Raw genomic sequence first — 115,343 nt, 5'->3', positions numbered from 1 at the left:
CCGAGATCGAGGTCGTTCCCGCGGGCCGCGCGCGCGAGCTGGGATTCGACCGCAGCATGATCATCGGCTACGGGCAAGACGACAGCGCGTGCGCCTACACCTCGCTGGCAGCGCAGCTGGCCATCGACACTCCCGAGCGCACGGCCCTGTGCGTTTTGGTGGACAAAGAAGAGATCGGCAGCGTCGGCGCAACCGGCATGGCCTCGCAGTTCTTCGAGAATGTCGTGGCCGAGATCATGGAGCTGGCCGGCGAGTCGGGCGACATCCGCCTGCGCCACGCCCTCGCGGCTTCGTCCATGCTGTCTTCCGACGTCTCCGCGGCTTTCGACCCGGCCTACGCGTCGGTGTTCGAGGCGAAAAACGCCGCGTTCCTCGGCCACGGCCTGGTGTTCAACAAGTACACGGGCGCGCGCGGCAAAAGCGGCAGCAACGATGCCAGCGCCGAGTTCGTGGCCGCCATCCGCCGCATCATGGACGACGCGGGCGTGGCGTTCCAGACCGCAGAGCTGGGCAAGGTCGATGCCGGAGGCGGCGGGACCATCGCGTACCTGCCCGCGCGCTACGGCATGAACGTGATAGACTCCGGCGTTGCGGTGCTTTCGATGCATTCTCCGTGGGAGGTCACCAGCAAGGCCGACCTGTACGAAGCCTACAAAGGCTACGTCGCGTTTTTGGAAAACGACCGATAACCCCTCGGTCTTTTCATACAAGCAAGGAAAACTTACGAAACGAAAGGGGGTCCAGTGGAGGAACGAGAGAAATTCGCATCCCGTTTGGGCTTCATTCTCATCAGCGCCGGGTGCGCTATCGGTTTGGGGAACGTGTGGCGGTTCCCGTATATCGTGGGACAGTACGGGGGAGGCGCGTTCGTGCTCCTGTATCTTGTGTTCCTCGTCGCCCTCACGCTTCCCATCGTGGTGATGGAGTTCTCCGTCGGCCGCGCCAGCCAGCGCAGCTACGGTCGTTCGTTCGAGGCGCTTGAACCTGCCGGTTCGCGATGGCACGTGCTGAAGTGGTTCGGGTTCGCCGGCAACTACGTGTTGATGATGTTCTACACGGTGGTGTCCGGTTGGATGCTGAACTACATCTTCAAGAGTGCAACGGGCACGTTCAATGGCCTCGACGCCGCCGGCGTATCCGAGGTGTTCGGAGCTATGCTGTCTAATCCCGTCGAGCTTATCTTCTGGATGGGCGTCGTCGTCATCATCGGCATCCTGTGCACGGCGGCGGGCCTGCGCAACGGGGTCGAGCGCATCACCAAGTACATGATGATCGCCCTGTTCGTGGTTCTGCTGCTGCTGGCCATCCGCTCGGTTACGCTTCCCGGGGCGGCCGAGGGCATCGCGTTCTACCTCACGCCCGACTTCAGCAAGCTGACCGCGAACGGGCTGTCTGGATTCCTCCAGGCGGTGTACGCGGCCATGGGCCAGGCGTTCTTCACCATGTCGGTGGGCATCGGCTCGATGGCGGTGTTCGGAAGCTACATCGATAAGAAGCATTCGCTGACGGGCGAGGCGCTGCGCGTCGGCGGGCTCGACACGTTCGTGGCGATCATGGCCGGCTTCGTGATCTTCCCCGCGTGCTTCGCCTACGGGGTCGACCCCAGCGCGGGCCCGGGCCTGGTGTTCCAGACGCTGCCCGTGGTGTTCGAGGCCATGCCGGGCGGTCAGATGTGGGGCGCCCTGTTCTTCGTGTTCATGTCGTTCGCGGCGCTTTCCACGGTCATCGCCGTGTTCGAGTTCATCATGAGCTTCACCATGGACCAGTGGGGCGTGAGCCGCAGGAAGGCCGTGGCCATCAACGGCACGATGATCTTCCTTCTGGCGCTGCCCTGCGCGCTGGGATTCAACGTGCTTTCGGGCGTCGTCGTTCCCGGTATCGGCGATATCCAGGGCGTCGAGGACTTCATCGTCTCGAACAACCTGTTGCCCATCGGTTCGCTTCTGGTGTTGCTGTTCTGCACGCGCAAGGGCGGCTGGGGTTGGCAGAACTTCATCGCCGAGGCCGATACGGGCAACGGCGTGAAATTCCCCAAGAGGCTGTTCTGGTTCGTGAAGTACGTGGTGCCGTTCATGATCGGCTTCATCATCGTGATGGGCTACATCCCCATCGTGTCGAAGTGGATCGGCGTCGCTTAGTCGGCGAGGTTTCCATCAGGCGGCCTGCGCCGATGGATAGGCGGCGGTTCTGCCGAGATGGAGCCTGCCGGTTAGCGGGTCTATGCTAGTCGATGCGGGCTTGGTCGCCCCGGGGCAAAAGCTCCGGGGCGACTTCTCGTTTTGGCCGAAGGTTCTTGCTTCGCAGCGACCCTTGTCTCGAACCGGCCCCTGCCCCTGCCCCTACCCTGCCCCTGCCAAAAAACGGCCGGTTTGCATCGGCTTGCGTGAAAAACCCTTTCGTTTGTCAAAAAACGGCGGGTTTGCATTCGCGGTCGGCCCTTTGAGGGCTGTCTGGTCCGTCAGAAGTCGGGGCTCTTCGCCACATTGGACTAAAAGACCAGGTAGGGCGGTTGGGTAAGAACAGCCTCGTTTGCATGCCAATGCAAACCGGGGTTTTTCTGACAGGATCGCCTCTTTCGGGTGCGAGCCAATGCAAACCGGCCGTTTTTTGGCAGGGGCAGGGTAGGGGCAGAGGCGGGGACGGGAGCATCGACAAGAACGCGTCGCGCGGTCTCGCCGGTTCGCATGCTTGCCGGTGCGGGGATCGAGGCGCCCAGCGCGCAAAGAAAAAGGGGGCGGCTTGCAAGCCGCCCCCTTCCGCATGCCGGGCTTTCGAGGGGAAGGAGATAACCCGCTCGACAAGCGCGACCTGCTCGGTGGCTATCCGACCAGCACCTGGGCTACCAGCAGGATGCAGCCGAACACGCTGAGGAACGCGACCATGGGCCAAACGAACTTGAACCAGTGCGAGTACTTCATGTCCAGCATCTGCAGCGTCGCCATAACCAGGCCGGTGGGCGCGAGGAACAGCATGGCGTACTGGCCCCAGTTGTACGCGCAGATGATGGCCGACCGATCGATGCCCACCGTATCCGCCAGCGGCGCAAGGATGGGCATGGCAAGCACGGCCAGGCCGGACGAGGACGGGACGATGAATCCCAGCAGGAAGAACAGCAGGAACATCATCACGATGAACAGCGGGCCGTTCATCCCGGCGACGAGGTTCGACGCGTTGTAGAGGATGGTGTCGGACACCAGGCCGTTTTCCAGAACCAGGTTGATGCCGCGCGCGAGGCCGATGATCAGCGACACGCCCACCATGCTCGAGGCGCCGGCGGTGAACGCTTCGGTGCAGGCCTTCTCGTCTTTGCCCGAGATCAGCATGCAGACGATGGTGACCGCCAGGAACATGGCCGCCATCTGGGGGAACCACCAATGCAGCGCCATAACGCCGACTACCATCAGCACAAACGATGCGACGAACAGGGCGAGGATGATCTTCTTGCGCGCGTTGAAGATGGCGACTTCGGGATCGTCGGCCGAGCCCATCGAGTACAGCTCGGCGAAATGCTCGCGGTCCTCATAGGTGTAGGAGAACTCGGGGTTCGCCTTGAGCTTCTTGCAGTACCAGTACAGGTACGCGATCACCACGATACCGCCGACCACGAGGCCGCCGATGCGCCATTCGATCCCCTCGGTGAACGTCGTGCCCGCGGCGTTCGCTGCGATGACGACCGAGAAGGGGTTGATGGTGGAAAACGCCGTGCCCATGGAACCCGCCAGGAAGATGGCACCCACCGACACGATCGAGTCGTACCCGAGGGCGAGGAACAGCGGCACGAGGATGGGGTAGAACGCCACGGCCTCTTCTTCAAGGCCGCAGGTGGTTCCGCCGATGAGCATGAACACCGACACTGCGAAGACCAGCGCGAACTCGCGGCCCTTGGTCTTGCGGGTGAGGGCGAGCAGGCCGGCTTCGAAGGCCCCGGTCATGCGCACGAATCCGATGAAGCCTCCCAACACGAAGATGAACACCATGATGTCGACGCCGTTGATGGTGCCGTTCACCATGGCCAGCGTGATGTCGGAGGCGCCCATGGCGTGCTGGGGAAGCTCGGTGTAGGTGCCCGGGATGGATACGGGCTTGGTGATGGCGCCCTCGACGAACTTGCTGACGTCGACCTCCATGTCGGCGGTGACGGGGTTCTCGGCGAGAGCCTCCTGCGTCGCCGGCATGTGGGTCATGGTGCCGTCGGGTGCGGTGATGACCAGATCGGCGCTCACCTTGTCGTACGAGAGCTTCGAGTAGGATCCTGCGGGAATGAACTGGGTGGCCAGAACGGCGAGGATCGTCAGAACGAACAATATGGTGAAGGCGGTGGGGAAGGAAAGCTTGAATTTCTTTTTCGGGGGAGCGGCTGCCCCTCCGTCCGTAGCAGTGGCTGCATGAGCCATGATGGTCCCTCCTATGGTTTCGACGTGCGGCGGGCGGGTTGATCGGCTGCCCGCCGCACTTCCCTTGATGTGGCTGAAAACGCGGCATCGAACGCACCGGGCGGAAGATGGCGCGCTTTCAGCTGCGGTGCAGGCCCTTGCGGGCGCATCCGCCGGCCCGAGTCCCTTATCACGGGCCGGCGCGTCGGGCTTTTAGTCCACCGTGATGACCGTGCCGGTCCTCCCGCCGATGGCGTCCTTGGCCCTCTCCAGCGAGGTGATGACCGCCCTGCCCGAGGGGCAGTCGGCCAGGTACTCCAGGCAGGCCTGGACCTTGGGCAGCATCGAGCCGGGGGCGAACTGGCCGTCGGCGATGTGGCGCTCGGCCTCGGCGACCGACATATGGTCGAGGGCCTCCTGCTCGGGCGTGTTGAAGTTCACGCAGACCTTCTCGACGGCCGTGAGGATGATGAGGGCGTCGGCCCCGAAGTCGGCGGCCATGCGGGCGCTGGAGCGGTCCTTGTCGATGACGGCGGGAACGCCCTCGTAGCCGGACCCCCGGTCGAACACGGGGACCCCGCCGCCGCCGGCGGCCACCACGATGTAGCCGGCCTCGACCAGGTCGCGCACCGCGTCGAACTCGACGATGCGCACGGGGCGGGGCGAGGCGACGACCTGGCGCCAGCCGCGCCCGGCGTCCTCCCTGTAGGCGTACCCCGTCTCGGCGGCCTTGGCGCGGGCCTCCCCCTCGGTGAGGAAGGCGCCCACCGGCTTGGTGGGGTTCTCGAAGGCCGGGTCGTCGGCCGAGACCACCGTCTGGGTGACGACGTTGGCCGTCGAGCGGTCGATGCCGCGGCGGCGCAGCTCGTTGAGGATCGCCTGGGACAGGTGGTAGCCGATGTAGCCCTGGCTCATGGCGCCGGCCTCGGGGAACGGGATGTCGGGGGTCTTGCCGTCGCGGGCGGCGGCGAAGTCGCAGGCGTTCTTGATCATGCCGACCTGCGGGCCGTTGCCGTGGCTGACGACGACGTTGACGCCCTCGGCGACCAGGTCGACGATGCAGGCGGCGGTGTGGCGCACGAGCTCGAGCTGCTCGGCGGGGGTGTCGCCCAGGGCGTTGCCGCCCAGCGCGATGACGACCGTCTGGCCGTCTCCCTTCTCGTAGGGCATGGTAATCCTCCTAAATGCCCGGGCGGCCCATCGCCGCCTGGCGCAGTAGCGTTGTCGAAAGGGCGGTCTACTTGAGGGTCGCGTACATGACGGCCTTGATGGTGTGCATGCGGTTCTCGGCCTCGTCGAAGACCTTGGAGCGCTTGGACTCGAACACCTCGTCGGAGACCTCCATCTCGGTGATGCCGAACTGCTCGGCCTTCTCGGCACCGACGGTGGTGTTGGTGTCGTGGAAGGCGGGCAGGCAGTGCAGGAAGATGGCGTCGTCGCTGGCGTAGCCCATGACCTCCTCGGTCACGCGGTAGGGCTCGAGGTTCCTGATGCGCTCGGCCCAGACCTCGTCGGGCTCGCCCATCGACACCCACACGTCGGCGTAGATCACGTCGGCGCCGGTGCAGGCCTCCCTGGGGTCCTCGGTCAGCTTGACGGTGCAGCCGTTCTCGGCGGCGATGGCCGAGCACTCCTCGACGAGGGCGGGGTCGGGCCAGTTGGTCTTCGGCGCGCAGCCCACGAAGTTCATGCCGAGCTTGGCGCACACGACCATCATCGAGCGGGCGACGTTGTTGGCGGCGTCGGCCATGAACACGACCGTGCGGCCCTTGAGGTCGTAGTTGAAGTTCTCCTGCATGGTCAGCACGTCGGCGAGCATCTGGGTGGGGTGCCACAGGTCGGTCAGGCCGTTCCACACCGGCACGCCGGCCTTGGCGGCGAGCTCCTCGACGTCCTCCTGGGCGAAGCCGCGGAACTCGATGCCGTCGTACATGCGCCCGAGCACGCGGGCGGTGTCCTCGATGGACTCCTTCTTGCCCATCTGCGAGCTGCCCGGGTCGAGGTAGGTCACGCCCATGCCCAGGTCCATGCCGCCGACCTCGAAGGCGCAGCGGGTGCGGGTGGAGGTCTTCTGGAACAGCAGCACGATGTTCTTGCCCTCCAGGTAGCGGTGGGGCACGCCGGCGCGCTTCATGTCCTTGAAGTTCTTCGAGAGCTTCAGCAGGTACTCGATCTCCTCGGTGGAGAAGTCGAGCAGGCGGATGAAGCTGCGGCCGCTGAGGTTGACGCCCATGGTGGTTCCTTTCTCCTTCGGTGCCCGCGCCATATCGCGCGGGCGGTTTCCGTTGGGCGGCGGGTCCTCCTTTGTCCTGTGGGCGTTTTCGCCTGTCGGGCCCTGTCGCACTCCGCCGTCCGTTCCCTCTGCGATGAATGTAGGGAAAGCCGAGCGGGAAAAACACGTTTAATTTGGTTGGCCCAAGGGGTTTAAAGTGGGTGTAGACTGCTAAGCCAGCGGATATAATGCCCCTATTATTCAAAACCGAGCAGCGTCAGCGCGCATGAATGCTCGCTGCGTCCGCACGGCCCGGATCTGCGTTTTATCGTCAGGAGGCTTGGTTGGAGCTTGCGCTGTTCTATTTTACGTGCGTCGTGCTGCTTGTCAGCGTGGGGTCGTTTTCGCTTTGCCTCTCGACGTTCATCGTCACCCGCCGCAAGACCTACGGCCTCGCTGCGGTAGCCTTCCTTTCGTACTTCTTCGACGTCCTGATGGTGTTCCAGGACTACTATCTGTTCAGCGGGTCGTTCCACGAGATCGCCGACGCCTACTACGTGGGACAGCCCTTCGGGCTTTTGGTGACCGGGCTGGGCGTCCTGGCGTCGATCTGGCTCATCGTGTGCGTCTCCCTCGACATCCGCCATCCGGCGTGGCTGATCGGCCCGTGCGTTGCGTTCTGCCTGGCCAGCGCCGCTGTGTGGGGGTTGCTTCCGCCGGGTAACGTCAGGCTGTTCGCCTTCGTGACCATGAGGGAGGCGTTCCTGCTGTGGTCGCTTGCGGTGTTCTTCGCCAAAACGGCCCTGTCCAGCGATGCGTTCCGCTCGCGCATGCGCAAGCGCATTCCGTTTTTCGCGGTGGGGGCCCTGCTGGTGGTGTGCGTCGTCGTCGAAAACGTGCTCACCATGTTCGTCGTTCCCAGCGACGGGCTGCTGACGGGGCTGGTCGCCATCCTTCCCGAGCGCAATATCGCGGAAAACGTCTTGCTTTTGTGGTGCGCGGCCTGGATATGGATGGAATGCTACCGCGTTCTCAGCATCCATTTCAGGCAGCCTCCCGTCATGAGCGAGCAGCGGGGCCTCGAGGCCATCCACGCCGGAATCGACCTGTACGCCGAGCGGCTTCGGCTCACCGGCAGGGAGAAAGACGTGCTGCTCCTCGTCCTTCAGGGCAAGGACAACCAAAACATCGCCTCGGAGCTCCAGCTTTCCCCCAGCACGGTGAAAGTGCACGTCCACAACATCCTCAAGAAAGCCAACCGCGGCAACCGCCAAGAGCTCATAAGCGACTTCATGGCGAACAGCTAGGCCTTCTTTGCCGCTGCCGACCTGCGGCGCAGCCTTTTCCCCGGATGCGTTTTTGCTGAAAGGCCAAAGGTCGCGCGGTTGCGGGGCGCCCTGCGGGCTATACTGTTCCGAATATGTCGGCGGCAGTCATGGAGAGTGGATAGGAGCGCAATCAATGGCCATTTATTTCGATGAACCATCCCGTACCTTCAACGAGTACCTGTTGGTTCCCGGGTACACCTCATCGAAGCACGTTCCCGAAAACGTCAGCCTGAAAACTCCGTTGACGAAGTACCGTCGCGGCGAGGAGGAGCCCGCCATCTCGCTGGGCATCCCCATGGTGTCTGCGGTCATGCAGGCCGTTTCCGATGACAAGATGGCCATCGCCCTGGCGACCGAGGGCGGCCTGTCGTTCATCTACGGCTCCCAGACCGTCGAGGACCAGGCGGCTATGGTCGCGCGCGTGAAGGACTACAAGGCCGGCTTCGTCACCAGCGACGCCAACCTGTCTCCCGACATGACGCTTGCCGACGTGGTCGCCCTGCGCGACCGGCTGGGCCATTCCACCATGCCCGTCACCGCCGACGGCGGGGCGCACGGCAAGCTGGTGGGCATCGTCACCGAGCGCGATTACCGCCTGTCCCGCATGTCGCTCGACGAGAAGGTGTCGGACTTCATGACGCCGCGCGAGAAGCTCATCGTCGCTCCCGCGGACACCACGCTGAAGGCGGCCAACGACATCATCTGGGAGCACAAGCTGAACTCGCTGCCTTTGGTGGACGATCAGGACAACCTCATGTACCTGGTGTTCCGCAAGGACTACGCTTCCCATAAGTCCAACCCCAACGAGATGCTCGACGTGCACAAGCGCTACATGGTGGGCGCCGGCATCAACACGCGCGACTACGCCGAGCGCGTTCCCGCCCTGATCGAGGCGGGCGCCGACGTTTTGTGCATTGACAGCTCCGAGGGCTACTCGGATTGGCAGAAGTTCACGCTGGCCTGGATCCGCGAGAACTACGGCGACACGGTGAAGGTGGGCGCGGGCAACGTGGTGGACGCCGAGGGCTTCCGCTTCCTCGCCGAAGCCGGCGCCGACTTCATCAAGATCGGCATCGGCGGCGGCTCCATCTGCATCACGCGCGAGCAGAAGGGCATCGGGCGCGGCCAGGCCACGGCCACCATCGAAGTGGCCAAGGCGCGCGACGAGTACTTCGAGGAGACGGGCGTCTACATCCCGCTGTGCTCCGATGGCGGCATCGTGTACGACCACCACATCACGCTGGCGCTGGCCATGGGGTCCGACTTCGTCATGCTGGGCCGCTACTTCGCCCGCTTCGACGAGAGCCCCACGAACCGCGTGAACGTCAACGGCAGCTACATGAAGGAGTACTGGGGCGAAGGGTCGGCCCGCGCCCGCAACTGGCAGCGCTACGATTTGGGCGGCGATAAGAAGGGCATGACCTTCGAGGAGGGCGTGGACAGCTACGTCCCCTACGCCGGCCCGCTGAAGGACAACGTCGCCGTCACGCTCGCCAAGGTCAAATCGACCATGTGCAATTGCGGGGCCATCACCATCCCCGAGCTTCAGCAGAAGGCGAAGCTCACGGTGGTCAGCTCGACGTCCATCGTCGAGGGCGGCGCGCACGACGTGCTGCTGAAGGACAAGTCGGGTTATTCTTCGACGTCAAACTAGGTTTTAGCCGAACGGACCGGCGCCACGGCGCCGGTTTTCGTCGCAGGGCGCGGTTGCGCTTTACTGGGAAGGATCCGCATGCGCGTTATGGCGCTCGATATCGGGGAGGTGCGCGTGGGAATCGCGATCAGCGATCCTGCGGAAAAAGTCGCGTCTCCGGTGGCCGTCCTTCCCGCTGCCGAGGTGCGGTCGTGCGCGCGCACGTTCAGGCGCGTGCTGGACGACTGGGAGCCCGAGCTTCTTCTCTGCGGCCTGCCGAAAAGCCTGTCGGGAGAAGAGGGGCCCCAGGCCAAGCGCATCCGGGCGTTTGCCCAGGAGGTGTCCGCCTCGTGCGGCCTTCCCTGCGTTTTCGCCGACGAGCGCCTATCCTCGCAGGAGGCGAAGCGATCGCTGCGGGCCGAGGGCCTCAGCGAGAAGGCGATGCGCGGCAAGGTGGACATGGTGGCCGCCAGCCTGTTCCTGCAGGCCTGGCTGGACTCCCGCCCAACGCGAAACGAACAACAGTAAAGGAGCAGCATGCCTTTCCGTAAGAACGCAACGTACTCGCAGCGACCCAGCCATGCGGCTCGGGCGGCTCACGCCAAGGGCGAGCGCATGTTCAGGAACTACGACACAACTGCCATCCAGCCGAAGCGCAGCCCCGTTCCCGCCGTCGCGGCGCTCGTCGCGGTGGTGGCGGTTCTTGCGGTGGTCATCTACCTTGTTGCGTCGTTCGTCACCGGCGGATTCTCCGATTCGAAACTGCTTCCCGAAGGCGAGACGGCCACGATCGTGGTTTCCGAGGGCGAAGGGGCCCAGGCCATCGGCCAGTCGCTTTCCGACGCGCGCCTCGTCGGATCGGTGTCGGCCTTCACCGATCGCGTGAACGCCCTGAACGCCGGATCGTCGCTCAAGCCGGGCACCTACGAGATAGCCGGGGGAACCTCGGTCGACGACATCGTGAACATGCTGGTGGCCGGCCCTAAGGAGACGACGTTCACCATTCCCGAAGGGTCGACTCTGAAAAACACCGCCGACATCATCGAGAATTCGACGGGCGGGGTGGTGACGGCGGCCGATTTCGTGAAGGCCGCTTCCGATGCCAGCGCCTACGCCTCCGACTATCCCTTCCTCAAAGACGCCGGCAGCAAGTCGCTCGAGGGCTTCCTGTTCCCCAAGACCTACGCGTTCACGTCTTCGTCGACGGCCGACTCGCTGGTGCGGGCCATGCTCGATCAGTTCGGAACCGAGACTGCGGGCTTGGATTTCTCGTATCCCCAGTCCAAGGGCCTAAGCGTGTACGATGCGCTGAAGCTTGCCTCGATCGTGGAGAAGGAGTCCGACGCCGATCATCGCGCGACGGTGGCGAGCGTGTTCTACAACCGCCTGGCCGGCAACATGCGCCTGCAGTCCGATGCCACGGTGGCCTACTTCGTGGGGCATGACCCCACCGCGGCCGACGTGGCCACGCCCGATCCGTACAACACCTACACCATCGACGGATTGACGCCGACGCCCATCTGCGCGCCCAGCATCGAGTCGCTTGCGGCGGTGTGTTCGCCCGAAGAGACCTCGTATCTGTACTTCTACTTCGCCAAAGACGATTCGGGCGTCATGCAGTACTACTTCAGCGAGACGTACGAGCAGCACGAGGCGACGTACGCGTAAAGGAGGGGAGCGCATGGGGCTGTTCGCTCCCGATCGGTATTTTTCCCGCGTGTCCCGCATCGACGTAGACCGCGACCTTCTGGGCCGCGGTCTACGTTTCGTTTTGCTGGACATCGACAACACCATCCGCCGGCGGGACAACCACGAGGTCCCGCTCGATGTGCGCGTGTGGCTCGACCGGGTGCGCGAGCGGGGCGCCGCGGTGTGCCTGCTTTCCAACAACTGCCATGCGAATGTGTACGATCTTGCCGACGAGCTGGGGCTTCCGATCGTGGCCAAAGCGATGAAGCCGCTGCCTTTCGGATACATGCGCGCGACGCGGATGTGCGGCGCCTCGGTGGGCGAGACGGTTATGGTGGGAGACCAGATCTGCACCGACGTGGTGGGAGCGAAGCTGGTGGGCATGAAGTCGTACCTGATAGCGCCTTTGGTCGAGCAGGACCTTCCCCATATGGCGGCGCTGCGCCACATCGAGCGCAGGGTGGTGGGCGACCGCATTCCCGAGGGTGCGCCCACGTCGGTTTCCTCTCAAGCGAAGGAGTAGGGCATGGCATCTGGATTCGACAAGGCCGGTATCGTCGAGCGCCTGTACGTGGTGGGACATCCGGTTTCCCATTCGAAGTCTCCCGCCATGCACAACGCAGCGTATCGGGAGTTGGGCCTTCCCTGGGAATACGGCCTGATGGACATCGAGGATGCGGACGAGGCGCTGCGCTTCATGCATGGTGCGGGCTTCCTCGCCCTGAACGTGACGACGCCCTTCAAGCCCCTCGCCCTGCAGGCGGCGGCGCGCAGCACGCTGGCGGCGCAGCTGTCGGGCGGTGCGAACCTGCTGGTGCGCACGGATGACGGGCTGGTCGCCGACAACGTCGATGGCGCGGGCTGCGTGGCTTACCTCGAACGCCGCGGCATAAGCTTTTCCGGCGTGCGCGTCGCGGTGTGCGGAACGGGTCCGACGGCGCTGGCGATCGTGCATGCCGTCCTCGCGGCGGGGGCTTCCCGCGTATCTTTGGCAGGGCGGGACGCACGGCGTACGGCCGATGCCCGCGACCGCTACCTCGATGCGCTCGGACGGCTCGATTCCTCCGAGGCGGCCGCCCCGCTTGCGGGTGGAAAGGCCGATGGGGCGGATCTTGCCGACGCGCCGGCGCGCCTGAGGGCGTTCGACTACGCCTCTGCCGCAGACGACCTCGCGGCGGCCGACCTCGTCGTCGACGCGACCTCGCTCGGCATGCATGCGCAGGACCCGGCCCCGTTTGACACGGCGCTGCTGTCTCCGGGGCAGACCGTGTTCGACGTCGTGTACGGCCATGGCGAAACCGCGCTTGTCAGGGCGGCCCGCCAAGCGGGCTGCCGGGCGTTTGACGGCGAGGGGATGCTGGTGGCCCAGGCGGAGTGCGGTTTGCGCGGCATCGCGGCGGCATCCGGCCGGGCGGTGGATTTCGGGGAGCTCGATCTGTTCGGCACCATGGCGCAAGCTGCAGGGTTTGTCGCGCTCGCCTCTGCGTAGCCTGGTGCGGGCGACCATGCGTTACAATCGGTCGGAATGGATCGTGAAACGAGGAAGCCCATGCGTTATCTGACGGCAGGCGAGAGCCACGGCCCCGAATTGACTGCCATCGTCGAGGGGGTTCCCGCGGGACTCAAGATATCCGAGAAGCACATCAACGCCGACCTCAAGCGGCGTCAGAGCGGTTATGGGCGCGGTGCGCGCCAGTCTATCGAGGCCGACGCCGCGCGCGTCACCTCGGGCGTGCGGTTCGGCAAAACGCTGGGATCTCCCGTCACCCTGGTGATCGAGAACAGGGACTGGGCGAACTGGTCGGAGCGGATGGCGGCGTTCGAGTCGGCCCCCCGCACCCTGAAACGCGAGGTCACGCCGCGTCCGGGTCACGCCGATCTGGTGGGGGCGGTCAAAATAGGGACGGAGGACTGCCGCGACGTGCTGGAGCGCGCGAGCGCCCGATCCACCGCCTCGCTGGTCGCCGCCGCGTCCATCGCGCGCGAGTTCCTGGCCGACGTGGGGGTGGAGGTGTTCTCGTACGTCAGCTCCATCGGGGACGCGCGCCTGGGCGAGGACGACCCGCTGCTCAGCGCGCCCGACTACAAGCCGCTCGATATCGAGATGTCCGAGGTGCGCTGCCCCGACGCGGAGGCGACCCGGGCCATGAAGCGCGCGATAGACGATGCGGCCGCGGCGGGCGAGAGCCTGGGCGGCACGTTTCGCGTGGTGGCGTTGGGCCTCGTCCCGGGTCTGGGCGGGTACTCCCAGCCAGAAAGCCGGCTGACCTCCCAGATAGGCGCGGCTCTGTTCGGCATCCCGGCCATCAAAGGCGTCGAGTTCGGGCTGGGGTTCGGTGCGGCGGAACTCGTCGGGTCCCGGGTGCACGACGCCATCGAGCTCGACCGCGGCCGCGGGTTCACGCGGTCCAGCAACCGCGCGGGCGGCCTCGAGGGCGGCATGACCACGGGCCTTCCCCTTATCGTGACCTGCGCCATGAAGCCCATCCCCACGCTGGGGCATGCGCTTGGAACCATCGATCTGGATACGCTGGAGCCGACGGAGGCTTCGCGCGAGCGAAGCGACGTGTGCGCGGTGCCGGCTGCGGCGGTGGTCGCCGAGGCCCAGGTGGCGTTCGTGTTGGCCAACGCGTACCTCGATAAGTTCGGGCGCGACGACATGCGCGACATCCGCTCCGCCATCAAATCGTACCGCCAGCGCATCAGGACGATGTCCAGATGACGGGGTCGAAGGGCGAGCGCCCCGTGCATGACTTCCGCAAGAAGCGCCCCTGCGAGAAGAAGCCCGACGAGGGGACCTGGGTGCTGCGGAAGCCCGTGTTCTTCGTGGGCTTCATGGGCGCCGGCAAGACCTCGGTCGTGCGCCGCCTCGCCCGCATCGCGGGCTCGGCTTCGGTGGACATGGATCGCTACATCGAGCGCCGCTGCGAGCGGAAGATCGCGGAGATCTTCGCCGAAGAGGGCGAGGCGGGCTTCCGGAAGGTCGAAACGGAGGTGCTGCGCGAGCTTGCCGCGGCGGGACCCCAGTTCATCTCATGCGGCGGCGGGGTCGTCGTCACGCCCGAGAACCGCGAGATCCTGAAGCGCTCCGGGTTCGTGGTGCATCTTCAGATCACCGCGCACGACGCGGCGAAGCGCATCAGGAACTTCGAGCGGCGCCCGCTGTTCGGCGACCTGGACAATGCCGAGCGGATCTGCGAGGAGCGCGGCCCTCTGTACGAAGAGGTGGCGGATTACACCGTGAGAACCGCCGACAGGAGCACGGGCTCGGTGGCCTACGAGCTGCGGTCCGTTTTGAGGAGGAAGGGAGTGCTGTGGCTACGAAAGTCCTCGTAGAGCTGCCCGGAGGTGTCGAGTACGCGGTCCGGGTGGGATCGGGGCTGATCGAGGGCCTGGGTGCGTCGATGGCGGCGGTCCCCGCCCTCGCGCCGCGCCGCCGCGTCCTCGTCGTCAGCGACGACAACGTGGCGCCGCTCTACCTTTCCCAAGCGAAGGCCTCGCTGAAAGCTGTCGGCTACCAGGTGGCCGACGTCGTGGTCCCGGCCGGCGAAGCGAGCAAGACCCTCGACGTCGCCCACGAGATCTGGGACGCGATGGCCTCGCTGAATCTCGACCGCACCTGCGTCGTGGTGGCGCTGGGCGGCGGCGTCGTGGGGGATCTGGCAGGGTTCGTCGCGTCGTCGTACATGCGCGGCGTTGCGCTGGTGCAGGTTCCCACCACGCTTCTGGCCATGGTCGACTCGTCGGTGGGAGGCAAGACCGCCGTGAACCTCTCGGCGGGAAAGAACCTGGTAGGCAGCTTCTGGCAGCCGTCCTACGTGTGCGCCGACCAAGGGTCGCTCGAAAGCCTCGACGACCGGGAGTGGGCATGCGGTTTGGCCGAGATCGCGAAGTCGGCGCTGGTCGGGTCGGACGATTTCTTCTTCTGGCTTCTGGAGCACGCGGGCGACCTGGCGGCCCGCGATTACGACGCGGCGGCCGAGGCGGTGGCCCGCTCGGTGGTGTTCAAAGCCGACGTGGTGGCCCGCGACGTGATGGAGACAAACGGCGTGCGCGCGTGCCTGAATTACGGGCACACGCTGGGCCATGCGCTGGAAAGCGCGCTGGGCTACGGCACGGTTTCCCACGGTAGCGCCGTCGCCGAGGGCATGAGGTTCGCCGCTTTTTTGGCCGAGCGCCGCGGGATGGCATCGGGCGATTTCGCGTCGGCTCAAAACGAGCTGCTCGATGCGCTGGGCCTGCCCCGGATGGGCGAGCTGCCCCCGATCGAGTCGCTGGTCGAGGCCATGGCGCACGATAAGAAGGCCCGGCAGGGCGAGGCGAGGTTCGTGCTTCTGTCGGATGTGGCGCTCTGGGAGCTCGTCGCCGTCGGCGACGACGAGCTGTCCTCGGCTCTGCATGCGTATGCGGAAAGGTAGGCCGCTTATGGGCCATCGGATGAGGATACTGGTCTTGAACGGGCCGAACATGAATATGCTGGGCGAGCGCGAACCCGAGGTGTACGGGTCCCAGACGCTCGGCGAGCTGGAGCGCGCCGTTGCCGACCACGCCGCGTCGAAGGGCGTCGAGGTCGAGTGCTTCCAGTCGAACAGCGAGTCTGAGCTTATCGAGTGCATACAGGAGGCCCGCGGTTCGTTCGACGGGATCGTGTACAACCCGGCCGCCCACACGCACTATTCCATCGCGCTGCGCGACGCGGTGGCCGCGTCGGGGATCGCGACGGTGGAGGTGCATCTTTCCGACATCGCGCAGCGCGAGGGCTTTCGCGCGCACTCGGTGATCGCCCCGGTATGCGTCGCCCAGATCAAGGGGCGCGGCGTGCGCGGGTACCTCGACGCCGTCGATCTGCTGTCGCAGCGCGCCGATCGGCAGGCGGGTTGCGGTGATGGCGCAGGTTGCCCTCCCGCGACCTGCGAGGATGCGCCTTCTGCGCAGGCGCCGCTCGGTCGCGCTCTCGCGCCGCGCGACGTTGCGGCTGCGGACCCCTTCGAGCGGCAGGCGCTGGAGGTGCGCAACCTGCCCGACGCCGGAGAGTCGGCTGCACGCAGGCTGCGCCTGGTCGGCGATTTCCTGCAGGAGCAGGGGCTCGACGCGTTCTGCGCCCTGGGCACGTCCGATATCGCGTGGGCGACGGCGTTCGAAGACGTGTTCGACGACGAGCGCGCCCATGCGCTTCTGATCACGCAAGACGGGGCGCTGCTTCACACCGACTCGCGGTATTCCCACGCGGCCCGGCAGGCAGCCGACGCCGCCGGATGGCTGGTGGCCGTAAGCGACGAGCGCGTCTCCCATGCCCGTGCGGTGATCGGTGCGGCCTGCGATCGGCTCGGGGGCCGTTCCCTGGCGCTTGGTTTCGAAGACGACGTGCTGCTGAAGGAGTGGCGCGCGTTGGTCGCGGCGGCCGAAGGGGCGCCGTGCGGCGTTTCCTTGCAGGAGACGTCGGGGGCCTTGATCGGCCTGCGCGCGGTGAAGGACGCTGGCGAGATCGCGCGCCTGCGCGCGGCCCAGGCGGTGACCGATGCGGCGTTCGCCCACATCGTTCGCTTCATGAAGCCGGGCATGACCGAGCGGGAGGTTCAGATCGAGCTCGAGGACTACATGATGCGCCACGGCGCGCGCGGGTTGGCGTTCAGCTCGATCGTGGCGACCGGGGCAAACGGCGCAAGCCCCCATGCCATTCCGGGCGACACGCGCCTGGAGGCCGGCCAGTGCGTGGTCATGGACTTCGGGGCCCGCGCGTACGGGTACTGCTCCGACATGACGCGTACGGTGTTCATCGGCGAACCCTCGGCGCGCCTGGCCGAGGCCTACGAGGTCCTGCGCCGTGCGAACGAGACGGTCGAGGCGGCCCTCATGCCGGGCATGACCGGTCGGGAGGCTCACGAGATGGCAGAAGAGGTCCTGGCCAGCGGTGGGTTCGGCGGACTTATGGGCCACGGTCTGGGCCACGGCGTGGGCATCGACATCCACGAGCAGCCCACCCTCTCCCCCCGAAACGACCGCCCGCTGCCCGCCGGTTGCGTGGTCACGGTCGAACCCGGCATCTACGTTCCGGGGGAGTTCGGCATGCGCTTGGAGGACTGCGGGGTGCTCACCGATGAAGGTTATAAGATATTCGGCACTTCACCTCATGAAATGGTTATAATCTAACGGTTGAAAATACAGAAGCGCCGCTTATGCGACCTCGCTCGTCCCTTTCGGGCCCGTCGAGGCGCCGCGATCGCGCGAAGCGGGATACGGAGAGGATTTTCCCCATGGCCATTTCCACGGCAGATTTCAAGAACGGGATGTGCATCGTCAACAACGGCAAGATGTGTACCATCGTCGAGTTCCAGCACGTGAAGCCCGGAAAGGGCGGTGCGTTCGTGCGCACCAAGCTGCGCGACATCAAGACGGGCCGCGTGGTCGACTACACCTTCAACGCCGGAACCAAGTTCGACTCGGTCCGTCTCGAGCAGCGCACCATGCAGTACCTGTACAACGACGGCGCCGACTTCAACTTCATGGACACCAGCTCTTACGAGCAGATGGCCATCCCCGAGGCCACGGTGGGCGACGCTGCCAAGTGGCTGAAAGAAAACGACGAGGTCACGCTCCACTACGCTGGCGAGGAGCTGATCAACGTCGAGCCCCAGATGTTCGTCGAGCTCGAGGTCACCGAGACCGACCCCGGCTTCAAGGGCGATACCGTCCAGGGCGGCACCAAGCCCGCGACGCTTCAGACGGGCGCCACCATCCAGGTTCCCATGTACATCGAGGTGGGCGACGTTTTGCAGGTCGACACCCGCGACGGCCGCTTCATCAAGCGCGTCTAGCCGGCTTCCCGCCAAGGTGCGGGTCCCGACGTTGGGAAACATACGAAAACGAGAGAGCCGTTCGCAGGTCGCGGGCGGCTTTTTCATCCTGCGGCGCGATCGTTGCCGCGCATCTGCCGCCCGTCTGCCGTCTCGGTGAAATATACCTGTCCGAAACCATTTGCGCGGCGGGGTCTTCTATACTGTGAAGACTACCCTGTTTCGCGAACTGATAAGGAGGCGTGCATGTCGAAGCTCCACATCATGGACACTACGATCCGCGATGGCCAGCAGAGCTTGTGGGCTACCCGCATGCATATCGGCGATATGCTTCCCATCCTGCCGAAGATGGACAAGGTGGGGTACTGGGCTATCGAGGCGTGGGGCGGCGCGACGTTCGACACCTGCCTGCGGTTCTTGGACGAAAATCCCTGGGAGCGCCTGCGCTCCATCAAGGCGAACGCGCCCAACACGCCGCTCGCCATGCTTTCCCGCGGTCAGAACCTGGTTGGTTACAAGCATTACTCGAAGGACATCGTCAACCACTTCATCGAAGCGGCGAAGCGAAACGGCGTCCACGTGTTCCGCGTGTTCGACGCCTTGAACGACATCCGCAACGTGGTGGACAACGCCGAGGCCATCAAGGCATGCGGCGGGCATTTCGAGGGAGCCATCTCCTACACCGTCTCGCCGGTCCACACGCTGGATAGCTACATCGAGTACGCCCAGCAGCTCAAGGAGCTGGGCGCCGACACCATCGCCATCAAGGACATGGCCGGCCTGCTCACCCCGTATCGCACCGAGCGCATCGTGAAGGCGTTCAACGCCGAGATCGGCCTGCCTGTTCACGTGCACTGCCACTACGTCGGCGGCATGGCCCCGGCGAACATCCTGAAAGCCGCCGAGGCGGGCGCCGCCATCGCCGATACGGCCCACGCCCCGCTGGCGTTCGGCAACTCGCATCCCGCCGTCGAGATGGTGACGGCCGCGTTGCAGGAAAGCGCGTACGATACCGGGCTCGACCTCGAGCTTTTGTTCGAGATCTCGAATTACTGGGAGGAAGTGCGCAAGCGCGGCCACTTCAACCGCGGCGTGTCCTCGCTCACCCATATGCAGGTGTACTCGCATCAGGTTCCCGGCGGCATGATGTCCAACCTCATGGCCCAGCTGGCCGTCCAGAACGCCGAGGACCGCCTGCCCGAGGTTATGGCCGAGATCCCCAAGGTGCGCGCCGAAGTGGGCTACCCCCCGCTGGTCACGCCCCTGTCGCAGATCGTGGGCACGCAGGCCGTGTTCAACGTGCTGACGGGCCGTCGTTGGGGCGTCGTGTCGCGCGAGATGAAGGACTATCTGTGCGGCTACTACGGCAAGGCTCCCGGTCGCGTCGATAAGGAGATCCTGAAGAAGGTCGTGGGCGACTCCGACGTGCTCGATGCGAATGTCGCGCCCGGATCGCTGGTCACCACTACGTTCGACGAGGTTGCCGAGGAGATCGGCGATCTCGCTCAGAGCGAAGAGGACGTGTTGATGTACGCCCTGTTCCCGAACGAGGCGCGTACGTATCTGAGCAAGCACCGCACGCAAGAGAAGGTCGAGTTCCTCATGGCAGAGGAATCGAGCGCTACCAAGGAGGGCGATTACGTGGATATCAATCAGATCCGAGAGCTGGTTCGCATCGCTGAAGAAAGCGGCGTGGGCGAGATCCTGGTTGAAGAGGAAGGCGTCCGCGTCGCCGTGCGCATGCCCGGCGCCGTAGCGGCTGCTCCGGCCGCCGCCGCACCTGTCGCGGCCGCTCCCGCCGTCCCTGCTGCCGCGGCTCCGGCCGCCGCCCCCGTTTCCGACGAGGCTGCCCGACCCGCTTCATGGAAACCGGTCGAGGCCCCGATGGTGGGCACCTTCTATGCGGCGCCCGCCCCGGGCGAGCCGGCCTTCGTCCAGGTGGGCGACGAGGTTGCGGCCGGCCAGACGCTTTGCATCGTCGAGGCGATGAAGCTGATGAACGAGATCGCCGCCGACGAGGTGGGCACGGTGCGCGAGATCTGCGTCGAGGACGGGTCCCCGGTCGAGTTCGGCACGGTGCTGTTCTACGTCGAGCCCCTCGGCAAGCCCGCTCCTGCTCCGGAGACGGCATAATGTTCAAGAAGATTCTCGTTGCGAACCGTGGGGAGGTGGCGCTGCGCGTCATGCGTGCCGCCCGCGAGTTGGGCGTGAAGACGGTCGCGGTGTACTCAACGGAAGACGCCGACACCTATCCGGTGCGCTACGCCGACGAGGCGGTATGCATCGGCCCTGCCCAAGCAGCTAAAAGCTACCTGGTCATGTCGAACATCATCGCAGCCGCGAACACCACCGGCGCCGAGGCCATCCATCCCGGTTACGGGTTTTTGGCCGAGAACGCCGAGTTCGCCCGCGCCTGCGCCGACAACGACCTGGTGTTCATCGGCCCCTCGGCCGAGTGCATCGAGCGCATGGGCGACAAGAGCTCGGCGCGCGAAACCATGAAGGCGTGCGGCGTTCCCACCGTGCCCGGATCCGACGGCTGCATCGACACCGTCGAGGAGGCGCGCCGGTTCGCCGATTCCGTCGGCTATCCCGTGCTCATCAAGGCCACTGCGGGCGGAGGCGGGAAGGGCATGCGCGAGGTTCACGACCCCGCCGATCTCGAGGCCCAGTACCGCGCGGCGCGCACGGAGGCCGGGGCGGCCTTCGGAAACGATGGCGTGTACCTCGAGAAGCTGGTGCTGCGCCCCCGCCACGTCGAGGTCCAGGTGCTCGCCGACGATTTCGGCAACAACATCTCGCTGTGCGAGCGCGACTGCTCGGTCCAGAGGCGCCACCAAAAGCTCATCGAGGAAGCCCCCTCTCCTGCGCTCAGCGACGATCTGCGCCATGCCATGAGCGTCGCGGCGGCCAAGGCGGTGCGCGCTGTGGACTACCGCAACGCGGGCACCATCGAGTTCCTCCTGTCTTCCGACAACCAGTTCTACTTCATGGAGATGAACACGCGCGTGCAGGTAGAGCATCCGGTGTCCGAGCAGATCACCGGCGTCGACATCATCAAAGAACAGCTGCGCATCGCTGCCGGCGAGCCCATGAGCTGCGCTTCCCGTGCTCCGTTCTCGCCGTTCGGCCATGCGATGGAGTTCCGCATCAACGCGGAGGACCCCGATTGCGGGTTCAGGCCCAGCCCGGGTGCCATCACGCGCTTCGAGCCCCCTTCGGGTCCGGGCGTGCGCGTGGAAAGCTACATCAAAAGCGGCTCGAAGATCTCTCCGTACTACGATTCGCTGGTCGCCAAGCTCATCGTGTTCGGCCAGGATCGCGAAGAGGTGCTCGCTCGCGGGCGCCGCGCATTGGACGAGTTCGTCATCGAGGGCATCAAGACGACCATTCCCTTCCATCGCGCCGTCCTCGAAAACGAGGTGTTCTGCGCCGGAGAGGCCGCGACGGACTTCATCGAAACCCAGATGGGAGATTTGCTATGAGCGACTTGCATGTTGAGGGCATGGACGTTGCGTCCAATGTCGTCGAGACCATCGTCTCGATCGCCGCGACCAGCGTCGAGGGCGTTGCGAGCGTCGGGACGGCCACGGCCAGCGGAATCCGCTCGCTGTTCAGTGCCAAGCCCAATACGCAGGGCATCGCCATCGATGTCGAAGACGACGAGAAGCTGCGCATCTCGGTGCGCATCGTCGCGCGGTACGGGTACGCGCTTCCCGATGTGGCCGCCGAAGTGCGCTCGGCTATCGTCGATGCGGTTTCCACCCAGGTGGGGGCTTCGGTGGGCAGCGTCGACGTGTTCGTCGACGGCATTCAGTTCGACAAGTAGAGCGTGGGGGATACCTTCTTAATGGCTGCAAAAGGCAAAATGCACGAGCGCACGCTGGCGCGTGAATCCGCGCTTGCGCTGCTGTATTCAAGCGACATCACCGAGTCGGACGTCGCCAAGATCGTCGACGAGGGAGCGTACCCCGCCGACGACCTCGACCTGCCCGTATATGCCGAGGCGCTGGTGCGCGGCGTTGCCGCCCATCGCGACGAGATCGACGGGTACCTGTCCACCACCTCGGAAAACTGGGCGCTCGGACGCATGCCCGTGGTCGACCGCGGGATTCTGCGCCTCGCCACGTACGAGATGGTGTTCGTCGAGGACGTTCCGGTGTCGGTGACCATCAACGAGGCGGTCGAGCTCGCGAAGCGCTACGGCGGAGAAGACGACTCGTCGCGCTTCGTGAACGGGATCCTGGGCCGTATCGCGCGCAGGCTCGAAAAGGGAGCCGAAGCGGTTGCCGATGCGGGCCGCACTGACGGCGATGTTGAAGCCTCCGGGTCTTCGGCGGAGTCGGCGGACGATCCCGCCGGGGATTCCGCCTGCTCCGACGCGTCCCCGTTGGACGGCACCCCTGAGACCGCGATCGCCGAGTAGCCTATGGCATCGCAGGATCCGAATACGTTCAACGAGGTGAGGGACCGCCTGAACGAGATCGTCGAGGCGGTTTCCGACGACGGGCTTTCTCTGGACGACGCGCTTGCGCTGTACGAGGAGGCCGTCGCCTTGGGGCTTCGCGCGAGCGATCTTCTGGAATCCGACTTGGATACGACCGAGGAGAAGGCCGCCGTTTCAAGCGAGTTGGCCCGCGAGCGGGAAGGCCGGGAGGACGAGCTTCCCGTCGGTTCGGATGGTTCCGACGGCCGAAGCGAAGACGAGCGACGGGATGGCGCACAACCTGCCGAGGTCGGGCAGGTCGCCGATTCCCAGTAGATAAGAGGTCGATCATGAAAGACCGTATTCTCGATTGCATCGGCTCACCGGCCGATCTCAAGGTTCTGGACGATTCCGAACTCGAGATACTTGCGGACGAGATCCGTCGCGAGATCGTCGCCTCGGCGTCCAAAACGGGAGGGCACGTGGCGTCCTCGCTCGGTGCCGTCGAGATCATCTTGGCCGTTCATTCCCTTATCAACAGCCCGACCGACCGGTTCGTGTTCGACGTGGGTCATCAGGCCTACGCCCACAAGCTGATCACCGGCCGCCTCGATCGGTTCGACACGCTGCGCACGTTCGGCGGCGTGTCGGGATTCACGCGCCCGGCCGAAAGCGAGCATGACGTCCATGCGTCGGGGCACGCCTCCGATTCCCTTTCCATTGCGCTGGGGTTGGCCAAAGCGCGCGAAATCAAGGGCACCGACGAGAAGATCGTCGCCCTCATCGGGGATGCCGGGCTGGCCGGCGGCATGGCGTTCGAGGCGCTGAACACCATAGGCCAGATGCAGCTTCCCATGGTCATCATCCTGAACGACAACGAGATGTCCATCTCGAAGAACGTGGGCGCCCTGGTCAAGCACCTGGGAGCGCTTCGTTCCAGCGAGGCGTACCGCGATGTGCGCGATTCGGTCCAGTACCGGTTCGAAAGCGCGGGCAAGCTGGCCAGCTCGCTCGTCGGGTTCGGCCGTAACATGAAAGACTCGCTGAAGCAGTTCGTCTTGCCCCAGGAGACGATGATGTACGAGCAGCTGGGCATCTTGTGCACGCCCCCCGTTGACGGGCACAACATCTCGGAGCTGCGCGACATCCTGGCAACCGCCCTGGAGGCCGACGGGCCGGTTCTGATGCACGTGGTTACCCGCAAGGGGGCCGGCTACGCTCCCGCCGAGGCCGATCCGGTGCGCTTCCACGGCATCGCGGCCTTCGACATCGCAACGGGAGCCGACGCCAAGAAGCCCGCAACCGCCCCCTCGTATACCAGCGTGTTCGGAAAGGCCCTGCTCGAAGAGGGGTGTCGGGACAAGCGCGTGGTCGCCATCACGGCGGCGATGCGCGGCGGTACGGGGGTCGAGCCCTTCTTCAGGGAGTTCCCCGAAAGGTCGATCGATGTGGGTATCGCCGAGGAAAACGCCGTCGGTATGGCGGCGGGGCTTTCGCGCGGCGGGTTGAAGCCGGTGGTCGCCATCTACTCGACGTTTCTGCAGCGCGCCATCGACCAGCTGATCATCGACAATGCGCTGATCGAAACCGATGTTGTGTTCGCGATCGACAGGGCGGGCCTCGTGGGGGCCGACGGCGCCACGCATCACGGCGTGTTCGATCTGGTGTATACCCGCATGGTGCCCAACATGCGCATCATCGCCCCGTCCGACGAGGCCGAGTTGGCGGATGCCTTGCATACCGCCCTGCACCTGGGCGGGCCGGTGGCGGTGCGCTACCCGCGCGGTAACGCGCAGGGGGTCGACGTGCCCGACGAGCCGCGCATCCTGCCGTTCGGCAAGGGGGGTATCCGCCGCGAGGGGGATGATGTCGCGCTGCTCGCCTGGGGCGATATGGTGCAGACGGCGTTGGAATCGGCCGATATCCTGGCCGATCGCGGCGTCCAGGCGCGCGTGGTCGATATGCGTTGGGCCAAGCCCATCGATATCGATGCTGTGGCGCACGCAGCCGAAACCAAGCTGGTGGTCACGCTGGAGGACGGGGCTATCGCCGGAGGTGTGGGCGAAGAGGTGCTCCATGTGCTGTCCCAGCAGGGATCGACCACGCCCACGCTGCTCTTGGGCATCGAGGACCGGTTCGTCCCGCACGGATCGCCGGCCGATCTGTTCCGCAGCATCGGGCTGGATGCCGCATCGGTTGCCGAGCGCGTGCTCGAGCGCCTTTAGGGGTGCGGTAAGGAATCCGGCGGGTCCGGCTGACAGAAGCGCAATCTAGCGGGTTTCAACGGGCCTTTCCATAACGTAGTCGTCCATGACGAATCCGCGTCCGATGTCGTTGACCACGGCTTCGATGGTTTTGAACCCGGTGCCTTCGTAAGCGCGGATTCCCAGCACGTTGCCCTTGTTCACGGTGAGGTACATCGCCTCGTGCCCGCGCTGGCGGGACAATTCGTCGTAGTGTTCGATGGTTTTGCGGGCGTGTCCGCGGCCGCGCGCCGAGTCCAACAGGTAGATCTTCGAGATGAAGAAGCGGTTGGTTTCGGGTTCGGAATACCCGCCGGTGTATCCGACGACGGACCCCCAGGGGCGCTCGTCGGTGGGGGCGGGATCGAGGTCGGGGTCCACGACGAGCCAGTACTCGTAGGCGTGGTGCGGCGCCGCCATGTCGCGGCGGATGGCGTCGAGCGACTGGAATCGGTCGATCATGTAGCGGGCCTGGTCTTCCCCGATGAGCGCGGGCCAGTATTCAAGCCAGATCTCCTCGGCCAGTTTCGCGAGGGTTTCCTGCTGCGCTTCGGTGCGCACGGGTTTGAATTCTGTGGCCATGGGGATTCCTTTCTCGATTCCAGCCGATTCTATACCCCGCGCGTCGGAGCGTCGCGCGCATCCACAGAGAATGCTCGTGCGGATAGGGCGCGCTGTTGTGAAGAGCGGCCGCTCAATCTGCGGAAAAAAGCCCCCGCCGGACGAATCCATGCGCCGGCCTGCCGCAACCGTGCTATACTAACCGGGCTTGCGAGGGTTTCGCAGGCAGTACGTATTGGCCCCCGAGACATGTTTGTTGCGAAAGGCCGTTCAGGCCAGCTTATGCGTAAGCGAACATGGTATAGGTAGCAACCATTCATGTTGACGGGTCCCCGGAAAGAAAGTTGAAAGGGGTCCGTTTTGACCGACATCAAGAACCCGTCCGTCATCGACTTTGGCGACATCTCCGATGAGCAGATGAATGCGCTGATCGATGGCACGCTCACCGAGTTCGACGAGGGCGATCTGGTCGATGGCACCATCGTCAAGATCGAGCGCGACGAAGTGCTCGTCGACATCGGATTCAAGAGCGAGGGCGTCATTCCCTCCCGCGAGCTGTCCATCCGCAAGGACGCCGATCCCGCCGATCTCGTTACCGTCGGCGATAAGATCGAGGCCCTGGTCCTTCAGAAGGAAGACAAGGACGGCCGTCTGATCCTCTCCAAGAAGCGCGCCGAGTACGAGCGTGCCTGGATCTCCGTCGAAGAGAACTTCAAGGCCGGCGAGCCCGTCACCGGCGAGGTCATCGAAGTCGTCAAGGGCGGCCTCATCCTCGACATCGGCCTGCGCGGCTTCCTGCCCGCCTCCCTCGTCGACCTGCGTCGCGTCAAGGATCTCGACATGTACATGGGCACCGAGCTCGAGGCCCGCATCATCGAGATGGACCGCAACCGCAACAACGTCGTTCTGTCCCGCCGCGTCCTCCTCGAAGAGGGCCGCAAGAACGAGCGCGCCGAGATCCTCACCAAGCTGTCCAAGGGCATGCGCCTCAAGGGCGCCGTCTCCTCGATCGTCGACTTCGGCGCATTCGTGGACCTCGGTGGCATCGACGGCCTGGTGCACATCTCCGAGCTTTCCTGGAACCACGTCAACCATCCCTCCGAGGTCGTCAAGGTCGGCCAGGAGGTCGAGGTCGAGGTTCTCGACGTCGACCTGCAGCGCGAGCGCATCTCGCTCGGCCTGAAGCAGACTACGCCCGATCCGTGGGTGAAGCTGGTCGAGTCCTACCCGGTCGGCGCTGTCGTCGACGGCAAGGTTACCAAGGTCGTTCCCTTCGGCGCCTTCGTTGCGCTGGGCGAGAACACCGAGGGCCTGGTGCACATCTCCGAGATGGCTCCCCGCCACATCGAGACGCCCGCTCAGGTCGTCAAGGTCGGCGACGAGGTCAAGGTCAAGGTCATGGAGATCAACCCCGAGCGTCGCCGCATCTCCCTGTCCATGAAGGCCGCTGCCGCCGAGCTGGGCATCGAGATCGAGGTCGACGAGACCATCCAGCCCGAAGAGCGCCCCGCTCGCAAGCGCACCGATCGCGCCGAGAAGGCCGAGGGTGCCGAGGCCGAGGTCGCCGAGGCTGCTGCCGAAGAGGCTCCTGCTGCCGAGTAAGCTCGCAAGCAGGCGCGGATTCGCGAACGAATAACGGGAAAGGGGCCCTTGAGGGCCCCTTTCTTCATGAGTAGACTGAACGATGATCGGGGCGGTGTTCGAGCCGCGTTCATCGGACGAGCGGAGGGAACCATGTTGGAATTCCGGACAGATGCGGTTGTCCGATCGGTGGTAGGGGCGCTGCTTGCGCTGGCCCTGGCGTTCGCGGCGGTGCCCCCTCGCGCAGCATATGCGGATGACGCTTCCGACGCGGTCATCCCCGAACTCGCCCAAGACCAGTCGGAGCCGACGGAAGAGGAGATCGAGGCCGCCGTCGCCTCAGGCGCCCTGTCCCTTCCCAACAGCGACGATGCGGCGGTTATCCAGGAAGAGGGGCTTGCCCTTCGCTCGGCCCGTTCGGTCACGTTCCCCGTCAAAACGAACGACAAGGTTCCCTCGAACGTCCGCTCGTTCGACTATTCGGGCGCGGATATGTTCGAGACCGCCGCTGCCGAAGCCGAGGCGGCGTATCCCGATGGGGTGGAATCGGCCATTCTGGTTGGGCCGGGAGACGCGTGGATCGATGCGCTGGCGTCCGCCGGCCTCGCGGCATCCAAGGGTCCGATCCTGTTCACCGGCAAAGACGGGCTCAGCGACGCCGCGCGCGTGGCGATGCGCGAGCTGGGGGTGCGAAGCGTCCTCATCATGGGCGGGACCGCAGCGGTTTCGGCCGGCGTCGAGGCCGATCTTGCGCAGGAGGGCATCGCACTCGAAGCGCGCCTGGGCGGTGCCGACTGCTTCGGCACCCAGCTTGCGATATACGAGTACGGGAAGAAGAACGGTTTTTGGAGCGGGGACTCCGTTTTGTACGCGACGGCGGGCTGGTTCGGCGACGCGCTTTCGGCCTCGCCCCTCGCGTTTGCCACGCGTTCCCCGATCTTCCTGGTCAATGCCGATAAAGAGTTGAATTCCCAGCAGAGATCCGCTTTGGAAGCCGCTGCGCGGGAAGGGTTCGGCCGCCGAGCGATCGTGCTGGGCGGGACGGCTGTGGTGTCGCAGGACACCGAGAGCTACGTTGCGGGCGTGAGCGCGCGAGCGGGCGGCAGCGCCAAGGCGGTCCGTCTGGCGGGCGACGACCAGTACGGCACGAGCATCGCCATAGCCGACTACGAGACGAGCTCCGGTTTCACGTGGAACAACGTCGCGTTCGCTTCGGGAAGCCTTCCCTACGACGCGCTGGCCGGATCGGTGTTCCAGGGAAGGACCGCCGCCCCGCTGCTCCTGGTCCACGATTACGACACTCCGACGATCGCGGCTGCCGGAGCCCATGGGGCGGATATCGACCGCGTGCGCTTCTTCGGGGGCGAGGCTGCGGTTCCCATGCAGACCCGCATGGGGGTCGCTGATGCGCTGGGATATCCCTGGGCGGCCAATTACGGGTTCAAAGTATACATCGATGCAGGTCATGGACCCGATGGCGTGACTTTGGGCGTGTACGATCCCGGTGCTGTGGCCAACGGGTACGAGGAAGCCGACCTGAACAAAGAGCTCGCCGGGATGGTCGATCGGATACTGCGCGAGGAATACGGGGTCGCCACGTTTCTGAACGTGGACGGGGGAAGCTACCGCTTCCGCATGCCCGAGGCGCTTGCGAACGGGTGCGACGCGCTGGTTTCCATCCATTTCAACTCGTCGGGGGCAAGCGGACCCAGCGGAACGGAAAGCTACATCCACTCCTACAACGCCTCCCGTTTCTCGGCGGCTTGGCAGGATATGATCCACCCCCGGCTGGTCGAAGGCGTCGGCTTGGCGGATCGGGGGCAACGCGAGGCAGAGCTGGCGGTTACGGGCGGGGGACGGATCCCCTCGGTGCTGCTCGAGGTCGCCTACATCAACAATGCAGGCGATATGTCCCAGTACCAGGCTCGCAAGCAGATCGTCGCGCACAAGATCGCCGAAGGGATCGTGGCGTAGGGCGGGCGCCGTTGCGGCTCTACGAGAGAGGTTTCCGAAGGCCCCGCTCTTCACAGAGCATGTTCGTCGCATCCTTGACTGAAAGCGCCGCAACCGGGCAATGGCGGATCAGTTCCTCGTCGTTTGTTATCAAGAGGTCCGCGTTGCAGCGCATCGCAGCGGCGATTACCAGGCTGTCCTCGTAATCGCCATGAAGGCAGCGTTGCTTTTGCGCGATCCATACATCGGACCGGTCGCAACCGACCGCGGTGGACAGCTCGTCCATTTTCGACAGGCACATCCATGCCGTTTTCGCCGCCGTAGCCGCATCGGCCTTGGAAACTTCGCCCTTATCGCGTATGACGGCGCGCCTGTAATCGGCGGAAACGAGGTAGAACAGGTCTTTCGTGGCGTGCACTGCATGGCAGAAGCGCACGCCCCGTTCGATGGCGATGTTTATGAAATCGACGGCTGCCTTGCTTTGCGGTCGGAACCCAAGGAAGTAGTCGAGCCACACGTTGGTGTCGAGGAGGAACAGGCGCTCTGACATCAGCTCCACCCCATTTCCGATCCGTAGCGCTCTTCGAAGGCGAGAGCTTTGAGCTGGTCGAAGGATGGAGAGTCCTCTTCCGGCGGCCACGTAAGACCCGCTTGGGCGTAAGCGCTGCGCACGATATCCGGGCCGGTATCGGCGATCTTCGCCATCTGTTTGCGGCGCTTGGACTCCGCCGACTCGACTTGCTTGGCTTCAGCGGGCAGGAGCGTTTTGCGCAATCGGTCGGGCCTGTCCGAATAGCGTTCGGCAAGTTCCCATAGGGCGCGGATCGCCTGCGTCGGCGTGAAGCCGGCCTTCGCCAAAGCATCGTCGCCGTTCTTCTTAAGCGAAGCGTCGATACGGGCGTTGATTTGCGATGTTGCAGCGGCCCCAGTCATAATACGCCTCCTTTTCGTATTGATCTGATTGTAGAAAAACCAGGTTAATACGTAAAGCATGTATAGCAGAATCGGAGAGCGAATATATCGGAGCCGTTAGAGATCGGGCCCCGGATGTGCGTTCCGGAGCCCCGACGGGTCGAGCGTCTGTTCAGCATGCGATCAAGCCAGATGGTGCTCCATCATCAATTGCTGGCCGCCCGTGAATCCGGGGTAGGCGGTCGATGCCTCGTCTAGGAACATACTGGGGCGGACAAGGGCAATGCGCTCGCCGCCTTCGCTTCGCACGCGTGAGACCTGCATTTTTGCTTGCTCGGCAAGTTCGAGCGGCGCTTTCGAGAAGGTTGAGAGCGTAAGGGATCCCGTAGCCTTCGACGTCGCCGAGAAAAACGAGCGCCGGTTTCGCTCGGTACGCGACCTGCGTTCGCCCTCCGTGCTGACCACCTCGAACGCATCGCGCGGAGGGTAGAACCCGTCGATCGCCCCCAGGACGAACACGTTTTCCGCTTCAAGGCCGCACAGGTAGGGGGCATACATGATGCGCAGTTTATCCGAAGGGCCGATGAAGTGCGGGAACAATGCCATGGTGCGCACGATTGCGAACAGCTCCCCGGCGCTTTCATCGCCCGCGAGGGCATCGAACACGTCGGCGAATTCCCGAAGCCCCTCGGCTCCGATGGCCCGCATGAGCGCGAACCCTTTCCGCCCGCTGTTCGCCTCGATGAACGCGACGCCTTCGCGATAGGCATCGGTGAGGGCGCTCGAACGCAGAGAAACCTCGCCATCTTGGGAGCTTGCCAGGTTCAGAGCCTCGACCAGGCCCAAGCCGTGCTCGTTCATGAAAGCGAAGAAGCTTCCCCAGGCATCGCTGTTGGCAAGGTAGTTCCCGATGCCCGTCCAGCAGCGCCACGCCATCGGATCGGCGGGGTTCGCCAGAAGGTTCAGTTTCAGGTAGGCGGTAAGCGCTTTGCAACGGTCCCGTTCGCGCGGGTCTCCGCCGAACGACACGCCGGTTCCAGCGGTGGTTACCGAAAACCCGCGCGTGCGCAAGAGCCTCCCGACCGAGCGCGCCCAAAGCGCATTCGGAACGACGACCAGGGTGTTTTTCGAGAAGTTCTCGGGGTCTTGGTTGGCGAGGAAGCGGAGGTACTTGGTCATTCCGTTCAGCTCTTCGTCGGGGTTGTTCCATGAAACGACGCGAACCCCTCCGTTCTGCGACGAGCCGCTCTGCCCGCCCTTGAGCATTCTCTCTCCCGGGTTGACGGGAGTGCCAGCGCGACCTGCGGGGGCGTCGTCCGTGCGTGCGGATCGGATCGAGGCGTCAAGCCCCCCTTCTCCGAGCGCTGCTTCGGCAAACCTCTGGGCTGCGGGGTTTGCGAATGCGGTATCGAGGGTGAAAACGTCGACGTCATGGCGCAGTGCGTCAAAGTCCTCGAATCCCCGGGGATGCGGCGGCAGGTTGTCGATCCGGGTAGTTTGGTTCTGGTTTCCCGTGACCATCATCTGCTTGCTCGCCAGAAGGCAGCACATCGTCTGTTCGGCGCACGTCATGTTCTGGAAGTCGTCGCACAGCACGTAGTCGAAGCGAAGCTCGCGACCCCGGTCCCGATCGGAGCGCAGGAAGTCGACGGTGAGACGGGCCGCTTCTTCCGGAAGCATCGCGCCGTAGGCCTCGAGGCGCTCCAGAAGAAACGCGTGGACGCCTGCTTCTTCGCTGTCTACCAGCCAGGTCGATTCGCTTTCGAGGGCGCACCACTTGTCGCGGAACCTATCCAACATGCCGCGCATCGCACGCACTTTCAACCCCGTGGTCTTCAGGTCTTCCAGGAGGAACTTCCGCTCGGCATCGGTGACGAGACGGGGAATCCGTCCGGTATCGCGGATCGCCGCGGGGTTTCCCAGCAGGAAGGCTGCCATCTGGGTGGCTGTGCAGACGGTCATGTCGGCCGCGTCTTTCCCGATCTTCGCGCGAAGGCGAACGCGGAAGGCGTCGGCGGCGAAGGGCGTGGCCGTCTCTACGAAGATGCGGGAAGGGTCGGCTCCGGCGCTTACCAGCGCGGCGCACCGTTCCAGCAGGGTTTCGGTTTTTCCCGTGCGAGCTGCGCCGACAACCTTGATCATCCGCGCGTCATGATGCGCGATCCTCTCGATCGAAGACATGATCAGCCCTCGTTTCGGAACGAAAGGGCCGCGCTGTCGAACTCCTTCTCGGTTCCGTCGGGCAGCATGACGCCCCAGATGCGGTAATCGATCTCGAAGTCGGGGTCGGGGAGGGCGAACTTCGCCTCCATCTGCGCTTCGAGTTCGGCGAGCGCGTCTTGTTCGGAGGTGTCGACAAGGTCGTCCGACTCGGTGAAGGGCTCGTCGATCTGCTCTGAAGCTTCGATGGGATCAGGGTTTTCGCCCTGTGCGGGAAGGCCTTCGGTCTCGGTGCCCAGGTCCTGTTCGGATCGGATCTGCGCTTCGGTTACCTGACGCCGGTAATCGGCTTCCGAAGGGATGGTCACCCGATGGACGTCGGGTCCGAGCGCTCCGGCGTTCAGGGCAGAGCGAATCTGCGATACGACGGCTGAAACTTCGGCGGGGATCCCGCTTGTGGAGTCCAGTCGCGCCTGCACGACCAAGCCGCCGTTTTCCAAAACGACGTCCAGATAGTCGAAGTCCAGCTCGGTTCCGCCGATCTCCCGCTGGCGGCGGTTGTAGATCCTCATATTGTTGGCGATGGTCCCGAACTGGTTGAACAGCCATCGTTCGATGACGTCGTTCCACAGCTCGTCGGCCCCCTCGTCGTCCGATGCGAGGTAGCGCCGGTTTCCCAGCTTCACATGGAGCTCGGCCCGGTTCAGCGGCCGTGCGCCCTCTGCGCGCTTATGGCTGCGCACAACGGTCGAGCCGACATACGAATAGCAGCGCCCCACTTCGAGGCGCGTCTCCTTGGTGGCGTACTCTTCGTCTACGTCGAGCACCAAGGCAAGTGACGGACGCGGTTGCGGCATCGTATCCCCTCTCTGATAGAAGTGCCTCTCCTTACCTGCAAACGAGTCTAGCGGGCGGGACGGACGGCAAATAATGCAGTGAGGATGATATGGCGCGCGGCAATCATCCATCCGTTCTGATTTGGGCAATCGGGTCCTTCCTAGAATTTTTCCCAGAGAGGGGAGCGTTCGTGCTGCGCTCCTCTTCCAGTCAAGGAGAGGCAGACAGGAAAGAAAGGAGGGGCGTATGTCTAAACTTTCACTATCGCGTCGTAGCTTCGTGAAAGCCTCGGCCATCGCGATGGCGGCGACCTCGGTGGGGTTCGCCGCGCAGGCATCCGATGCTCTGGCGGAAGGGGAAGATGCTACCGCGGGGGAAGTTAAGAGAATCCGTTCCTGCTGTCGCGCATGCGGCAAAGTCGAGTGCGGTGTGTGGGTGACCGTGCAAGACAACAAAGTCATCAAAGTGGAGGGGGACGAGTCGAACGCTCACAGCCGCGGGCATTGCTGCGCCAAATCGCAGTCGTCGATGCTCGCGCTGTACCATCCCGACCGACTGCGCTACTGCATGAAGCGCACGAACCCCAAGGGCGAGGACGATCCGGGCTGGGTCCGTATCTCGCTGGCTGAGGCGTTCGACGAGGCCGGGTCCAAGTTTAAAGAGGTGGTCGAGAAGTACGGCGGCCAGGCTAATTTCTCGATGGGCGGCACCTCGCGCGTATGGGCGCAGCCTCCCTACGGTACGCTGAAGTCGATCTTCCCGACGCCGAATGCCCATCTGGCCTACGAGATCTGCAAGGGGCCGCGCCATTTCGGGGGCATCCTCACCGACGAGATCGGGTCTCCCTGGATGGAGGTCGAGCAGGGTCCGCTGGTGTACGTTCAGTGGGGTACGGCGGCCGAGTACTCCAACTACGACTCGACCAACCGCACGGTGGTCGACTGCAGCCAGCGCGCCTACAAGCACATCCTGGTCGACCCCCGCATGACCCCGTTGGGGAAGGAAGCCGATCTGTGGCTTCCGCTGCGCGTCGGCACCGACCTCGCCCTGTCTTTGGGCTGGCTGAAGTGGATCCTCGACAACGAGGCGTACGACGACCTGTTCGTCCGCCGTTGGTCGAACGCCCCCTTCTTGTGGAATCCCGAGAAGGACGGCCGCACGTACAAGGGCTGGTTCCAGGAAATGAACGGCGGTATCGATATGACCAGCCGTATCATCACCGAGGCCGACTGCGATCCGGAGTGGATCAACCAGTATTGGGACTACAAGGGCCGCTACCAGCGCTTCATCGTGTGGGACGAGAACAACAACAAGCCCACGTACTGGGACGCGGAGGAGTGCCAGTGGGAGGGGGAGAAGCACAAGATCCCGACCACCGGTGTGTGGGTCGAGCATCCCTACAAGCCTATCGTGGCCGACGCCTGGCTTCCCGATCCGTCTCATTTCGCCGATCCTCAGGATCCCGCATATGACGAATACTGGAACGAGGGCAACGAGGGCGGCAAGAAGTCCAATCCGCTGGGCCTGCCCAAGAATCCGGCGCTGTTCCCCGGCGGCGTGGAGGTCAAGCTGAAGAGCGGGGCCACCATCAAGGCCGGCACGGTGTGGGAGAGCTTCTCCGACAGCCTCGAGCAGTACACGCTCGATTACGTGTCCGAGATCACCGAGGTTCCGGCCAAAGACATCGAGGAATCGGTGCGCATCTACACCACGCGCTTGAACCCGCTGCACGGCAACGGCGGTATCCACTACCAGTTGGCTCCCGACCAGACCGGGCACGCGGTGCAGAACACTCGCGCGCTGCAGATCATCGCCTGCATCACGGGCAACTCCGACGAGCCCGCCGGCAACCGCGGATCGTCCAAGGCGCAGGTCGACGGCTGTGCTGGGCGTGCGAACATGCTGGTCACCGATCACGGCGATAATTCCAAGACCTGGGGCGTCGATGTGGGAACCATGGAGCTGGGCAACACTCCGCGCAATCTTACCATCGAAGAGCAGGTGCCTCTCATCCAGGACTTCGTCCAGTATCTGATCGACGAGAAATCCCCACTTGCCGAGCGGTACGGCAACCATGTTCCCTCCCATGACGAGGCGGTTCTCATCGCCGAGCGCAAGGGCGGCAACTACATCAAGAACAGCGTGTGGCCGCATCCCAAGACCACCTGGGAGCGCAACGCCAACCAGATTTCCGCCGATCGGTTCCCGCTGCTGCGCTATTGGAGCCGCTGGGCTGATTCCGCCGCCATCTGGGATTCCATCAACGGCATCGACACCCCGTACCAGATCCATGCGGGCGTGTGCATGTCGGGCGACTTCATGAACGAATCCAACCTGCTCGAGGCGTGGGAGGCTCTCACGCGCCTTGACTTCTGGCTCGACCTGAACCTGTGGTCGTGCCCGAACAACGGGTGCGCCGACATCGTCATCCCGGTCCTCCACTGGCTGGAATGCAACACCGGTCGCGTCTCCCAGGGTGCGGGCGGCCTGTTCGGCGCCGGCCAGCGTGCGGTGGAGCCCATGGGAGACTGCATCTTCGATCCTGTCGCCGTGATCTGCCTGTACAAGGCCATGGGCGTGGTGTGGAACAACCGCGACCCCGAGTACGACGAATGGAACAACCTCGATTACCGCAATTTCGTCCAGATGGGCGGAACGGTTGGCTATGAGGAGCAGGAGTACCGCGTTTTGAAGGATGCGGTTGACTGGTGGCACACCGAGGAGTTCCCGAAGGGGCCCGACTTCCCGCAGTATGCCAAGAAGTTCCAGGAAGAGGGCTGGTTCGACTGCCGCAAATGGCATCCCGAGCGCTGGGGTACCTACCGTCGCTGGGAGATGGGCTATCGTCGTCAGCAGGGCGGCTACAACCTGTACTCTGCCATCGACGAGAAGTGCGCGTTCATGACCCCGACGGGCAAGGTGGAGATCTGGTCCACGATCGCCGAATCCTACATCCCCGACGGAACCGCAACGTTTGCGAGCACGAACGTGATCGACCCGAAGATCCCCGATATCGACAAGTTCCCCCATTGGGTGGAGCCCAAGAACTCGAAGATCTCCAACCCCGAGTACTACGACGCGTCTTTGGCGGACAAGATTTCCACCACGGCGGCCTACATCAACGACAACTACCACGGAGACCATCTGGTCGAAGAGTACCGCGAGGCGCTGAAGAAGTACCCCGACAACGCATTCATCGCCACGACGGGCTCCCGTCAGCCGGTGTACTTCCACTCCGAGCATCGCCAGCTCCCGTGGTGCCGCGAGCTGTGGCCCTCCCCGCGTTTCGAGATCAACCCGAACGATGCCGCGCGCCTTGGCCTCGAGCAGGGGCAGTGGGTGTGGATTCGCAGTCCCTGGGGCGCCATCCGCGAAGTGGTCGACCTGTACTACGGCATCAAGGAGGGCACGGTCAACGCGAACCATGCATGGTGGTATCCCGAGATCGACACGGCGAGCCACGGGTTCGAACTGGTCAACGTGAACTGCCTCATGGACAAGTACGCCCAATGCTGGATCTGCGGAGCTTCCCAGCTGCGCGGCTTGCCCGTGGTCATCTACCCTGCGACGCCGGAGAACTCGCCGTTTGGCAACCCCGTTCCGTGCGATCCGCAGGGCAACGCCGTCATCGCCAACGCCAACGACCCGCGCCTGAAGGAATGGATGGCCAACGACCCGCGCCTCGACGACGCCAAGGTCGCGCTGACGTTCGCGAACCCTGCGGCGAAGGGTATGAACCATATCACTGTCGTCAAGGAATAGGGAGAGGAGGATTCGAGCATGGCTCACTATGCAATCGTCACCGATCTGAATCGGTGCACGGGCTGCCTTGCCTGCACCGTTGCCTGCAAGGCCATCAACGGCGTCGAAATCGGAGCGTTCTGGATCAAAACGCTGCGCATCGGCCCCAACCCGAAGTTCGAGGGCGCGCAGTTCCCCGACGTGGAAATGTACTTCCTCCCGGTGCAGTGCCAGCACTGCGATAACCCCGAGTGCGTCAAGGTCTGCCCGACCGAGGCTTCGCACATCCGCGAGGACGGCACGGTGCAGGTGGATAAATCCAAGTGCATCGGATGCCAGTTCTGCGCCATGGCGTGCCCTTACGGCGTTCGCTACCTCAATGAGGAAGAGCGCGTCGTCGAGAAGTGCACCCTGTGCGAACAGCGTATTTCCCAAGGAGAGCTTCCCCAATGCGTGTCCCAGTGCGGCGCTCGCGCCCGTTTCTTCGGGGATCTGGACGAAGGCGTGGACAACTTCGAGGCGCCGGTCCATCCCGACGAGCCCGGTTGCCAGTACGACGAGATGACGAAGACGAGGGTGAAGCTGAAGGACTACGTCGAGGCGTACACGCCCGACGAGATCCACCATCTGACGGACGCGGGCAACGACCCCCGGCTGATGTACCTGCTTCGTTCCGGACGAAAGTGGAGGGGGTAGACGATGGAGCTTCAATGGCCACTCATCCTGTTCACGTTCTTCGTGTGCCTGAGCAGCGGAATCCTGTTCGTTCAGGGCCTGCTGTCCTTTCTCGGCAAGGCGCGCGAGCTGCAGCTTGCCAGCCTGGTTGCGTCCGCAGCATCGCTGGCGGTCGGCGGCGTTGCCGTGTTCATGCACCTCGAGCACTGGGAGCGCATCTTCAACGGGTTCGGGCACATCACGTCCGGCATCACCCAGGAGCTTATTGGGGTCGTCCTTATGGGCGTTGTTATCGTCCTGTTCTTCCTGATGATGCGCCGCTCTGAAGACGGATCGGTTCCCGCCGGCGTCTCCGTTGCCGCGATGGTCGTGCCGGCTCTCATGGTGTTCGTGACCGGGCACAGCTACAACATGCCGGCCCTTCCCTCATGGAACACCCCGATGCTCGAGGTGTTCTATCTGGCCAACGCGGCGTGCCTCGGCGCTCTGAGCGTCCTGATCATCGCCGCGGTCAAGAAGGCTTCCGCAGCGTTCGGAACGCTTTCCCAGGTCGCTTTCATCGCAGCTCTCGCCCAGCTTGCAGCCGTGGCGATCTATGCGGCGGTCATCGCCAACTCCGCCGGCAGCTATGCCCAACCGGGGATGTACTTCGATCCCACGCTGCCCGACGTCGCGGTCACGGTTCCGTCCGCCGTCTTCTTTCAGATGTTCACGGGCGACATGGCGCTGGCGTTCTGGGGCGGAAGCATCCTCCTAGGTTGCTGCATCCCCGCTGTCGCCGCCTTCCTCGCGAAGAGGGCGGCCGAGTCCGGACGCGTGCTTTCGCTGGCGGGCATCGGATTGGCATCGGTGGTCGTGGGAACCCTGTGCTGGCGCGGCATTCTGTACGTCGTCGCACTCAGCGTGTTCGCGATCTTCTAGGCGTTTCAACGTAGCGTCCTCGCCAGGGCCGGTCACCGTGGCGAGGGCGGAAAGCGCATACTGACGGGGCTCTCGATTCGTGTTCCCCGCTCGTCGCAACCGAGCCCCGTCTGATATGAGCTTTTCGCAGGTCACCTTGGTTAGTTTGGGGGATGAGTATGGAAGACGGGAAGAAGGGCGCAAGGCCGGCGGTCGATGCGGCGGCGGTGTCCCGCCGCACGCTGATGGCCGCCGCCGGCTGCTCGGTCGCGCTTATGGGGCTGGGTGCTTTGAAGTACGCGGGAACGCCCGCGCAGCTCAGGCCGCCGGGAGGGCAGGACGAAGAGCGGCTGATGGCCGCGTGCATTCGGTGCCAGAAATGCTTCGGGGCGTGTCCCCGCCGGATCATCGTGCCGGCGAAGCTCGAAAGCGGCGTGCTGAGCGTGCGCACCCCGGTCCTTTCATTCGACGACTCGTACTGCGACTGGTGCGCCGAAGAAAACGGCGGCGTACCGCTGTGCGTGAGCGCATGCCCTACGGAGGCCTTGCATCTTCCGCCCGAGGCGACTGCGGAGAAGACGATCATCGGCATGGCGAAGATCGACCAGAAAACCTGCCTCGCGTTTCGCGACACCGGGTGCCGTTACTGCTACGATGCGTGCCCCTACGATGCGATCGAGCTGCGTACCGACGACGGGACCAACCCGCGGCCCTACATCATCGAGGATCGATGCAACGGATGCGGTGCGTGCGAAAGCGTCTGCGTGAGCCTTACCGCCGGAGCCCTCGCCTCGTCGGCGTCGGAGCGCGCGGTGGTTATCCGTCCGATCGAGAAAGCCTAGGGGGAACTGATGGATAAGCTGCGCATTGCGGTTTCGGGTGGTTTGTTCGCCCTTCTTTCGATCGGCATCGTTGCTGGCTTGAGCACGGGAACCCTGTCGGGTTTCGGATGGGATGCGTTCTCGCTGCTGTGCCCGTTCGGCGCCGTTACCTCCATGATCGCCGCCCATCTGGTTGTTCCCCGTGGCGTGGTGTCGCTGGTCTTGATGGTGGCGTTCATCGCCGTGTTCGGTCGGGCGTTTTGCGGATGGGTGTGCCCCGTGCCCCTCGGAAAGCGGATCAGCGGGTTCTTCAAAAGCGCGAACAGGCGCAAAGTCGAGCAGGACGAGCGCAGAGAACGGATGCTCGACATCGCCCGCCACCAGCTTAGCTGCGGGACGGAGTGCTCGGAATGCGCGTCTTGCAAGCAGCGGCGCGCGAAGCTCGACTCCCGTCACGTGGTGCTGGGAGGCGCCCTGCTGTCCACGGTTGCGTTCGGTTTTCCCGTGTTCTGCATCGTGTGCCCCATAGGGTTGGCGTTCGCCACGGTGCTGCTGGTATGGCGCCTGTTCGCAAACGGAGACGTGTCCATCCTGGTGGTTGCGGTTCCCGCGCTGCTGGTGCTCGAGGCCACGCTGCTGCGCAAGTGGTGCGCGCGCTTCTGCCCCCTGGCGGCGTTCATGAACCTGATCGGCCGGTTCAACCGGACGTTTCGCCCTGTTATCGACGAGTCGAAATGCATCGAATCGGTTTCGGGGCGCCCTTGTTCGCGCTGCTCGATGGTGTGCGAGGCCGAGATCAACGTCCGTCACCCGGAATTCGGGGAACGGACCCTGGACGATTGCACGCGCTGCCGCGCATGCGTCGAAGCCTGTCCGGCTGGGGCTCTGTCGCTTCCGCTGAGAAGCGGCAGGGGAGTGCAGGAGGGCCCTGTGACCATCGAGGACAACGTCGATCCCTCGGTGCTCGCGTCGAAGCCGGCTGGTGAGTGACGTGGCCCGTCGCGTTATAGGCCCGCCCAACGCCGCAGGCGTTTTCGAGGGCGTGCGAAGCGAGGCTATCGCGGTTCACCAGTTCCGCTGCACGCAGGTGAGGAACCGCAACGCGAACTGCATGAGGTGCGCCGGGGCCTGCACGTCGGGGTGCATATCCCTCGTCGACGGGTCCTTGCACGTCGATGCGGACAAGTGCGTGGGGTGCGGGACATGCGCGACGGTATGCCCGACGTGTGCCCTTGAATCGCTCAACCCCACCGACGCCCAGCTGTTGCGCGACACCCTCGCTTCGCGCGAGGGGGACCGCGTTACCATCGCCTGCCGCCCTCTGATCGAATCCATCGGTCCGTTTATGCGCGCGTCGGCGTGTTCCGAGGTGGTGTGCCTGGGGCGGGTTGACGAGTCGCTGCTCGTCCAGCTTGCCGAGAGGCGGGTGAACAGGATCGAGCTTGCGTGCGGAGCCTGCGATTCGTGCGAACAGAAACAAGGCCTCTCCTGCGCTCGGACGGTCGTCTCCAACGTTCGGTCGTTGTGCGAAGCCTGGGACATCGACCTCGACGTCCAGGTTGTCGAAGGGGTTCGCCTGGATCTGCTCGCCGATCCCAAAGCACAGCTTCGGGCCGAACGCTCGTATGCGGAGCACTTCTCCGCCGGGGCTTCGAACCCTCCTTTGGCGCAGCGGGCGGATAAAGCTCGCTTTGCGCGAACCGATTGCCGCATCCCTGAGGACTCCTCGGTGCTCAAGGTCATGAAAGACGGAACCCTCCCCCATTTTCTTCCGCAACGGCGAGAGAAACTCCTTACCGCTCTCGCCCTGGCCGGCAGCGAACCCGAGGGAACGATCGAAACCGGTCTTTGGGGATGCGTTGTCATCGACGGCGCGAAGTGCTCGAGCTGTCGGATGTGCACGACGTTCTGCCCGACGGGCGCGCTCGAGAAGTTCGACGACGAGGACGGGTCGTTCGGGGTCCTCCATTTCCCTGGAAGCTGCGTTAACTGCGAAAGCTGCAAGAGCATCTGCCCCGATCAGGCGATCACCATCCTGCCGCATACGCGGGCGGCGTACATTTTGGAAGGTTCGGTCCATCGTTACGCCATGAGGCGGCGCGCAGTCGCTTTGAACGACGAGCACCAGATCCTGAACACGATGAAGCTTGCGATAGACGGCGACGTGTTCGAGCGGTAGGCGGATGGTCTGAGCGACCGATGCCTTTGCGTGTCGCGCAGGGCGGGTTCCGGGGGAAGGAAAAAGGCGCGCGGTGTTCCGCGCGCCTTGCGTTTTCGATCGGGGCGTCTGCTTTACGCGGCTGTTTCTCCCGCATTTTCCAGAAGCTCGTCCAGCAAAGCGGCGTCTTCTTGGGAGTAGCCCAGGGCAAGATCGCCCAGTCCGAGGTAGAACGAGGTTTGAGCGAACTGGCCCATATCGGACACGAGCATGGGAAGCCAGTTCAGGATGTGATCGTCGAGGAACTCGGCTTGCGTCTTCAGGTTCTCGATCGCCCGATCCTCGTCGTTCTCGCGCAGGCAGCGTGCCGTGCGATCGGACAGGCGCTGCATGAATTCGAATTCGAGCGCGATGTGATCTTCCCCTTCGTTCCAGCTTCCGCGTTTCAGGTTGTTATCGCGCAGGATCTGGAGAACCTCTGCGCGCGCCTCCTGCATGAGGAGGCGCCGTTCGCTGGTGTAGACGCTTTCGAAAGGGTAGGCGGCCGAGTAGCCGTTCACCCCATGTCCGATGAAGCATCGGACGTAATCGATGGCCAGCTCGGTCACCGAATCGTCCCACGAGGTCCTCAGGTAGTCGTACATCTGGCGAAACCCCTTGTCGATCAGGGAGTTTCCCGTTGCGACCGGAAAGCGCATGCCCTGCAGCTCTTTAAGCGCCTCCCTGTCCACCTCGGTGCGGAACAGGCGGGACAGCAGCCCGTAGGTGGAGGCGCGCTCGTCCATGAGCTTTCCCAGGTCGATGGTTTCTTCCGACATGTTCGTACCTCCTAAACGGCCTCGGGAAGCTCTGCCAGCATGGCGCGTCCCAGATCGGTGATGGTCCATTTGTGATCGGCCCACGTGATGGCCCCGGTTTTTTCCAGCATGTCGATGAAGTGCCCGCCGAACCGACGGGGCTGTTGGACCTCGTCGTACGAATCGACCAGCTCTTCGATGTCGGTGCGCACCCGGGGAGCGCCCTCCAGTAACCCGAGCACGCCCCGATACACTTCCAGGTATCGTTTGTCTCGGTTCAGGACAATGTCGCGGAACTCGCGCCCCTCGCGCGCTTCGCGGGCAAGCTCGAGGGCTTCGGGGGTCGCGGTCCAAACAGGATCGGGCGTCTCTTTGATCTCGAGGTATTCGACACCGCCTTCGATATCTTCGCGCGCTTCGCTAGCTTCGATCCGCTCCAGTTCGAGGCCTCCCGCCCGTTCGAGCATGCGGCACAGCGTGAGCGGTGCGTAGACGGACTGGTTGTCGGTCTGCGCCTCGTCGACGCGCTTGATGATCTCGCTCGAAGCGCAGCCGCCCTCGCACAGCTCGATGATGGACAGCAGCACGGGCCTCCGTGCGGGGTTGTGGTCGAACAGCGACTCGAGGGCCGCCCGCACGCCACCTTGCTTCTCGGGGGTATAGATGGCCCCGTGCCGCATGTGCTGGGGCATGTTGCGCATCGTCGGGTAGTCGACGGTATCGAGCGGATTGTCGTCTTCCATATCCTGCTGGTCGATGACGCTGTCGTCCACCGCGAAGGGATCGAAGTCGTCTTCGAGGCCGTCGGCGGGTGAAAAGATGTTCTCGGGCATTTCCCCTCCTCGTTTTTCGGAACGCCGGAGCCGTTTTCTCTGCATCGATTATAGGAAGGCCCTCGGATGTGCCATCATCCTGCTTGGATGAAAAGGGCGCAGGCTTTGCCCGAAGCCGTTTCATCCTCAGCGAACGATGGCGCGACGACGCATTGCTGGTAGGGTGTTCCCACGTTGCGCAGAGCGGGGACTTTCAGGTTCTTGGAAGGAGGCTCTTATGGTGAACGTGGCGATTAGCAGAAAGAGGCTCGCTGCGGCTGTCGCAGGCGTTGCGGCGGCTGTGATGCTGGCGGTCGTTCCCGCCTATGCTTTTTACTACGTGCACGGCAACGCCTATGACGCTGGCAGCGGCGTCAACGGTGCTGTGGAGGTGGTTGTGACGATCGACGGTTCGGCTCAGGGAAAAAGCTCGTGGACCCAGCTCGTTTGCGTCCCTGCAAGCGAGAGCACGCCCGCGGCTGCCGTGGAGCAGGCCATTGTGTCCAGCAACTCGCAAAACGGCGTGGCGGCGATCCATAACTACGACTACCAGTCGGTGAAGGATTACGTCGCGAATGGGAAGTGGACCTGCACGGTGTATTCCGCTGCGGACCGCAAAGCCGGCACCCACACCGCCCAGGACGGATCGGGCAAGGTTGTAAGCGATCTTGCCGGAGCCGAGCTGCAGCGCTTCGATCAGGTGGTGCTCACCGCTTCGTAAGCGGGCGCCGATCGGACGGCCGACCACCGCGGGGGCGCCTCGTTTCGGGGCGCCCCCGGCGCGTTTCTCGAATCATGCCGAGCGGATGATTTTTGCGTTTCCCCTCATCATGGGCCCTTAGCGTTTCTTCGGTGCGGGAAACGGCGTTCGGTTCGGCGGCTCTGTTTTGCTATGCTGGCAAAGAGGGGGATCGGCGCGGTGCCGATCCTGCGAGGGGAAAGCGGTTGTTGCGGGGGCTTATGGGATACGTGCCGCGTTTTTCGATCCACACCGACTTCGGAGGGGAAGAGCACACGGGCGAGGTGAGCTCGCTCGCGGTGGGCTACGGGGTTCACCAGGCGTGGATTTTCGCGACGCTGTTCAGCTGCTCCTCTATTTTCGGGCTGGAAGCGGCATCGGGGGGCTTGTGGTCCTCGCCCCTGTTCATCAGCTCCATCATCTCGAACCTGGCGACGTTGTTCGCATTCGGGTTCTTCGATTTCCGCCTGCTCAGATTCGTGGTCAACAAGAAGACGTGCCTTTTGGCGGCTGCGATCGAGTCGGTAGGGACGCTGCTCGTCTTGCTGTGCGGCCTCGATATGTGCCCTGCGCCGCTGCTGGTTCCCGCGGGCGTTTGCACCGGCGTCGGCTCGGCGGTGTTCATCATATTCTGGGGCACTGCGTTCGCGCGCAAAGACGTCCTGACCATCGCCGTGAACACGTCGCTGGGGGCGGGATTGTCGGCGCTCGTGTATGCGTTTCTGCTCCTGCTCGTCCCGTTTCCCCTGTCGGGTTTGTTCGTGACGGCGCTTCCTTGGTTGGAATGCATCTTGGTCTGGAAGAATACGCCGCAACCTTACACAGAGCGCAGGATGCTGCCCATCTTCGTCACGCTTCCCGTGAACCGGGCTCGCTTCGCCATCATGTTCGCTCTTCCCATGCTGTTGTTCGGCTTTTCGCTCGGATTCGTGCGCGAGCGCAGCGTTCGCTACCTGTTCGTCCACTTCGATGTGGCGACCCAGCTGGTGGCGACGCTCGGCGCTGGGTTCGCTGCGGTTGCGGCGGTGCTGGTCTGCTTGAAGCTCATGCAAAGCGATCGGGTTGACGACCTGGTGAGGCCGCTGCTTCCCATTTCAGCCGTTGCGATCGGATTGCTGTCGGCTACGAGCTTCCTCGACGTTTGGGTGGCGGGCGTTGTGATCCTTACGGGGCATTTCGTGCTGGAAAGCGCCCTGTGGATGGTGATGGCGGTGTTCGCCCAGAAATACCGCCTGTCTCCCGTCATGGTCTTCGGCGTGGGCCGCGGCTCGATCGCCCTCGGATCCCTCGGCTCGGTTTTCATCATGCATCAGCTGTATGCGGACGGTTCCATCAGCCTGTTCGGCGGTGCCGAGATGGTGGTGATCTGCCTGGTGTGCCTCATCGCGGGTCTGGCCATGCTTCCCCATGAACACGATATCCGGCGGGCCATCAAGACGGTTTCTTCCCAGAACAATCAGGTGGTGGAAGAAATTAACAAGAAGTTCCGAAGCGCTGCCGAGGCCGAAGGCCCTGACTGCGAGAATGCGGTGGCGACCGGGGTGTCCGATTGCCAGAGCGGGCAAGAGGCCGACCGGTCGAGCGATCAGAGAAAAGGCCTGTTCCGCAAGAAGTGCGAGTGCGTGGCAAACCAGTACCTGTTGTCGGCTCGCGAAAACGAGGTGCTGTTCTATTTGGCCCGCGGGTTCAACGCAGCATATCTGCAGGAGAAACTCTACATTTCCGAGGGCACGGCGAAAACCCACATCCGGCACATCTACGCGAAGACCAACGTTCACAGCCAGCAGGAGCTGATGCGTATGGTCAACGATATGCAGGTGTGAGGTCGGGCGGTCTTTCCCACCGATAGCCGATGCGAGGGGCCGCTTCGGCCCTTTCCGCCGATCGACAAGGCGATGCCTCGCTTTGCGGGCGAGGCATCCGTTTCGGCTGGTTTTCGGCAAGCCGGCCCTAGGCCGTTTGCGACGAAGCGCTCTCCTCGGCGGCGTCGCGCCGGGGCAGGTAGTCTGCCACAGCGGAGCGGATCAGCTCGATATAGGCGGCCGAGCCCTTCTCGGACAGGTGGGTGCCGTCTCCGTCGAAGTAGTCCCCGTGATCGGCGCTTGCCGCGTACCAGTCGATCATCTGGACGTTGGGGTACTTTCGAGCGGCGTCGGCGAGCGCCTTGTTGCTGCTGGCCATCCAATCGGTGTTCGACCGCGAGTTCACCAGCCATACCATCTTGTCGGTGCCCACATCGTTCATGAGGCCCGCGATCTGGTCGTCGGTTACGTAGCCGTTCGTCCCCAGGGCGATCACCACGATGCTGCCCACCGTGCCGGCATCGCGGTAGAGGTCGTAATAGCTGCTGGCGTTGTAGAACTGGCGGTTGACGGCCGCGTCGATCAGCCCGTGCGGGAAGGCGTCCTGGAAGTAGGGGATGGCCCGCACCGACACCGAGTCCCCGATCATGAGGATGTCGTACTTCGAATCGTCGACCGGTGCGACGTAGAACCCGGAGTTGTTTTCGGCCGCTTGGCTGGTGGCTGCGCCGCTATCGGAATCGGCCTGGCTTTCAAGGGTTCCCCCCGCAACGACGCCGCCCTGGTCTTCGGCCAGCTTGAGCAGCGACCCTCCCTCCAGCGCGTTCGTGTCGGGGACGAAAGCGAGGCCGGCTGCTGCGATCAGCAGGGTCGCCGCGCTCGCCGAAACCGTCTTGACGTGGCTTCGGCCCCAATCGACGACCGAGGTCGCTCCGCTTCTCAGCTGGGAGAAGAGTTTCTCGGCGGCTCCGCGGCGCAGGGGGTTCTCCACGTACTCGTACGAGAAGTGGGCGAAGGCGAAGATGGCCGCCAGCTCGATCGCCATCAGGTAGATCGGGGTGCCCTCGTTCACGTGAGGCGGCTCGAGCAGCAGCAGGATGGGGAAGTGCCACAGGTACATCGAGTAGCTGCGCTGGCCGACCCACACGAGGGGTTTCAGGGCGAACACGCGCCCGATGAGGCTTCCCGGGTGCACGATGCAGGCGATGAACAGCGCCGTGAGCAGCGAGCACAGCAGCAGGCCGCCGCGGTAGATGAAGGGCGAGAACCCGTTGCTGAACGCCACGAGGAGCACGAGCCCCAGAAGGGCCAGGCCCCCCACTACGTCGAGTCCCAGGCGCGCCCGGTCGGTCATAGCCGAGCCGGCGTCGTCGGCCAGCTTCTGATAGGGCCAGATGAACGCCAGGATGGCTCCGATCAGCAGCGAGAACGCGCGCGTGTCGGTTCCGTAATAGACGCGTGAGGGGTCTTCTGCGGGATTGAACATCACGGCCATCAGGACGACCGAGACGAGCGCGGCGATGGCGCATCCCTTGGCGATCGTGCCCTTTTTGGCGCCCCGATGGACGATGAGCATGAGAATCACGGGCCAGACCAGGTAGAACTGCTCTTCGATGGCAAGCGACCAGGTATGGGCGAGGGGCGAGGGGGCTCCCAGGGCGTCGAAGTACGACACGTTGTGGATGATCTGCCACCAGTTGTTGAAGAAGAACACGGTGGGCAGGATGTCGGGCCGCATCTTCGTGAGCAGCGCATGGTTCAGCAGCGTGCACAGGGCGGCCGTCCCCACGATGGCGAACAGCACGGCGGGGACGATGCGCTTGATGCGGCGGACCCAGAACGCCTTGAGATCGACGGTTCCGGTGGTTTCGATCTCGGATATCAGCAGGCCGGTGATGAGGTAGCCCGAAAGCACGAAGAACATGGTGACGCCCAGAAGCCCTCCGGGGGCGAAACCGAGATGCATGTGGTAGGCGATTACGGCGAGGACCGCGAACGCGCGGAGCCCGTCGAGGGACGGGACGTAACGGGACTTTGGGCGGGGCATGGGGCTTCCTTTGCGAAACTTTTCTGTCGTCGCTTAGTCTACTGGATAAAATCGGTAATTGAACGGGGTGTTTAGAATGTTCGGTCCATCACGAAATGACCCGAATCGCTTCAGGAGAAGCGCCGCTGCGCGCGCCGCGGGCCATCCAAGATGTGTATGATGGAACCGACCGTTTTTCAAGGTGCAAAGGAGGCGCGAAATGAGGCAGATCTTCGTCATCGGCGGCATGGGTGCCGGCAAGTCAACCGCCCGGAAAGCTCTGGTCGAGCAGGGTCTGGCTTATATCGACCTCGATAAGGTGGGCCATGAGGTTCTGACGTGGGACGTCGTCAAATCCGACCTGGTCGATGCGTTCGGCGCGGATATCCTGGGAGAAGACGGCGAGGTGGTGCGCGCGGCACTCGCCCAGAAGGCGTTCGTGTCCCCGGCCCTTACGCGCAAGCTGAACCGCATCACGCTTCCCCGCATCGAAGACGCGTTCACCAGCATGCTGGACGCGCTCGAGTCCGAGGGCCACGAGGCCGTCGTGGTGGAGAATTCGGTGTACAAGACCCGCAGCCTGTCCATGGCGTACAACGCCGACGTGGTGATCGCGGTGCTCGCGCCCATCGAGACCCGCGTGGCCCGCGCGGTGCAGTCGGGCTGGGACGAGCTCGACGTTCGCCGCCGCATCGCCCAGCAGATCACCGACGCCGAGCGCATCGAGGAGGCCGACGTCGTGTTCAACAACGACGGCACGCCCGAAGACCTGCGCGATCGGGTGGTCGCCTGGTGGCGGGACTACTGCGAGCAGGAAGGCATCTAGCCGCCGGTTCGTTCGGGGCCGCCCTTCGGGGCGGCCTTTTGCGCATCGGAGCCAAGTCAAGCGGGCCGGTTGGCCGCGCGTTTCGGAAAGGGAGCATCCGTGTCACATCTGACGAACCTCGAAGGGGTCGAAATGCAGGGAAAGCTTCCCGAGGTGCGCCTGTCCTCGACCCCGCTTCGGGTGGTGTCGCCCTACGAGCCGGCGGGCGATCAGCCCGAGGCCATCGCAGCGCTCGCGCGCAACATCGAGCAGGGCCTGCGCTACCAGACGCTTTTGGGAGTGACGGGATCGGGGAAAACGTTCACCATGGCCAAGACCATCGAGGCCGTGCAGAAGCCCACGTTGGTGCTTGCTCCCAACAAGACGCTCGCGGCCCAGCTGGCGGCCGAGCTGAAGGAGTTCTTCCCCGATAACTCGGTGGTGTATTTCGTCTCGTATTACGATTACTACCAGCCCGAAGCCTACGTTCCCTCGTCGGACACCTTCATCGAGAAGGACGCGTCGATCAACGAAGAGGTCGAGAAGCTGCGCCATGCGGCGACGTCGGCCCTGTTGTCCCGTCGCGACTGCATCGTGGTGGCCAGCGTGTCGTGCATCTACGGCATCGGCAGCCCCATGGATTACGCGGGCATGGCGGTTTTCCTGGACAAAGAGAAGGAGGCGGACCGCGACGACATCATCCGCGAGCTCATCGAGATCCAGTACGACCGCAACGACTACGAGCTGTCGCGCGGGACGTTTCGCGTGCGCGGGGACAGCTTAGACGTGTTTCCCCCCTATGCCGACAACCCCGTCCGCGTCGAGTTCTGGGGCGACGAGATCGAAAGTATTTCGGAAGTGGACGGTCTGACGGGGGAGGTGCTGAACACCTACGAGGCGCTTCCCGTGTGGCCGGCCTCCCACTACGTGACGGCTCGGCCGAAGATGGAGAAGGCGCTGGGCACCATCCGCGAGGAGCTGCGCGAGCGCCTGACCCAGTTCCGCGAGGGCGGCAAGCTGCTCGAGGCCGAGCGCTTGGAGATGCGCGTGGGTTACGACCTGGAGATGCTGGAGACGATGGGGTTCTGCTCGGGGATCGAGAACTACTCGCGTCACCTGGACGGGCGAAATCCCGGCGAGCCGCCCTACACGCTGATCGACTACTTCCCCAAAGACTTCCTGTGCATCATCGACGAGAGCCACGTGACCGTTCCGCAGATCCGCGGGATGCACGAGGGCGACCGTTCGCGCAAGATCACGCTGACCGAGCACGGGTTCCGGCTTCCGAGCTGCCTTGACAACCGCCCCTTGCGCTTCGACGAGTTCGAAGAGCGGGTGCCCCAGTTCGTGTACGTTTCGGCTACGCCCGGCGATTACGAGAACCGCGTCAGCCAGGCGCGCGTCGAGCAGATCATCCGCCCGACGGGCCTGCTCGATCCCGAGATCGTCGTGCGCCCGGTGGCCTCCCAGATCGACGACATCATCGACGAGGCTCGGGCGCGCGTCGAGCGCAACGAGCGCGTGCTCGTCACTACGCTGACGAAGAAGATGGCCGAGGACCTTACCGACCACCTGCTCGACCAGGGGATCAACACGCGTTACATGCATTCCGACATCGCGACGCTCGAGCGCGTCGAGATCCTGCGCGATCTGCGGCTGGGCAAGTTCGACGTGCTGGTGGGCATCAACCTGCTGCGCGAGGGGCTCGACCTGCCCGAAGTCTCCCTGGTCGCCATCTTGGACGCCGACAAGGAGGGTTTCCTGCGCAACCACCGCTCGCTCATCCAGACCATCGGGCGCGCCGCCCGCAACGTGTCGGGCGAGGTGATCATGTACGCGGACAAGGTCACCGACTCCATGAGGCTGGCCATCGACGAGACGCGCCGACGCCGCGCCATCCAGATGAAGTTCAACGAGGATCACGGCATCGAGCCGCAGACCGTGCGCAAGGCGGTGAACGACATCATGAGCTACGTCACCGACGAGGTGGGCGACGTCAGCGCCGAGGACATCAACCGCGAGCTGGCCGAACTGTCGCGCGAAGAGGTGCTGCGCATCGTTTCCAGCATGGAAGACGAGATGGCGGAAGCGTCTCGGAACATGGATTTCGAGGCCGCGGCCCATCTGCGCGACCAGATCGTCAAGTTCCGCGCGCAGTTCGAGGGCACCACCGAAGAGGCGGCGCTTGCCGGTTTGAAGAAGACGGCCCGCAAGGGAAGCGCCTACGGAAACCGCAAGCACGCAGCCTACGGCTCGAGCCGCAGTCAGTAGGCTGCGCCACTAGGCTTCCGTGTCGGTTCCGGCGTTCATGAAGGCGACCCCGGCGATGATAAGCGCGATTCCCAGCCCCATGAGAACGGTGACGGGCTCGCCGAACACCAGCGCCCCGATGACGGCGGTGCCGATCGTGCCGATTCCGCCCCATACCCCGTACGACAGCCCCAAAGGGAGGCGTTTCAGGGCGAAGGAGAACAGCGAGAAGCTGGCGAGGTAGCTGATGGCCACCCCGACGACGAACGCGGGCTCGGTGAATCCGTTCGACAGCTTGATGAAGGTGGTTCCGAACAGCTCGCAGACGATCGCCGCGCCCAGGAGCGCCCAGCTGCGCGTGATGGCAGACATGGATCACACCCCCAGCTTCAACAGGACTATGCCGGCGATGACGAGGGCGATTCCCACCACTTTTTTCCAGGTGAACAGCTCGCCCCATACGGCGCGCCCGACGACGCAGGTGAGCGCGATGGAAGAGCCGCTCCAGATGGCGTAGGTGATGCCGAGGGGGAGCTCGGCCAGCACGTGCGACATCAGGTAGAACGACAAGACGTATCCGATCGCGATGCCCGCGATCCATCCCTTCTTACGGAAGCCGTCCGACAGCTTCATCGAGGTGTCGGCGAACGTTTCGAGGATCACCGACCCTGCGAGCATGAGCCACGCCATGTGCTTCTCTGTCCTTTCCAAGCCGACGAGCTGCGCAAACCAAGCTGCCGCGCTGCCCGCGCTATTGTTCCAAGAGGGTGCTTACCCGGTGCTTTTCCAGATCGACATGGGATTCGTCGACGAACCGCACGCCTTCTGCCTCCAGCATGCGCCGCTGCGCCGCGGGTCCCCCGAAGCCGAAGCCGGGTGCGAGCGACCCGTCCTTGAACACGACGCGGTGGCAGGGCGTGGCGTCCTCGTCCATGCCGGGATGCGGGTTGTTATGCAGCGCGAAGCCGACGTAGCGCGCTGCGCGCGGGCGCCCTATGGCTTCTGCCACCTGCCCATAGGTCGCCACGCATCCGCGCGGGATGCGCCGTACCGCCGCGTACACCGTCTCGGAAAACTCGCTCATGTCATCCCGCCATCTCGTCGGTGTCCAATACGATGGTGAAAGGTCCGTCGTTGACCAGGGACACGTCCATGTCGGCACCGAAGACGCCCGTCTCGACGCGGGCGATGTCCTGGCGGGCGAGTGAGACGAATTCCTCGTAGAGGCGCTGCGCCGTTTCGGGATCGGCGGCGCCGGTGAACGAGGGCCTCCTCCCCCGACGGCAGTCGGCGTAGAGGGTGAACTGGGAGACGACCAGCAGCTCCCCCGAGATCTCCCCGATCGACCTGTTCGTTTTCCCTTCATCGTCGGCGCAGATGCGCAGGTTGAGGACCTTCGACCACAGCCGCTCGGCTTCTTTTCGGGTGTCGCCGGCGCCTACGCCCAGCAAGACGAGGTAGCCGCGCCCGCACGAGCCGACGACGGCTCCTTCGACGCTGACGCTCGCCTGTTTGACCCGTTGTATAACCGCGCGCATGAGCCTTCCTTTCACCCGATCCTCAGTGTACTTGATGCTGGGGGCGCGGAAGGGGCTTCGGATCCCTGGGACGAAGTTTCGGAGAATATCCATCGACGGGAATCGGCGCATAGGTTGGATGGCGGTTGGGTTTCGGGTGGGTTCGCTTGCTATACTGGGGGTTCGAGGTGACCAGGTATCGGGAGACGCCCATGATCGATGAAATACAGGTGAGCGACCTCGCTCTCATCCGCTCGGCCTCGCTTGCGCCCGCCGACGGCCTCACCGTCCTCACCGGAGAGACCGGAGCCGGCAAGTCGGCCCTGCTTTCCGCCCTCAAGCTGCTTATGGGGGGTCGGTCGGACAAGGCGATGGTGCGAGAAGGCGCATCGTCTTTGCAGGTCGAAGGGCGGTTCTTCGGGATACCCGCAACGGCCGGGGCCTTAGGGGACCCAGACGGGTTTTCCGATGGGGCCGCGACATCCGAGGAGGCGGTGGTCGTGCGCCGCGTGGGCTCCGACGGCCGTTCCCGTGTTTCCGTGAACGGGTCGCTTGCCAGTGCGCGCGAGCTGGCGGACACGGTGGCCGCCAGCGTCGATCTGTGCGGGCAGTTCGAGCATCAGCAGCTCATGAAGCCCGCGAACCATGCGGGCATCCTCGACGCCTGGGCGGGCGAGGAGGTGCGCGACCGGCTCGAGGCTTATCGGACCCGTCTGTCCGAGGCCCGCGCGGCGCACTCCGAGCTCGATCGCGTGAGGGAGGCCCGGAAAAGCTCGTCGGCGCGGCTCGACGAGGCGCGGTTCGTCCTGAGGCGCATCGACGAAATCGGCCCCCAGCCCGGCGAATACGAGCAGCTAGTCCACGACCTTTCGGTGGCGGAAAATGCTGAAGCGCTGGTGAGGGCGACGGCAACGGCTCACGAGGCCCTGTCGGCGGATGGCGGCGCGCTCGATGCGCTGAACGCGGCGGCATCGGCGCTGGAGTCGTGCGCGCGATACGACTCCGGTCTGGGTGAGCTGGCCCAATCGCTGCGCGAGGCGGGGTATGTGCTGGAAGACGTTGCGGCCCAGGCGCGCGACTACCGCGAAGGGGTTGAATTCGATGCGGAGACGATGGCGCTCCAACAGGAGCGCATCGCGCACCTCCAAGGGCTGATGAGGGAATACGGCCCCCGTATGGACGACGTGCTGGCGCGGCGCGACGAGGCGGCCGACGAAGTGTCGCTCGTGGACGATGCGGAGCTGCGCGAGGCGGCCGCCGTGCGCGAGGTCGAGCGGGCCGAGGCGGCCTTGTCCGAGGCGGCCGACGAGCTCGACGAGGCCCGCCGCGCTGCGGCTCCCGGCTTCGAACTCGAGGCGAACCGGGTGCTCGAGCGCCTGGAGATGGGTTCGGCGGAGCTGGTCTGTTCGATCGAGCGGCTGGACCGCTCGTCGTGGTCGGCCCAGGGTCCGTCGTCGATCGAGTTCATGTATCGTCCCGGCGCCGGCATGCAGGCGCGGCCCCTCGCCCGCATCGCGTCGGGAGGCGAGGTCAGCCGCGTCATGCTGGCCACCAAGGTCGCCCTCGGGAAGCGGGATACGGTCGATACGCTGGTATTCGACGAGGTGGACGCAGGTGTTGGCGGGTCGGTGGCCAACGCCCTGGCCGAGGTCGTCGCCGATTTGGCGCGCACCCACCAGGTGATCGTCGTTACCCACCTCGCCCAGGTGGCGGTCCATGCGCAGCGCCACTACGTGGTGTCGAAGGTCGAGGGCCCAGACGGGGTGTCCACGGTGATCGGAGAGATTTCGGGGGAGGACCGGGTCCGGGAGGTCGCGCGGATGCTCTCGGGCAATTCAACCGACGCCTCCGTGGCTCACGCGCGCGAGATGCTGGAAAACGCGTCTGCCTGACGGACCCGCGAGGCGACGGCGCCGATCGGGGTGCGCCGCCGTTTTTGTTTCGAGCGTGTGTCGGGCGCGGTTCACCGTTGACGGACGGCCCCTCTTCGCTAGAATGACCGCTACAACCGAATATCTCGAAACCTATGAGGCGAAGGTAACGTCGTTCGAGGCACTCACAGAGAGCGGGCGCAGCTGAGATTCCCGCAGCAGCTGGACGGCAAATGGTTCGCCGAGGGAAAGGGGAAAGGCCTTCCGGGCCGAGTATCTGGACCGTGAGCCCGCGTCAGAGGCAGGACATGTGTTGGCATGTTCGTGAGAGGGTTCGATCACCGAACCAAGCAAAGGTGGCACCGCAGGTACGTATAAGCCTGTCCTTTGAAACCCGCAAGGGTCTCGAAGGGCAGGCTTTTTTCGTATCGCGATACGCAGTAAGGCGCGCGAGCGCGGTAAGACGGAACACCCCCGCTCGGTCGGTTTCGGCTAGCTCCGAAAAGCCGGCATCTGGGTAGTCCCGATCGGTCGGGACGCAGCGAAGGGGCGCGATGCCGCCCGGAAGGAGCCGATCATGGCCGAGATCACCACCGCAGAGAAGAGGACCGTTTCCGTGGATTCGCCGTCGGGCGGCCTGTCGACGCGCGACCTCATACTGGTCGCCGTCCTGCTGGCGGCGGGAGCCGTCTTGAAGCTCACCGTCGCGTCGTTTCTCACGTTCGGCGGCATGAAGCCCAACTTCATCATCGCAATGTACGCCCTGGCCATCATCCTCACGCGTCCGCGCATCCCCCAGGCGCTGGTCATCGGCCTCATTGCGGGCCTTATGTGCCAGCTGCCCCTCCTGGCGGCGACCCCGCTGGCCAACATCTTCTCGGAAACCGTCGGAGGGTTGGTGTGCGGTCTTGCGATCCTCGTTCCGCTGAGGTTCGGCAAAGTCGATGCGAATCCGTTCGCAACCACCTTCGTCACCACGATCGCGTCGGGATATGCGTTCGTCGCGTTCCTCTCGGTGGCAAACGGCATCGCGCTTCCGGCCGCGCTTGCCGCCTACAGCGTGATGGTGGTGGGAACGGCGGTGTTCAACGCGATTCTCGCTCAGATCCTGGTGGTGCCGCTGCGTGCGGTTCTGAAGCGCTGATGGCCGCGCCGTTTGCCATCGATTGCCTGCGTTGGGGGCTGCCGTCGAGGCCGGCGGCAGCCGTTCGTTGCGAGGAGCTGCGATGATCGAAATGAAGGGGTTTTCGTTCCGGTACCGGGGGCGCTCCGATTTCGCTGTCAGCGATGTGGATCTGAGTGTTGCGGCGGGGACGTTCCTTGGGATCACGGGCGCGGCCGGCTCGGGGAAGTCGACGCTTACCTATGCGTTGAACGGCGTCGTTCCCCATTGTTATCCCGGCGATTTCTACGGATCCGTGGCGGTGGACGGAAACGATACGTGCGAAACGAGGCTCACCGATCTGTCCCGAATCGTGGGGAGCGTGTGCCAGGACATAGAGAGCCAGATGGTGACCGCGGTTGTGGAGGACGAGGTTTTGTTCGGTCTCGAGAACTTCGGGATCGAACCGTCCGAGATCGAAGGCCGCCTGTCCGAGGCGCTGTTGTCCGTGGGCATCGCCGACCTGCGCCACCGCGCTATATCTACGCTATCGGGGGGTCAGAAGCAGAAGGTGGCGCTGGCGTCGATCCTGGCTCTGCGTCCGCGGGTCCTGGTGCTGGACGAGCCGACGTCCGAGCTTGATCCGGTGAGTTCCCGCGCCGTGTTCTCCTTCCTGAAAAGCTATGCGGCCGAGAACCGCGCATGCGTGGTGGCGGTCGAGCAGAAGATCGGGCTTCTGGCGGAGTTCGCCGACGACATGGTGGTGATGGATGAGGGGCGCGTGGCGCTTCACGGGGCCCCGACCGATTTGCTGAAGCGCCCCGACCGGCTTTTCGATCTGGGGGTGAACGTTCCTCGATCCACCGAGCTTTCAAACGAGCTGACGCGGAGGGGTTTGTACGAGGGGCCGGTCTGCCGCAGCGTCGAGGAGGCCGTTCGTGCGGCGAGGGAGGTGCTGGCATGCTCGAATTCAGGAGAGTGAGCGGAGGCTACGCTACGGGCGAACAGGTTTTGCGCGACGTCTCGTTCTCGGTGGCGCCCGGGAGCATCACGGCTCTGATCGGGACGAACGGGGCGGGAAAATCGACGGCTTTGCGGATGGCGAACGGCTTGCTGAAGCCTCGAAGCGGCGAAGTGCTGGTCGGCGGCGTCCCCACGCGTGACCTGCCTGTGAGCGAGATCGCGCGAAGCGTGGGGTTCCTGTTTCAAAACCCCGATCGCCAGATCTGCTGCGCGACGGTGTTCGACGAGCTGATGTTCGGATTGCGCGCCCTGGAGGTTGACGAGGACGAGGCGCGGGGCCGCGTCGAGCGCGTTTCGGCGGAGTTCGGACTCGACCTCGATGCGCAGCCGTACCTGCTGAACCGCGGAACCCGTCAGATGGTGGCCCTCGCGTCCGTCGTCGTTCTCGAGCCCGCCCTCTTGGTGCTCGACGAGCCGACGTGCGGGTTGGATTTCCGCGAATGCATGGCCGTCATGGGGGCGGTGCGCCGCCTGAGTGAGGAGGGGGCCGCCGTGCTGATGGTTTGCCACGACATGGAGGTGGTTGCGGACTTCGCCGAGCGGGCGATCGTGATGGACGCCGGCCGCGTCGTCGATGACGGGCCCGTGTTCGAGGTGCTGCGCAACGAAGCCGCCCTCGAAGCGGCGTCGCTTCTGCCTCCGCAGATCATAGGGGTGTCTTTGGGTTTGGCCCGGCAAGGTTCGCGCGCCGTCCCCGGCGTTGCGACGGCGAGCACGGTAGGGCGGATGGCTGATGCCCTCGAGGCGGCGGTAAGGGGTGATGCGCGATGAGCGGATCGTTCGATCGTGTGGAAAGTACGCTGATGAACAGGCTGAACCCGGTCACGCGATTCCTGGGCGCCCTCGTGTTCGCGGCGGCCTGCTTCTGCGCCGAGACCCCTGCGGCGCTGGGGGCGCTGCTTGCTGCGGGGTTCGCGTTCGCGGCGGCGGCCGGGATGCTGCGCAAAAGCGCGTTCGCAGCGCTTTCCGTGGCGGCGTTTTCGGCGCTGTTGGCCGTCGTGCAGCTGCTCACGACTCCCGAAGGGGCGCTTTTGGTGGGATTGCCCTGGGGCTACATCGGCGTCGGCAGCGTGCGGGCCGCCGCATCGACGGTTGCGCGCCTGGTTGCCGCGTCCGTGCCTTTGTACGTGGCGCTTTCGGCGACCGATCCGAACGACCTGTCGAACGCCGCCGTCAAGGTGCTGCGCGTTCCCTACCGGTATGCGTTCACGTTCTCGTCGGCCATTCGGTTCGTTCCCGTGTTCATGGACGACATGCGGGGGATCGTGGAGGCCCAAACCGCGCGCGGCGTCCGCTTCGACGCTGCGGGTCCCATACGGCGCCTGCGGCTTATGGCCCCTTTGGCCGTGCCCCTGCTCGTGTCGTCGGTGAGGAAGACCAACAGTGCCGCAATCGCGGCGGAGGTGCGCGGGTTCAACCTCCGCACGCGCGAGAGCGGCTACAAGTCGTACCCGTTGGGCGCAGGCGACGCCGTGGCGGCCGCGGTCGTCCTCGCGCTGTTGGCGATTGCCATCGCCTGGTAAGATCGAACGGGCGATATCCGCCCGACCATTCGAGACGGGAGTTTTTCCATGCTTACGCTTGGGTGCCACCTTTCCATTGCGAAGGGCTTTGCCGCTGCTGCCCGCGATGCCCGCCGCATCGGGGCGAACACGTTCCAGTTCTTCACGCGCAACCCGCGCGGGGGAAAGGCCAAGGCGATCGATCCGGCCGATCTCGAGCGTTTTCACGCGGAGTGCGCGGAGGCGGGAATCGAGCGCATCCTGGCCCATGCCCCCTATACGCTGAACCCCGCGTCGTCGAACCCCCAGACGCGCGAGTTCGCGCTGGTCACTTTGGCGGAGGATCTGGCCCGTATGGAGAACACGCCCGGCCAGATGTACAACTTCCACCCCGGCGCCCATGTGGGCCAGGGATCGGAGCGCGGGATCGAGCTCATAGCGGAGGCTTTGAACCAGGTGCTTCGTCCCGGCCAGACCACGACGGTGCTTTTGGAGACCATGGCCGGCAAGGGGACCGAGGTCGGCTGCACGTTCGAGGAGCTGGCGGCCATTATCGACCGCGTCGACCTGGGCGATCGCATGGGCGTGTGCCTGGACACGTGCCACGTGTGGGACGGAGGCTACGATATTGCGGGCGATCTGGAGAGGGTTCTGGATCGCTTCGACCAGGTGCTGGGGATCGACCGGTTGAGGGCGCTGCATCTGAACGACAGCAAGAACCCGCTTGGGGCCCATAAGGATCGCCACGAGCGGCTGGGCGAGGGCTTCATCGGCATCGGTGCATTCGAGGCCGTCGTGACTCACCCGGTTTTGCGGAAGCTGCCCCTGTATCTGGAGACGCCCCAGGACAGCCTGGACGGGTACGCCGCAGAGATCGCGCTGCTGCGTTCTTTTTCGCAGTGACGGTCATTTATCAGAGTCCCCTTTTTCGACCAAATGGCCTGTATCTCCCATAGAACCGATCCCTTTTCCGGATAGTTCAGCGCGGGACGCACTCGGCGAAAAACCGCTGATGGTTCTGCTTGGGCATATGTTTTATACGGAACAGTCGGATATAGGTTAAAATAATCTACTGCAAGGGATGTTTAGTACATAGGTCTGAGAGAGACGGCCGCATGGCGCGCGGTTTGCGTTCGCGTGCGGATGAGAAATGGGGTTTGAAGTGGCGCAGGATGATTATTCTCGCCCTCGAGGGAAACATGCGAAGAGGCCTCAAGCTCAGGCGCAACCTTCGGGTGTTGGGGGCGTTTTTGCCGATCAGCCCATGGGATCCGAAAAAAGCCGAGTCGTCGACCATGTTCGGGACGGTTACCATCCGACGTACCCGTTGATGCCACCCAAAAAGAAGAGGTCGAAAGCGAAGGTCGCTCTGCTGATCGTCCTCGTGGCGATCCTAGTGATGCTCATCGGGTTGGGTATCGCCGTCGCCTTGTATCTGAACAGTATCAACGGAGCTATATCTAACAAGGATGCGGTCGAAGCTCAGGAAGTGAGAGAGGCGCTTCAAGCGCCTAAGGAATCTCCGAACGCAAACGAAAAGGATGCGTTTTATACGTTGATCCTCGGTTCTGACGCGCGCGATATGACCGAGGCCTCTCGTTCGGATGTGATCATCCTCGCCCGCATCGTCCCGGGCGAGAAGAAGGTGACTATGGTATCCATCCCTCGTGATACCAAAGTCGAGATCCCCGGCCATGGAACCCAGAAAATCAATGCTGCGTACGCTTTCGGAGGGGCGTCCGGCGCAATCGAAGCCGTATCGAGCTTTGCCGGTGTACCTATCACCCATTATGCGGAGATTCACTTCAAAGAGCTCGAAGACCTGGTTGATAAGCTTGGAGGCGTATGGGTCGACGTACCCGTTTCAAATGACGAAACGGGAGCCAGCAACACCGGAACCCGGCTGAGCTCCGGATACCAGCTGCTTAACGGCTCTCAGGCTTTGGCTCTCTCCCGAGAGCGTTACGGTTACGTCCGGGGCGATTTCCAACGCTCCGACAATCAACGCTTGGTGGCTGCGGCCATTATGAAGCAGGTGCTTTCAAAGCCTGCCGCCGAGCTGCCCGGTGCAGTTCAGGATCTTGCCAGCACAGTGACCACCGATATGTCTGCCACCGATATCATCTCGCTTGCTTCGAAGTTCCAAGGCGGCGATATGACGATCTATTCGGCCATGGCGCCTTCGTCGACGGCAACTATCGACGGTGTGAGCTATGTGATCTCCGACCAGGCTGAATGGAATGCCATGATGAGTAGGGTGGACAATGGGGATAACCCTCAGGTGAACTAGTTTTTGTCGAGATACTCTGCGTTCGATAGGGAAAGGAGTAGTTGGTGGATAGTGCTAGACGGCATGCTTTGTATTGCGTTCTTGCCCTGTTTGACGCTTTGATTATCGTTTTAAGCTACCTGGCTGCTTCCTGGCTCTATATTGGGACAATGAAAACGCTCGGGGGCTTATCTCAATTGCGAGCGCCCTTTTATCCTGATCTGGGTTTTGGGATCTTGGTTCTATATTCCTTAATTCTGGTTGCTGCTTATGGTTTCTTTCGCGTGTATGGCTGCATCTATCTTGGCAAGATTAGAGGCATGGCGAGGCGAATAGCTCAAGTGAACACAGTAGGGCTGGTTTTGTTTTCGGCGCTACTCTATGTTACGCATCTTGAAAATGTGAGTAGGATGACCCTGCTCCTGTTTTATTTGATATCGACTTTTTTAGTTATATTAAAAGGATGGCTGACAGTCCGTTATTTCTATCGTTTGCGGAAAAATAAAAAAGCTCTTAGGTTCGTTTTAGTCGCAGGGTGTGGAGAGATAGCAAAGCACTATGCAAATGTCATTGGCGTTGATTCTTCTCGTTTCGAATCCGTCGTAGGTTACGTAGCCTCCTCTTCGTGCTCTGAGGATGAAGAGGAGGTTTTGAGTAAGTGCCCTCTTTTGAAACGTCGTCTCGGTACTGTTGACGATTTGGACGAACTTCTCTCGTCGACCAAAATCGATGAGATAGTTATCGCTCTTGAAGTTAATGAATACGACGATATAAGAAAAATAAGCAGTTTTGCGGATAAGTATGGTGCTGCGCTCACGTTGGTTCCATTCTACAACGAGATTGTTCCACAAAGTCCTAAGATAGACTGCGTAGATGACGTCAAATTAGTCAATCTGCGCAGCATGCCGCTCTCTAGTATTTTTAATTCAACGATGAAGAGGGCTGCCGACATTGTGGTGAGCGTATTCGTGCTCATCTTAGTCTCTTGGCTTATGGTGATTACAGCGATTGGAGTCAGATTAAGCAGCCCGGGCCCTATTCTGTTCAAACAAGAGCGGATTGGCCTTAATAATCGTCCATTCAACATGCTCAAGTTTCGAAGTATGCGCGTGAATATCGAGTCGAATAGTGCTTGGAGCACGGATGAAGATCCGCGGAAAACTAGGTTTGGTAGTTTCATTCGCAAATGCAGCATTGATGAACTCCCTCAGTTTCTTTCGGTGCTCAAAGGAGATATGAGCATCGTCGGACCTCGTCCTGAAATTCCTCACTACGTTGAGAAGTTCAGAGAGACTATTCCTCGTTACATGTTAAGGCACCAGGTCCGTCCGGGAATTACTGGCTGGGCTCAGGTCAACGGTTTTCGGGGAGACACCTCCATCGAAGGCAGAATCGAACATGATCTTTGGTATATCGAAAACTGGAGCTTTTGGTTGGATGTGAAGATTTTCTTCAAGACACTCTTTGGCGGTTTTTTGAATTCAGAGAAGATTAGCTAGAAAAACTATGGGATATAAAACTGAATTTCATCTGCATACGAAATACTCAAAAGACTCCTGTATGGGGAAGTTTGCCCTGTTGATGATGTGCAAGCTGAAGGGGCTTAATTGTATAGCCATTACCGATCATAACGAGGTTCAAGCTGCACTGAATTGGTTTTCATTTTTTAGACAACGAGGAATCAAGGTTATCGTGGGAGAAGAGGTGTTTACAAAAGAGGGCGAGGTCATCGGTCTCTTTTTGTATAAACGCATCGCTGCCGGTCTGTCGATTGAGCAAACTGTTGCCGAAATCCGTAGACAGGGAGGCGTGGTTTATGTTCCGCACCCCTACGACGAAAAGCGATATAAGACGATTTTGAAGTCGGAAGCTCTTTCTCGTGTATCGTCGCAGGTAGACTGCATTGAAATTCATAACGGGCGTAACATTAGTCTTGATTTTGATAAAAAGCAGAAAGAGATTTCGGAGCGGTACTGTTTGCCTGCTATCGTTGGAGGGGACTCGCATGTGTTTTTTGAAGTTGGAAGGAACGCTTGCGAGACCGATGAATGCTTTGAGGCGGAGAACTTCGGCGACGTGCTTGCTTCGGCAAAACTGAACTCTAGCCCTTGCATCAAGTTTTCTCATACAGTAACGAAATTTGTTCGTGTTGGGAAAAAGCTCTGGCATCCGCAGCCAAAAGAGTTTATCGAGATGCGGTTCGAGGATGTGAAAATAGCTTCCGAAATGCTGCAAAAACTTGTAAGTGACGAGTATGAGCCTGATTGCATTGTCTACCTTGCAAAAGGGGGGTTCCTGATTGGCGAGGAAATCGGGAGGCTTTTTGACGTACCTGTTTTTGCGTTGAGCTCTCACCGGAGTGGAGAGGGGCTGAAGAAGAGCGCATCGAGCGTCCTTTCCCGCTTACCACGATTCATTAAGAGCGGGTTGCGCAGAACCGAACTGCTGCTGAGAACTTCCAGAGGGTCTAAGAATGATTCTCAGGAAGCCAGTCTATGTTTTCTAAGCGAGCCAAAGGGTGACTATCGAAGTATTCTGATAGTTGACGATTCGGTTGATAGCGGTGCTTCGATGGCCGCTGCTGTATCTTTGATTCGGTCGAAGTTTCCTTCAAGTGAGGTTAAAACTGCGGCTCTGAATGTATTCCCTCCATCTGAAAAGACCATGAGTGTCGACTTTTGGCTTTATAGGAACTGCTTGCTTAGCTTGCCCTCATCGAAAGACAACCCTGACTTTGAGGCATTCAAGGAAGAGTGGGGTCGAGAGATAGAAAAACTCAAAGAGGCAAGGGGTTAATTTGAATCTTTCAACGGCGTCTCAGCTCAAGCAGATGAGAGGAAAAAGCAATTTAATTCAGTTCTCGGACCTCGATCTGCAGCTGCTTCAGCAAAAGCTGCTGGGTATTTTGTGGGATATCATCGATTATTGCGAAGCAAATGGTATCTCGTATTCTCTTGGCGGTGGATCGTGCCTTGGGGCGATTCGTCACAAGGGCTTTATTCCTTGGGATGATGATATTGATTTAGACATGCCTCGCGCTGATTACGAGCGGTTCGTTGTGGGGTTTGCCGCCCAACATCCAGGGAAGTATACGGTTCAATCGCCCAAGACCACTCCAGAGGTTGGCCTTCCCATTTGCCGCGTAAGGCTGAATGGGACGAAGATCAAGACCGTCGAGTCTGCTTCGCTTCCTGAAAGTGAACTTGGCATTTGCGTTGATATTTTCCCGATTGAGAATGTTTACGATCATCCGGTCCTAAAGATGTTCCAGGGTGTGCGCAGCCTAGCAGGAGGGCTTTTTCTTTCAAGTAGAAGAATCTATAGGGATAGGGATCATTACCTTTCCTATGTGGAGGGTGATAGGGAAGCCGTTCGGAGTATCAGGCTTAAATGTCTCATCGGAAAGTTGCTGAGTTTCAACTCGGTTGCACAGTGGGCGCTTAGGGTGGATCGTTGGTATTCGTGCTGCAAAAATCCAGATACAAAATTTGTCTCGGCTCCCTCCGGACAGTACCATTTCTTTGGCGAGATGTACGAGAGACAGATGTATATTCCAACGCGAAAGGAAGAATTTGCTGGTAGATTGGTCAATGTTCATATTGATGCCGAAGGTTATCTTATGAAGCATTACGGTCCTAACTACATGGAACTTCCCCCTGAAGAAAAAAGGGAACATCATGCATGTCTTGAATTCGATTTAGGTGAGGCTGGCTCGACTTTGCTGTCGGGATCGAACGGGCGGTAAGGAGCGGCCGATGAATTATTCGATTATACTTGCTGGTGGCGTAGGACAAAGGATGAGGACGTCGGGAACGCCGAAGCAGTTTTTAGAGGTGTTCGGTAAGCCCATCGTTATATATACCCTCGAGAAGTTCGAGGCCTGTCCCGATGTTGATAAAGTGATTGTTGCCTGCAATGCGGCATGGATAGACCATATGAGCAACTTGCTTTTTAAGTTTTCTCTTGAGAAGAATGTGACCGTGGTTCCGGGAGGGAAAAACAGGCAGGCGAGTATTGCTAATGGAATCAGGCAAATCAGGCAATTGGGCGGGACGGATGATGACATCGTTCTTGTACACGATAGTGTGAGGCCGCTGGTCGAGACAGCGGTTATTTCCGAGAATATCCGAGTTGCTCATAGATTTGGCGGAGCTATGACGGTGCGTCCGGCTATTGAGTCGGCATGCATTACGGAGGGCGATGTCGTCAGCTTCGCGGATTTCAAGGTGCGAGACAATACGTACACATTGACATCCCCACAGACATTTAGGCTGGGAGTACTCACCGACATTTATTCGAAATATGCGGATGGAGTTTTACCAGAAACGGTTCTGGATGCTGCAATGGGCTGCTCATATTTGGGTTCGGAGGTGCATATGGTCAAGGATGCGAGCCCGAACCTGAAGATCACGACCCCTGAGGATTTCTATATTTTCAAAGCGATGGTCGAGTACGAAGAGACCAAGTCCGCATTTGGACTCTAGCGAACGGGGGAGCGACGTGGAAAAACGTGATTTGGATATCATTAATAACGGATCAATCGACTGGATGATGTATCGAGATAAATCCGTGCTCGTTACTGGGGCGACGGGGCGATTAGGTCGATATATCTTCGATGCGCTCGTATATGCTGATGTCACCTATAATTTGAATATGAGGCTATTCGGTCAAGTGAGATCGCTTGCAAAGGCCAGAGAAGTTTTCGGGGATGAACTCCATTTTCCTAATGTGGGTTTTATCGAACAGGACATCGTCCATCCTCTTGATTTGGATGAACGTGTAGATTACGTCTTTCATACAGCAGGACCGGCCGCGCCCGCCGACTATAAAGCAAGCGCGGCAGGAACTCTTTGGGCGCATGTTGCTGGAACGCGCAATGTTCTCGAGTTTTGTCGCTCTCATCATGTTCAGCGGGTTTTTTATGTTTCAACTGTTGAGGTTTATGGGGAGTGGACCGATGATCGTCCTGTGACCGAAGAGGATATGGGGCCGCTTCAGCACCTAAACGTTCGGTCTTGTTACCCTGAAGCTAAGCGGTTGTGCGAGACTATGCTCGAAGTCTACCGAACTCAGTATGGGCTGAGCTACTGTGGAGTGAGGATGAGTCATACGCTCGGCCCGGGTATCGATCTCGAAGACGGTAGGGCGTTTGCCGAATTCCTTAAATGCACGCTGGAGGGGAAAGATATCGTCCTTTTATCTGAGGGGCGCGCGCTTAGGACGTACACTTATATTCCCGATGCGGTGAATGCTATGTTCTTGGTTATGCAGAAGGGCCAGGACGGTTTTTATAACGTAGTAAACGAATCTAACGTCATCAGCATACGAGAGCTTGCTGAGCTTATCGCTGGCTTGGATCTCGAGGGGAGGACAGAGGTTCGATTCGGTGGCGTGCCTAGCTCACTGCCATACCTCCAGTTTGAGCTTGCAATCGAAGATTCGAGTAAGATTAGGACTTTGGGATGGGAGCCGAAGGTCGGTTTGGATCAGATGTTTAAATGGACGTACGAGTCGTTCATTTAAATGATTTTGGAGCTGTGAGTATATGCATGTTGTGGTAGTCCGCATAGGTCCGCTGGGTCAATTTCCTCCCGCCATTAATCTTGTTGAGTCGCTGCTTCGTTTGGGGCATCGGGTTACTTTGTTTGCGAATGATATCGACGAATGTCGGCAACTAAGCTTCAAGGATGATTCTCGTGTTGAGATGATAGACCTCGGAAGTCGGCAGGGCGGTTTGTGTTCTAGAGGTTTGAATAATTACAGTATTCGGAAAACGATAGGGGGTTTTCTGAAGGCAAATAGGGGATCTATCGATTTTGTCTGGACTACAACCGATATTTCTGCTCGTGATATTGCGGATGAACTAGCTGAGTTCAAGCATGTAATGCAACTTCCCGAGCTAGTAGAATACGTTCCACGCATCGGCGCTCGATCGATGCCCTTCAAAAGTGGTAAAGCAATCGACCTTGCTCGCAAGGCGCATAAAGTGGTCGTACCTGAATATAATCGAGCCTGTATTCAGCAAGTTTGGTGGAATCTTCCCGTTGTGCCCACCGTGTTGCCGAATAAACCTCAGCCAGATGATTTGTCTACCCCCAAAGAGGTTGACGAGGCTCTTGCGCAGCGCTTTGAGACTCTCGGCAAAAAGATCCTGCTATATCAGGGTGTATTTGCTTCCGACCGAGATATCGTTCCTTATGCGAAAAGCTTAGAGTTGCTCGAAGGGGAATTCTGCCTTTGTTTGATGGGGAAAGGCGTTTTTTCGGCTGAAGATGAGAGAGCGTGGCGCAATAAGCTTTCGTCGATTTCAGAAGACGTATATTTTATGGGCTTTGTTCCATCGCCTGGCCATCTTGCTTTCAGCTCATATGGGTATATTGGCCTGCTTCCTTACTCGCCCAGGTCGGACAAGACGCGCTTTTCAAGTTTGAACGCCCTCTATTGTGCTCCAAACAAAGTCTGGGAGTATTCGCGTGTTGGGGTTCCTATGCTGGGCTCGGATGTCCCTGGCTTAAAGCACTTGCTGGAGGGGGCTGGTATGGGGTTGACTTCCAGCCCGGATCCGGATGAAATAGCGGAGAGAATAAGGGCTATAGACGAAAACCATCGGTCTATGTCTGCTAACGCAACGAGGTTTTATAAGGCGACCGATATCGATAGCATAGTCGAAGCCATTCTTCAGGATTAATCTTTCAGAAAACCGAAAAAAGGGAATCAGATTGGAAAACTTGATGACTGCTGGAGTTGGTAAACTGCTCACAGTGTCTGTTGCTGCATATAACGTCGAAAAGTATCTCGATGAAGCTTTGAGGTCGTGTGTTGTTGCAAACATGGATGCGCTCGAAGTTATCATTGTCGATGATGGTAGCGAGGACAAAACGAGTGAAGTTGCCCGTGAGTTTGTCAATCGCTATCCAGGCACCTTTGTTCTGATCAAAAAAGAAAACGGAGGTTACGGCTCAACGTTTAATGCGAGCCTCAAGGTCGCACGTGGCAAGTATTTCAGGTACCTTGATGGCGATGATTGGTTTGATGCGGGCGAGCTCGAAGCTTACTTAGCCATCTTGTCCCGAAATGATTCAGATGTTGTGTACAGCCCCTATGTGCGTGTATACGAATCTGACGGCAGTTCGGAGTTGATACGCGACTTGAGAGTTGATGGTGAAGGAGTTTACTATCTTTCTGATCTGAAGATACATCGCCCGTTGGCTGCGTGTTCCCTTGCGTATCGAACGCTTTATCTCAGGGAAATATCGTTCCATATGACCGAACAATGCTTCTACACCGATCTTGAATTCTGCTACATTCCGTTTGCTTTTGCGAATAGCATTTACGTTTCGGATTGTCCGCTCTATAGATATCGTATTGGGCGCAATGGTCAATCGATCAGCGTCGAAGGCATCAGATCGCATTACAAGGATATTCTGAAAGTTCGCATGAGGATGCTGAGTGAGTTTTTTCCCGATGGTGGCATTCATCCTGATATTGTGCCCGTTTCCTACATCCGAGATTCCATGGTGAAAGAGATTATCGCAACGTATTCGTATCTGCTTTTGGTGGGGTCTGATGCTTCTAAGCAGGATGCGTTGAAATTCAATCGTCAGCTGAAAGGCTTTTCTGGCCTCTATCGCGAATCGTCGATTGCAAGCAAAAAGGTGCGCTTATTAAGGTTAAGCCGATTTAGTTTATTTGGCTGGCTTTCGTCCCGGGAGCTCAGGAAAAAATAATGGCATCTGTTCGGGCGAACTTTCTTTGGAATGCCGCTTATCAGGTGGTTCGAATCATCGTGCCTCTTGTCACGCTTCCGTATCTTTCGAGAGTGCTTGGAAGTTCTCAACTGGGAGTGTATGCCTTCACGTATACGATTGCGAATTACTTCATTTTCTTCATCCTGCTGGGACTTAACCAGTACGGCGTTCGTGCAATAGCGAAAGTTCGCGAAGATAGGCAGATTCTGTCGAAGACATTCTGCTCCATCTTTGCAATGCAGTTTTTAGCGGGAGCCGCTGTAACGACCGTTTATCTGGGGTATGTAGCCCTGTCGTCGCCCGATATTATTCGGTTTTCCCTCATATGGTGCATATGGGTTGGGGCCGAGATATTCGATGTGGGTTGGCTTTTCTTTGGTCTCGAAGAGTTCAAGGCTATAACCATTCGAAACGTGATTATCAGGTTTTTGGTCGTTGCTGGCATCTTCCTGTTCGTTCATGATCAAGAAGATCTTTGGGTGTACTGCTTGATACAGGCGATGGGGAACTTTGTTTCGGCGTTGGTATTGTGGCCGATGTTGGCTGGTAAGGTTCGGTTTGCCTTACCGAAATTGAAAGAAATTATCCCTCATATCAAACCCAACCTGGTTCTTTTTGCCCCTGTCATTGCGATATCGTTTTACACGCAGATCGATAAAGTATTACTTGGGGTGCTTGCATCCATGTCGCAGCTGGGGTTCTACGACAATGCTGAAAAAATAACATTAATTCCGCTGGCGATAATACAATCGCTCGGCACCGCTATGCTTCCACGGATGAGTAAGCTCGTATCATCGGGAGAAGGCGAATCGGTTCGAGGTCATATCGGAATATCTATATGGTTTTCGACAGCTTTGGCTTTGGGGCTATCTTTTGGAATTGCCGCTATATCGCCGGAATTCGTCCCGATTTTTTTCGGAGAAGGGTTCGAGCCCGTTGCAACTATGATGCCAATTATCGGAATGATAATTCCGATAGTGGCATGGAGTAATGTTTTGGGTGTTCAGTATCTTATCCCCCATGGAAAAGATGTGATGTTTCTCGCTTCCGTCAGTGTAGGGGCTGCGGTGAACGTGGCGCTGAACCTTGTTATGATTCCGTTGTGGCAGGGAGTCGGCTCTTCGGTTGCGACAGTGATTGCGGAGTTCGCGGTAATGCTTGTTCAGGTTTATTACCTGAGGAGCGAACTTCCTTTCAGGCGCTACTTAAAAGATGTGTTGCCGTACTTGTTTATCGGAGCGGCAATGTATGGTGTAATCCGGATGGGCGTTTTTTTACCTGTTGATGGGGTGGCTCGCCTGGTGTTGGAGATCGTGGTAGGCGGATCTTTCTTTCTGTTGGCCTCGATTGTGTGGATGAAAAAAACGCATGACGGAAGGATAAAGCATCTTCTGCCCTCGCGCTTTCGATGAGTCGTCGTCCACTGGTTGTTGGTTCTATGCGGTTGTTAAATTAAGGGTGCATGAATGAATGTTCTGTCGCAGAAGGTCACGTGGGCGCTTCGCTGGCGAACTGAGATTGCGGATCGGTATTTTAGTCTGCATCAAGGCCTATTCATAATCTTTATCTGTATTTGGATTGCATCTATTATGGTCGATGCAACTTATCTGGAAGTCGATGGCCTAACCCGCATCGTCAGACGCTTATGTCAGGCTGGCCTCTTTGTTAACGAACTCGTGTACGGAAGAGTAACGAAGCGCGACCTTGTTTTTTTATCAGGGGTCTCATTGGTAGTTGTGGCGTGTGTCTTCGCAGGTGAAAACTATCTCTGGACTGTATTGCTCGCAGCATTTTTCATGAGGAACCTGAATGCTAAAGAAGTGTTGACATGGATCTTTATCGTGCAGTTGATTGTTTTACTTACCATAGTGCTTCTTGGCGTGGTGGGCGTGATGCCTACCCCGCCATGGGTTAGTGAAAACCCGGATAGGATACGGCACGCACTTGGATTCGAGTGGTATACCTACGCGAGCCATTTTTTGCTTAGCCTTATCCTTGTCTATTTCTATTTAAAGAGGGAAAAGGCTAGCTGGTTCGTCATTGTGGTCCTGCTTGCGTTCAATGTTGTTGTGTTCCTGCTTTCCGATTCGAGAAACTCGTTTGCTTTGTCGCTTCTTGTTCTGGGGGCGATGGCGGCGTACAAACGATGGGGAAGCAAGCTTCGCAGGAACAAGGTATTCGAGCTGGCGTTTATTGCGTCGGTTCCCATTTGCGCCGTCCTTTCTGCGATTGTGTTCCTCGGCGTACCGGTGGATAGCGATTTGGGTCATCAATTGAACAGGGTGTTTTCGAACAGGTTGGCGCAAACCCAACTCGCATTTTCCCAATATGATGTTTCTATTTTTGGGAACAGGATAGAGTGGGTTACCCCCATTGCGGTGATGTCGGGTAAGGTTGCATCTGGAGCCAATAATTACGTCGATTGCTCTTATTTGAATATCCTTATCAGAAACGGGGTGTTGGTCTCGGCTGTTTTTCTGGTGCTGTTCGTTGCGCTTGTGAGAAAAGCGGTAACGGGTGGAGATTACGTCTTCGGTTTCATCTTTTTGGTTTTCGCAATTCATAGCATCGTTGATCCTCAGCTTTGCATGATTGCGTACTGCAGTTTTTTGTTGCTGTTCGGAAAGGTTCTTTCGTCCGACGACTCCTGGTTCGTTTCGTCGCTGACTGATGCTGGATTGGCAGGAAGAAAAGTCACCATCACAGAAAGGAACGCATCAGTTCGTCAAATAAAGCCTAGCAAGAGAAGTGTGTAGCTGATGGTGGCTCGTGCCAAACCCTCCGCATCCATGCGCTATACTGACGTGCACATGCGACGACGAAGATAAGCTTCGGCGCTGCCCGTTCTCAGAGAGGCGCTTCTTTGGCTGGAAAAGCGTCAACGGGTGCCGGGGCCGTTCCCTTCCGAGCATCTTCCCCGAAAGCGAAGGCTTGCCAGGCGTTCATAGGGGAAGGCGGTGGCCCTCCGTCATCGGGGAAACGAAGCGGGTCGCGGCGTTCGAGCCGACGGCCAATCAAGGTGGTACCGCGAGAGCCCTCTCTCGTCCTTGAACCAGACGCCCCGAGCGCGAACCCGGGCGTCGCCAAGGACGAAAGAGGGCTCTTTTTTCGAGAGCGAGAGAAAGGCGAAGCAAGATGTCGGTGATCGACGAGCTGGCGGAACTGAGGTCGAGGACCCTATCCGCCATCGAAGCCGCGCAGGGAACGTCCGCGCTTGACGAGGTGCGCGTCCAGGTTATGGGGAAGTCGGGCGAGCTTACCAAGTACCTGCGCCAGATGGGGCAGATCGCCAAAGAGGAGCGCGCAGAGGTGGGCAAGGCGGTGAACGCCGTCCGGGCCGTGGTCGAGGAAGCGCTCGACGCGCGCAAGAGCGCTCTTGCGGCCGATGAGCTGGCGGCGTCCATCGAAAGCTCGGCCGTCGACGTGACGCTTCCGGGGCGCGCCCAGCAGCTGGGCTCGCGCCACCTCATCAACCGCATCTCCGACGAGATCTGCGACGTGTTCCTCGGGCTGGGTTACACGGTTGCAACCGGCCCCGAGGTGGAAACCGACTACTACAACTTCACGGCGCTGAACGCTCCGGCCGACCATCCCAGCCGCAGCATGCAGGACACGTTCTACGTGCGGGATCGGTCGGGCGACGCCGCTGCGGTTCGCGGCGAGTCCGACGTCTTGCTGCGCACCCAGACCTCCGGCGTTCAGGTTCACGTGATGGAGACCCAAAAGCCCCCCATCTACATCGTCGCACCGGGCAAGGTGTATCGCCGCGACGTGGCCGATCCGTCGCACCTTCCCCAGTTCACCCAAATCGAGGGCCTGGTCATCGACGAGAACATCAGTTTCGGAGACCTGAAGGGCACGCTCGACTACTTCTGCAAGGCGATGTTCGGCCCGGATCGCGAGACGCGCTTCAGGGCGCATTACTTCCCGTTCACCGAGCCGTCGGCGGAGGTCGATGTGAGCTGCGGCATCTGCCACGGGGAGGGATGCCGGTTCTGCAAGGGTACCGGCTGGCTCGAGATCCTGGGCTGCGGCATGGTCGATCCGGCGGTGCTCGAGTGCTCGGGGATCGATCCCGAGCGGTACTCGGGGTTCGCGTTCGGCGTGGGCGTCGAGCGCGTTGCGGCGCTGAAGTACGACATCCCCGACCTCAGGCTGCTGCTCCAAGGCGATATGCGCTTCCTTCGTCAGTTCTAGTTCAGGAAGAAGTGGACTTATGAAAGTTTCTCTCAAATGGCTGGGCGAGTACGTCGACGTGCCCGCCGACCTCAAGGCCTTCTGCGATCGGCTCGACCTGACCGGAACCGGCGTCGAGGGCGTCGAGGTCCAGGGCCAGACCTTCGACAAAGTGGTTACCGCCCAGGTGCTCACCAAGGTCGAGCATCCCGACTCCGACCACATGTTCGTTACGACGGTGGACGTCGGTCCGTGGAACCTCGGGGAGGACGGGAATCCCGCGCCGCTCCAGATCGTCTGCGGCGCCCAGAATTTCAATGCGGGCGACCATATCGTTACCGCCCTCGAGGGCGCGGTGCTTCCCGGCGACTTCAAGATCAAGAAGTCGAAGAAGCGCGGCGTGGTGAGCTATGGCATGAACTGCTCGTCTGCCGAGCTGGGGCTTGGCAGCGACGCCGACGGCATCATCATCCTTCCCGAGGATGCTCCCATCGGGGTTCCCTATGCGGATTACCTGGGGCTTTCCGATACGGTGCTGGACCTCGAGATCACGCCGAACCGCCCCGACTGCCTGTCCGTGGCGGGGATGGCGCGCGAAGTGGGGGCCATGTACCGCGTCCCGGTGACCTACCCCCTCTACGAGCTGGAGGAGGACGGGTCGCTCGTTTCTGCCTCCGAACAGGTCGAGGTGGCGATCGCCGACCCTGCCCGCAGCAAGCGCTACACGGCGCGCGTGATCGAGGGCGTCAAGATAGGCCCCAGCCCCGATTGGCTGGTCGAGCGCATCGCTGCAGCGGGCGCCCGTCCCGTGAACAACGTGGTGGACGTCACGAACTACATCCTGTTCCTGTTCGGACAGCCCCTTCACGCCTTCGATTTCGACAAGGTGGTGTCGAAGGACGGCAAGGCGCGCATCCAGGTGCGCCCGGCGGCCGAGGGCGAGAAGCTGACGACGCTCGACGGGGAAGAGCGCGAGTTGTCTGCGGATATGACCGTCATCGCCAACGAGTTCGGCCCGGTCGCCCTGGCGGGCGTCATGGGAGGGCTCGATACCGAGATCTCGGAGTCGACCACCAAGGTTCTGCTCGAGGCCGCGACGTTCGACCGTTCGCACACCAGCCGCACCAGCCGCAGCCTCGGCCTGATCAGCGAGTCGTCTTTGCGCTACGAGCGCACGGTGGACGACAACCCCGTAGCCGACTACGCGGCGATGGCTGCGGCGCTCATCGCCGAGGTGACGGGCGGTTCCGTGGCTCCCGGCCTGGTTGATGTGTGGGAGGAGCGCACGCAGCCGTGCAGCCTGACTTTGCGCGTCCCCCGCTTCACGCAGATGATGGGGATCGAGGTTCCCGTCGAAGACATCGCGGATATTCTCGAGCGCCTGGGCTGCGAGGTCGATCAGTCGTCGGATCCCGATGCGCTGTCCGTGGTCGCGCCTACGTTCCGTCCCGACCTCGCACGCGAGATCGATCTGTACGAAGAGGTGCTGCGTCTGTGGGGGATGGATCGGGTGAAGCCCACGCTTCCCGCGAGCCCGGGACGCGTCGGGCACCGCACCGATGACCAGAAGCTTTTCGCGCTCATCGACGCAACCCTGCGCGCGAGCGGGCTGAACGAGACCATGACCTATTCGTTCGCCGATCCGACCGACATCGAGCGCTTGCGCATGGACCCTGTCAGCTTGGGGGATGCCGTCGAGCTGCTGAATCCCATGAACGCCGACCAGTCGGTGATGCGTCAGAGCATCGTTCCCGGCCTTTTGCGCAGCGTCGCCTACAACCAGAACCATGGTGTGAAGAACATCCAGCTCTACGAGCGCGGAACGGTGTTCTCTGCGCGCGAAGGGGCCAAAAAGCCCAAGGAGCGGCAGAAGGTCGCCGGCGTTCTCGCCGGTGCGATGGCCGAGGCGGCTTGGAACGCCGAGGCGCGTCCGTTCGACTTCTTCGACGGGAAGGGCGCAGTCGAGAGCCTGCTGCGCGAGCTGGCGGTTCCCAAGGTCCGTTGGCGCGCCCTGGAGGCCGACGCGGCTCCCCACCTGCAGCCCGGTCGTGCGGCCGAGGTGCTGAGCGGGGGCACCATCCTGGGCTGGGTCGGCGAGATCCACCCCCTCGCCGTCGAGGCGTTCGACGCGACTCCGGCCGTCGTCGCGTTCGAGCTGGACGTTCAGGCCCTGGGCAAATCGAGCCGTCCTGCGCGCGACTACGTGGACGTGCCGACGCTGCCCGAGGTGTCGGTCGACGTCGCCTTCGTGGTGAACGAGGACGTCACGCACGAACGGCTGATGCAGTGCATGTCGTCTGCGGGCGGCAAGCTGCTGGAAAGCGCCCGCCTGTTCGACGTGTATCGCGACGAAGACCGCCTGGGGGCGAACAAGAAGTCCATGGCTTACGCGCTTTCCTACCGCGCAGCCGACCGAACGCTTACCGGCGAAGAGGTGGAGCGCGCCCACGAGCGTCTGGTCAAGAAGGTTTGTGGAGCGACCGGGGCAGAGGTTCGCGGCTAGATGAACCGTGGTTTACTTTAACGGAACAGCCTGGATGTGCGGCAGCTCCTTTAGGGGGCTGCCGCTTGGATATGCGAGGTAGCCATGTACGATGGGATCGAAAGCCCCGGTCGCAACGACGAGTGCTGGTGCGGGTCGGGGAAGAAGTACAAGAAATGCCACCGCGACTTCGACGAGAAGCTTCAGCGGCTATGGGACGAAGGGGAAGAGGTTCTTCCGCGCAGCCTGCTGAAGACCCCCGCCGATATCGAGGGGATCAAGCGCAGCGCCGAGGTGAACGTGGGCGCCCTCGACTACGTCGAGGCGCATATCGAAGCGGGCGTCACCACGGCCGATATCGACCGATGGGTCCACGACTACTGCATCGAGCGGGGGGCGGTTCCCGCCGACCTGAACTACGAGGGCTTCCCGAAAAGCGTCTGCACCTCGATCAACGAGGTGGTGTGCCACGGGATCCCGTCCGAGGACGAGGTGCTGCGCGACGGCGATATCGTCAACGTCGACATGTCCACGATCCTGGGAGGCTACTTCTCCGACTCCTCGCGCATGTTCTGCATCGGGCAGGTCGATCCGGAGTGGAGGCGCCTGGTGGAGGTGACGAAACGCTCGGTCGAGGCGGGTATGGAGGCGGTGCGGCCTTGGGCTCACCTGGGAGATGTCAGCGCGGCGGTGAACAAAGTGGCGACCGACGCCGGTTTCAGCGTCGTGCGCGAGTTCGGCGGTCACGGCTGCGGGATCGAATTCCACGAGGATCCGTTCGTCAGTTTCGTTGAAATGGCCGGAACCGGGCCGATTCTGGTTCCGGGTATGTGCTTTACTATCGAGCCAATGGTGAACATGGGCAAGGCGGACATCGACATGACCGACCCGAACGGGTGGACGGTCCGCACTGCCGACGGTTTGCCGAGCGCCCAGTGGGAGGTGCAGGTGGTAGTGACGGAATCAGGGTTCGAACTGATTTCCTGGTAATCGCGAGGGGCCGGCTGAAGCGCCGGCCCTTGTTGCAAAGGGAGGGCAACATGGAGGATCGCGTCACGTATCGCGATAAGCTGAAGCAGGCCGACCGGGAGGCGCGTGCCACCGTCGTCGCCTTGGCTGTGACCATCGTCGTGTGGGCGGTGGGCGGCTTCGGTCTGGCCGGACTCGACATCAAGGTGGCCCATACGCCGCTGTGGGTGATATGCGGAACGGTCGGGGCGTGGATATGCGCAATCGCATGCGCAGTCTACCTGGACAAGCGGGTGTTCGTCGATTTCAGCCTGGATGACGAGGACGGTTGCCGCGCATCCGGGCCCGACGGCGGCATCGAGGTTTCCGACGAGGAGGGGAAGAACCGTGGGTAACATCGCCGGGCTTGTCCCCGTCATCCTGTTTCTGCTGGTTGCCCTGGCGCTCAGCATCTTCGCCCGACGTCGGTCGCGCTCGGGCGCGGGTTTCGTGAACGACTACTTCATCGGCAACCGCAGCCTCGGAGCGTTCGTTTTGGCTATGACGACCATCGCCACCTACGGGTCGGTGAGCTCGTTTGTGGGAGGGCCGGGTCAGGCCTGGACCATCGGCTGGGGATGGGTGTATATGGCCGCCGTCCAGGTGACGGCCCTGTTCTTGCTGTACGGCATCATGGGCAAGAAGATGGCGCTGGTCTCGCGCAAGCTGAACGCGGTGACGGTGATCGACGTGCTGCGCGCCCGGTATCGCTCCGACGCGCTGGCGATCATCGCGGCGCTGGTGATCGTAGTGTTTTTCGGAACGACCATGATCGCTCAGTTCGTCGGCGGAGCCAAGCTGTTCGCGGCGGTTACCGGGTATTCCTACCTCACCGGCTTGGTACTGTTCGGCCTGGCGGTGATCATCTTCACGACCATCGGCGGCTTCAGGGGCGTCGCCGTGACCGACGCGCTGTGCGGCATCGCGATGCTGGTGGGGATCTTCGTGCTGGCCGGGGGCATCCTGCACGCGGGCGGCGGCTGGGACAACCTCATGGCCACCATCGAGCGGAACCATCCCGAGATGATGGAGCCCCTGTCGGGAGGGCACATGCCCTACGGCCTCTACTTCACCCAGTGGCTTATCGTCGGCATCTTTACGTTCTGCCTTCCCCAGTCCGCCGTGCGCACCATGGGCTTCAAGGATGCGAAGTCGCTTCGCCATGCCATGGTGCTCGGAACCGTCATAATCGGGGCGATGCTCATCGGCTGCACGGCGCTTGGGACCATGTCGGCCGGTGTGCTCACCGACGACATCGCGGCGTACGGGGGCAGCATCGACAACATCATCCCCACGGCGATCGTCTCGACGCTGCCTCCCTGGCTTGCCGGCATCGCCATCATCGGCCCCATCGCCGCATCCATCTCCACGGTGTCTTCCCTCCTGATCGCGGCGTCCTCCGCGATCATCAAAGACATCTGGATCCACTACGGGCAGCGCGCGGGGAAAACCGCTTCCGACCGCGCCATCGAGGTGTCGAGCCAAGGCGTTACCCTGGGGATCGGCCTTATCGTGTTCGTGCTCGCCGTCACTCCGCCCGCGGTTATCTGGCAGATCAACATGTTCGCGTTCGGAGGGCTGGAAACCGCGTTTTGCTGGGTGTTCCTGGGGGCGCTGTTCTGGCGGCGGGCCAATAGGTACGGCGCCCTGCTGTCGATGGTCGGGGGAACGGCGGCGTATTGCGTGTGCATGGCCTTGGGAATCAAGTTCATGGGCCTGCATCAGATCACCATCGGGCTGGCGGTTTCCCTGCTGCTGATGGTGGTCGGATCCCTGGCGTTCAGGGATCGCGAGTCCGGTCATCTCCCCGTTTTCTTCGGAGATTCCCCGCGCAGCGAACCTTAAAACACAAACAAACGTTCGTTTTTATGCTATACTCAAGCGAACAGGAACCGGGCCGCTTCTCCGATGCGTTCGGCGAGGCGGCCCCTTTTTTGAGCCGTTTCGACGCCCTCCTTCGTCGTTCGCTCGCATCGCGAAAGGGGATAGCCTTATGAACACGCTTGATCTCGAACGACTGGATGGTGTGGAAAGCCTGGTCCAAGCCGTCGGATCCTCGTCCGAACCGTTCGTGGTGATCGACGCTCGGGGCCGAGAGGCTCTGGTCGCCATGTCGCCATCCGTGCTGGAGCGTCTGCTGTTCGACACCAGCATCCTCAATTGCGACCAGGGAGGGTGGAGCCGTTCCTGAAGGGCTTCCGGGCGATCTGTTGTTTCGATCCCGAAACGACGGGCCGCTTGCGCGATTTAGGGGTATGCTGGTGGATGCTGGCGGCGCGTGCCGCCGCCTTTGCGGGTAACGGTTTCTTGGATCGAGGAACCCTGCGGGGTTCGCGGGTTTGGAGGAGCGTCATGTCTGTCAAGGTTGGCGTTGTCGGGGCGTCGGGCTTTGCCGGGATCGAGATCGTTCGCCTGGTGTTGCGCCATCCCCGATTCGAACTTGTCGCAGCTACGTCGTCAGAGCTGTCCGGTCGGTCGCTTTCTTCGGCTTACCCGGCGCTCGACGGCTGGACCGATCTGGCGTTCGTCCCCCATGATGACGAGTCGATCGACGAATGCGACGTGGTGTTTCTGGCGGTTCCGCACACGGCGGCGCTTGCCAGCGCGCCGTCTTTGGTGGAAAGGGGATGCGCCGTCATCGACCTTTCGGCCGACTTCCGCTTGAACGATCCGCAGGTGTACGAGGCGTGGTACAAAGTTCCCCACACCCGGCCTGATCTGCTCGAAAAGCGCGCATTCGGCCTACCCGAGCTGTTCAGGGCCGACCTCGAGGCGCTGGCCGGCGTTCGGGCGACGGGCGCGGGCGTGCTGGTGGGCTGCGCGGGATGCTATCCGACGGCAACGTCGCTCGCCGCCGCCCCGGCCCTGCGCGCCGGTCTGGGCGCGGGCGGAATCGTGGTGGTGGATGCCATCTCGGGAGTGAGCGGCGCGGGGCGCAAGGCAACCGACAAAACGCACTTCTGCTTCGCGCACGAGGGGGCGTCGGCGTACGGGGTGGGAAACCACCGGCACATTCCCGAGATCGAGCAGATACTGGGGATAGAAGGACGCCTTGTGTTCACGCCCCACCTTGCGCCGTACAGCAGGGGCCTTCTTTCCACGGTGACGTTCGAGGCGGGGCCTCGGGACGTCGATCAGGAATCCCTCGAAGCCATCTATTCCGATTTCTACGAAGGCAGCCGGTTCGTGCGCTTCTTGGGTGGGTCGGTCCAGCCGTCGACGGCGTCTGTGACGGGGACCAACGCCGCGCAGGTAAGCGCCGTGTACGACCCGAGGACGAATACGATCATCGCCACCTGCGCGATAGATAACATCGGCAAAGGCGCTGCTGGCCAGGCCGTTCAATGCGCGAACATCGTGTGCGGGCTTCCCGAGGCGGCGGGGCTCGAGCTTGTGTCCACTCCCGTGTAGTGTCCGTTCCCGTGCAGAAAGGCAGACTATGTTCGACAGCTCTTCGACAGCGGAAAGCATCGAGCCTTTAGGGCTTGACCTGGCTCGTATCGACGGAACCGATCTTTGGGCGATCGACGGGGGCGGGGTCTCGAGCGCCAAGGGCTTTCGGGCGTCCGGCGTGCATGCGGGGTTCAAGAAGGCCGCGGACAGCCTCGATCTCGCCCTGGTTATCGCCGATGAGCCCTGTGCGTGCGCCGCTACGTTCACCCAGAACGTCTTCTGTGCGGCGCCCGTTCAGGTGTCGCGCGATCATCTGGGGGGCGTCTCTTACGGCACCGCCAAGGCCGCTGTGATCAACTCCGGCATCGCAAACGCCGCGACGGGCGACCGGGGGATGCTCACTGCGCGCGAGTCGGCCGAAATAGCCGCAGGTTTTCTAGGGTGCGAGCCGTCCGAAGTGGTCCTCGCCTCGACCGGCGTGATCGGCGCCCATCTGCCGCTCGATCCGTTCAGAACCGGGATCCCTGCGGCTTTGGAGGCGGCAAGCGCCGAGGGCGGCAGCGTGGCCGCCCGGGCCATCATGACCACCGATACGCGCCCGAAGGAATGCGCCGTTTCGTTTTCGGGCGATGCCATAGGGTATCCGGGGACCGTTTTCACCGTGGGCGGCATGGCGAAGGGCGCGGGCATGATCATGCCCAATATGGCCACGATGATCTCGGTCATCACTACCGACGCCCCCGTTTTGCCGCATGATCTCAGAAGCGCTTTGGCCGATGCGGTCGAGCAGAGCTTCAACCGCGTCACCGTCGATTCGGACACGTCCACCAACGATTCGTGCTTCGCTTTCGCAAACGGCAGGGCCGTTTCGGAGGGCGGGCCGTTCGTTCCCGGCACCCCCGCCTTCGACCTGTTCGAGCGCGCGCTTGCATTCGTGTGCCGGACGAACGCGCGCGCGATGGCCGCGGACGGGGAGGGGGCTACGCGCCTTGTCACCGTCCAGGTGGTCGGAGCGGCCAGCGCCTCCGACGCCGATCGGGCGGCGCGCACGGTCGCAAACTCCCCTTTGGTGAAGACGGCCGTGTACGGCAACGACGCGAACTGGGGTCGCATCGCCGCCGCGCTCGGGCGCTCGGGCGCCCGGTTCGATCAGGGGGCGGTGGATATAGACATCATGGGCATTCCCGTCTGCCGCAAGGGGCTCACCGTGGCCTTCGACGAGGACGAGGCGCTTCGCAGGTTCGAGAGTCCCGAAATCGCCATCGACATCGATCTGGGATCCGGCTCGGACTGCGCCATGATGTGGTCGTGCGACTTTTCTCACGACTACGTGACCATCAACGGAAGCTATCGGTCGTAGCGCCGCCTTTGCGGCGCGTCGATTTCAAGGAGGTTGTTATGTCGCTATCCACCCAAGAAGGGCTCGAGCGGGAATACGTGATGGGCACGTTTGCCCGGAAGCCGGTTCAATTCGTGCGCGGGGAAGGCGTCCGGCTGTTCGACGACGAGGGCAACGAGTACCTCGACTTCGTAGCGGGCATCGGCGTCATCAGCGTGGGCCATTGCCATCCGCGTCTGACGGCCGCCCTGCAAAAGCAAGCCGAAACCCTCATGCACGTCAGCAACTACTACTACATAGAGAAGCGGGGGGAAGTCGCCCGGAAGCTGTCCCGCATGCTGAGGGCGACCTGCCCCGAAGACGAGGGCTGGAAGGTGTTCTTCTCGAATTCCGGTGCGGAATCGAACGAGTGCGCCATCAAGCTCGCACGCGTTCACGCGAAGCGTCGGGCCGAAGCCGAGGGGAAGCCGGCTCCCCGCGTCATCGTGACGCTCGAGCGCAGTTTCCACGGAAGGACGCTCGCGTCTTTGGCGGCGACCGCCCAGCCAGCCAAGCAGGAATTGTTCCAGCCGCTGCCCGACGGGTTCGTCGCGACGCCCCTCAACGACGTCGCGGCGCTCGAGGACCTGTTCGCGAAGCGGGGCGACGAGATCTGCGCCATCCTGCTCGAACCTATCCAGGGGGAAAGCGGTGTGCACCCCTGCACTGCCGAGTTCATGGCTGCCGCGCGGCGCCTTACCAGCGAGCGCGGTGCCCTGCTTATGTGCGACGAGGTCCAGTGCGGCATATTCCGTTGCGGCGAGCACCCCTTCGGTTTCCAGCATCTCGGCGTGCAGCCCGATGTCGTCAGCATGGCCAAGGGAATAGCGGGCGGTTTCCCCATGGGCGCCTGCGCGGCACGCGCATCGGTTGCCGATTCTTTCCAGCCGGGCGACCACGGCACCACCTTCGGCGGAAGCAACCTGGCTATCGTTTCGGCGTACGAGACCCTTTCGATCATCGAAGACGAGGATCTTGCTCGAAACGTCCAGGTCGTCGGGGCTTACCTAAGGTCCCGTCTCGAAGCTCTTCCGCAGGTCGTCGAGGTCCGTGGCCGGGGTCTCATGCTTGCCGCCGAGCTTGCTGAAGGAATCGACGCGCCGGGCGTGGTTCTCGACGGGCTGGGCGCGGGACTGGTCTTGAACTACACCGGCCCTTCCACGCTTCGCTTCCTTCCGCCGCTGACATGTTCCGTCTCCGACGTCGACGCGCTTATCGAGAAGCTGTCCGTCCTGTTGGCGAATCGATAGCATCGGGTGTCTTCGGAGCCGCATGAGGGGCTTCGAGGGTCCTTCGCCCAAGGGGGCGCGGTGCATAATGTGTTCGGCTCACGCGCAGGCTGTGTAATATGCCTGGTCGCCGGTTCCCGATGGTAAAATCTGAAGGCCCCGTTTCTCCATTTCGGGGCCTTCCTTTATATCGCTGGAGGTGAACGTGGGCTCTCGTTCCATTAAGAATAGGCCGGCAGTGAAGAAACGGCGCCCGTTCGTCGGGTTCCTCTACGTTTTCGGCATCTTGTTCGCACTGCTGGTCGCGGGCGCCCTGGCGGGGTTCGCCCTCATATCCACGTGGACGTCCGACTTGCCGGATTGTTCCGGTTTGGAGGATATCCAGGCATCCAAGCCCACCGTGGTCTATGCGAGCGACGGCACTACCCAGCTCGCTCGTTTCCAGCTTGAGAACCGCACGCCCGTCGATGCCGCGCGGATCAGCAAGTACGTGCTGAACGGGACGGTCGACACCGAGGACGAGCGCTTCTACCAGCACAACGGCATCGATATGGCCGGCATCGCCCGCGCCATGGTGAACAACCTTACCGGCGGCGAGCTCGAGGGTGCGTCCACCATCACCCAGCAGCTGGTGCGCAACACCGTCATCGCCGACGAGATGAACGATATCTCCATCAAGCGAAAGGTGCGCGAAGCGGCCCTGTCCCTGCAGATGGAGCGGCTCTACACCAAAGGCCAGATCCTCGTCATGTACCTGAACACCATCAACTACGGGTCGGGCGCTTACGGCATCGAGGCGGCGTCGCAGCGCTACTTCTCCAAATCGGCGAACGACCTCACGCTTGCGGAGGCGGCGTTGTTGGTGGGGGTCCCGCAGTCGCCTACCTACAACAACCCCCTTCAGTATCCCGACAACGCGGTCGCCCGGCGCAACCTCGTGCTTTCGCGCATGCTGAAGGCCGGCGACATCACTCAGGAAGAATACGACCAGGCGACTTCCGAGCCCCTCGCTTTGAACCCCAGCGAACCGGCAGACGACATCCAAGCCTATCCGTTCTTCACCACCTACGTGCGCAGCCTCATCACCAGCCAGTACGGTATTTCGGAGTCCGACATCATGGAAGGCGGGCTGACGGTCGTCACCACGCTCGATCCGAAACTGCAGGATGCTGCGGAATACGCCGCCCAGCAGAAGCGCCAGAAGGTGGGAGGCGACTTCGACGTCGCCATGACGGTGATCGATCCCGATACGGGCTACATCAAGGCCATCGTCGGCGGCGCCGATTACTACACCAGCCAGGTGAACATCGCGACCGGCCAGGGAACCTCGGGCCGTCCCTGCGGGTCGGCATTCAAGGTGTTCACGCTCGTCGCGGCCCTTGAACAGGGTATCAGCCCCCAGACGCTGGTCGATTGCACCTCTCCGGCCACCATCGACGGCTACACGCTGCAGAACTACGACAACATCAACTACGGAACGCGCTCGATCTCCCGTGCGCTGGCCGTTTCGGCGAACACGGGTTTCGTGAGGCTTGCCGCGTCGATGGGCCCGCAGGTCGTTGCCGACACGGCCACGAAGATGGGAATCGATTCCACGCTTGACGTGAAAACCACGGGCGAGACCATCACGCTGGGCGTCGAAAACGTCACGCCCCTCGAGATGACCGAGGCGTACGCCACCATCGCCGCAGGCGGCATGCATCGGGATCCCACGGCCATCATGACCATATCCGATTCCGACGGGCGCATCGTCGTCGACAACACCGATATCGCCAAACGCAGCAAGCGCGTGATATCCGAAGAGGTCGCCTATGCCGCCGAGCAGGCCATGGAGGGCGTGGTGAACTCGTACGAGGGTACGGGAACAGCAGCGCGCCTGAGCAACGGCCAAACGGTGGCAGGCAAGACGGGAACCACCGAGAACTACAAAGACGTGTCGTTCTACGGGATAACCCCCCAGTACGCAGTGGGTATCTGGTGCGGCGATCCGTCGAACAGGACCTCGCTTACCCCCGGAACGGTGGTGACCGACGTGTTCGCGTCGTTCATGAACATCGCGCTGAAGGGCCAGCCCACCGAGACGTTCAAGAAGCAGAAGGAGCCGACGTACAAGCCGTATTCCGACGAGAAGTACCACATCTACGGAGTGGGCGGCTACTCGACCTCGAGCGGTTCTGGCAGCGGATCGGAATCTGCGGGCACCTCGTCGGATTCCTCCTCCCAAAACCAGAGCGGAACCACTGCTGAGGATGCGAATCAGTCCGGATCGAGCGGGAACGGCACCGGCGGCACCACCGGCTCGGGATCTACGGGAACGGGCACGTCGGAGAGTGGATCCGGAAACGGCGGCGCCGCAACGGGCGGCCAGACGGGAACCTCGACGGGCTCAGGGACTTCCTCGGGCGGCACCTCGGGAGGATCGGGGTCGTCGGGGGGAACCGCCGCCACGCCGTGATCCTTTCTTTTAAACAGTTGAGCTGACGGCTCGCCTTTGATGGTACAGTTCGCCCAGAAAACGCTTTTCCTGCTCGCCCAAGGAGTTGACCTATGAATCTCAGCAAACGAAGCTTTTTGGCCCTCGCCTGTTCGGGGGCGCTCGCCCTGTCCCTGATCGCGGGGTGCGTTCCCGCATCTCCGGCCGCGAAGGCGCAGGACGAGGCCCAGGCGGCGAACCGCGCATACATGTCGTCGGTAAACGAGACCATGTCCGATCTTGACAAGGGGCTCGAGGAGTTCGTGACCGCCGTGTCGCGCAACGATGTCGTTACCATGCAGACGCAGGCCGAGCGGGCATACAAGGCGATAGACAAGCTCAAGGAGACCGACGCCCCCGAGGCGCTCGCCGACATCAAGAACGATTACGTGGAGGGGGCCACGAAGCTCCAAGAGGCGCTGAACGACTACATAGCCCTCTACACCGAGATGCAGGCGGCGCAAAGCACCGGTTCGTTCGATTTCTCGACGTTCGGCACGCGCGTTGCCGGTGTCCAGCAGAAATACGACGAGGGAGTGGCGGCCCTGAAGAAGGCCGACGAAGCGGCCGCTGCCCTGCAGTAGCGATCCGCCCGCGGCGCGGGTTCGCAGACGAAAAAGCCGGCCGAGGAACCGTAACGGGACCTCGGCCGGCTTTCGTTTTTCAGGGGCGGCTCGGCTGCCCATGCGGTGCTCGGCGCTACGATCCCGCCGAAACCACCAGCGACACCGCCTTCCCGTCGATCGACTGCGATATCACCTTTCCAGCCGGTTCGCTCGACTTAACCTGGGTATACACGATCCAGTAGCTGCTCAGCGACGACAGGGCGTCCGAGAGGTTCATGCCCACCACGCTGGGTGCGGTTGCGGGATCGGCTCCCTGGATGGACTCGTCGATGTCCTTGTTGTCTTCGCTTTCCTTTTCGGAATCCGTCTTCGATTCAGAGGACTTCTGGTCGGTCGGCTTGGGCGTGTTCGCGTACGGGGGATCGGCGACGGTGGGGAAGGGGACGACGGGCTGTCCTTCCAGGGCCTTCGACATGAAGTTCTTCCACAAAGGCGACGCGGTCAGCGACGGGCTGGTGGTCGAGTAATCGCGGTTGCCGATCCATACCGAGCAGGTCAGCGTGGGGCAGTACCCCACCAGCCAGTGATCTCTGAACTCGGTGCCGGTACCGGTTTTCCCGGCGACCTTCTGCCCGTTGGCGGGGGAGTAGCCGTACGCGGTTCCCTCCCGGGTCTCGAACACGCCGCGCAGCACCTTGGTGGTCGCGCCGGCGATCTCCTCGCTCAGCACGCGCTCGCCCTTGTCCTTCGCCTCGTAGATCACCTTGCCTTCGCTGTTCACGATCTTGGTGATGATCACCGGATCGCGCTTGACCCCCTGAGCGGCCAGCGTGTTGTAGGCGGTGGCCATTTCAAGCGGCGTGACGTTCTCGGTTCCCAGCGTGATGATGGGATAGGAGGGGAGGTCCTGATTGACACCCATCGAGTGCGCGATGTCTATCACTTTGTCGGTTCCCACCTTCTCGATGAGGCGGTAGTACCCCGTGTTCGACGACACCGCGGTCGCGCTGGATATCGAGCGCTTGCCGTAGTTGATGCTGTCGAAGTTGTGCAGCTTGTCCCCGTTCGGCAGGGTGTAGGGATCGGTGCAGTCGATGACGGTCGAGGGGCTGATGCCCGCTTGCAAAGCGCCTATCAGGGTGAACACCTTGAACGACGAACCCGCCGGACGACCTCCCTGCGTTGCGATGTTCCACTGGTCGGTGTAGTAGTCCTTCCCGCCCACCATAGCTAGAACGTGTCCGTTCTTCGGGTCCATCGCCACAAGCGAGGCGTCAAGATCGCTGCTCATGGAGGCGTACTGCTGGGCGCAGGCTTCATCGGCCTTGTCCTGTAAGGTGGTGTCGAGGGTGGTGTAGATGGTCAGGCCGCCTTCGAACAGGTCCGCATACGAGCAATCGTACTGGTTGCCCTCCGCCAGCAGCTGGTTGCGCACGTGGCTGGTGAAGTAGGGGTAGGCGTAGATCCCCTGGAAGGGCGCCGCGGCCTTCGGATTCAGGCCGAGGTCTTCGCTCAGGGCGCTCTTGTATTCGTCGTCGGTGATGACGCCCGCCTTCAGCATGCGCGAGAGCACGACGTTCCTGCGCGCGAGGCACTCGTCGGGATGCTCTTTGGGGTTCAGCTGGTTGGGCGACTGGGGGATGCCCACCAGCGTCGCCGCCTGGGTGATGCTCAGGTCGGCGGCAGAGGTTTGGAAGTAGTTCTGCGCGGCGGCCTCGATGCCGTAGCATCCGTCGCCGTAGTTGATGACGTTCAGGTACAGGTTGAGGATCTCGTCTTTGGAGTACTTCTTCTCCATCTCCAGGGCGAGGGCGGCTTCCCGGACCTTCCTCTCGATCGTGATGTTGTTGGCCTCTTCCGACAAGACGGTGTTGCGCACCAGCTGCTGGGTGATGGTCGAGGCGCCTTCGAGCTGCCGTCCGGCCAGGTTGGAGTACAGGGCGCGCGCGATGCCCCAGGGATCGACGCCGTTGTGCTCGTAGAAGCGCAGGTCCTCGGTGGCTACCGTGCCCTCCAGCACGTAGCGGGAAATATCCGATTTCTCAACGGGGTCGCGCTTTTCCAATTGGAATTCAGCCAACAGCGTTGTACCGTCGGCGGCGTACATATAGGATTGCTGTGCGAAATTGAACGTATCCGTGTTGTTCAGGCTGGGCAGGTTCTGGGTCCATTTGCCGATGGCGTTCCAGACTCCGATGCAGGCTCCTATTGCGAGCGTCACGGCGATTGCGGACGCAACGACGAGGGACCATCCTACGGCGTGGGTTTTCGCGTGGCGGAATTTGCGGCGAGCTTTCATAGAGGGCACCTGTACTGTGTTTGGGCTGGCTTTTCGTCTGATACGGGTACAACTATATACGAGAGGCGCGCATCGTGCGCATCGGGGCCGTTACTACCAAGGACAATTATGACTGAATTCGATCTATCAAGGACGGGGAAAAACGTCGAGCTGCTGGCGCCCGCGGGCAACGTCGAGTGCCTTCACGCCGCCGTCGCGGCGGGGGCCGATGCGGTGTATCTGGGCCTCGGCGACTTCAACGCACGGCGCGGAGCCGACAACTTCACGATGGAATCGCTGGCGGAGGCCTGCGATTACGCGCATCTGCGCGGCGTGGCCATCTACGTGGCCCTGAACATCGCCATCCTCCCCTCGGAGATCGATCGTGCGGTCGATACGGCGAGGCAGGCCGTCGAAGCGGGGGCCGACGCGGTGATCGTCGAGGATCTCGGCCTCGCCGCGCGTATCCGCCGCGAGATCCCCCAGGTCGAACTTCATATATCAACCCAGCTGAACACCCATAGCGCGGCGGGCATCGAAGCTGCGGCCCGGCTGGGTGCTTCGCGCGTCACGCTGGCGCGCGAGCTGTCGTTTGCCGAGATAGCCTCGCTCGCCGAGGTGGCGGAAGGTTTCGGCATGACGGTCGAGACGTTCGCCCACGGGGCCCTGTGCGTATGCTACTCGGGACAGTGCCTTATGTCTTCCCTGATCGGGGGGCGTTCGGCGAATCGGGGAACGTGCGCTCAGGCGTGCCGCCTTCCCTACGAGCTGCAAAGCGACGATCGCTCCAAGCCCCTGCCGGCCGAGGGAGCCCACCTCCTTTCCCCGCGCGATTTCTGCACGGCCGAGGTGATGCCCCAGATGGTGGCCTCGGGGACGGCGTCGTTGAAGATCGAGGGCCGCATGAAGTCGGCGACGTACGTGTTCTCGGTCGTGTCGGTGTACCGGGATATCCTGGATCGGGCGCTGGCCGGGCAGGACGCCCAACCCACCGAGCGGCAGCGGGGGGTTTTGTCCGAGGCGTTCTCGCGCGGGTTCACAACCGCGTATCTCACCGGCGATCGCGGAAACGAGATCATGAGCTACGCCCGCCCCAACAACCGCGGGGTTCTGGCCGGCCGTGTGTCCGAGGTCAAGGACGGTTTCGTCGAGATTGCGACCCAGATCGACCTCAACCCCGGAGACGTGATCGAATTCTGGACCAAGCGCGGCCATTTCGCATGCCCGCTCACCGCCGCGTCCTTCACGCGGGATGGGCGCGTGCGTTTGGCGCCCGATCAGAAGGTGGGGAAGGGCGATAGGGTGTTTCGCGTGCGCAACGCAGCCGCGGAGTTCGCCGACGATGCCCTCGAGCCGCGCGTGCCGGTGGACGGGCGCGTTCGGCTTGTGCTGGGCGAACCCGCGCGCGTCGAGTTCTCGCTTGCGGAAGGCTGGCGGGGCGCTCGGCGCATCGCGGCGGCCGCTTCGCCTTCGGCTGTCGTTTCCGCCGGCGAAGCGCAGTCCGTCTGCGGATATGCTGGCGTTGCCGAGGGTCCGGTCGTCGAAGCTGCGCGCACCAGGCCCCTTGCGAGGGAAGACGTGGAGTCCCATATCGATCGGCTCGGCCAGACCCCCTTCGTCCTCGCCTCGCTCGAGGTCGAGCTTTCCGAAGGCGCGGGCATGGGGTTCTCCCAGCTGCATCATCTGAGATCCGATGCGCTCGATCACCTGCAAGAGCAGCTGCTCGGGCTGTACGCGGCCAAGCGCCGCGCCCTCGTCGAGGACCTGAACGCCCGCTCCGAGCAAAACGTCGACTTCGAGGCGATCTCCACCGTGCCGGCCATCGGCGTTCCGCGCAAGCGCCCCGACCAGGTCTCGGTGGTCGCCTGGGCTTCCAACCCCGCATGCGCGCGCGCCGCGAAGCGCGCCGGAGCCGACGCGGTGTACATCCCCATCCTCAATTACAAGCGCGGCGAATCGGTTCTCGCCGGCGTTCGGCGCGAGGAGAACGAGCAGGCCGGCTACCCCAAGCAGAAGGTGATGGCGCTTCCCACCGTCGATCACGACCCCATCGTCGGCACCCGCGAGGATGCCTGCGGCTTCGATGTGTGGGAGTACGTGCGCGAGGGCAGGCGCGTGTTCGCGGACAGCATGGCTTCCTGCGTGCGAGCCCAGGCCTACGGAGCCCTCGTCGAGCTGGGCCCCCATGTTCCCCTGACGAATGCTGCGGCGTTGCGCCTGGTGGAGCAGTGGGGGGTAGCCCGCGTGTGGCTGTCGCCCGAGCTCACGCTGGGGCAGATCGCCGATCTTGCGGAGAAGACGTCTATCCCCCTCGGGTTGACGGTATCGGGCGCCCAAGAGCTGATGGTGACCGAGCACTGCCTCCTTATGAGCCAGGGTCCCTGCGATCAGAACTGCGCGGCATGCCGCCGCCGCAACGTCGAGCACCATCTGAAGGACCGCAAGGGATTCGATTTCCCGGTGGTCACCGACTCCATGGGGCGCAGCCACCTCTACAACGGAGTCGAGCTCGATATCGTGCCGTGCCTGCCCGATCTGCTGGCCATAGGCGTTTCCTCGTTCATGGTGGACACCACCCTTATGGGTAAAGACGAGGCTCATGCTGCGGTGTCCCGCGTTGTCCGCGCGCTCAAGCTCGCCTCCGAAGAGGGTCGTTCGGTCGAGAAACGCCGGGGGACCACCACGGGTCACCTGTTCCGCGGGGTATCGTAGGTCGCCGAAACGATGCGCGGCCTGATAACGTGCTAGAATCGCTTCTTGTTGTACCGAATCTCAACGTCGATTGGAAACCTATGCAGTCTGTCGAAGAGCAAATCCGCATCATCTCCTCCGGTGCCGACAAGGTGGTTCCCGAGCAGGCTCTCGTCGAGAAGCTCAAGCGAGGGAAGCCCCTGAACATCAAACTGGGCGTCGACCCCACCGCCCCCGATATCCATCTGGGGCATGCGGTTCCCCTGCGAAAGCTGCGCCAGTTCCAGGACCTGGGCCATCAGGTCACGCTCATCATCGGCGACGGCACCGCGCTGATCGGGGACCCCTCGGGCCGCAACAGCACGCGCCCCCAGCTGTCCCTCGAGCAGATTCGGGAAAACGCCCAGACCTACGTCGACCAGGCATTCAAGGTCCTCGATCCCGAGAAAACCACGCTGGTGTACAACTCCGAGTGGCTCTTCGAGATCGATATGCGCAAGATCCTCGAGCTCACCAGCCTCTTCACGGTGGCCCGCATCCTCGAGCGCGACGATTTCCACAAACGCTATATCGGAAACCAGCCCATCAGCGTCCACGAGTTCCTCTACCCCATCATGCAGGCGTACGATTCGGTCGTCATCAAGGCCGATGTCGAACTCGGAGGGTCCGACCAGCTGTTCAACCTGCTGGCGGGTCGCGAGCTGATGGAGAAGATGGGCATGGAGCCGCAGGTGTGCCTGACCCTTCCGCTGCTCGAGGGAACCGACGGCGTTCAGAAGATGTCGAAGAGCTACGGCAACTACATTGGTCTGACCGATGCGCCCGCCGATATGTTCGGCAAGGTCATGTCCATCCCCGACGAGCTGATGGAGAAGTACTTCCGGCTCGCGTCCACGGTCGAGGTAGCCGAGATCGAACGCATCGTCGAGGGGCTTTCCCGCGGCGATCTGCACCCGAACAAGGTGAAGCGCTCGCTTGCCCGCAACATCGTGGCCGCCTACTATAGCGAGCCCGAGGCGAACGAGGCCGAGGCGTCGTTCGATCTGCTGTTCAAAGACCACGCGCTTCCCGACGACATCGCCGACTTCGCTGCCGATCTCGCTCCCAACGACGAGGGAACGGTGTACCTCGCGAAGATCATCGCCGACTCGGGGCTTGCGGCCAGCGCTGGGGAAGCGCGCCGCCTTATCGACGGGGGAGGGGTCAAGATCGACGGGGAGGCAGTTCCCGCGAAGTGCTACAACGTCGACCCGGCCAAGCTTTCCGGTGCAGTCGTACAGGTGGGGAAGCGAAAGTTCGTGAGGATCGTCTAGCGGGCGAGGTTGAGCCACCCAGCGAACAAATGCTGCCTATACATATATATGCGAAAACGAGGGGCGGAAGGAATTCCGCCCCTCGACTTTTGCGAAGGCTCCTATCGACCAAGGCTTGAACCCTCCTCGACCCGCCCCTCCCTCCCCCCGTTTGTGGAGAAGCCTCCACAAACGCCGGGACCCCGTTGCGCCCGGGCGGCGGGGGGCGTATAGTAGCAACCCGCGCTCGGGGAGGGCGCGCCCCGAGAGGGGGCCCGCAGGGCCCCGGCGAGGGGGAAGAGAGGGGTTGACGGCTCGCGCCGGATGCCCTAGAATCACTCCCCGCGCCGAACGCGGGAGCGGGAGGCGGGCCAGGGCCGGGAGGCCCCGGCCGGAACCTTGAGAACCGGATACTGGATACGGAAAGATCGAATCGAGAAAGATTCCGATGGATCAGACGGACCACGTCAGCCCGTCCCCCGCAGGGGGAGGGGCGGTTACTTTAGTTTAGAGCTTACTTCGAACGGAGAGTTCGATCCTGGCTCAGGATGAACGCTGGCGGCGTGCCTAACACATGCAAGTCGAACGGTTAAGACGGCTCCGGCCGTGAATAGAGTGGCGAACGGGTGAGTAACACGTGACCAACCTGCCCTCCGCACCGGGACAACCGGGGGAAACCCCGGCTAATACCGGACGATCCCGGGGCCCCGCATGGGGGCCCGGGCGAAGCCCAGGCGGCGGGGGATGGGGTCGCGGCCCATTAGGTAGACGGCGGGGCAACGGCCCACCGTGCCGACGATGGGTAGCCGGGTTGAGAGACCGACCGGCCACATTGGGACTGAGATACGGCCCAGACTCCTACGGGAGGCAGCAGTGGGGAATATTGCGCAATGGGGGCAACCCTGACGCAGCAACGCCGCGTGCGGGACGACGGCCTTCGGGTTGTAAACCGCTTTCAGCAGGGAAGATCGTGACGGTACCTGCAGAAGAAGCCCCGGCTAACTACGTGCCAGCAGCCGCGGTAATACGTAGGGGGCGAGCGTTATCCGGATTCATTGGGCGTAAAGCGCGCGCAGGCGGCCCGCCAAGCGGAACCTCTAACCCCGGGGCTCAACCTCGGGCCGGGTTCCGGACTGGCGGGCTCGAGTGCGGTAGAGGCAGGCGGAATTCCCGGTGTAGCGGTGGAATGCGCAGATATCGGGAAGAACACCGATGGCGAAGGCAGCCTGCTGGGCCGTTCACTGACGCTGAGGCGCGAAAGCTGGGGGAGCGAACAGGATTAGATACCCTGGTAGTCCCAGCCGTAAACGATGGGCGCTAGGTGTGGGGGGAACCGTCCCTCCGTGCCGCAGCCAACGCATTAAGCGCCCCGCCTGGGGAGTACGGCCGCAAGGCTAAAACTCAAAGGAATTGACGGGGGCCCGCACAAGCAGCGGAGCATGTGGCTTAATTCGAAGCAACGCGAAGAACCTTACCAGGGCTTGACATGCTAGTGAAGCGGCGGAAACGCCGTGGCCGGAAGGAGCTAGCGCAGGTGGTGCATGGCTGTCGTCAGCTCGTGTCGTGAGATGTTGGGTTAAGTCCCGCAACGAGCGCAACCCCTGCCCCGTGTTGCCAGCATTCAGTTGGGGACTCGCGGGGGACTGCCGGTGACAAACCGGAGGAAGGCGGGGACGACGTCAAGTCATCATGCCCCTTATGCCCTGGGCCGCACACGTGCTACAATGGCCGGCACAGCGGGCTGCCACCCAGCGATGGGGAGCGAATCCCGTAAAGCCGGCCCCAGTTCGGATCGGAGGCTGCAACCCGCCTCCGTGAAGCCGGAGTTGCTAGTAATCGCGGATCAGCACGCCGCGGTGAATGCGTTCCCGGGCCTTGTACACACCGCCCGTCACACCACCCGAGTCGTCTGCACCCGAAGCCGCCGGCCGAACCCCTCCTAGGGGGCGGAGGCGTCGAAGGTGTGGAGGGTAAGGGGGGTGAAGTCGTAACAAGGTAGCCGTACCGGAAGGTGCGGCTGGATCACCTCCTTTCTAGGGAGACGCGCGAGCGTCCGACGGGGCAGCGCCCCGCCTGGATAGACAGACAAGGGCCGCCGTCCGGCCCCCGTACCCAGCATCCGGCTCCGAGGGCTCCGGCCCTCGGCCGGCGCACGCGCCGGCGGAGAGCACCTTGACAGCTGCATAGCGTTTCATCGAGAGAAAGATGATACTTGTAACCATATTCATTTATGGTTCTCCAAAGATACAGGCCGCCGCCCCCTCGCGGGGCGCGGCGGCCGCATCTGCGATCGCGATTTCAAGCGCGATATGCGATACGAACCCATCACATTTTTCATGTCAGGGGAACTGACAAGCGGAACGAAGCGAAGATGTCATGGGCGCACGGCGGATGCCTTGGCACAGGAAGCCGAAGAAGGACGCGGTAAGCTGCGATAAGCTGCGGGGAGGCGCAAACGGCCCTCGATCCGCAGGTCTCCGAATGGGGGAACCCGAGCGGGGTCATGCCCGCTCGCCCCCGCCCGAACCCATAGGGCGGGGAGCGGCAACCCGGGGAACTGAAACATCTAAGTACCCGGAGGAAGAGAAATCAACCGAGATTGCGCGAGTAGCGGCGAGCGAAAGCGCACCAGCCCAAACCGAAGACAGCATACGCCCTGGGGGGTTCGCTGCTTCGGGGTTGCGGGGCGCGCGAGGGGGACCCCCCAGGGTCCCCGCGGAGTCACAAAGGGAGCGGGTAGCGGAACGGCCTGGGAAGGCCGGCCGTAGCGGGTGAGAGCCCCGTACGCGAAACCCCCTCCCCTCCGCCGGCGCGTCCCCGAGTAGGCCCGGGCACGTGAAACCCGGTCCGAAGCAGGGGGGACCACCCTCCAAGGCTGAACACTCTCCTGTGACCGATAGCGAACCAGTACCGTGAGGGAAAGGTGAAAAGCACCCCGAGAGGGGAGTGAAACAGCACCTGAAACCGTGCGCCCCCAAGCAGTCGGAGCGGCTGGAAATGCCGTGACGGCGTGCCTTTTGTAGAATGAGCCAGCGAGTGGCGGTATGCGGCGAGGTTAAGCTTAGAAGCGAGCCGCAGCGAAAGCGAGCCTTTAAGAGGGCGATGCAGTCGCATGCCGCCGACGCGAAGCCGGGTGAGCTATCCTTGGGCAGGCTGAAGCGGGGGTAAGACCCCGTGGAGGGCCGAACCCACTTCGGTTGAAAACGGAGGGGATGACCCGAGGATAGGGGTGAAAGGCCAATCAAACCCGGAGATATCTCGTTCTCCCCGAAATAGCTTTAGGGCTAGCCCGGCCCGTTCAGCCGCGGCGGTAGAGCACTGGATTCCCTAGGGGGCTTCACCGCCTGCCGAAGGAAACCAAACTCCGAATGCCGCGGCTCCAGAGGGCCGGAGTCAGAGCGCGTGGGCTAAGCTGCGCGCTCGAGAGGGAAACAGCCCAGACCGCCCGCCAAGGCCCCCAAGTCCGTGCCGAGTGGCAAAGGATGTGCGCTCGCCCAGACAGCCAGGATGTTGGCTTAGAAGCAGCCATGCATTCAAAGAGTGCGTAACAGCTCACTGGTCGAGTGGGAGCGCGCCGACAATACACGGGGCTAAGCACGGCGCCGAAGCGGCGGGCCGGACGCGCATCGCGTCCGGCGGTAGGGGAGCGTTCCCGGAGGGGCGAAGCGGCAGGGGCGACCCGCCGTGGACTTCCGGGAAGCGAGAATGCTGGCATGAGTAGCGAGAGACGAGCGAGAAACTCGTCCGCCGCAAGCCTAAGGTTTCCTGGGCGAGGCTAATCCCCCCAGGGTCAGTCGGGAGCTAAGGCGAGGCCGCGAGGCGTAGCCGATGCGCAACGGGCGGACATTCCCGTACCGCCCGCAGCGCGCCCGAGTCCCAGCGGCGACGGAGAAGGATACGCGGGCGTGGTTCTGGACGCCCACGTGAAAGCATGTAGGCCGGCCGGCAGCGAAGTTCGCCGGCCGCCAAGGCCGAGACGCGAGACGAAGCCCCTAGGGCGAAGCCGCGGATTCCATGCTCCCTAGAAAAACCGCGGGGACGAGCGCTGCGGGCGCCCGTACCAAAACCGACACAGGTGGGCAGGTAGAGCATACCGAGGCGATCGGGGGAACCGTGGTCAAGGAACTCGGCATAATGGCCCCGTAACTTCGGAAGAAGGGGTGCCGCCGGGGGTGGAGGGACGAGCTCCCCGAGCCCCTGGCGGCCGCAGCGGATTGGCCCAAGCGACTGTTTACCAAAAACACAGGACTCTGCCAAGCCGCAAGGCGACGTATAGGGTCTGACGCCTGCCCGGTGCCGGAAGGTTACGCGGACGCGTCAGCCGCAAGGCGAAGCGCCGAAGCCAAGCCCCGGTAAACGGCGGCCGTAACTATAACGGTCCTAAGGTAGCGAAATTCCTTGTCGGGTAAGTTCCGACCTGCACGAACGGCGTAACGACTTGGGCGCTGTCTCGACCACGGTCCCGGTGAAATTGCATTGTTCGTGAAGATGCGAGCTACCTGCGGAAGGACGGAAAGACCCCGTGAACCTTCACTGCAGCTTGGCATTGGCCGTTGGCCCGGAGCGTAGAGGATAGGCAGGAGGCTGAGAAGCCGGGGCGCCAGCCCCGGCGGAGCCGACCTTGGAATACTGCCCTCTTCGCGCCGGCGGCCTAACCCCCGGCCGTGATCCGGCGGGGGGACCGTGCCAGGCGGGCAGTTTGACTGGGGCGGTCGCCTCCCAAAGCGTAACGGAGGCGCGCGAAGGTCCGCTCAGGACGGTCGGCAACCGTCCCGAGAGCGCAAGAGTGCAAGCGGGCTTGACTGCGAGGCCAACAAGCCGAGCAGGTGCGAAAGCAGGTTCTAGTGATCCGGCGGCCCAGAGTGGAATGGCCGTCGCTCAACGGATAAAAGGTACTCCGGGGATAACAGGCTGATCTTGCCCAAGAGTCCACATCGACGGCAAGGTTTGGCACCTCGATGTCGGCTCATCGCATCCTGGGGCTGGAGTCGGTCCCAAGGGTTGGGCTGTTCGCCCATTAAAGCGGTACGCGAGCTGGGTTCAGAACGTCGTGAGACAGTTCGGTCCCTATCCTCCGCAGGCGCAAGAGGGTTGAGGAGACCCGCCCCTAGTACGAGAGGACCGGGGCGGACGGACCTCCGGTGCGGCAGTTGTCGACCAACGGCACGGCTGCTTAGCCGCGTCCGGCGCGGATAACCGCTGAAGGCATCTAAGCGGGAAGCCGCCTCCAAGATGAGCCCTCTCTTACGGTAAGGCCCCTCGTAGACCACGAGGTTGATAGGCCGCAGCTGCAAGCCCGGCGACGGGCTCAGGCGAGCGGTACTAATCGGCCGAGCTCTTCGCTTCACCAACGTCCCGCCGCGCATGCCGCGCCGCGGTCGCTCCCGATGGGCGCTGTGCAGCCGCCAGGGTGCTCTCCGGCACCGAACCGCCCGCGCCCTGCGCGAGCGCGGCCATGGAGGCGGGGATCACCCGATCCCGTTCCGAACTCGGCAGTTAAGCCCGCCGTCGCCGAAAGTACTGCAGCGCCAGGCTGCGGGAGGATAGGGAGCCGCGCTCGCGCAGGGCGCACCGGGAGGTGCGCCGGGGAGGGGCCCGTGAGGGCCCCTCCTTTTTCTTTTAAAGGCGCTTTGCGAGGCGTCCTGAGAAGCCCCCAGGCCGGGCGAATCTTTCAATAAGGTAATAAGCGTGTAAATTCACGCTGTTCAGAAGCAGGTCTTTTCTTCCGCTTATATAATGGGAATATTCATTTTGCGTCCTTTTTCCTGTAAAGGGGAGTGACCTGTGTCCGAATTCTCTTCCGATTCTAATCAACTCGCAGCCAAAGCCCTGTCGAACGAGGATGCCCTGATCGAGTTGGTGGAAAGCCTCGAGGGTGCTTCCCGGCGATCCCGCCAGGCTTCGGCGTCGGCTCTCGCCATAGTGGCGCGCGAGAACCCTGAATTGCTCGTCCCCCACATCGGAGGGTTGATGGACGGCCTGAACCGTCCGGAAGCCCAGACACGATGGGAGTGCATCGATGCGCTTACGTTGCTGGTGCCCTTCGCCTCGGAAGCATGCGCAGCGGCTCTGGACGATGTCGAATCGGCTTTGTTCGATGAATCGAATGGTCCTGTGCGCCTTTCGTCCGTTCGGTTCCTGTGCAAATTCGGAGCAACGGGTCCCGATGCGTCCGGGCGGGTTTGGCCCCTCATAGACGAGGCCATCCAATGCTATCACGGCGACCTGGAATTCTCCGAGATGCTGGGCGCTGTTTCCGAGTTCGCCGTAGGACCGATATCCGCCGAGGTGCGTCAGGCTTTAATCGATAGGATGTCGTTCGATGCGACGAACGGCAAAGGACTTGCGAAGAAGAAGGCCGTCCAGATCATCGAAAGCGCGCAAGCCGCACAATAACCTTGCCGAATGCGCAGCAATGCTGCGCATTCGCCTTTTTCTGCCCCTGCAACTGGGGAAAGACCGTTACGATTGAACGGCTTGCACGCCCATCGCCACCGAATGCGAGTCGAGCTTTCGGAAGACGGCGGCGCCCGGCGGATCGATCGGCCGCCCCGACAGCTCGGTCGGCATCCGACGATCCGATCGCCTGCAAGGGGCGCTGGTTGCGTGAGAACCAAGGGATTTCGAGATAGGAGCGCTATGACCCGACATGTTGTCACCCTTATTCCCGGGGATGGAATCGGAGTCGAAACCTCTGCGGCTATGCAGCGCGTAGTGGATGCGAGCGGCGCCGACATCGAGTGGGAGGTCGCTCCTGCGGGTGCCGAGTGCATCGAGTCCGAGGGAACGCCGTTGCCCGAATCAACCCTTGAGTCCATACGCAAAAACGGCGTTGCCATCAAGGGTCCGATCGCAACCCCGGTCGCGGGGGGCTTTCGCAGCGTCAACGTCGCTTTGAGGAAAGCGCTCGATCTGTACAACTGCCTTCGCCCGGTGAGATCGCTTCCCGGTGCGGGAGGTCGCTATGAGGATGTGGACCTGGTCATCGTTCGGGAGAACTCCGAAGACCTGTACGCGGGAATCGAGTTCGAGCAGGGAAGCGAAGGCGCTGGCAGCATCATCGATCTGTGCGAGTCGCTCGGAGCCGGTTCGATTCGCCGCGACTCGGGCATATCCATCAAACCGATTTCGGTCGCGGGGTCCCGCCGCATCGTCCGCGCAGCGTTCGAATACGCGCTTGCCCAGGGTCGACGCAAGGTGACCGCCGTTCACAAGGCCAATATCATGAAGCATTCCGACGGGTTGTTCCTGACGGTTGCGCGCGAGGTCGCCGCAGAATACGAGGGACGCATCGCGTTCGACGAGCGGATCGTTGACGCGTTCTGCATGAATCTGGTCATCGAGCCCGGTCAGTTCGACGTGGTTGTGTTTCCGAACCTGTACGGGGACATCGCAAGCGATCTGGCGGCAGGGCTGGTGGGCGGTCTGGGCATCGCTCCGGGAGCCAACATCGGGGACGACTGCGCGGTGTTCGAGGCCGTGCATGGCTCGGCGCCCGATATCGCGGGCCAGGACAAGGCGAATCCGACCGCGGAGATCCTGTCGGCTGCTATGATGCTCGACCATCTGGGAGAACAGGGAGCCGCATCCAGGATCCGGGAAGCGGTGCGGCGCGTGTACGCCGACGGTTCGTGCTTGACGGGCGACATTCGCTGGGCGACCGGATCGAAGGAACCCGCTGCTTCCTGCACGGCGTTTACGGATAACCTGATCGAGGTTATGCGGACGCTGTAGAGTTGTTCCGCTGCATCGGAAAGCCGGTTGGTACAGGGAGCGGGCGCTGGCGATGAGGCGTTTTCCGTTTGATGGCGTAAGGTTTAAGTGAGGGGTGGCAATGACGGGGTGCAACGAATCGTTCAAGCAGGTGCTCGATGTCGAGGGGATCGGGTTCGATTACTATCCGGTCTCTCGGGTTCCGGGCGCCGAAAAGCTTCCCTACGCTCTGACGGTCCTAGTGGAAAACGCATTGCGCTGCGTCGAGGGCGAGTCCGCCGCGCTCGAGTGCGCCCAGCGGATCGTCGATGCCGGCTTGGCGGGCGCTCCCGGCGAGGAGATAGAGTTCTCCCCGTCGCGCGTGCTGTTCCAGGACTTCACCGGCGTGCCCGTCTTCGTCGACTTCGCCGTGATGAGGGAGGCTTGCGCTCAAATCGGGGGAGATCCGGCCAGCATCAACCCCCAGATCCCGTGCGATCTGGTTATCGACCACTCGGTTATCGCCGACGAAGCGGGCAGCGAATCGGCGCTCGATAGGAACATGGAGCTCGAGTTCGCGCGCAATGCCGAGCGCTACCGCTTCCTGAAGTGGGCTCAGGACTCGTTTCAGAACGTGAGGATCGTGCCTCCCGGATCGGGTATCTGCCACCAGCTGAACATCGAGAAGTTCGCCCAGGTTGCGATGGTGCGCGATGTAGAGGGGCGCGTGTGCGACGCATCCGACGCGTGCGGACGCGATGCGGAGGGCAGGCCCCTCGCCTATTTCGACACGCTGGTGGGAACGGACAGCCACACCCCTACGGCGAACGGCATCGGCGTGCTCGGCTGGGGCGTCGGCGGCATCGAAGCCGAAGCGGCCGCTCTGGGGCAGCCCATCACCACGCTTGTTCCGCGCGTGGTGGGCATCAGGCTTGTCGGAAGGCTTTCGGGCAGCGTGTCCGCCATGGATGTGGCGCTTCGGTTCGCCCAGATGCTGAGGTCGCGCGGCGTAGTCGGGTGCTTCGTCGAGTGCTTCGGCCCGGGCCTCGACAGCCTGAGCGCCACCCAGCGGACCTGCATCTCAAACATGACCCCCGAGTACGGCAGCACCTGCACGCTGTTTCCCGTCGACGGGCGCACGCTCGACTTCCTCCGCATGACGGGCCGTTCCGAGCAGCAGGTGGCGTTGGTCGAGGCGTACGCCAAGGCGCAGGGCCTCTGGCACGACGATCGGGTCGAGCGCGTGTACTCCGAGATCATCGAGCTCGACCTGTCCCAGGTATCCGCATCGATGGCGGGCCCGTCGCGTCCGCACGATCGCTTCGACCTCTCCGATGCGCGGGAGCGATTCGAGGCGCTGCGCTCGGAGCGCGGGCTGAGCAGCGACGAGCGCGCGGTCGTGGCTATCGATGGCAAGCAGCACGAACTTGCGCACGGGGCTGTGGCCATCGCCGCCATCACCAGCTGCACGACCGCGGCCGATCCCCGGATGATGCTCGCTGCAGGGCTTGCCGCGCGCAATGCCGAGCGCGCGGGCTTGAAGCCCCAGCCGTGGGTGAAGTGCGTGTTCGCTCCCGGAAGCCATGCGGGCACCGAGATACTCGAGCGAGCCGGGCTTTTGGATTCGCTTCGGTCGATCGGGTTTTTCAACTGCGGGTACGGCTGCATGAGCTGTATTGGGAACTCCGGCCCCATCAAGCCTGAAATGCACGAGGTGTGCGATCGCATCGAGCTTGCCAGCGTCCTGTCGGGAAACAGGAACTTCGAAGGCCGCATTTCGCCCGATGTGTCGCAGAACTACCTGATGCAGCCCGCTGCGGTGATCGTGTACGCGATTGCCGGAACGGTCGACTTCGACTTCGACAGCGAACCTTTGGGGGTCGACCTCAAGGGCAACAGCGTATTCGCCCGCGACCTCATGCCGTCTGCCGAAGAGCTCGACGAGCTTACGGGCAGGTTCGTAACAGCGCAGGCCTATGGGGAGGGCTCTGCGAGCATGTTCGAGGGAACCGAGGCCTGGAAGGCGCTCGATGTGTCTCCGAGCTCGGCGTTTGCCTGGGACGAGGCGTCCACGTATGTGCGCCGCCCCCCTTATTTCGACGGGATGACCGTCGATCCCGCGCCCGTCGAGGTGCCTTGCTGCGCGCGCGTCCTGGCCAAGTTGGGGGACTTCATCACGACCGATCACATCTCGCCGGCCGGTTCGATCGCTGCGGGTTCGCCTGCGGCGCTGTACCTCGAATCGCACGGGGTGGAAAGCGCCGACTTCAATACGCTGGGGTCGCGCCGAGGTAACCACGAGGTGATGATGCGCGGGACGTTCGCCAACGTCAAGCTGATGAACGAGCTTGCGCAGGGTCGCAGGGGAGGTTGGTCGCTCGACTTCTCCGACGGTCAGGTCAAGCCTTTGTTCGACGTTTCCGAGTCGTATCGGGGAAGCGGCGTTCCCAGCATCGTCGTGGCGGGCAAGATGTACGGCAGCGGCTCTTCACGCGACTGGGCGGCGAAAGGCCCCATGCTTTTGGGGGTTCGCGCCGTGATCGCGGAGAGCTTCGAGCGCATCCACCGCTCCAACCTGGTCGGTATGGGCGTGCTGCCGCTCCAGTTCGCCGAAGGCCAGAATGCGGAAACGCTGGGGTTGACGGGCGGGGAGACCTATACGGTGGCGCCGGTCGATTTCTCGGGCGGCCTGCCCGAGCCCGGAGTCGTCTCCGTGACCGCCCGGCAAGACGACGGAACCGAGGTGTCGTTCGATGCGACCGTGCGCGTGGACACCCCGACCGAGGGGCGCTACATGCAGCATGGGGGCATCCTCCAGTACGTGCTGCGCGGACTCGCCTCGAAGCGATAGCGCCCGAGGCCGAGACGCGGGCCGAAGCCGAGACGCGAGGGTCTGCGGCGCGCCGGGGATGCTAGGAGAGGACGGCGATGAGCGGGGGAACCAGGCAGGCGAGCGCGGCGATAGCGGGGTTACCCGGTTTTCTCTGGGAACCGCCGAGGGCGCTTCTGCCCTGCGATCGGTAGCAGCGGGCCCGAAGCGAGGTCCCCACGCGCTGCGACCTTCTGAGGGATCCTGCGACGAGGGGGGCGACGAGCGACGTCCAGGCGGCTATCCTGGCCGCCGGGCCTCCGTGCGTCAGGCATGCGCCACGCGATAGCTGCGATCTTCCGATGGATCGCCCCTCTTCGACGAGCGTCGGGACGAATCGGAGGGCGAGGCCGAGGGCGAGCGCTATATCGCTTGCCGAGATGCCGGTTTTCTCGAACGGGGCCAAGATCCTAAGGAAAGCGCGGTTGACGTCTTCGAACGGACAGGATCGGGCGGCGAGCGAGGTGGCTCCGATGAAAAGGACGACGCGGGCGACGGCCTCCAGACTCTCGAGCGCCCCCGCCCCATCGACGGCAACGGCTCCCGCATGCCCATGCATCGATCCCAGAGAGGTTCCGATCGCTCCCCAGACGATGGTGATCAGGAAGATCGGGACGAGGGGACGGATCCCCCTCGATACGCTGCGCGGGCTTTCTCCCGCCGCTTGGCAGGCAGCCGCCAGCAGCACGGTCAGTGCAGCCAGCCCGTACCACGATCGGCAGAAGGGGAGCGAAGCGCAGAACGAGAGGCACAGCGCGAGCTTTCCCTCGGTGGCGATCGAGGGTGCTTCGAATCGGATGATGTCGGCTGGTCGCGATTGCATGGGGTCCCTACTGGATCGCGTCTCGAAGCGGCTGTGCGGTCGCGGTCCTTCTCTGCGATGCGGGAAGGACTCTGAGAGTTCCTTCGGCGACCGACCCCGTGATGATCCCCGTGACGACCGATGCCACGATCATGATCGGCACGTTGACGAAGACGATGGGGGTTTGCAGCATGAATGCCGCAACGGCGAGCTGGCCTGCGCTGTGGAGCAGGGCGGCCGCCACGCTTACGGCTTTCAGGTTGAGCGTTCCGATTCGCCAAAGGACGATCATGCCCGCGAGGGCAAGCGAGCTCCCCGCAAGGCTGTATGCGATCATCGACGGTACCCCGACGATCGCGGACGTGGCCACGGCCTTGAAAAGGGCCACGCCCCCCGCCCAGCGCGACCCTTTGAGATACAGGGCGCAGAGGACGCAGACGTTGGCTAGGCCCAACTTGATTCCGGGCACGGTTACCGGCAACGGCATGCTGGCTTCGAGGTAGCTGAGGACCAGCGTTGCCGAAACGAGCAGCGCGAGCTCCGCGATCGATTGGGTTTTTCGCTCTTGGGGGTTCATGGGGCTCCTTCCCGAGACGGTATGGCCGCTTACGCGAATGCGGAGTCCGACCGGCCCTCTTCGGTCGAGATCACGCGCACGATGAGGCGGTGGGGGATGCATATGATCGCCCCGCTCGCATCGCAAAGGGGCGCCTGGTCGATGCAATCGTGGTTCGGGCAGTCGGCCGATTCCATGCGGACGAACCCGTTTTCTATCGCGATGGTGTTCGTTCCGAGCGAACTGGTTATGGAATGCCGGCCGTCGACTGCGAGGGGGAACCGGTGGACGTTCCCGTCCCCATCGGTCACCTCGACCGTTTTCTCCGCGCTCCCGTCCGCCCTGGCAAAGACCCTGTCGGCTGCGATCCCGATCAGGCCCGCTGCCAGCGCTCCGGCGATGAACAGGAAGCTTCTGCGGGAGCGGGGTCTGTCTGCGCTGAAGGTTCCGCCGTTATCCGCTACGCCCATGAGACCTCCAATCCCCGGCTTGCGCTCGATCGGCCGTTTCTGTCGACGAACAGGGCGGAAGCGCCGGCGTGCTCCCGCGCGAACCGCTCTCCGAGGTCGGCTCCCAGCAGGAAGGCGATGGTCGAGCAGGCGTCCCCGTCGACCGATTTCCCGCTCAGTATCGTGGCGCTTGCAAGCTCGGTCTCGAAGGGCATTCCCGTATGGGGGTCGAGGATGTGGTGGCGCAAGACGCCGTTTTCCTCGAAGCTGCGCTCGTTGATTCCGCTGGTGACTGCGGAGAGGTTTGCGGCGGGGATCGTTGCCAGCACCGTCCCCCGCACGCTGTTGGGGTCTTGGATGCCGATGCTCCACGGGTCGCCCGAAGGCTTCGATCCCAGTGCGAATGCATTTCCTCCCATGTTGACGAGGGCGCTTTCGCATCCTCCCCGCACGAGCATCCCGACGATATCGTCGGTTGCGTACCCCTTGGCGATCGCTCCCAGGTCGATTTTCGCGTCAGGGTCGGTGAGCGTGACGGTGAGCCCGTCGATGCCGACGGTGCGCCAGTCGACGTGGGGAAGGGCGGCTTCGAGGGCGTCTTGGTCGGGGGAGATCCCCTTCTTGAAATCCCATAGCTCGGTGACCGAGCCGATAGTGACGTCGAACATCCCCTGGGAGGCGGCGCTGTACCCGAGGGCCTTGGCCAACACGTCGGCGGTCTCCTCGTGAACGGTTACGGGCATCCCGTCTGCGTGGTTGATGGCGAACACGTCGGATCCCGCCTTGGTGCGGGAGAAGATGTCCTCGAAGTACTGCAGGCGATCCATCACGCGATCGAGCAGGTCCTCGTCGCAGAATGCCTCGATGGCGATCGCGGTATCGAAAAGGAAGGCGGCGCGTCGCGCCGGCTGGGCGCCTGGGACGAGGGCGGGGGCGACCGCCGCATCGAGGCGCGAGCAGGCCGCGAGCGGGGCGGCGAGGACTCCCGCCGCGCAGGCTCCCGCTGCTTTCAGAAACATCCTGCGTGAGATCACGCGCAGCCTCCTTCTCGTTGGTTGGCTTCGGTCGGGAAGATGCGGCTTAGCTGTTCGCTATCGCTTCTGCCGCAAGCTTGCCCGAAGTGAGGGCCCATCCGTTGTTGGCTCCCGACGGGGAGTTGCTTCCCATGACCCCGCCTACGACCTCGCCGGCGGCGTACAGGCCCTGGATGGTCTGGCCCTTGGTGTTCTGAACCTGCAGTGAGGTGTTCACAACCAGGCCGCCCATCGTGGTTGCGTAGCGGGGCTTCTGTTCGACCAGGTAGTAGGGGCCGTCTCCGATCTTGTGCTCGAGATACTTCCCGCTGCGCCCGAACTCTTCGTCAGACCCCGCCTCGACGGAGGCGTTGTACTTGTCGACGGTGGCCCTCAGCGTTGCCGGATCCATACCCACGATGCCGGCGAGCTCTTCGAGGCTGTCGGCATGGGCGAAGATGGGGGTCGAGGTGCCGTTCGCCTCGAGGTATCCCTCGACGGCTTTCTCGTTGAAGCCGGTGTCTTTCAGCTTGGTGCTCCAGGTATCGAAGTTCTCCTGGTCCATGAGCAGGTAGAGCATCGAGCCGGTCTGTTCCAGCTCCGCCTCGAGGATGGTGTGGTTGCTAGCCTTCTCGTTGACGACGCGCTTTCCCTCGGGGTTCACGAGGATGGTGCTCATGGGCCACACCAAGATGTTGCCGTCGATCGTCGATTTAGCGCGGCCCTTCGAGACTTCGACGCCGTTGGGGTAGCGCTTGGCGTAGTCGAGCATGAGGGTCGCCGCATCGACGCCTTCCGCGGTCGCCATGGTCAGCCCGTCTCCCGTCGACGAAGAGAGCCCGTAGTACAGGGAGGTTGTCTTCAGCTCGTCGCTGAGCCATTCGTCGCTGTGGCCGTATCCACCGGTGGCGAGGATCACATCGCTCGCGTGGAGGGTGTAGGGCGTCCCGTCGTTGCCCGTCGCCTTCAGGCCGCGCACGGCGCCGTCCTCGACGATGAGGCTATTGGCGTGCACGTCGGTGAGGACGGTTGCCCCGGAATCCGCCACCGCTTTCCTGAGGCTTTCGGTCGCGCCCGCTCCGCCGCCTTCGTATGCAAGCTCTCGGTTGTGGCTGTACTCGGCGAGGTCGTGCAAGCCGCCCTTCATGTTGTACTCAACGCCGCAGTATTCGTTTACCCAGTCGGTCGTCGGTCCGACGTTGTTCGCGTACAGGTCGATGAGTTCGGGAACGCACAGGCCCTCGCCGTTTTTCTGGAAGTCCTCCACCATCGATGCGGCGGAGTCGTCGGTCACGCCCGCTTCGGCCTGGAGCTTGCTCCCTTGCACCACCTGGTTTCCCCCGCTCACGGATATCGAACCGCCCAAGCGGTAGGTTTTCTCCACGAGGATGACGCTTTTGCCGAGCTCCTCGAGCCGGATCGCGCTCGACATGCCGGCGCCTCCGGCCCCCACGACCACGACGTCGGCGGAAAGCTCCTGGGCTTCCTTGCTCGTTTCGGACGCGCCCGTTTTCTTGAGCGACGTGACGTTGCCTCCCGCTTTCTGAACGGCATCGGCCACGGCGTTCATGAATCCCATGCTGGACATGGTGGCTCCCGAGACCGCATCCAATCCGAGGCTCTGCGTTTCGACGACGCGCTTCGGAAGGTCCTCGAGGGCCCCTGCGGCGATGGTGGGGGTTTCGGACTGCGATACGATGTCGATGGACTCGATCGCATGGTCGCTGAACGTCACCTCGACGACGATATCGCCCCCGTTGCCCGTTCCCGTTCCCGTATACGTTCCCGCATGGTAGCTGGGTTGGGCGCTGTTAGAGCTCTTCGGGGCGCAGCCGAAAAGCGCCGAAGCGCCGAAGAGCGCGAGCGAGACGCTCAGTGCGATCGAGACGATCTTCGTGAACGTCGATCTGCTGCGTTTTGTGCAGCGCGCAGCGCGATGGTTTCCTTCCATCGGACCCTCCTTTTTCCTTTCGTCGTTTGCCGGGATCCCCCCTCGGGACCCCGCGTCGGGCCTCCTTTTCGCCCGCAGGAGAAGGGTAGGTTTCCGAGTGCGGTGCCCGAAACGCCCGAAACGGGGCATTCGGATTGTGCAAGGGGAGCAGCCGATCGCCCGAAACGGGGGATATTTGCTCATCAGGCGCTATGCTGCCCCGGTTGTTCGGCCCGCTGGTTCGGGCGAGCGGTTTGCGTAGGCTACAATGGACGCGACGCGGCGGTCGGGCCGCTTGTTTTCCGTGCGGTTCGTCGGGGGATGCGGATGGGTTTTTTCGACAGGCTGAGGCCCAGCCATCTTGGGCTGATGTTCGTGCACATGTGGGTGTATTGCGTGACTCATCGCCCGGTGCTGGCCGAAGACGTTTCGGTCATGGGCGTCATGTACGTGTCCCTTTCGGCGTTTTTGCTGATCCTGATCGCGCGTTTCGGCCGAGGCCCCGTCTCCGATCGGATTGCGCGCATCATGGACGCTGCCGCGGTTCTCTGCATGGTCGCATCCGCCGCCCTCCTGTCGCTTCCCCTGCAGGGGGCGTCTTCCGTTGCGGTGTTCTCCGGGGCGCTGCTGGGAGGTCCCGGGGCCGCGTGGGCCTACTTGAGGTGGGGGAAGTTCTACAGCACGCTCGATCTGGGCTATTCGGCGCCGCTCATCTTCGTGAGCATGGCGGTGGGGTCGGCGGGTAAGCTCCTGATCGACTTCGCGCCCGTTCCGATCGCCGCGGTCGTGCTGACGGCGCTGCCCTTCTTGGTGTTCGGAAGCCTGTCGAAGGTGGGTTCGGGGAGCGCGTCGGATGAGGTTCCGTTCGTGTACTTCAACCGCCGAACGGTCGGATCGCTGCTCCCGCTGTTTTTCGGCGTCGCGCTCTACAGCTTCACCGTGGGTATCGTGCAATCGGTTCTGCTGGCCGATATACCCATCGGCCTGAGGTCTTCGATCTTGCTCAACCATGGGTCGGAGGTACTGCTCGCAGGGGGTTTATGCGCCTGGGTACTGCGGGGCGGGAGGCTCGACGTCGGCCATTCGTGGAATCTCGTGCTGATACTGATGACGACGGGGCTGGTGTTCTCGCCGTATCTGGACGTGCTGGCGCTGAACCATGTGCTCGCCCTCGTGAGGACCGCCCAGACGTTTCTGATCGTCATATTGTTCCTGATGCTGGCCGATATCGCGCGCCACAGCTCCTTCGATCCTCTGGCCGTGTTCGCGGTCGGGTGGGTGTCGTATGCGCTGCCGTTCGCGGCGGGTTCCATTTTCGGCCAGGAGCTGAGGGCCTTTTCGGACGCCGTGCTGGTGGCTTCGCTTGCGGTTTGGGCCATCGTCATCGTGAAGATCCTGTTCCTGGACAAGACGGGATCCGGGGGATCCTTGGTGTTCTCCGACCTCGAGACCGTGTTCGATGGGGACAGTCCCGCGCAAAGGATAGGCGCGATGCAAAGCGACCTCGACAGGCAGGTTGCGTTATCCGACCGGTCGCCCGAGGAGGATTCGCTGAAAAGGCGCTGCGCCGCGTTGGCCCGGCGGTTCAAGCTTACCGCCCGGGAAACCGAGATCCTCGAGCTGCTTGCCCGGGGGCGGAGCAAAGGATACATAGCCGACACGTTCATCATCTCGGAAAACACGGTTAGAAGCCACGTGAAGCACGTCTATACGAAGCTTTCTGTCCATAGCAAGCAGGAGATGCTCGACCTCATCGAATCGACCGACGGGCAATGAGGCAGAAGCCCCTGTCGCCGCCCTTCAAGGCGGTGGGCTCGAGGCTTGACAAGGATGGGAAATCGGGTAATATGTAACGGCTGCTTTTCTGCAGCGCGAACGTAAACCGTTCCGCTACCAAAGACAGCTGGTGTCCTTCGGGACTTAAACGCGATCGCGGCCCGCCGAGGTGGTCATGCGATACGTATGTGCCGACCCTCGCTGTCTTTCGATGGCGGGGGTCGTTTCGTTTTCACGAGCGGCTCCACCCGAAATCGGAGCGGAACCGATCGGCAAACGAAAGGAGGTGCACTGCATGCCCAACGCACAGAATCAAGCGATGATGGCTTCCATCAAGGAGGATCTGGCCGACGTCAAGGCCGTTTGGGTCGTTGACTACCGCGGCCTGAGCGTCAAGGAGGTCGAAGGCCTTCGCCGCGACATCCGCGAGGCCGACGCGTCCATGAAGGTGTACAAGAACACCCTTGTGCGCATCGCCCTCAAAGAGCTCGACATGGCCAACCTCGACGAGGTCCTGGAAGGCCCCTCTGCTTTCGTGTTCTGCAAGAACGACCCCGTTGCGTCCGCCAAGGCCCTGACCGAGTTCGCCAAGGGTAACGACAAGCTCGTTATCAAGGGCGGCATGATGGACGGCGACTTCGTCAACGCCGGCCAGTTCGACGCCGTTGCGTCGCTGCCTTCGCGCGAGCAGCTGCTCGCCCAGATCGCCGGCGCCATCTCCGGCGTCGCTCGCGGCCTCGCCGTTTCCATCAACGGCGTTCCCAGCGGTCTTGCCCGCACGATCCAGCAGGTCTCCGAGCAGAAACCCGCTGCATAACATGTGCAGCACCGGCGGCGTGAAAGCCGCTTAAGTCAACGAAATGCGGTCGCACAGGCGGCCCTTTGAAAGGAAAGTACCATGGCTGTTACCAAAGAAGAAATCATCGAGGCCCTCAAGGAGATGTCCCTTCTCGAGGCTTCCGAGCTCGTTTCTATGATCGAGGAGACCTTCGGCGTTTCCGCTGCTGCTCCCGCCGCTGTCGCGGTTGCCGCCGCCCCTGCCGAAGCTGCTGAGGAGAAGTCCGAGTTCGACGTCGTCCTCGAGGGCTTCGGCGACAACAAGATCGCCGTCATCAAGGCCGTCCGCGAGATCACCGGCCTGGGCCTGAAGGAGGCCAAGGAGGCTGTCGAGGGCGCTCCCAAGGCTATCGCCGAGGCCGTTGCCAAGGAGAAGGCCGACGAGATGAAGGCCAAGCTCGAGGAAGCCGGCGCTGCCGTCACCTTGAAGTAAAGCCGCATCTTCGCGGTTGTTCGGAGGGGGCCTGCGGGTCCCCTCTTTTTGTTTTGGCTTAGCCGCGCGGCTCTTCGGCTGATTCGTCGACCAAAACAGGGCTTTTTTGAGAAAAGTTTCAAGCCGTGCAAGGTTGCCGTCAGCTTTTTATGTTCTCATGGGAACGTGAGAGAACGCGCCCGCGAAAACGCGGGCGTGAAACGCCAATCGAGTGAAGGAGTTGGCATGCAGATCAAGTACTTCCAAACAGCATGGAACGATCTGACCAAGTCAGAGGGATGGCTTAGAAAGATGATGCTGCTTGCGCTGATATCGCTCATCCCCATTTTCGGAGCTATCGTGGTGATGGGATATCTCTACGGCTGGGCGCGCGACATCGCGTGGGGGGTGCGCAACCCGCTTCCCGCCCGCATCTTCGCCAACGAGGACGGAAAACTGTATCGCCGCGGTTTCTTCATCTTCGTGATCGGCATCGTCGTGGGAATCCTTCCCTATATCGTCTTCACCTTCGCTGAAGGCGCCCTGGGGATCGGCTGGGCCGGCTTGCTTGCGAGTTCCGTGAATTCCGGCGGCTATGCGCCGTACGGCACGCTCTCGTCGATCGGGTCGCCTGCGATCTCTGCCGGCAGCCTGACAACGGGCGGACTGCTGTACCTGCTGGGCATCGCCCTTTCGCTGGGCCTGTGCTTCTTCCAGTGGGCGGCCAACATGCGCGTTTCCATTTACGACAACCTGTCTTCGGGTTTCCAGGTTGGGAAGCTGTGGAGCATGCTGCGCGCCGATGGCGGCGGGATCCTCCGCATATTCGGGATGACCGTCCTCGCCAGCATCGTGATCGGCTTCATCCTCACTCTGGTTTTCGGTCTGCTCATGCTCATCTTCCTGGCGATGTTCGCCGGAGGGTTCGTTGCCCTGGCCCAGGGCGGCAGCTCGAGCGGCAGTGTCGGCACTGTGATCAGCGCGCTTCTTGTCGGCGGTCTGTTCTTCACCATCTGGATGTACATCATGTTGGTGTGCGTGACCATCGTCGAGGCCCTGCAGGCCCGCGCTCTGGGCTACTGGGTCGGTCAGTTCGACGTTCCGCATTGGGGCGGCCAGAACGATCCGGCTCCGTTCGAGAACTTCTCTCGCCCCGGAAACCCCCAACAGCCTCAGCCCTTCGACGGCTCTCAGCAGGCTTGGGGAAATCCCGACCCGTCGGGTGCTTCCCAGGCGGCGACTCCGAGCGCTCCGGTTGCCGGCCAGCCTCAGGGGATGGGCGCTGTGGTTCCCGCAGCTGCGGCTGGGGCCGCCGTGACAGGGGTTGCGGCCGTTTCGGACGAGGGGCAGGTTGCGGCTCCGGCGCAGCAACCGGTCGAGCCCGCGGCCGATCCCGTTCAGCCCACGATCAAGGTCGAGGTCGACGCGAGCGCGATGGGCTCCCAGCCCGAGGCTGCAGCCGACGCTGCGCAGCCGGCTACGGCTGCCGAAGGCCCGTCGGATGTTTCCGGCTCGGCTGATTCTTCCGATGCGGGAGACGACGCCCCGAAGGCCTCCGAGTAACGGTCGATCTCGGCTTTCAAAACCGCTTTGCATGCGACGCGGCCCCGACAGAGTTCGGGGCCGCGTTTTTTCGGACGGGGCCGAATCGGCTCCGGGAGCTTGCGCGATGCGCTTGCGGGGGTCCCAGAGGGGTAGGGCGACCGCAAGAGGGAAGGGGCTTGCGCAGCCCGTTTGCGGAGGCTTTCCCTACGAGATCCTGAGTGCGCGCATGGCGTTCAGGATGGCGATCACGGACACGCCGACGTCGCCGAAGACGGCCATCCACATGTTGGCGATCCCGAAAACGGGAAGGGCCAGTATCATGACGAGCACCTTCACTCCGATGGCGAACGCGATGTTCTGCTTTACTATCCGCATCGTCTTGCGCGCGATGCGGATTGCGAGCGCTATCTTCGAGGGACGATCGTCCATCAGCACGATGTCGGCGGCTTCGATAGCGGCGCCGGAACCCAAAGCTCCCATGGCGATGCCGATATCCGAGCGCATGAGCACGGGGGCGTCGTTTATGCCGTCTCCCACGAAGACGAGCTTCCCGCGCTCGCTTGTGGAGGCGAGGAGTTCCTCCACTATATCCACTTTGTCGGCGGGAAGGAGCTTGGCCCTGAATTCGTCGACGCCCAGTTCCTCGGCGACCGCGCATGCGACCTCCTCGCGATCCCCGGTGAGCATGACCGTTTTCTTCACGCCGCATCGGCGCAGGTCGTCGAGGGCTGCGCGCGCGTCTTCCTTCACTACGTCGGCTATGACGATGTGGCCGATGTAGGTCCCGTCCAACAGCACGTGCAGCACGGTGCCGGCAAGGTCGCACGAATCCCACGACGCGCCTTCGCCCGCCATCATCGTATCGTTGCCGACTACGACGATATGCTCGTCTACCAGGGCCCGTATCCCATGGCCGCCTTTCTCGGTCACCTCGCTGACGCGCGCTGCGTCGATCTGCCCGCTGTAGGCGCGGCGCAGCGACAGCGCGATGGGATGGTCGGAGTAGGCCTCGGCGTGCGCCGCAACGGACAGGACGAGGTCGGGGTCGATATCGGAGGTGGGGTGGATGGCTACGACGTTGAAGGTCCCGTTGGTCAGGGTCCCCGTCTTGTCGAAAGACACGGTTTCCGCCGAAGCGAGCGCCTCGAGGTAGTTCGACCCCTTCACCAGGATGCCGGCGCGCGATGCGGCTCCGATCCCCCCGAAAAACGAGAGGGGAACGCTGATGACCAGGGCGCACGGGCAGCTCACTACCAAAAAGATCAGGGCGCTCTTCACGCATTCCGACCAGGGCTGCCCGAGCAGCAGGGGCGGGATGCAGGCGATGACCAGCGCAAGCGCCACGACGATGGGGGTGTAGTAACGCGCGAACCGCGTGATGAAGTTCTCGGTGCGGGCCTTGCGGTCGCTGGCGTTTTCCACCAGCTCGAGGATCCTCTGCACGGTGGACTGGTCGTAGGGCTTTGCGACGCGGATATGCAGGAGCCCGGTCATGTTGACGCAGCCGCTGATGACCTCGGCGCCGGCCTCGACGATGCGCGGGACGCTTTCGCCGGTGAGGGCCGAAGTGTCCAGCTGGGACGTTCCTTCGATCACCGTTCCGTCCAAGGGGATGCGCTCGCCCGGCTTGACGGCGATGGTGTCGCCCGGATGCACGGAGTAGGGGTCGACCCGGCTCACCTGCCCGTTCGAGACGAGGTTGGCGTAATCGGGCGCGATATCCATCATGGCGGCGATGGACTTGCGCGATTTGCCCACCGCATACGATTGGAACCATTCTCCCAGCTGGTAGAACAGCATGACCGCCGCCCCTTCGGCCATGTGGGGCTCGCTTTCGGGGAACAGCACCAGTGCGAACGCGCCGAGCGTCGCGATGGTCATGAGGAAGTTCTCGTCGAGCACCTGCCCGTGCGTTATGCCGTGCCACGCCTTCGCGATAACGTCGTAGCCGGCCAGAAGGTAGGGGATGAGGAACAGGGCGAATTCCAGATACAGGTCTGCGGGGGGCTCGGCCAGCGCCTCGAAGGGGATGAGCTGGAAGCACACGAACAGAGCGAGTGCGACGGCGATGCGGATGAGGGTTTTCTTCTGTCGGGGGCTCATGGGGTTCCTCGGTGGATCGTCGGGCGGTTATGCGACGATCGAGCAGGAGGGCTCGATCTTGTCGAAGATTCGTTTCGATTCGTCGAGCAGTTGGTCGAAGCGGTCGTCTTGGGCGTCGAGGGTGAATTTCAGCGTGAGGAAGTTGATCTTGGCCTCGTTGACGCCGTCGAGTCGGTTGATGGCGTCTTGGATCTTCCCTCCGCAGTTCGGGCAGATCTCACCTTCGAGTTTGAAAACCCTTTTCATAGCGTTGCTTCCTTTCCCGTGCTTGTCTTATTCGCAGATGTGGCTCATGCCCTGGGCCAGCATGGTTCGGACATGGTCGTCGGCGAGGGCGTAGGCGATGTTCTTCCCGTCGCGGCGAAACTTCACCAGATGCGCTTGCTTGAGGATCCTCAGCTGATGGGAGACCGCGCTTTGCGTGGCTCCGACGGCTTCCGCGATGTCGGCCACGTAACGTTCGCTCTCCATCAGTGCGAACAGGATCTTTATACGCGTCGTATCGGAAAACACCTTGAACAGGTCGGCTAATTCGTACAGCAACTCCTCTTCGGGTATGCCCTCGTTCAGGTCGACGGCCTCGTCGGGGTTTCCTCGCGCGCTCATGACGACCTCCCTCTTGTTGCATAATCATATGAACATCTATTCATGTGATTATACGAATGCAGGGGAAGGCGTCAAGTGGAAGCTGGGTTGTCAGGTGGAGGATTCGAGCCGAAAGGTACGAATCGGTATCAGACGGGGCGAGGAGATGACGGAGCCTTTCCATGAAGGAGAATGGATCGATGCGGTGATATAGTTTGTGGGTACTAATCTTGTCTGACTATAAAGCAGAGACGGATTCGTTGAGGCCAGAGAGACGGGGATGCTTCATGGATAGTGCATCGAGCGGCGCATTCGTTCGTTCCATCAATATTTCGACGCGCAAGGGCACGCGCAAGACCCCTGTAGGCGATGTTCCGCAGATGGTCAAAGAGCAGTGGGGCTTCGAAAACGATGCCCATGCCGGCGATTGGCACCGCCAGGTGTCGTTTCTCGCCCAGGAATCCATCGTCAAGGCGCAGGGTATGGGCCTCGATGTGAAAGAGGGCGATTTCGGCGAGAACTTCACCACCGAGGGTCTGGACGTTCTCTCGCTTCCCTTGGGGACCCAGCTGAGGATCGGCGGCGATCTGTTGGTCGAGATCAGCCAGATCGGCAAGGTGTGCCATACGCGCTGCGCGATCTACTACCTTGCCGGCGACTGCATCTTCCCGCGCGAGGGCATTTTCGCGGTGGTGCTGCAGGGCGGCGAGGTGAAGGCGGGGGATTCCATCGAGGTTGTCAAGATGGGCGACGGAACCTGCTCGTTTGCACCCCCCGAGGCGCTTGCCGAGGTCGAAGCCGCTCGCGCAGCCGGAACCCTGTAACGCTTTCGCCGACCCGCTTCCCGGCCGCGTTTCCCGCTTCCGAACCGCGTTGACGTTCCGTTGTTTTCGGGCGATGCTGTGAGCTTAGGATTTGCGGAAAAGCCGAGCCGATGTTCGTGGCACAATATCGAAGGTCGCGTGGTGCGGCCGCGTATATCGGTTTCGGACGGAAGGCGGAAGCAAGCGTGAGCGACAATCAAATTCCTACCATGGGATCGAAGGACAATCCCGACGCGATCTACGATGCGCGGGTGCTGGGCGCCCCGAAGATGGTCCTCTTCGGATTCCAGCATATGTTCGCCATGTTCGGCGCGACGATCCTGGTTCCCGTTCTGACGGGGCTGCCGGTCTCGACCACGTTGCTGTTCGCCGGGTTGGGCACGCTGCTGTTCCATCTGCTTTCCCAGGGCAAGGTCCCCGCGTTTCTGGGGTCGTCGTTCGCCTTCATTGCAGGGTATGCCGTCATCGCCCCGAACGGCGAGGCCGAGCTTCTGCCTTACGCGTGTTTGGGCGTCGCGTGTGCGGGCTTGCTCTATCTGGTGCTTTCCTGCCTGTTCAAGGTGTTCGGCGCAGCGCGCGTCATGCGCTTCTTCCCCCCGGTCGTTACCGGCCCCATCGTCATCGCGATCGGCTTGAGCCTGTCGGCTTCGGCTATCAACAACTGCCAGACCTACTGGCCCGTGGCCCTCGTCGCCATCGCCACCATCGTGGTGTGCAACATCTGGGGTAAGGGCATGATAAAGATCGTCCCGATCCTCATCGGCGTCCTGGTCTCCTACGCCACCGCCGCTGTGCTCGGGTTGGTTGATTTCTCTCGCGTCGCAGACGCGGCCTGGATCGGCATTCCCCTTGCTTGGGACAAAACCGTTTTCGGTTTGTTCAACGAGAATTTCGATGCAGGCCTCGCGGTGACGGCCATCATCACCATCGTTCCGCTCGCGTTCGCCACCATCATCGAGCACATCGGCGACGTTTCCGCCATCAGCTCCACTGTTAACCGCAACTATATCGCCAAGCCGGGCCTGCATCGCACGCTTCTGGGAGACGGTTTGGCCACCATCGCCGCGTCTCTGTTCGGGGCTCCCGCGAACACGACGTATGGCGAGAACACGGGCGTGCTCGCGCTCACCAAGGTGTTCGACCCTCGGGTGGTTCGCATCGCGGCGGCGTTCGCGGTCCTGTTCTCCTTCTGCCCCAAGTTCATCGCGCTTATCGAGGTGATGCCCGCCTGCGTCGTCGGCGGCGTTTCCATCGTCTTGTACGGCATGATCTCCGCGGTGGGCATCCGCAATCTGGTCGAGAACAACGTCGACTTCATGAAGAGCCGCAACGTGCTCATCACGGCTATCATCATCGGCTTTGCGGTCGGCATCTCGTACAGCCAGGCGGGTGCGATCTCCTTTGCGATCGCGGGGGTCACCATATCGCTGTCCGGTTTGGCCGTCGGCTCCATCGCCGGCATCTTGCTGAACATGGTGCTTCCCGGGCGCGAGGACATCGTGGGCGTGGACGGCAGCGTGGTCGAAGGGGATCACGATGCTCAGCCTGACGAGGACCTGCTTCCCCTCGAGGGGCCGCGCCCTGCGGCGAAGCCCGTCGAGTAAGGATCCCTTATGGCTTCTGACTTCGAACGAAAGCTCGTTTCGGCCCTCGGATCGGATGCGGTCCTGGTGGGCGAGCCCCTGTCTTCCCATACGACGTTCAAGATCGGGGGACCTGCGGAC

At 62.4% G+C, this 115,343-nt stretch carries 94 protein-coding genes and 3 rRNA genes (2 of these 97 cut by a window edge); 73 read left to right on the top strand and 24 right to left on the bottom strand.

The features are described 5' to 3' along the window. Together JI75_RS08325 and JI75_RS08320 are read left to right on the top strand one after the other, a co-directional pair. Positions 1-689: the 3' end of an aminopeptidase gene (locus JI75_RS08325; RefSeq protein ID WP_039690124.1), read on the top strand. 751 nt of this gene lie to the left of the window's left edge; 689 of the gene's 1,440 nt are visible here — the last part of the coding sequence; the start codon falls outside the window, past its left edge; its stop codon occupies positions 687-689. 54 nt (positions 690-743) lie between these two features. After that, entirely contained in the window at positions 744-2,138 is a 1,395-nt protein-coding gene (locus tag JI75_RS08320; protein WP_039690123.1) for a sodium-dependent transporter, read from the top strand. 681 nt (positions 2,139-2,819) lie between these two features. Here JI75_RS08320 and JI75_RS08315 read toward each other — a convergent pair. The 3 genes from JI75_RS08315 to argF form a co-directional block, all read right to left on the bottom strand. After that, positions 2,820-4,394, bottom strand: a complete 1,575-nt coding sequence (locus JI75_RS08315) for a YfcC family protein (protein ID WP_039690122.1) — start codon at positions 4,392-4,394, stop codon at positions 2,820-2,822. Positions 4,395-4,586: 192 nt separating this feature from the next. Continuing rightward, on the bottom strand, positions 4,587-5,543 hold the full coding sequence (gene arcC / locus JI75_RS08310) for a carbamate kinase (protein ID WP_039689401.1): 957 nt from the start codon (positions 5,541-5,543) through the stop codon (positions 4,587-4,589). A 67-nt stretch (positions 5,544-5,610) separates the two neighbouring features. After that, positions 5,611-6,606 (bottom strand): ornithine carbamoyltransferase, encoded by a 996-nt coding sequence (gene argF / locus JI75_RS08305; RefSeq protein WP_039689402.1) that lies wholly within the window; start codon positions 6,604-6,606, stop codon positions 5,611-5,613. A gap of 269 nt (positions 6,607-6,875) precedes the next feature. Here argF and JI75_RS08300 point away from each other — a divergent pair, with 269 nt between their 5' ends. From JI75_RS08300 to dxs, 17 genes are all read left to right on the top strand, one after another. Then, entirely contained in the window at positions 6,876-7,892 is a 1,017-nt protein-coding gene (locus tag JI75_RS08300) for a helix-turn-helix transcriptional regulator (RefSeq protein ID WP_082019841.1), read from the top strand. Positions 7,893-8,046: 154 nt separating this feature from the next. Then, complete coding sequence (locus JI75_RS08295; protein WP_039690120.1) at positions 8,047-9,567, top strand: IMP dehydrogenase; 1,521 nt, start codon at positions 8,047-8,049, stop codon at positions 9,565-9,567. Between the two features lie 78 nt (positions 9,568-9,645). Next, complete coding sequence (gene ruvX / locus JI75_RS08290; protein WP_039690119.1) at positions 9,646-10,074, top strand: Holliday junction resolvase RuvX; 429 nt, start codon at positions 9,646-9,648, stop codon at positions 10,072-10,074. Positions 10,075-10,083: 9 nt separating this feature from the next. Next, complete coding sequence (gene mltG, locus JI75_RS08285; RefSeq protein ID WP_039690118.1) at positions 10,084-11,214, top strand: endolytic transglycosylase MltG; 1,131 nt, start codon at positions 10,084-10,086, stop codon at positions 11,212-11,214. Between the two features lie 13 nt (positions 11,215-11,227). Further along, positions 11,228-11,758, top strand: a complete 531-nt coding sequence (locus tag JI75_RS08280; RefSeq protein WP_039690117.1) for a YqeG family HAD IIIA-type phosphatase — start codon at positions 11,228-11,230, stop codon at positions 11,756-11,758. A gap of 3 nt (positions 11,759-11,761) precedes the next feature. Beyond that, positions 11,762-12,724 carry a shikimate dehydrogenase family protein gene (locus tag JI75_RS08275; RefSeq protein WP_039690116.1) on the top strand — a complete coding sequence of 321 codons (963 nt, stop codon included), beginning with the start codon at positions 11,762-11,764 and terminating at the stop codon, positions 12,722-12,724. A 60-nt stretch (positions 12,725-12,784) separates the two neighbouring features. Next, the gene (gene aroC / locus JI75_RS08270; protein WP_039690115.1) at positions 12,785-13,957 is read left to right on the top strand and encodes a chorismate synthase; all 1,173 of its coding nucleotides are present in this window, start codon (positions 12,785-12,787) and stop codon (positions 13,955-13,957) included. Further along, positions 13,954-14,571, top strand: coding sequence for a shikimate kinase (locus JI75_RS09345; RefSeq protein WP_240993170.1), 618 nt, complete (start codon positions 13,954-13,956; stop codon positions 14,569-14,571). The genes aroC and JI75_RS09345 overlap by 4 nt, the downstream gene beginning before the upstream one ends. Next, positions 14,550-15,653 (top strand): 3-dehydroquinate synthase, encoded by a 1,104-nt coding sequence (gene aroB / locus JI75_RS08260; protein ID WP_039690114.1) that lies wholly within the window; start codon positions 14,550-14,552, stop codon positions 15,651-15,653. Before JI75_RS09345 ends, aroB begins: the two co-directional genes overlap by 22 nt. A 7-nt stretch (positions 15,654-15,660) precedes the next feature. Then, a complete protein-coding gene (aroQ, locus tag JI75_RS09340) occupies positions 15,661-17,385 on the top strand; it encodes a type II 3-dehydroquinate dehydratase (RefSeq protein ID WP_158407639.1) in 1,725 nt (574 codons plus the stop codon). A 104-nt stretch (positions 17,386-17,489) separates the two neighbouring features. Beyond that, positions 17,490-18,050: an elongation factor P gene (gene efp / locus JI75_RS08250; RefSeq protein ID WP_039690113.1), complete on the top strand. Its 561-nt coding sequence runs from the start codon at positions 17,490-17,492 to the stop codon at positions 18,048-18,050. 225 nt (positions 18,051-18,275) lie between these two features. Next, on the top strand, positions 18,276-20,162 hold the full coding sequence (gene accB / locus JI75_RS08245) for an acetyl-CoA carboxylase biotin carboxyl carrier protein (protein ID WP_039690112.1): 1,887 nt from the start codon (positions 18,276-18,278) through the stop codon (positions 20,160-20,162). Then, entirely contained in the window at positions 20,162-21,514 is a 1,353-nt protein-coding gene (accC, locus tag JI75_RS08240; RefSeq protein ID WP_039690111.1) for an acetyl-CoA carboxylase biotin carboxylase subunit, read from the top strand. The genes accB and accC overlap by 1 nt, the downstream gene beginning before the upstream one ends. Beyond that, positions 21,511-21,858, top strand: a complete 348-nt coding sequence (locus JI75_RS08235) for an Asp23/Gls24 family envelope stress response protein (RefSeq protein ID WP_039690110.1) — start codon at positions 21,511-21,513, stop codon at positions 21,856-21,858. The genes accC and JI75_RS08235 overlap by 4 nt, the downstream gene beginning before the upstream one ends. A 21-nt stretch (positions 21,859-21,879) precedes the next feature. Then, positions 21,880-22,455 carry a transcription antitermination factor NusB gene (gene nusB, locus JI75_RS08230; protein ID WP_039690109.1) on the top strand — a complete coding sequence of 192 codons (576 nt, stop codon included), beginning with the start codon at positions 21,880-21,882 and terminating at the stop codon, positions 22,453-22,455. A gap of 3 nt (positions 22,456-22,458) precedes the next feature. Continuing rightward, a complete protein-coding gene (locus tag JI75_RS08225) occupies positions 22,459-22,791 on the top strand; it encodes an exodeoxyribonuclease VII small subunit (protein WP_082019837.1) in 333 nt (110 codons plus the stop codon). Positions 22,792-22,805: 14 nt separating this feature from the next. After that, a complete protein-coding gene (dxs, locus tag JI75_RS08220) occupies positions 22,806-24,680 on the top strand; it encodes a 1-deoxy-D-xylulose-5-phosphate synthase (protein WP_039690108.1) in 1,875 nt (624 codons plus the stop codon). 45 nt (positions 24,681-24,725) lie between these two features. Here the strand turns inward: dxs and JI75_RS08215 are convergent, their stop codons facing one another. Then, positions 24,726-25,280, bottom strand: a complete 555-nt coding sequence (locus JI75_RS08215) for a GNAT family N-acetyltransferase (RefSeq protein WP_039690107.1) — start codon at positions 25,278-25,280, stop codon at positions 24,726-24,728. Positions 25,281-25,619: 339 nt separating this feature from the next. Between JI75_RS08215 and rpsA the strand changes: the two genes are divergently transcribed. After that, positions 25,620-26,861, top strand: coding sequence for a 30S ribosomal protein S1 (rpsA, locus tag JI75_RS08210; protein WP_039690106.1), 1,242 nt, complete (start codon positions 25,620-25,622; stop codon positions 26,859-26,861). 66 nt (positions 26,862-26,927) lie between these two features. Beyond that, positions 26,928-28,814 carry a cell wall-binding repeat-containing protein gene (locus tag JI75_RS08205; RefSeq protein ID WP_082019836.1) on the top strand — a complete coding sequence of 629 codons (1,887 nt, stop codon included), beginning with the start codon at positions 26,928-26,930 and terminating at the stop codon, positions 28,812-28,814. Between the two features lie 19 nt (positions 28,815-28,833). Here the strand turns inward: JI75_RS08205 and JI75_RS08200 are convergent, their stop codons facing one another. The 4 genes from JI75_RS08200 to JI75_RS08185 form a co-directional block, all read right to left on the bottom strand. Then, complete coding sequence (locus tag JI75_RS08200) at positions 28,834-29,343, bottom strand: type II toxin-antitoxin system VapC family toxin (RefSeq protein ID WP_039690865.1); 510 nt, start codon at positions 29,341-29,343, stop codon at positions 28,834-28,836. Beyond that, complete coding sequence (locus tag JI75_RS08195) at positions 29,343-29,786, bottom strand: type II toxin-antitoxin system RelB/DinJ family antitoxin (protein ID WP_144299298.1); 444 nt, start codon at positions 29,784-29,786, stop codon at positions 29,343-29,345. Before JI75_RS08195 ends, JI75_RS08200 begins: the two co-directional genes overlap by 1 nt. A gap of 102 nt (positions 29,787-29,888) precedes the next feature. Next, entirely contained in the window at positions 29,889-31,886 is a 1,998-nt protein-coding gene (locus JI75_RS08190) for a UvrD-helicase domain-containing protein (RefSeq protein ID WP_052241715.1), read from the bottom strand. Positions 31,887-31,888: 2 nt separating this feature from the next. Beyond that, complete coding sequence (locus tag JI75_RS08185) at positions 31,889-32,722, bottom strand: hypothetical protein (protein ID WP_039690103.1); 834 nt, start codon at positions 32,720-32,722, stop codon at positions 31,889-31,891. A 226-nt stretch (positions 32,723-32,948) separates the two neighbouring features. Between JI75_RS08185 and JI75_RS08180 the strand changes: the two genes are divergently transcribed. The 6 genes from JI75_RS08180 (at position 32,949) to JI75_RS08155 (ending at position 41,018) form a co-directional block, all read left to right on the top strand. Next, on the top strand, positions 32,949-36,464 hold the full coding sequence (locus tag JI75_RS08180) for a molybdopterin-containing oxidoreductase family protein (protein WP_240993169.1): 3,516 nt from the start codon (positions 32,949-32,951) through the stop codon (positions 36,462-36,464). A gap of 18 nt (positions 36,465-36,482) precedes the next feature. Next, positions 36,483-37,139 (top strand): 4Fe-4S dicluster domain-containing protein, encoded by a 657-nt coding sequence (locus JI75_RS08175; protein ID WP_039690102.1) that lies wholly within the window; start codon positions 36,483-36,485, stop codon positions 37,137-37,139. A 3-nt stretch (positions 37,140-37,142) separates the two neighbouring features. Continuing rightward, complete coding sequence (locus JI75_RS08170; RefSeq protein WP_039690101.1) at positions 37,143-38,039, top strand: dimethyl sulfoxide reductase anchor subunit family protein; 897 nt, start codon at positions 37,143-37,145, stop codon at positions 38,037-38,039. A 152-nt stretch (positions 38,040-38,191) separates the two neighbouring features. Continuing rightward, complete coding sequence (locus JI75_RS08165; RefSeq protein ID WP_039690100.1) at positions 38,192-38,860, top strand: 4Fe-4S dicluster domain-containing protein; 669 nt, start codon at positions 38,192-38,194, stop codon at positions 38,858-38,860. Positions 38,861-38,869: 9 nt separating this feature from the next. Further along, positions 38,870-39,829: a 4Fe-4S binding protein gene (locus JI75_RS08160; RefSeq protein ID WP_052241713.1), complete on the top strand. Its 960-nt coding sequence runs from the start codon at positions 38,870-38,872 to the stop codon at positions 39,827-39,829. Next, complete coding sequence (locus JI75_RS08155; RefSeq protein ID WP_240993168.1) at positions 39,822-41,018, top strand: 4Fe-4S binding protein; 1,197 nt, start codon at positions 39,822-39,824, stop codon at positions 41,016-41,018. Before JI75_RS08160 ends, JI75_RS08155 begins: the two co-directional genes overlap by 8 nt. Before the next feature lie 113 nt (positions 41,019-41,131). Here JI75_RS08155 and JI75_RS08150 read toward each other — a convergent pair whose 3' ends face one another. Both JI75_RS08150 and JI75_RS08145 read right to left on the bottom strand, forming a co-directional pair. Continuing rightward, positions 41,132-41,815, bottom strand: a complete 684-nt coding sequence (locus JI75_RS08150) for a TorD/DmsD family molecular chaperone (RefSeq protein WP_039690099.1) — start codon at positions 41,813-41,815, stop codon at positions 41,132-41,134. Between the two features lie 11 nt (positions 41,816-41,826). Then, positions 41,827-42,627, bottom strand: a complete 801-nt coding sequence (locus tag JI75_RS08145; protein WP_039690098.1) for a hypothetical protein — start codon at positions 42,625-42,627, stop codon at positions 41,827-41,829. Positions 42,628-42,844: 217 nt separating this feature from the next. On the opposite strand from JI75_RS08145, the gene JI75_RS08140 reads away from it, so the two are divergent. Together JI75_RS08140 and JI75_RS08135 are read left to right on the top strand one after the other, a co-directional pair. Continuing rightward, positions 42,845-43,327, top strand: a complete 483-nt coding sequence (locus JI75_RS08140; RefSeq protein WP_039690097.1) for a hypothetical protein — start codon at positions 42,845-42,847, stop codon at positions 43,325-43,327. Between the two features lie 239 nt (positions 43,328-43,566). After that, positions 43,567-45,168: a response regulator transcription factor gene (locus JI75_RS08135; protein ID WP_039690096.1), complete on the top strand. Its 1,602-nt coding sequence runs from the start codon at positions 43,567-43,569 to the stop codon at positions 45,166-45,168. 127 nt (positions 45,169-45,295) lie between these two features. On the opposite strand, the gene JI75_RS08130 is transcribed toward JI75_RS08135, so the two are convergent. After that, complete coding sequence (locus JI75_RS08130) at positions 45,296-47,194, bottom strand: acyltransferase family protein (protein WP_052241711.1); 1,899 nt, start codon at positions 47,192-47,194, stop codon at positions 45,296-45,298. 199 nt (positions 47,195-47,393) lie between these two features. Between JI75_RS08130 and coaE the strand changes: the two genes are divergently transcribed. Together coaE and uvrB are read left to right on the top strand one after the other, a co-directional pair. Beyond that, positions 47,394-47,999, top strand: a complete 606-nt coding sequence (gene coaE, locus JI75_RS08125) for a dephospho-CoA kinase (RefSeq protein ID WP_039690095.1) — start codon at positions 47,394-47,396, stop codon at positions 47,997-47,999. A 99-nt stretch (positions 48,000-48,098) separates the two neighbouring features. Then, the gene (gene uvrB, locus JI75_RS08120; RefSeq protein WP_039690094.1) at positions 48,099-50,249 is read left to right on the top strand and encodes an excinuclease ABC subunit UvrB; all 2,151 of its coding nucleotides are present in this window, start codon (positions 48,099-48,101) and stop codon (positions 50,247-50,249) included. Positions 50,250-50,258: 9 nt separating this feature from the next. Here the strand turns inward: uvrB and JI75_RS08115 are convergent, their stop codons facing one another. The 4 genes from JI75_RS08115 to dtd all read right to left on the bottom strand — a co-directional run bounded on the left by JI75_RS08115 (position 50,259) and on the right by dtd (position 51,766). After that, on the bottom strand, positions 50,259-50,600 hold the full coding sequence (locus tag JI75_RS08115) for a DMT family transporter (protein WP_039690093.1): 342 nt from the start codon (positions 50,598-50,600) through the stop codon (positions 50,259-50,261). Between the two features lie 3 nt (positions 50,601-50,603). After that, positions 50,604-50,918, bottom strand: coding sequence for a DMT family transporter (locus tag JI75_RS08110; RefSeq protein WP_039690092.1), 315 nt, complete (start codon positions 50,916-50,918; stop codon positions 50,604-50,606). A gap of 61 nt (positions 50,919-50,979) precedes the next feature. Continuing rightward, positions 50,980-51,312: an MGMT family protein gene (locus tag JI75_RS08105; protein WP_039690091.1), complete on the bottom strand. Its 333-nt coding sequence runs from the start codon at positions 51,310-51,312 to the stop codon at positions 50,980-50,982. Position 51,313: 1 nt separating this feature from the next. Next, positions 51,314-51,766 carry a D-aminoacyl-tRNA deacylase gene (dtd, locus tag JI75_RS08100; protein ID WP_039690090.1) on the bottom strand — a complete coding sequence of 151 codons (453 nt, stop codon included), beginning with the start codon at positions 51,764-51,766 and terminating at the stop codon, positions 51,314-51,316. 191 nt (positions 51,767-51,957) lie between these two features. Between dtd and recN the strand changes: the two genes are divergently transcribed. From recN to JI75_RS07960, 27 genes are all read left to right on the top strand, one after another. Next, positions 51,958-53,637, top strand: a complete 1,680-nt coding sequence (gene recN, locus JI75_RS08095; protein WP_039690089.1) for a DNA repair protein RecN — start codon at positions 51,958-51,960, stop codon at positions 53,635-53,637. Between the two features lie 556 nt (positions 53,638-54,193). After that, the gene (locus JI75_RS08090; RefSeq protein WP_039690088.1) at positions 54,194-54,760 is read left to right on the top strand and encodes a hypothetical protein; all 567 of its coding nucleotides are present in this window, start codon (positions 54,194-54,196) and stop codon (positions 54,758-54,760) included. Positions 54,761-54,842: 82 nt separating this feature from the next. Continuing rightward, positions 54,843-55,700: an energy-coupling factor ABC transporter ATP-binding protein gene (locus JI75_RS08085; RefSeq protein WP_039690087.1), complete on the top strand. Its 858-nt coding sequence runs from the start codon at positions 54,843-54,845 to the stop codon at positions 55,698-55,700. Beyond that, positions 55,679-56,512, top strand: a complete 834-nt coding sequence (locus tag JI75_RS08080) for an energy-coupling factor ABC transporter ATP-binding protein (RefSeq protein WP_039690086.1) — start codon at positions 55,679-55,681, stop codon at positions 56,510-56,512. Before JI75_RS08085 ends, JI75_RS08080 begins: the two co-directional genes overlap by 22 nt. Continuing rightward, positions 56,509-57,264 carry an energy-coupling factor transporter transmembrane component T family protein gene (locus tag JI75_RS08075; protein ID WP_039690085.1) on the top strand — a complete coding sequence of 252 codons (756 nt, stop codon included), beginning with the start codon at positions 56,509-56,511 and terminating at the stop codon, positions 57,262-57,264. The genes JI75_RS08080 and JI75_RS08075 overlap by 4 nt, the downstream gene beginning before the upstream one ends. A 48-nt stretch (positions 57,265-57,312) precedes the next feature. Beyond that, positions 57,313-58,146 carry a deoxyribonuclease IV gene (locus tag JI75_RS08070; protein WP_039690084.1) on the top strand — a complete coding sequence of 278 codons (834 nt, stop codon included), beginning with the start codon at positions 57,313-57,315 and terminating at the stop codon, positions 58,144-58,146. 247 nt (positions 58,147-58,393) lie between these two features. Next, a complete protein-coding gene (locus tag JI75_RS08060) occupies positions 58,394-59,533 on the top strand; it encodes an LCP family protein (protein WP_240993167.1) in 1,140 nt (379 codons plus the stop codon). Positions 59,534-59,577: 44 nt separating this feature from the next. Continuing rightward, a complete protein-coding gene (locus tag JI75_RS08055; protein ID WP_052241708.1) occupies positions 59,578-61,011 on the top strand; it encodes an undecaprenyl-phosphate glucose phosphotransferase in 1,434 nt (477 codons plus the stop codon). 7 nt (positions 61,012-61,018) lie between these two features. Next, positions 61,019-62,308 (top strand): phosphoribosyltransferase family protein, encoded by a 1,290-nt coding sequence (locus JI75_RS08865; protein ID WP_082019834.1) that lies wholly within the window; start codon positions 61,019-61,021, stop codon positions 62,306-62,308. A gap of 1 nt (position 62,309) precedes the next feature. Then, positions 62,310-63,257, top strand: coding sequence for a LicD family protein (locus JI75_RS08045; protein ID WP_039690082.1), 948 nt, complete (start codon positions 62,310-62,312; stop codon positions 63,255-63,257). 10 nt (positions 63,258-63,267) lie between these two features. Next, positions 63,268-63,996 (top strand): IspD/TarI family cytidylyltransferase, encoded by a 729-nt coding sequence (locus JI75_RS08040; RefSeq protein WP_039690081.1) that lies wholly within the window; start codon positions 63,268-63,270, stop codon positions 63,994-63,996. 16 nt (positions 63,997-64,012) lie between these two features. After that, positions 64,013-65,035 carry an NAD-dependent epimerase/dehydratase family protein gene (locus JI75_RS08995; RefSeq protein ID WP_144299297.1) on the top strand — a complete coding sequence of 341 codons (1,023 nt, stop codon included), beginning with the start codon at positions 64,013-64,015 and terminating at the stop codon, positions 65,033-65,035. 31 nt (positions 65,036-65,066) lie between these two features. Next, positions 65,067-66,200 carry a glycosyltransferase family protein gene (locus JI75_RS09105; protein ID WP_144299296.1) on the top strand — a complete coding sequence of 378 codons (1,134 nt, stop codon included), beginning with the start codon at positions 65,067-65,069 and terminating at the stop codon, positions 66,198-66,200. 43 nt (positions 66,201-66,243) lie between these two features. Then, entirely contained in the window at positions 66,244-67,239 is a 996-nt protein-coding gene (locus JI75_RS08025) for a glycosyltransferase family 2 protein (protein WP_158407638.1), read from the top strand. After that, positions 67,239-68,672, top strand: coding sequence for a flippase (locus tag JI75_RS08020; protein ID WP_052241706.1), 1,434 nt, complete (start codon positions 67,239-67,241; stop codon positions 68,670-68,672). The genes JI75_RS08025 and JI75_RS08020 overlap by 1 nt, the downstream gene beginning before the upstream one ends. 54 nt (positions 68,673-68,726) lie before the next feature. Continuing rightward, positions 68,727-70,016 (top strand): hypothetical protein, encoded by a 1,290-nt coding sequence (locus tag JI75_RS08015; RefSeq protein ID WP_039690077.1) that lies wholly within the window; start codon positions 68,727-68,729, stop codon positions 70,014-70,016. A 379-nt stretch (positions 70,017-70,395) separates the two neighbouring features. After that, positions 70,396-71,457, top strand: coding sequence for a phenylalanine--tRNA ligase subunit alpha (pheS, locus tag JI75_RS08010; protein ID WP_039690076.1), 1,062 nt, complete (start codon positions 70,396-70,398; stop codon positions 71,455-71,457). 19 nt (positions 71,458-71,476) lie between these two features. Then, entirely contained in the window at positions 71,477-73,939 is a 2,463-nt protein-coding gene (gene pheT, locus JI75_RS08005) for a phenylalanine--tRNA ligase subunit beta (protein ID WP_039690075.1), read from the top strand. 84 nt (positions 73,940-74,023) lie between these two features. After that, the gene (locus JI75_RS08000) at positions 74,024-74,908 is read left to right on the top strand and encodes a methionyl aminopeptidase (protein ID WP_039690074.1); all 885 of its coding nucleotides are present in this window, start codon (positions 74,024-74,026) and stop codon (positions 74,906-74,908) included. Between the two features lie 50 nt (positions 74,909-74,958). Beyond that, a complete protein-coding gene (locus tag JI75_RS07995) occupies positions 74,959-75,282 on the top strand; it encodes a YhdT family protein (protein WP_082019832.1) in 324 nt (107 codons plus the stop codon). Further along, positions 75,275-76,771 carry a sodium/pantothenate symporter gene (gene panF, locus JI75_RS07990; RefSeq protein ID WP_039690073.1) on the top strand — a complete coding sequence of 499 codons (1,497 nt, stop codon included), beginning with the start codon at positions 75,275-75,277 and terminating at the stop codon, positions 76,769-76,771. Before JI75_RS07995 ends, panF begins: the two co-directional genes overlap by 8 nt. A 148-nt stretch (positions 76,772-76,919) precedes the next feature. Continuing rightward, the gene (locus tag JI75_RS07985; protein WP_039690072.1) at positions 76,920-77,117 is read left to right on the top strand and encodes a hypothetical protein; all 198 of its coding nucleotides are present in this window, start codon (positions 76,920-76,922) and stop codon (positions 77,115-77,117) included. A 161-nt stretch (positions 77,118-77,278) separates the two neighbouring features. Continuing rightward, positions 77,279-78,337: an N-acetyl-gamma-glutamyl-phosphate reductase gene (argC, locus tag JI75_RS07980; protein ID WP_039690071.1), complete on the top strand. Its 1,059-nt coding sequence runs from the start codon at positions 77,279-77,281 to the stop codon at positions 78,335-78,337. Between the two features lie 28 nt (positions 78,338-78,365). Next, positions 78,366-79,679 (top strand): bifunctional glutamate N-acetyltransferase/amino-acid acetyltransferase ArgJ, encoded by a 1,314-nt coding sequence (gene argJ, locus JI75_RS07975; protein ID WP_082019831.1) that lies wholly within the window; start codon positions 78,366-78,368, stop codon positions 79,677-79,679. Between the two features lie 38 nt (positions 79,680-79,717). Further along, positions 79,718-80,947 carry an aspartate aminotransferase family protein gene (locus JI75_RS07970; protein ID WP_039690070.1) on the top strand — a complete coding sequence of 410 codons (1,230 nt, stop codon included), beginning with the start codon at positions 79,718-79,720 and terminating at the stop codon, positions 80,945-80,947. A 217-nt stretch (positions 80,948-81,164) separates the two neighbouring features. Next, positions 81,165-83,381, top strand: a complete 2,217-nt coding sequence (locus JI75_RS07965) for a transglycosylase domain-containing protein (RefSeq protein ID WP_052241705.1) — start codon at positions 81,165-81,167, stop codon at positions 83,379-83,381. Between the two features lie 92 nt (positions 83,382-83,473). Continuing rightward, positions 83,474-83,983, top strand: coding sequence for a hypothetical protein (locus JI75_RS07960; protein ID WP_039690069.1), 510 nt, complete (start codon positions 83,474-83,476; stop codon positions 83,981-83,983). Between the two features lie 115 nt (positions 83,984-84,098). Here JI75_RS07960 and JI75_RS07955 read toward each other — a convergent pair whose 3' ends face one another. Further along, positions 84,099-86,186 (bottom strand): transglycosylase domain-containing protein, encoded by a 2,088-nt coding sequence (locus JI75_RS07955; RefSeq protein ID WP_240993166.1) that lies wholly within the window; start codon positions 86,184-86,186, stop codon positions 84,099-84,101. A gap of 186 nt (positions 86,187-86,372) precedes the next feature. Between JI75_RS07955 and JI75_RS07950 the strand changes: the two genes are divergently transcribed. The 8 genes from JI75_RS07950 to acnA all read left to right on the top strand — a co-directional run bounded on the left by JI75_RS07950 (position 86,373) and on the right by acnA (position 100,769). Continuing rightward, complete coding sequence (locus JI75_RS07950) at positions 86,373-88,955, top strand: U32 family peptidase (protein WP_039690067.1); 2,583 nt, start codon at positions 86,373-86,375, stop codon at positions 88,953-88,955. A gap of 80 nt (positions 88,956-89,035) precedes the next feature. Next, positions 89,036-90,247, top strand: coding sequence for a tyrosine--tRNA ligase (tyrS, locus tag JI75_RS07945; protein WP_039690066.1), 1,212 nt, complete (start codon positions 89,036-89,038; stop codon positions 90,245-90,247). A gap of 499 nt (positions 90,248-90,746) precedes the next feature. Then, positions 90,747-92,259: ribosomal RNA gene (locus JI75_RS07940) — 16S ribosomal RNA — on the top strand. 331 nt (positions 92,260-92,590) lie between these two features. Beyond that, positions 92,591-95,572, top strand: a 23S ribosomal RNA gene (locus JI75_RS07935). Positions 95,573-95,671: 99 nt separating this feature from the next. Continuing rightward, a 5S ribosomal RNA gene (gene rrf / locus JI75_RS07930) occupies positions 95,672-95,786 on the top strand. Together the 16S, 23S and 5S rRNA genes form the textbook arrangement of a ribosomal RNA operon. A gap of 224 nt (positions 95,787-96,010) precedes the next feature. Next, positions 96,011-96,622 carry a hypothetical protein gene (locus tag JI75_RS07925; RefSeq protein ID WP_039690065.1) on the top strand — a complete coding sequence of 204 codons (612 nt, stop codon included), beginning with the start codon at positions 96,011-96,013 and terminating at the stop codon, positions 96,620-96,622. A 243-nt stretch (positions 96,623-96,865) separates the two neighbouring features. Beyond that, entirely contained in the window at positions 96,866-97,960 is a 1,095-nt protein-coding gene (locus JI75_RS07920) for an isocitrate/isopropylmalate dehydrogenase family protein (protein WP_039690064.1), read from the top strand. 100 nt (positions 97,961-98,060) lie between these two features. Then, entirely contained in the window at positions 98,061-100,769 is a 2,709-nt protein-coding gene (gene acnA / locus JI75_RS07915; RefSeq protein WP_039690062.1) for an aconitate hydratase AcnA, read from the top strand. Between the two features lie 61 nt (positions 100,770-100,830). Here the strand turns inward: acnA and JI75_RS07910 are convergent, their stop codons facing one another. From JI75_RS07910 to JI75_RS07890, 5 genes are read right to left on the bottom strand one after another with little or no spacing between them, the layout of a single operon-like run. Continuing rightward, positions 100,831-101,610: an energy-coupling factor transporter transmembrane component T family protein gene (locus JI75_RS07910; protein ID WP_039690060.1), complete on the bottom strand. Its 780-nt coding sequence runs from the start codon at positions 101,608-101,610 to the stop codon at positions 100,831-100,833. A gap of 7 nt (positions 101,611-101,617) precedes the next feature. Then, positions 101,618-102,166: a Gx transporter family protein gene (locus tag JI75_RS07905; protein ID WP_052241704.1), complete on the bottom strand. Its 549-nt coding sequence runs from the start codon at positions 102,164-102,166 to the stop codon at positions 101,618-101,620. Positions 102,167-102,195: 29 nt separating this feature from the next. After that, a complete protein-coding gene (locus tag JI75_RS08860) occupies positions 102,196-102,615 on the bottom strand; it encodes a NusG domain II-containing protein (RefSeq protein ID WP_052241703.1) in 420 nt (139 codons plus the stop codon). Beyond that, positions 102,606-103,628, bottom strand: coding sequence for an FAD:protein FMN transferase (locus JI75_RS07895; protein ID WP_144299295.1), 1,023 nt, complete (start codon positions 103,626-103,628; stop codon positions 102,606-102,608). Before JI75_RS07895 ends, JI75_RS08860 begins: the two co-directional genes overlap by 10 nt. A 46-nt stretch (positions 103,629-103,674) precedes the next feature. Next, positions 103,675-105,558: an FAD-dependent oxidoreductase gene (locus JI75_RS07890; protein ID WP_052241701.1), complete on the bottom strand. Its 1,884-nt coding sequence runs from the start codon at positions 105,556-105,558 to the stop codon at positions 103,675-103,677. Between the two features lie 306 nt (positions 105,559-105,864). Here JI75_RS07890 and JI75_RS07885 point away from each other — a divergent pair, with 306 nt between their 5' ends. The 4 genes from JI75_RS07885 (at position 105,865) to JI75_RS07870 (ending at position 110,125) form a co-directional block, all read left to right on the top strand. Next, positions 105,865-107,313, top strand: coding sequence for a response regulator transcription factor (locus JI75_RS07885; RefSeq protein WP_039690058.1), 1,449 nt, complete (start codon positions 105,865-105,867; stop codon positions 107,311-107,313). Positions 107,314-107,608: 295 nt separating this feature from the next. Further along, complete coding sequence (rplJ, locus tag JI75_RS07880; protein WP_039690056.1) at positions 107,609-108,130, top strand: 50S ribosomal protein L10; 522 nt, start codon at positions 107,609-107,611, stop codon at positions 108,128-108,130. An 81-nt stretch (positions 108,131-108,211) separates the two neighbouring features. Continuing rightward, positions 108,212-108,583, top strand: a complete 372-nt coding sequence (rplL, locus tag JI75_RS07875; protein ID WP_039690053.1) for a 50S ribosomal protein L7/L12 — start codon at positions 108,212-108,214, stop codon at positions 108,581-108,583. A gap of 225 nt (positions 108,584-108,808) precedes the next feature. Then, the gene (locus JI75_RS07870) at positions 108,809-110,125 is read left to right on the top strand and encodes a DUF4013 domain-containing protein (protein ID WP_052241700.1); all 1,317 of its coding nucleotides are present in this window, start codon (positions 108,809-108,811) and stop codon (positions 110,123-110,125) included. Positions 110,126-110,311: 186 nt separating this feature from the next. On the opposite strand, the gene JI75_RS07865 is transcribed toward JI75_RS07870, so the two are convergent. The 3 genes from JI75_RS07865 to JI75_RS07855 are packed head-to-tail and all read right to left on the bottom strand — an operon-like array spanning position 110,312 to position 112,816. Beyond that, complete coding sequence (locus tag JI75_RS07865; RefSeq protein WP_039690051.1) at positions 110,312-112,210, bottom strand: heavy metal translocating P-type ATPase; 1,899 nt, start codon at positions 112,208-112,210, stop codon at positions 110,312-110,314. Between the two features lie 27 nt (positions 112,211-112,237). Next, the gene (locus JI75_RS07860) at positions 112,238-112,456 is read right to left on the bottom strand and encodes a heavy-metal-associated domain-containing protein (RefSeq protein ID WP_039690050.1); all 219 of its coding nucleotides are present in this window, start codon (positions 112,454-112,456) and stop codon (positions 112,238-112,240) included. Positions 112,457-112,483: 27 nt separating this feature from the next. Continuing rightward, complete coding sequence (locus JI75_RS07855; RefSeq protein WP_039690049.1) at positions 112,484-112,816, bottom strand: ArsR/SmtB family transcription factor; 333 nt, start codon at positions 112,814-112,816, stop codon at positions 112,484-112,486. 266 nt (positions 112,817-113,082) lie between these two features. Between JI75_RS07855 and JI75_RS07850 the strand changes: the two genes are divergently transcribed. The 3 genes from JI75_RS07850 to murB all read left to right on the top strand — a co-directional run. Next, positions 113,083-113,619 (top strand): MOSC domain-containing protein, encoded by a 537-nt coding sequence (locus JI75_RS07850; protein ID WP_039690047.1) that lies wholly within the window; start codon positions 113,083-113,085, stop codon positions 113,617-113,619. A gap of 209 nt (positions 113,620-113,828) precedes the next feature. After that, on the top strand, positions 113,829-115,223 hold the full coding sequence (locus JI75_RS07845) for a uracil-xanthine permease family protein (RefSeq protein WP_173405196.1): 1,395 nt from the start codon (positions 113,829-113,831) through the stop codon (positions 115,221-115,223). 9 nt (positions 115,224-115,232) lie between these two features. Beyond that, positions 115,233-115,343, top strand: partial view of a UDP-N-acetylmuramate dehydrogenase gene (murB, locus tag JI75_RS07840; RefSeq protein ID WP_039690043.1) — the 5' portion only. Its footprint extends 807 nt past the window's final position; only the first 111 of its 918 coding nucleotides appear in the window; it begins with the start codon at positions 115,233-115,235; the stop codon falls past the right edge of the window.

The sequence above is a fragment of the Berryella intestinalis genome (assembly GCF_000814825.1).
Classification (GTDB): Bacteria; Actinomycetota; Coriobacteriia; order Coriobacteriales; family Eggerthellaceae; genus Berryella; species Berryella intestinalis.
This window is presented reverse-complemented; position numbering and strand designations above follow the sequence as displayed.

Coding starts and splice junctions, on each gene's coding strand:
- JI75_RS07950 (WP_039690067.1), top strand. CDS start 86,373: ATGACTGAATTCGATCTATCAAGGACGGGGAAAAACGTCGAGCTGCTG.
- JI75_RS08060 (WP_240993167.1), top strand. CDS start 58,394: ATGGGGTTTGAAGTGGCGCAGGATGATTATTCTCGCCCTCGAGGGAAA.
- efp (WP_039690113.1), top strand. CDS start 17,490: ATGGCCATTTCCACGGCAGATTTCAAGAACGGGATGTGCATCGTCAAC.
- argC (WP_039690071.1), top strand. CDS start 77,279: ATGTCTGTCAAGGTTGGCGTTGTCGGGGCGTCGGGCTTTGCCGGGATC.
- JI75_RS08215 (WP_039690107.1), bottom strand. CDS start 25,280: ATGGCCACAGAATTCAAACCCGTGCGCACCGAAGCGCAGCAGGAAACC.
- JI75_RS07890 (WP_052241701.1), bottom strand. CDS start 105,558: ATGGAAGGAAACCATCGCGCTGCGCGCTGCACAAAACGCAGCAGATCG.
- recN (WP_039690089.1), top strand. CDS start 51,958: ATGATCGATGAAATACAGGTGAGCGACCTCGCTCTCATCCGCTCGGCC.
- JI75_RS08190 (WP_052241715.1), bottom strand. CDS start 31,886: ATGTCTTCGATCGAGAGGATCGCGCATCATGACGCGCGGATGATCAAG.
- accC (WP_039690111.1), top strand. CDS start 20,162: ATGTTCAAGAAGATTCTCGTTGCGAACCGTGGGGAGGTGGCGCTGCGC.
- JI75_RS08040 (WP_039690081.1), top strand. CDS start 63,268: ATGAATTATTCGATTATACTTGCTGGTGGCGTAGGACAAAGGATGAGG.
- JI75_RS08000 (WP_039690074.1), top strand. CDS start 74,024: ATGTACGATGGGATCGAAAGCCCCGGTCGCAACGACGAGTGCTGGTGC.
- JI75_RS08195 (WP_144299298.1), bottom strand. CDS start 29,786: ATGCTTTACGTATTAACCTGGTTTTTCTACAATCAGATCAATACGAAA.
- JI75_RS07865 (WP_039690051.1), bottom strand. CDS start 112,210: ATGAGCCCCCGACAGAAGAAAACCCTCATCCGCATCGCCGTCGCACTC.
- JI75_RS08170 (WP_039690101.1), top strand. CDS start 37,143: ATGGAGCTTCAATGGCCACTCATCCTGTTCACGTTCTTCGTGTGCCTG.
- JI75_RS07910 (WP_039690060.1), bottom strand. CDS start 101,610: ATGCAATCGCGACCAGCCGACATCATCCGATTCGAAGCACCCTCGATC.
- JI75_RS08160 (WP_052241713.1), top strand. CDS start 38,870: ATGGATAAGCTGCGCATTGCGGTTTCGGGTGGTTTGTTCGCCCTTCTT.
- JI75_RS08235 (WP_039690110.1), top strand. CDS start 21,511: ATGAGCGACTTGCATGTTGAGGGCATGGACGTTGCGTCCAATGTCGTC.
- JI75_RS07850 (WP_039690047.1), top strand. CDS start 113,083: ATGGATAGTGCATCGAGCGGCGCATTCGTTCGTTCCATCAATATTTCG.
- aroQ (WP_158407639.1), top strand. CDS start 15,661: ATGGGCCATCGGATGAGGATACTGGTCTTGAACGGGCCGAACATGAAT.
- JI75_RS08105 (WP_039690091.1), bottom strand. CDS start 51,312: ATGAGCGAGTTTTCCGAGACGGTGTACGCGGCGGTACGGCGCATCCCG.
- mltG (WP_039690118.1), top strand. CDS start 10,084: ATGCCTTTCCGTAAGAACGCAACGTACTCGCAGCGACCCAGCCATGCG.
- JI75_RS08020 (WP_052241706.1), top strand. CDS start 67,239: ATGGCATCTGTTCGGGCGAACTTTCTTTGGAATGCCGCTTATCAGGTG.
- ruvX (WP_039690119.1), top strand. CDS start 9,646: ATGCGCGTTATGGCGCTCGATATCGGGGAGGTGCGCGTGGGAATCGCG.
- JI75_RS08165 (WP_039690100.1), top strand. CDS start 38,192: ATGAGTATGGAAGACGGGAAGAAGGGCGCAAGGCCGGCGGTCGATGCG.
- nusB (WP_039690109.1), top strand. CDS start 21,880: ATGGCTGCAAAAGGCAAAATGCACGAGCGCACGCTGGCGCGTGAATCC.
- JI75_RS07885 (WP_039690058.1), top strand. CDS start 105,865: ATGGGTTTTTTCGACAGGCTGAGGCCCAGCCATCTTGGGCTGATGTTC.
- JI75_RS07860 (WP_039690050.1), bottom strand. CDS start 112,456: ATGAAAAGGGTTTTCAAACTCGAAGGTGAGATCTGCCCGAACTGCGGA.
- argF (WP_039689402.1), bottom strand. CDS start 6,606: ATGGGCGTCAACCTCAGCGGCCGCAGCTTCATCCGCCTGCTCGACTTC.
- JI75_RS08315 (WP_039690122.1), bottom strand. CDS start 4,394: ATGGCTCATGCAGCCACTGCTACGGACGGAGGGGCAGCCGCTCCCCCG.
- JI75_RS07870 (WP_052241700.1), top strand. CDS start 108,809: ATGCAGATCAAGTACTTCCAAACAGCATGGAACGATCTGACCAAGTCA.
- coaE (WP_039690095.1), top strand. CDS start 47,394: ATGAGGCAGATCTTCGTCATCGGCGGCATGGGTGCCGGCAAGTCAACC.
- JI75_RS08275 (WP_039690116.1), top strand. CDS start 11,762: ATGGCATCTGGATTCGACAAGGCCGGTATCGTCGAGCGCCTGTACGTG.
- JI75_RS08080 (WP_039690086.1), top strand. CDS start 55,679: ATGCTCGAATTCAGGAGAGTGAGCGGAGGCTACGCTACGGGCGAACAG.
- rplJ (WP_039690056.1), top strand. CDS start 107,609: ATGCCCAACGCACAGAATCAAGCGATGATGGCTTCCATCAAGGAGGAT.
- JI75_RS09345 (WP_240993170.1), top strand. CDS start 13,954: ATGACGGGGTCGAAGGGCGAGCGCCCCGTGCATGACTTCCGCAAGAAG.
- acnA (WP_039690062.1), top strand. CDS start 98,061: ATGACGGGGTGCAACGAATCGTTCAAGCAGGTGCTCGATGTCGAGGGG.
- JI75_RS08075 (WP_039690085.1), top strand. CDS start 56,509: ATGAGCGGATCGTTCGATCGTGTGGAAAGTACGCTGATGAACAGGCTG.
- JI75_RS07905 (WP_052241704.1), bottom strand. CDS start 102,166: ATGAACCCCCAAGAGCGAAAAACCCAATCGATCGCGGAGCTCGCGCTG.
- pheS (WP_039690076.1), top strand. CDS start 70,396: ATGTCGGTGATCGACGAGCTGGCGGAACTGAGGTCGAGGACCCTATCC.
- aroC (WP_039690115.1), top strand. CDS start 12,785: ATGCGTTATCTGACGGCAGGCGAGAGCCACGGCCCCGAATTGACTGCC.
- JI75_RS08225 (WP_082019837.1), top strand. CDS start 22,459: ATGGCATCGCAGGATCCGAATACGTTCAACGAGGTGAGGGACCGCCTG.
- accB (WP_039690112.1), top strand. CDS start 18,276: ATGTCGAAGCTCCACATCATGGACACTACGATCCGCGATGGCCAGCAG.
- tyrS (WP_039690066.1), top strand. CDS start 89,036: ATGCAGTCTGTCGAAGAGCAAATCCGCATCATCTCCTCCGGTGCCGAC.
- JI75_RS08085 (WP_039690087.1), top strand. CDS start 54,843: ATGATCGAAATGAAGGGGTTTTCGTTCCGGTACCGGGGGCGCTCCGAT.
- JI75_RS08015 (WP_039690077.1), top strand. CDS start 68,727: ATGAATGTTCTGTCGCAGAAGGTCACGTGGGCGCTTCGCTGGCGAACT.
- JI75_RS08300 (WP_082019841.1), top strand. CDS start 6,876: ATGCTCGCTGCGTCCGCACGGCCCGGATCTGCGTTTTATCGTCAGGAG.
- dxs (WP_039690108.1), top strand. CDS start 22,806: ATGAAAGACCGTATTCTCGATTGCATCGGCTCACCGGCCGATCTCAAG.
- JI75_RS08860 (WP_052241703.1), bottom strand. CDS start 102,615: ATGGGCGTAGCGGATAACGGCGGAACCTTCAGCGCAGACAGACCCCGC.
- JI75_RS08070 (WP_039690084.1), top strand. CDS start 57,313: ATGCTTACGCTTGGGTGCCACCTTTCCATTGCGAAGGGCTTTGCCGCT.
- JI75_RS08130 (WP_052241711.1), bottom strand. CDS start 47,194: ATGCCCCGCCCAAAGTCCCGTTACGTCCCGTCCCTCGACGGGCTCCGC.
- JI75_RS08205 (WP_082019836.1), top strand. CDS start 26,928: ATGAGTAGACTGAACGATGATCGGGGCGGTGTTCGAGCCGCGTTCATC.
- JI75_RS08090 (WP_039690088.1), top strand. CDS start 54,194: ATGGCCGAGATCACCACCGCAGAGAAGAGGACCGTTTCCGTGGATTCG.
- JI75_RS08180 (WP_240993169.1), top strand. CDS start 32,949: ATGTCTAAACTTTCACTATCGCGTCGTAGCTTCGTGAAAGCCTCGGCC.
- arcC (WP_039689401.1), bottom strand. CDS start 5,543: ATGCCCTACGAGAAGGGAGACGGCCAGACGGTCGTCATCGCGCTGGGC.
- JI75_RS08200 (WP_039690865.1), bottom strand. CDS start 29,343: ATGTCAGAGCGCCTGTTCCTCCTCGACACCAACGTGTGGCTCGACTAC.
- JI75_RS08295 (WP_039690120.1), top strand. CDS start 8,047: ATGGCCATTTATTTCGATGAACCATCCCGTACCTTCAACGAGTACCTG.
- JI75_RS08115 (WP_039690093.1), bottom strand. CDS start 50,600: ATGTCTGCCATCACGCGCAGCTGGGCGCTCCTGGGCGCGGCGATCGTC.
- JI75_RS08110 (WP_039690092.1), bottom strand. CDS start 50,918: ATGGCGTGGCTCATGCTCGCAGGGTCGGTGATCCTCGAAACGTTCGCC.
- rplL (WP_039690053.1), top strand. CDS start 108,212: ATGGCTGTTACCAAAGAAGAAATCATCGAGGCCCTCAAGGAGATGTCC.
- JI75_RS07995 (WP_082019832.1), top strand. CDS start 74,959: ATGGAGGATCGCGTCACGTATCGCGATAAGCTGAAGCAGGCCGACCGG.
- JI75_RS08025 (WP_158407638.1), top strand. CDS start 66,244: ATGACTGCTGGAGTTGGTAAACTGCTCACAGTGTCTGTTGCTGCATAT.
- JI75_RS08185 (WP_039690103.1), bottom strand. CDS start 32,722: ATGCCGCAACCGCGTCCGTCACTTGCCTTGGTGCTCGACGTAGACGAA.
- JI75_RS07855 (WP_039690049.1), bottom strand. CDS start 112,816: ATGAGCGCGCGAGGAAACCCCGACGAGGCCGTCGACCTGAACGAGGGC.
- JI75_RS08140 (WP_039690097.1), top strand. CDS start 42,845: ATGGTGAACGTGGCGATTAGCAGAAAGAGGCTCGCTGCGGCTGTCGCA.
- JI75_RS07985 (WP_039690072.1), top strand. CDS start 76,920: ATGAACACGCTTGATCTCGAACGACTGGATGGTGTGGAAAGCCTGGTC.
- JI75_RS08145 (WP_039690098.1), bottom strand. CDS start 42,627: ATGCCCGAGAACATCTTTTCACCCGCCGACGGCCTCGAAGACGACTTC.
- JI75_RS07920 (WP_039690064.1), top strand. CDS start 96,866: ATGACCCGACATGTTGTCACCCTTATTCCCGGGGATGGAATCGGAGTC.
- JI75_RS07845 (WP_173405196.1), top strand. CDS start 113,829: ATGGGATCGAAGGACAATCCCGACGCGATCTACGATGCGCGGGTGCTG.
- JI75_RS08135 (WP_039690096.1), top strand. CDS start 43,567: ATGGGATACGTGCCGCGTTTTTCGATCCACACCGACTTCGGAGGGGAA.
- JI75_RS08865 (WP_082019834.1), top strand. CDS start 61,019: ATGGGATATAAAACTGAATTTCATCTGCATACGAAATACTCAAAAGAC.
- JI75_RS07960 (WP_039690069.1), top strand. CDS start 83,474: ATGAATCTCAGCAAACGAAGCTTTTTGGCCCTCGCCTGTTCGGGGGCG.
- JI75_RS08175 (WP_039690102.1), top strand. CDS start 36,483: ATGGCTCACTATGCAATCGTCACCGATCTGAATCGGTGCACGGGCTGC.
- JI75_RS08150 (WP_039690099.1), bottom strand. CDS start 41,815: ATGTCGGAAGAAACCATCGACCTGGGAAAGCTCATGGACGAGCGCGCC.
- JI75_RS07970 (WP_039690070.1), top strand. CDS start 79,718: ATGTCGCTATCCACCCAAGAAGGGCTCGAGCGGGAATACGTGATGGGC.
- pheT (WP_039690075.1), top strand. CDS start 71,477: ATGAAAGTTTCTCTCAAATGGCTGGGCGAGTACGTCGACGTGCCCGCC.
- argJ (WP_082019831.1), top strand. CDS start 78,366: ATGTTCGACAGCTCTTCGACAGCGGAAAGCATCGAGCCTTTAGGGCTT.
- JI75_RS08280 (WP_039690117.1), top strand. CDS start 11,228: ATGGGGCTGTTCGCTCCCGATCGGTATTTTTCCCGCGTGTCCCGCATC.
- dtd (WP_039690090.1), bottom strand. CDS start 51,766: ATGCGCGCGGTTATACAACGGGTCAAACAGGCGAGCGTCAGCGTCGAA.